Here is a 111,606-nt window from a genome sequence, read left to right as displayed (position 1 = left end):
GCGTATTGGCCAAGCATGACGATGTCGACGGGCTCTGGGTATTCGCCGATGCCGAGACTTGCGCCAAGGCCGAGGCCGAGTCCATCGGCAATCTCAAACGCGTCTGGACCGGCAACGGCCACAGCCTCGACTGGGCGTCAAACGAAGCAGCCGGCGATGCCCTGCTGCGCCGTGCGATCGAGGTCAAGAACGTCTGGGTGCCCTACGGCGACTGAATGTCCCAGAGGACGTCCGGGCTTGACGGGCCAAAAAATGTTCTTTACCGAGAAAAAACATTTGGCTGGCAGGCGAATATCGAAACAGGCGGGATGGTAGTGCTCCCCTGGCACATTGCGCGCCGGCCTTGTGCCGGTAAAAAGCCGAACGATCATAGACGGGCGAGGAGAAAAGCATGGCGGATCTGACAGGCAAAATCGTTGTCGTCACGGCGGCGGCGCAAGGCATCGGCCGGGCGAGCGCGCTGGCGTTCGCCAAGGCCGGCGCCGTCGTCCATGCCACCGACATCAACGAGGTGGTGCTCGCCGACCTCGGCAAGACGCCCGGCATCAAGACGCGCAAGCTCGACGTGCTGAACGACGAGGCGGTGAACGCCGCTTTTGCCGAGATCGGCGCCGTCGACGTGCTGTTCAACTGCGCCGGCTTCGTCCATTCCGGCTCGATCCTCGAGATGAAGGACGGCGATCTCGACTTTGCCTATGACCTCAATGTCCGCTCGATGATCCGCACCATCCGCGCCGTGCTGCCTGGCATGCTGGAGCGCGGCGACGGCTCGATCATCAACATGGCGTCGCTGGCCAGTTCGACCAAGGGCGTGCCGAACCGCTTCGTTTACGGGCTGACCAAGGCAGCCGTCATCGGCCTGACCAAGTCGGTCGCCGCCGACTATGTCGGCAAGGGCATACGCTGCAATGCGATCTGTCCGGGCACGGTCGAAAGCCCGTCGCTGCAGGACCGCATGCATGCGCAGGGTGACTACGAGGCAGCCCGCGCCGCCTTCATCGCCCGCCAGCCGATGGGCCGCCTCGGCACGCCCGAGGAAATCGCCGATCTCGCCGTCTATCTGGCCGGCGCCACCTATACGTCGGGGCAGGCTTATAATATCGACGGTGGCTGGTCGATCTAGGAGTCTGAAAATCCAATTCTGCCGGGCGCCTGGCGCGGCGTCCGCGCTTGCCTAGGCTCACGTACTTTAAGTACGCTCCGCTCCGGTTCTCGAAACCCACGCCATTCGCCGCAGCGGAGCGAGTTTGCAAACGGCCTCTGGTCGCAACTGGGAGAAAACTGCATGAAACTGCTGCGCTATGGCGAGGCGGGGAGCGAACGCCCCGGCCTGCTCGATGCCGATGGAACGATCCGCGACCTCTCCGCCCATGTCACCGACATTGCCGGCAAGGCGCTTGACCCGGCATCGCTCGAGACATTGTCGAAGCTCGATGTGAAATCGCTGCCGGCGGTTTCCGGCAAGCCGCGCATCGGCGCCTGCGTCGCCGGCACCGGCAAATTCATCTGCATCGGCCTCAACTATTCCGACCACGCCGCCGAAACCGGCGCCACCGTGCCGCCGGAGCCGATCATCTTCATGAAGGCAAGCTCGGCTATTGTCGGGCCTAACGACGACGTGCTGATCCCGCGCGGCTCGGTCAAGACCGACTGGGAAGTCGAGCTCGGCGTGGTCATCGGCAAGACCGCTAAATATGTCACCGAGGCCGAGGCGCTGGACTATGTCGCCGGTTACTGCGTCGCGCATGACGTCTCCGAGCGCGCCTTCCAGGCCGAGCGCCAGGGCCAGTGGACCAAGGGCAAGTCCTGCGACACGTTCGGGCCGATCGGTCCGTGGCTGGTGACAAAGGACGAGGTCAAGGACCCGCAGAACATCCCGATGTGGCTGACGGTCAACGGCAAGACGATGCAGAACGGCTCGACCAAGACCATGGTCTTCGGCGTCGCTTATCTCGTCTCCTATCTCAGCCAGTTCATGTCGCTGCACCCCGGCGACATCATCTCGACCGGCACGCCGCCCGGCGTCGGCCTCGGCATGAAGCCGCCGGTGTTCCTGAAGCCCGGCGATGTGGTCGAGCTCGGTATCGAAGGGCTGGGCATCCAGAAGCAGACGTTCAAGGCGGATTTGTAGGCGTTTGACTTTGGCAAGTTTGCGCCGCCCCTCATCTGCCTGCCGGCATCTTCTCCCCGTATAGAGACGGGGAGAAGGACGAAGCTCCAGCGCTGACGCCCCCCTCTCCCCGTCTCTATACGGGGAGAGGGTAAGGGTGAGGGGCAGCGCCGACCCTTGCCGCGAAGCTACTTCAGCACCTTGCCATCGGCTCCAAACCGGTATGTCTTTGCCGGATCCGGCGTCGCATAGAGCGTGGCGCCGGGTTCGGCATTGTAGACGCCGAAGATGCGCACGGTGATCAGACCCGCCTTCTCGCAGTCGAGATAGAGATTGGTGTCGGCGCCAAGGTGCTCGGCATGGACGACCGTGCCTTTCCAGGCGCCGGATTTGGCATCCACCGTCAAATGTTCGGGACGGACGCCGATGGTCTTTGCCGTTTCGCCAAGCCTGGCACCGTCGACGAAATTCATCTTTGGTGAGCCGATAAAGCCGGCCACGAATTCGTTAGCCGGCGAATTGTATAGCTCCATCGGGCCGCCGATCTGCTCGATCCTGCCCGCATTGAGGACGACGATCTTGTCGGCCAGCGTCATCGCCTCGACCTGGTCGTGCGTGACATAGATCATCGTGGCCTTCAGCCGGCGATGCAATTGCGCGATCTCCAGTCTGGTGTTGACGCGCAGCGCGGCATCGAGGTTCGACAACGGCTCGTCGAACAGAAAAAGCTTGGGCTCACGCACCACGGCCCGGCCGATGGCGACGCGCTGGCGCTGGCCGCCGGACAATTCGGCCGGCCGCCTTTCGAGATAGGGCTCCAGCGACAGCATCGAGGAGGCGATGCCGATGCGGCGGTCGATCTCCGCCGCCGGCGTGCCCGCCTGCTTGAGGCCGAGGCCCATATTGTTCTTCACCGTCAGATGCGGATAGAGCGCGTAGGTCTGGAACACCATGGCGATGCCGCGCTTGGCCGGCGGCGTTGCGGAGACGTCGTGGCCGTCGATGACCACGCGGCCTGAGGTCGAGTCCTCCAGCCCGGCAATAACCCTCAGCAGCGTCGATTTCCCGCAGCCGGATGGACCGACGAAGACGACGAACTCGCCATCCGTCACCTCGAGGTTGATGCCCTTCAGCACCTCGACCGGCCCGAAGGCCTTTTTCACGTTCTCGATGTTCAGCGAGCCCACGGCTTAGTCCCCGTTCTAGAGTTTCACGGCGAGGCCGCTGCGCACGCTCTCGTCTGCGGCCAGGCAGACGGCGAGCGACTTCACCGCGTCGTCCATGTGGCGGGTCAAGTCCAGATCCTCGCGGATCGCCTTCAGCACAAACGCCTGTTCCAGGTCGCAGAGGTCCTGATGGCCGGGCTCGCCTTGCATTGACAGCATCTCGTCCGGCTTGGCGAACTTGCCGTCCGCGCCGGTCGCAGCGCTGTGCAGGCGGATGGTCGAGGTCTTGGTGTGGGTGTCGATGTCGTCGGACCTGGCGCCCTCCTTCATGACGATCGACACGCAGCCATTGGGCGAGATCACGTCCTTCACGAAGAAGGCCGTTTCCGAGATCATCGGCCCCCAGCCGGCTTCGTACCAGCCGACCGAACCGTCGTCGAACAGCACCTGCAGGTGCCCGTAATTGTACATCGACGGCGCGATCTCGTCGCTCAGCCGCAGCCCCATGCCGCGCACCTCGACCGGCCTGGCGTCGGTGATCTGCAGCATCACGTCGAGATAATGCACCCCGCAATCGACGATCGGCGACGTCGTTTGCATCAGCTGCTTGTGCGTCTCCCAGGTATGTCCTGAGGATTGCTGGTTGAGGTTCATGCGGAACACGTAAGGGCCGCCGAGCTTCCGCGCCTCGGCGATCAGCCTGACCCAGGACGGGTGATGGCGCAGGATATAGCCGATCACCAGTTTCTTGCCGTTGGCCTTGGCGGCGGCGACGACGCGTTCCGCATCGGCGACCGTCGTTGCCAGCGGCTTTTCGACGAAGACATGGCAGCCGGCCTCGAATGCCTTGACCGCGTAATCGGCATGGCTGTCGGAATAGGTGGCGATGCAGGCGACGTCGGGCTTTTCGTCGCGCAGCGCCTCGTCGAAGGAACGCCGGATGGCATAGGTCGAAAGCCCTTCCGGCAGCGGCACATCCGAGCGGTTGACCAGCGCGGCGATCTGAAACCCCGGATTGGTGTGATAGGCCAGCGCATGGCTGCGCCCCATATTGCCGAGCCCGGCGACGACAACGCGAAGGGGTTGTTGCGAACTCACTTGACCGCTCCCGAAGTGATGCCGCGGATCAGCTGCCGCGAGAAGATGACGTAGAGGATCAGCACCGGCATGATCGCCAGCGAAAGTGCGGCCAGAATGGCGTTCCAGTTGGTGACGAACTGGCCGAGGAACAGTTGCGCGCCGAGCGTCACTGTCTTGGTCTCCTCCGACGGCGCCAGGATCAGCGGGAACCATAGATCGTTCCAGATCGGGATCATGGTGAAGACCGCGACTGTCGCCATCGATGGCCTGACCAGCGGCAGCACCAGCCGGAAAAAGATGGTGTATTCGGACAGACCGTCGATACGCCCGGCATTCTTCAGGTCGTCGGAGACCTGCTTCATAAATTCCGACAGGATGAAGACGGCGAGCGGCAGGCCTTGCGCCGTATAAACCAGGATCAGCGCCGTCAGCGTGTTGACCAGCCCGCTCGCCACCATCAGCTGCAGGATAGCGACGGTGCCGAGGCGGATCGGGATCATGATGCCGAGCGCCAGGTAAAGCCCCATCAGCGAATTGCCGCGAAAGCGGTATTCCGACAGCGCGAAGGCAGCCATGGCGCCGAACAAAAGCACGAAGAACAGCGAGGCGACGGTGACGACAAGGCTGTTCTGGAAATAATGGATGAAGTCGCCCTGGCCGATTACCGTGGTGTAGCCGATCAGGTCGAAGGTCCCTGGAGTCGGCGGCGTCAGCGGCGCGCCGAAGATACCGGCACGTGATTTGAACGAATTCATGATGACGAGGATCACCGGAAACAGCGCGATTGCCGTGTAGGTCAGAAGGATCGCATGCGCGCCGATGGTGCGAGGCAGCGAGCGGGTTGCGGTGCTCATGGTCGCGCTCCCCTAAAACTGGTAGCGACGCAAGCGCGTCTGCACGAGGAACAGATAGACGCAGACGCCGCCGAGGATGATCAGGAACATCATCGTGGCGATCGCCGCGCCCATGTTGGGATCGCCGACCTGCAGCTGGAAACCGAAGAAGGCGCGGTAGAGGAAGGTGCCGAGAATATCGGTCGAATAGTTCGGCCCGGCCAGCGCGCCTTGCGCGGTGTAGATCAGGTCGAAAGCGTTGAAATTGCCGACGAAGGTCAGGATCGAGATGATGCCGATCGACGGCAGGATCAGCGGCAGCTTGATCTTCCAGAACTGCGCCATCCCGGTGATCCCGTCGCATTCGGCAGCCTCGATCACCTCTTCGGGGATGGACAGCAGTGCCGCGTAGATCAGCATCATCGGGATGCCGACGAACTGCCAGACCGAAACCAGGCTGAGCGCGGTCAGCGCGTATTGCGCCTTGCCGAGCCAGGGCGTGAACAGGCTTTTCAGGCCGACCAGATCCATCATATGCGGCGCCACGCCCCATAGCGGCGACAGGATCAGCTTCCAGGCGAAGCCGACGATGACGAAGGACAGGATCGTCGGCACGAAGATCGCCGTGCGGTAGAAGGCGGAAAACCGCAGCCTGGGGCTGGACAGAAGTGCGGCCAAAAGGACGCCGATCGGGTTCTGCACCAGCATGTGGACGATGAAGAACCAGACATTGTTCCTGAGCGCGTTCCAGAAATTGACCGACCAGTTGGGATCGCCGAACAGCATGCGGAAATTTTCCAGTCCGACGAAGACCTGCGACTGGTTGATGTTGCGGAACAAGGAAAGCTGCAGCGTGCCGGCCAGCGGCAGGATCATGATCGCCGTATAGACCAGCAATGCCGGCGCCAGGAAAACGCCGATATGCCAGCGGAACGGTCTTTTCGGTGCTGCGGCCATGCGTTCGGTCCCCGCCGATCAGGTCTTGCTATTGCCGTCAAAGGGCACGGCGCCTCCCTCCCCCTCGAGGGGAGGGTGCCTCGCGAAGCGAGGCGGGTGGGGTCGGCCGAGGCAGCGCGCCATCGTCGTTCGACCGCGCCTTTCAGCAACGATCAAGCCGCGGCCTGCCTCGACCGACCCCCTCTGTCGCCTTCGGCGACATCTCCCCCTCGAGGGGGGAGACAACGCTTCGCCGCGCTCTTACTTCGCCGGCTTGTACCAGCTGTCGAGGCCGTCCTGCAGCTTCTTGGCGGCAGCCTCCGGCGTGTCGGTGCCGTTGATGACGTTGGCCGATTCAACCCAAGTCTCGTTTTCGAGGTTCGGCGTGCCGCGCGACAGGATCTGGTAGGTCGAGCGGATCGTCGACTTGCACTTGCCGCGCCAGGAGACGAATTCCTGGGCCAGCGGGTCTTCCATCTTCACCGGGGTGTTGTTCAGGCTGAAGAAGCCCGGCAGCGCGTTGGCGTAGATGGTGGCGAAATCCGGCGAGGCCACCCAGGACAGGAAGGTCTTGGCCGCATCCGCATTCTTCGAAGCCGCATTGAGACCCATGCCGATGTCGGTGTGGTCGGAGATGTAGCAGGTGTCGCCGGCCTTCTGCACCGGCGGCGGGAAGGCACCCATCTTGAACTGCGCCTGCGTGTTGAACAGGCCGATCTCCCACGAGCCGGCCGGGTAGATGGCGGCGCGGCCGAGCGTGAACAGGTTCTGGCTGTCCGGATAAGTCTGCGCCTCGAAGCCGTCGCCGAGATAGTCCTTCCACTTGGCCAGCTCCTTGAAGGGCTCGACCCACTGCGGATCGGTGAGCTTCTGCTCGCCCTTGATCAGCGCCAGGCGGCCTTCCTCGCCCTTCCAGTAGTTCGGGCCGATGTTCTGGTAGCCCATGGTCGCCGCTTCCCAGAGGTCCTTGGTGCCCATCGCCATCGGGATGTAAGTGCCGTCGGCCTTGATCTTGTCGAGCGCGGCAAAGAATTCGTCGCGCGTCTCCGGCACCTTGATGCCTAGCTTGTCGAAGGCGTCCTTGTTGTAGATGAAGCCATGGATGACCGAGGCCATCGGCACGCAGAAGCTCACCTTGCCGTCGTCGGTCTGCCAGGCGGCCTTGGCCACTGGCGAGAAGTTCTCCATGCCGGGCAGGGTCGAGATGTCGGCGAGGTTGCCCTTCTTGAACAGTTCCAGCGACTTGTCGAACGGGCGGCAGGTGATCAGGTCGCCGGCCGAGCCGGCGGCGAGCTTGGCGCCCAGCGCCGCGTCATATTCGGTTGGCGCCGACGGCGCGAACACCACCTTGATGCCCGGGTTCTTGGCTTCGAAGGCCGGGATCAGCTTGTCCTTCCAGATGGCAAGGTCGTCGCCGCGCCAGCTTTCGATGTTGAGCGTTACGTCGTCGGCATAGGCCACCCCGGCGGAGCCGAGAATGCTGGTGCCGAGAAGAAGTGCCGTCAGTAGCTTCGTTGTCATGCTCAGTCTCCCTGTTGACCTTTTTCAGGTTCGGTTTTGATGAGAACAGAGGCATTGCGCCCCTTGCTCCCCTCGATCGCGGAAAGGGCCGGCCGCAGCCTGTGGCCGGTCCCTTCCAATATCTTCTCGGCCGCATCGGCGCTGGCGGCGCCGGCGGCGAGGAGAATGGCGGTCTTGACGACGCCGCCGCTCTTTTCGAGCAGGCGCGCCGCCTCGTCCTTGTCGCGCCCGCTGACGGCGGCGACGATGCGTGCGGCGCGGTCGCGCAGCTTGATGTTGTCGGCCATGAGGTTGACCATGTAGCCGTCATGGACATGGCCGAGATGGATGGCGGCCAGCGTCGACAGCATGTTGAGCGCGATCTTCTGGGCGGTGCCGGCGCCCATGCGCGTCGAGCCGGCAATCAGCTCCGGCGGTGTTTCGAGCAGGATGGCGATGTCGGCCAGCCGCAGCAGCGGCGCATCCCTGTTGTTGGCGATGGCAATGGTCGCCGCACCGCGGCGCCTGGCATCCTCGATCGCCCGGACTGCATAAGGTGTCGAGCCGCTGGCCGAGACGGCGATCAGGCAGTCGCCCTTGCCGATGCGGGCAGCGGCGACCGATACCGAAGCTTCCTCGGTGTCGTCCTCCGGCCCGCCGGCCAGTGTCTTGAAGGCCTCGTCGCCGCCGGCGATCAGGATGGCGATACGGTCGCGCTGGATGCCGAAAGTGCCCGGCAGCTCAAGCGCATCGGCCAGTGCCATCAGGCCCGAGCTGCCGGCGGCCGCATAGGCGAGCTTGCCACCGCTTTTCAGTCTGCTTGCGATGATTTCGGCTGCCGCGGCAATGGCAGGAATGGCGCCGTGCACGGCCTTGGCGGCCTCGATCTGTGCGTTGGCCAAAGAGGAAAGGACGGCTTCCGGGGCCTGGATATCCAGTCCCTCGGCATTGTGGTGAAGCGCTTCGGTGCGCGTTTCGGCCATCCGCTTTCCTCCAATCGAGAAAACCATACCAAAAAAATACCACTTGTCCACACGCATTAAATGAAATCCTTGCGGCGGTGCGGGCTTGCGAACGAAATTGGCTGATTTTCCAACAAACTACGCCTTAACTTTTTTGAAACGGAAATTAATCCCTTGGCTATTGGTATTTTATTGGTATTATCCGCCCGGAGGAGAAATCGCGTGAAATTCGTGCTCGGCATCGATGGCGGCGGCACCAGCTGCAGGGCGGCCCTTGCAACGGTCGACGGCATCGTCCTCGGCCGCGCCAAAAGCGGTGCCGCCAACATCCGCACCGATCTCACCGGCGCCAGGACGAATATCGTCGACGCGGCGCAGCAAGCCTTTGTCGCCGCGGGCAGAGATCCGGGACTGATCGCGCAAACTCCGGCCATTCTCGGCCTAGCCGGAGCCAATGTCGGCACCTACCGGCAGCAGCTCGAAGCGATCCTGCCGTTCCGCATCAGCCGTGTCGAGACCGACGCCGAGATCGCGCTGGAAGGCGCGGTTGGCTCCGGCGACGGCGCCATGGCCATACTAGGCACCGGCACCGCCTATATGGCACGCAAACAAGGCAAGTCGCGCGCCATCGGCGGCTGGGGGTTCCAGGTCGGTGACCAGGGCAGCGGCGCCCGCATCGGCCGCGACCTGCTCGAACAGACGCTGCTCGCCTATGACGGCATCCGCCAGGGATCGCCGCTGACGCAGGCCATGCTCGCCATCTTCCGCAACAATCCCGAGGATGTGGTCGAATTCACCACCAATGCCAAGCCCGGAGACTTCGGCGGCTTCGCGCCCAAGGTGTTCGAACATGCCGAAAAAGGCGACGTCGTCGCTATCTCGATCCTCGACAAGGCGGTCGCCGATGTCGAGGCAGCGCTTGGCGTGCTCGACCTCGGTGGCGACGATCCGCTCTGCCTGCTCGGCGGGCTGGCGCCGCTTTACGCGCCGCGCCTGTCGGCCCGCTATCGGGCGCTGCTGAAACCGCCGCTCGACGACGCACTGGGCGGCGCGGTGCAGATGGCGGTTCGGATTTTTGCCAACATGGCGGAGGCAGCGCGATGAGCGAGGCCGCCGACCAGATATTCGCGGCGCTGAGACAATCGTCGCAGAGCGGCGCACCGCTCTATCTGCAGCTGAGGAAAAGCATCGAGGATGCGGTCAAACGCGGGCTGATCGGACCGGGCGATGCGCTGCCTTCCGAGCGCGACATCGCCAGCAAGGCCGATATTTCGCGCGTCACCGTGCGCAAGGCGGTGCAGGACCTGGTCAAGGGCGGCATCCTCGTCCAGCGCCATGGTTCCGGTACTTTCGTGGCGCCACGCATGGAGCGCGTCGAGCAGTCGCTGTCGATGCTGACCTCGTTTACCGAAGACATGGCGCGGCGCGGCATGGCTGTGCGTTCGGCCTGGCTCGACCGCGGCCTCTATCCGCCGTCGCCCGACGAGATGATGGTGCTCGGCCTGGCGTCGAACGAATTGGTGGCGCGCGTGGCGCGCCTTCGCATCGCCAACGACACGCCGCTGGCGATCGAGCGCGCCTCGCTATCGACAAGCGTGCTGCCCGATCCGGCGGCGATCGGTTCGTCGCTCTACGCGGCGCTGGAAAAGACCGGCAACAGGCCGGTGCGGGCGGTGCAGCGCATTTCCGCAACCAATCTTGGCGATAGCGACGCGCATCTGCTGGAAGTGCCGCCGGGCATTGCCGGCCTGCATATCGAGCGTATCTCCTATCTGGCGAGCGGCAAGGTGATCGAGTTCACCCGCTCCATCTACAGGGGCGACGCTTATGATTTCGTCGCCGAACTCCGGCTGAGCGGGCCGGGCGAAGAGGGCCGGCCATGAGCGCAACAACGACCCATATGCGGCGCGAGATCGAGGAGATCCCGGAGGCCACCGCCCGCCTGCTTGACGGCTCGGCCGCGGTGCTGACGGAGGCCGGACGCGGCATTCGCGAGCGCGACCCGAATTTCGTCGTCACCGTGGCGCGCGGCTCGTCCGACCATGCCGCGACCTTCATGAAATATGCCGTGGAGCTGACCGCGGGCCTGGCGGTTGCATCGGTCGGCCCGTCGATCGCCTCGATCTATGGCGCCAAGCTCAAGCTGGGCGGCTCGGCCTGCCTGGCCATCTCGCAGTCCGGCAAGAGCCCGGACATTGTTGCAATGGCGCAAGCGGCGCGGGCCGGCGGGTCGCTGACCGTCGCCATCACCAACACCGCCGATTCGCCGCTCGCGCGAGCCTCGGATTACGCCATCGATATCTTGGCCGGACCGGAGCTCAGCGTCGCGGCGACCAAGACCTTCGTCAATTCGGCGGTCGCCGGCCTCGCCTTGATGGCGCACAGCACCGGCGACGACAAGTTGCTCGCCGCACTCGCCCGCCTGCCGGAGCATTTTCGCAAGGCGATCGCTTGCGACTGGATGGCGCTGGCTGGGGCACTCGAGACGCAAAAATCGCTGTTCATCCTTGGCCGTGGCCCGTCGGCGGCGATCGCCAACGAGGCGGCGCTGAAATTCAAGGAAACCTGCGCCATGCATGCCGAGGCCTATAGCGCCGCCGAAGTCATGCACGGCCCGCTGGCGCTGGTCGGTACCGGCTTCCCGGTCCTGGCACTTGCCGCTCGCGATGCATCCGAACCGTCGGTGGCCGATGCCGCCGATAGCCTGGCCGGCAAGGGCGCCGCCGTCTTTGTGACGTCGGACAAGGCAAAGAGCGCGCGGCCGCTGCCGCATGTCGCCACCGGTCATCCGTTGACCGACCCGCTAACGCTGATCGTGTCGTTCTATGGTTTCGTCGAGGCCTTTGCCCGCCATCGCGGCCTCGACCCCGACACGCCGCCTAATCTGCGCAAGGTGACCGAAACCCTATGAGCGACCGTTTTGCCCTGACTGGCGCCCGGATTTTCGATGGCGACGACTGGCACGACGATGCGGCGCTTGTCGTGCGCGACGGCCTCGTCGAGGCCATTGTTGCCGCCGGCGCCATTCCATCCAATGTTGCGCGTATCGAGACCGGCGGCATGCTGGCGCCTGGCTTCGTCGATCTGCAGGTCAATGGCGGCGGCGGCGTCATGCTCAACGATCATCCCGACGTCGCCTCGATCGAGACCATCTGCCGGGCGCACGCGCCCTTCGGCACGGCGGCGCTGTTGCCGACGCTGATCACCGACACGTCCGACATTACCGCCGCGGCGGTTGCCGCCGGAGCCGCAGCGGCACAGAGGAAGGTGCCGGGCTTCCTGGGCCTGCATCTCGAAGGGCCGCATCTGTCGATCGCCCGCAAGGGCGCGCATGACCCGGCCCTGATCCGGCCGATGCTAGTTGCCGACCAGGCGATGCTGATCGCCGCACGGAAAAACCTGCCGGTGCTGCTGACGACGGTGGCGCCCGAATCCGTCGAGCCCCGTCAGGTGTCGGCGCTCAGCAAGGCCGGCATTGTCGTCAGCATCGGCCATTCCGATGCCGGCTATGCCACGGCTCGCACCTTTGCCGAGGCCGGCGCAACGGTGGTCACCCATCTGTTCAACGCGATGAGCCAGATCGGCAATCGCGAGCCGGGGCTGGCGGGCGCGGCAATCCATACCGGCACATTCTATGCCGGGATCATCGCCGACGGTATCCATGTCGATCCGGCCACCATGGCCATCGCCTTGCGCGCCAAGCAGGGGCCGGGCAAGATCCTGCTCGTCACCGACGCCATGGCGACGATCGGTACCGACATGACCTCGTTCACGCTGAACGGCCGCACTATCCACCGCAAGGATGGCAGGCTGACACTTGCCGACGGCACGCTGGCGGGCGCGGATCTCGACATGATTTCCGCGGTGCGCTTCGTGCACCGGGTCGTCGGCCTCGACCTCGACGAAGCCTTGCGCATGGCCTCGCTCTATCCGGCGCAAGCGATCGGTCAGTCGCACCGGCTCGGGCGCTTCGCCAAAGGCACCGCCGCCAACATCGTTTCGCTGTCGGACGATCTGGACGTGAAAAGCGTCTGGATCGACGGCGCCAAGGTTTTTGCAGCCAACACTATCCCTCCGGCTTAGCCGGCTTTGGACGTATAGAGGTCCTTGTATGCTTCGCGCAGCAGGTTCTTCTGCACCTTGCCCATCGTGTTGCGCGGCAGTTCGTCGACGAAGACCACCCGCTTCGGATGCTTGTACCTGGCGAGGCGCCCGGCGATGGCCTCGATGATCCCTGCGGCGCTGATGGCCGAGCCCGGCGCCCGTACCACGACAGCGGTGACGCCTTCGCCGAAATCCGGATGGGCAACGCCGATGACAGCGCTCTCGGCGACACCAGGCAGCGCGTCGATCTCGCTCTCGACTTCCTTTGGGTAGATATTATAGCCGCCGGAAATGATCAGGTCCTTGCCGCGGCCGACGATGTGGACATAGCCGTCGGCATCGATCAGCCCGAGATCGCCGGTGATGAAGAAACCATCGTCACGGAATTCGGCCCTGGTCTTTTCGGGCATGCGCCAGTAGCCGCAAAAGACGTTCGGGCCCTTGACCTCGATCATGCCGACCTCGCCCCGGGCAAGTGTTTCGCCGCCATCGGGATCGGCGATGCGCAGGGAGACGCCGGGCAGGGGAAACCCGACCGTGCCGGCACGCCGCTCGCCATCATAGGGGTTCGACGTGTTCATGTTGGTCTCGGTCATGCCGTAGCGCTCGAGGATGGCGTGGCCGGTGCGCTCGCGCCAGGCTCTGTGCGTCTCGGCCAAAAGCGGCGCCGAGCCGGAAATGAACAGGCGGATGTTTTTCGCCGCTTGCCGGTTCAAACCGTCCTGCTGCAGCAGGCGGACGTAGAATGTCGGCACACCCATCAGGACGGTCGCGCGCGGCAGCAGCGAGACGATGCGGGCCGGGTCGAATTTGGTTTCGAACAGCATCGAGGCGCCGGCCATCAGGACGACATTGGTGGCGACGAAAAGGCCATGCGTGTGGAAAACCGGCAGCGCGTGAATCAGCACGTCTGCGGCAGTGAAGCGCCAGAGGTCGACCAGCACCCGCGCATTCGAGGCGAGGTTTTCGTGGCTGAGCATGGCGCCTTTCGAACGGCCGGTGGTCCCGGACGTGTAGAGGATCGCAGCAAGGTCGTCCGGTCCGCGCGCCACATCGTGGAAGTCCACGGCCGCCTCAGAGGCGCGGTCGGTCAACGAACCCTCGCCCTTGCTGCCGAGTGTCGCGACCGCAGCGCCCGAGGCCTGCGCCAAAGCGCCGATCTCAGTCACTCGCGCCGGGTCGCAGACGATCAGTCGTGGCTCGGCATCCCTGAAGAAATAGTCGAGCTCGGCCAGCGTATAGGCGGTGTTGAGCGGCAGGAAGATCGCGCCGGCACGCAGGCAGGCGAGATAGAGGAAAATGGCCTCGGGGCTCTTCTCGACCTGAACGGCGACGCGGTCGCCGGCTTCGACGCCCAGCTGCGACAGCGCATGTGCCAGTTGAGCGGAGCGCGCCAGCATTTCGCCATAGCTGATCGAGCGCCCATCCTCTGCCTCCATCAAAAGGCGTTCGGGCGCGGGCACCCGGGCACGGAAAGCATCGAACAGATGGTTGCTCATGTTTCCCCCGAGCCGCGGTTTCCGGGCCAGGCGGCAGCGGTCAGCCGGCCGCCTTGTCCGCCGCTGCCCTGATTGCCTCGATATTTGCCCGATAGGCCTCGACGCTGCCGCCCTTGAAAATGGCCGCACCGGCGACCAGCACGCTGGCGCCGGCGGCCGTGACCAGGGGCGCCGTTTCAGGCGAAATGCCGCCGTCGATCTCGATCCGGATCTGCCTGGCACCGATCAGCGCCTTCACCCGCTTCACCTTGTCGACGATCGCCGGAATGAAAGCCTGGCCGCCGAAGCCAGGATTGACCGTCATGATCAGGACCAGATCAAGCCGGTCGAGCACGTATTCGATCATCGTTTCCGGTGTCGCCGGGTTGAGCGACACACCGGCCTTCTTGCCAAGGTTTTTGATCGTCTGCAGCGAGCGATCGAGATGCGGCCCGGCTTCGGCATGCACCGTGATGCCGTCGCAGCCGGCCTCGGCGAAGGCGGCCAGATAGGGGTCGGCGGGGGCGATCATCAGATGGCAGTCGAAGAAGGCCTTGGTGCGATTGCGGATCGCCTTGATCACCGGTGGCCCGAACGTGATGTTCGGGACGAAATGCCCGTCCATGACGTCGAGATGGATCCAGTCGGCGCCGGCCGCCGCCACCGCCTCGACCTCGTCGCCGAGCTTCGAGAAATCGGAAGCCAGCACCGATGGCGCGATCAGGGTTTTTTTGCTCATGATGCGGCCTTCCTGAACGCCTCAGTTTACAGACCCTCTGTATCGACTGCCTAGACCATGAGTGCGGAAAGTGGAAGCCGGTTTGTCCTTCCGCCGACGCCACGGCTTCAGGTTTGCGCTGCCCTTTCATCTGCCCGCCAAAGAAAAAACCCGCCGGACCGCTCCGGCGGGTTTGGGTGACGCGAACCATCACCGTTTGAAGTTCCGTGCGCGATCCTATTGCTCGAGCTGCGGCTTGCGCCTTGGCACGACCTGCTGAAGAACCTTTGGATTCAGCAGCAGGTTCGGGTTGCGGATCGGCTGGCACTGGCCATTGATCGGCCGCGCGCCAGGTGCGCATTCCAGCCGTGGTTTGCGGCAGGCGCCGTCGCGCAGCTCTGTCCCACGCGGGCAGACGCAGACGCCACGCTTGTTGTGGACCTGACCAGGTATCGGGCACTCCACCACAACAGGCTTCTTGCGCCTGCAGGCATTGCCTTGCACTTCCGTGCCCTTCGGGCAGACGCAATCGCCGTTGGCATCGTGGATCTGGCCACGGATCGTGCACTGCTCGGGCTTTGGCCGGATTGGCCGGCAGGCATTGCCTCTGACTTCGGTGCCCCGCGGGCAGACGCAATCGCCAGCGGCGTTGTGGATCTGGCCACGGATCGTGCACTGCTCGGGCCTTGGCTGGATTGGCCGGCAGGCATTGCCTCTGATTTCCGTACCCCTCGGGCAGACGCAATCGCCAACAGCGTTGCGGATCTGGCCAGGAATGGTGCACTGCTCAGGCTTCGGCTGGATTGGCCGGCAGGCACTACCCCTGACTTCGGTGCCCCGCGGGCAGACGCAATCGCCGGCAGCGTCGTGGATCTGGCCGCGGATCGTGCACTGCTCGGGCTTGGGCTCTTTCCCCACGCAAGCGCCGTTTTCCAGTTCGGTTCCGCGCGGGCAGACGCAGCGTCCGTCTTCGGTACGGATCTGGCCTTTGAGCAGAACGCAAGGTCTTGGCTTCGGCACGATGACCGTGCCGCCGCCGGACGAGCATTGGCCGTTGCGGAAGGTCGTGCCTGGCGGACAGACGCAGTTGCCGGCGTCGTTCATGACGAAGCCTTGCGAGCATTCCTTCTTCACCTCATTCCTGATGGTGAAGGGATGACAGGCATAGGCCTTGCCGCGATCGCCTTGCACGTTGGCCGCACCGCGGGACAACACGTCGCCCGCGCCTTGCACCGGCGTGTTCGGAGACAGCACGCCGACGCAGTTCTGGCCGTTGACCGTGCCCTGCAGATTGGCCAGACGGCCGTCGTCGGGTATGACCACGGTCACATTGTGCACGTGGCTTTCCCCGGCGCCGAGCGTCAGTTGAGCGATGCAGGACAGAGGCAAGGTTGCCGGCTCCGGCGAGCAGCCGAAGGGCGGATCGATCGAGGTGATCGCGACGCCTTCCAGCCGGCCGAGGCCTTCGACGCCGATGGCATCGCCGATGCGAACCGGGCCGGCGACGGCGCTCGCGCCATCGTTCGTGATGGTGATCTCGAACGAGCAGGGTTGGCCGGGCTGGCATTCGGCGTCACCGGTCTTCTCGACGCGGATGGTCGAGGCGCCGCCGCCCTTGGCGCAGGCCTGGCCGATCGGATAGACGATGTCGTCTCCTGGAGCCGGGCCGTAGGAGCCGCGTGCGCAGTTCTCGAATTCGCCGCCCGCGGCAACCGTCACGTCGAAATGGCGGCTGGTTCCAGGCGTCATAACGGCGCCGGGAATCTGGCAGGACAGCGTGTTGGCCGGTACCGGTCCGCAAGCCCATTCCGCGCCGTCTGGGGTGACGGTCTGGATCTGGACCGGCGCTCCGCCGGCTATCAGCGTCGCGGCATCGTTGACCCGCACCGGACCGGTCCGGGCAGTGGTGCCCAGGCTGATGACGGCAATGCGGCAGGAAACGACCGCAGCGCCGGCCAGCGAGCCATTGCACACCTTGGTTACGCGCAGGGCCGGCTGGCCGCCATTCGGATGACGGATGCGTTCCTTGGCGCAGGCCCTGTTGTTGGTGATGTCGTTCTCACCGGGAATAGCCTTCACCTCGGCGCAGTTCTCGACACTATCGGGCCGGTAGTTGGCCGGCGTCACCGCCCTGACGAAGATCGGCGTCGAGGCGCCAGGCAACAGCACGATGCCGGCATTGTCGCAGCGGAACTGGCCGGGGCCGTTCGGTCCGCATGTCCATGGCGGCGTCGGGCCGAAGGTCGAGGATGCCGGCACGCCGCCCGGATAGGTATCGACGACCGTCAGCGGCCCGTTATAGGCGACGCTGCCATTGTTGATAATGTCGATCACGAAGGTGCAGACGCCATCGGCCGAACAGAATCCGGTGCGGGCGCGCTTCTTCAGGATCAGGTCGACCTTCTTCTCCACCGGCGGCCGGCAGTCGCGGTCACGATCGCCACGCCGGCAGACCGGGATCGAAGCACAGCCGCGATCGTTTTGCTGGTTGCCGAAAAGCGGCTTGCCGCTGGCCCCGTAGTTATAGGTGGCGCAGTTGCGCAAGACGCTGCCTCGCCAGCTTGCGGCCGGCTTGAAGCCGAGCTCGAGGTCGACAGAGGCACCCGGATTGAGCGTGGTTACCGGATGAGTACAAATCATCGGGGTGGTTCCAGGCGCGCAGACCCAGGGCGGGTTCGGCCCTGAATCGAGGATGGAGCCGGCCGGCGGGGTGACTTCGTCGAGCACGATCTTGCCGTGGTAGGGTGCATCGCCGACATTGGTGACCCTGATGGTGAAGTCGCAGCCGCCGTCCATCGTGCAACGTTGCACGTTGGCGCGCTTTTCGACTTTCAGATCCGGTTCCTTGTCCTTCGGCGGGCAGCGCTGATCACGCGGGATGACGATGTCGATGGTCTGCGTGCAGCACAGGCCCCAGCCCTCCTTCAGGCCGGCATAGGTTTCGATGCCGGTGACGATGATGTGGATGACGTCGCCGGGTGAAGCGCCGACGATCTTCCAATTGAGCACACCGCCGCCGGCCGGCACCAATTGCGTGTCGGGAATGATGGTGATGCCGGGTGTCGTCGTCGAAAGCTGCACCCATTTGCCGGCCATCTCTGGGCCGACCGGCATGTGGTAGATGAAGGCGCCGCCGCCGGGCACGCAATCAACCGTGCCGCGCTCCACCTTGAAGCATTCCTTGCCGGGAGGTGGAGGCGGCGGGTTGCACCTGGTGACGTCGATCTTGATCGAGGTCTTTACACCCGTGAGGTAATTGCCGTCGTCCGGCTTGCCCGGGTCCTGCGACGGGATTTCGATGCCGGCGCCGCGTTCGCGGTTCACCTTGACCATGCCCTGGTTGTGAACGATCGTCGGCGACGGAAACGCCGCATGATCGATGTTGGCGGTGATCTGGAACGTGATGACGCGCTCGTTCGCAGCGCCGATGCCGTCGAGATCGCTGGCGGAAATCCGGAAATCGGACACCGTCGCGGTATCGTCCGGGCCAGCCGAACTGCTGATCGCAGCGCCGGGCAGCGGTCCGCCGGACGCATCGGTACCGTCGCCGGTCACATGTACGCCGACGATGCGCAGGCCGTGCGGGAGCTGGTCCCTGAAATCGAGCCTGACCTTTTTCAGCATGGCCGCGAGGCCCGGGCTGGCAAAACCCTGCGGATTGCCGCGCAAGCCAAAGCTCAGCGAATATACGACATAGTCGCAGCCTCGCTGGGTACCTTTCTTGGTGAAGAAGGGCACGATCCGGCCCGGCTCCGGATTGACGATCCGAGGATTGTCGAAATCGAGCTTGGTATCGGGAATGACAGTGCCCGCATCGGCAGGCGTGGTCTTGGCCGGAGCAAGGTCTTCAGCGAAGCCTTGCAGCGGGCTCAGCATGGCGACCGCGACACCGGCCGCCATCAGCCAGCGCGCGCCGCGCCTGGCGAGTGACAGCGGTTTCATGATGGTCTCCATGACGAATGATTGTTGGCCGGTTGATTGGCTGCTCGTCGCAAGCGGGGAAAGTGCAAGATTGCTCATCTTCCCCTCCTCACGGTTCGCAGCTGACGGCTGGGGTCCTGAGCGGCAAGGTCATCTTGCAGCAAGGGTAGTAGCCGCCCTTGTCGCGGTCGGACTGCCTGTAGAAGCAGAGCCCGACATCGACCCTGTCGCCAGGATAATGGCCGGTGATGCCGATCGTGAATGGCGCGCCGGGCGCATGCGACAGGGGTGAAGTCACCCCGACGCCAGGCGTCCTGGACAGAGCCTTGATCGAATCGCCGCCGAAGCCGGCATGGTCATGGAGATAGAGATCTGCCTCGAGGCCGGAGGGCGTGCAGAAATACCTGACATCCTCGACGTCGAGGCAAGGAGGCAGATTGCCGGGAGGCGGGAAGTCCGGCGGATAGAACGGTGGCAGATAGCCGCCCGGCACCTGCTCGTAATAGCCGGCACGGCCTTCGCAGGGGCGCCAGACCTCGACGTCGCCGACATGGCCCTCGACTTCCGGGTCTTCGAAATAAGTGTCGAAGTCGACGAACCACGAGCCGAAAGGCGGCACGTTCGCCGGCTTGACCAGCGCCGTCGGCGTGATCTGCACGCCGTGCACGGCGAGCGGTCCGCCGGCTGCGAGTTGTTCGGCAAGCTCCGGGTTGTCGCGCAACTTGTCGCCGGTGTCGACCAGCGTGTCGGTGCAGACGCCGGAATCGAGATTGCCTTCGGCATCGTAGCCATATTGCAGGTCGAGGCCGCCGGCCGACTGCCGGTTGTCTTGCGGGAAGCCGACCGCATATTCCTGCGGCATTTCAACCCAGGCCGATTCCGTCGCCGGATCGTCCGGGTTTTCGCGCCAGTAGCGGATGACCTCACCCTTGCCGGAATCGGCGAACTGGCTGTAGTCGTAGCGGTTCTCCACCGGGCCGCGCTGGGCCAGATACATGAAGCCCTTGTTGTCGAAGGCGATGTCGGTGACCGCGTAATCCTTGTCGGCCTTGACCGTCAGTTCCCAGCGCGGGTCGCCGGCGAAACTGCCGTCGCCGGCAATGCCCACCGACCAGATCTCCGCCTTATCACCGACCGAGTAATAGAGCCGGCCGCCACGATAGGCGACCGACCAGACGCGGCGCTCGTCCTGTGTGTAGCCCCAGCTGTCGGGGTCCTCGCTGTCGAAGGCAGCACCCTGGATGTCCATCACCGAGCCGTCGTCGGCAACGGCGGCAAGCCCGTGCGCCGGGCGGCCGGCTATGCCGTGGTCGAACGTGTCGAGCAGCGCGCCATTGGCGTCGATGCGGTGGATGAGACCGGTGTCAAGATCGCTGGCGAAGAACTGGCGGTGGATATTGTCGAAAGTGACGTCGCCGATGCCGGGGCCGCTATTGGCGTCGATATCGGCGAATCTCGAGACGGCGCCCGTGATGCCGTCGATCTTCCAGATCGTTCCGGGGCCGCCGCCGTTCTCGGTGCCGAACTGGCCCTCCATGAAGACCGCGTCAGCCGAGCCGCGGCGCTGCCGCTCCGATCGGCCGTCGGCGTCGCCGTCTGGTGTGACGATGCGGATGCCGTGCAGCGACGTGGCGCCGGCATAGAGGTTTGGAATGGCCGAGGGAACGCCGTCGCGCACGCCGTCGTCATAGGCGATGCCGAACACCTGGCCGATTTGTCCGGCCGTGACCTCGAACGGTGGCGGGGTGAATACCAATTGGCCAGACGCCGGCCCGCCCAGCCTTGAGACGTCGAAGACGCGCAAGGTCGCGCGCGCCGTGTCGATGAAGGTTTCGTCGACGGGATCGACGCCCGGTGGCAGGCCTTCCTCAAAATTGGGGATGATGGTGCCGGAGAATCCGGTCATTGCCATCGAGCCGGGATAGATGATCCGGGTTTCCTGAGCCTGGGCCGAGCCGCAGAGCCAGAGCCCAGCGGCGAGCGCCAAGACCGACAATCCGCTGGCAGCCTGGCCGCTGGCAGCCTGGATGGCGCGGCGCAAACGGCCGGCGCGAGAGCGCACCAACGCGCCGTGGTCGCAAGACATGGATCTCCCCCCACAGGTCATGGGAGAAACATCCGGTCCCGGCGCGCAAATCAGGGCAAGGCGCGGCGTTCCGGCACGTTCATCCCTGATCGAATTGTCTGCTTTCCTCAACGTCACGATACGCTTGCGTCCGCGCAGGGTCAACGGAACCAGCGAAAAGCCCAGCGCATCGACCCGGTCCCGAAGGCGATAGTCGCGCTGAGCTCCTGCTGTTCCCGTAGACCATGGAGCCTCTGGATCTGCGGTCATGGGGTTTTCCTTTCCGGGGCCGCACCACGCGGCACCTGAGCGTCAGTCGCGGGGCGAGGCGAAAAGGTTCATGGGCCGGGGGCCGGGCCGGCTGGATCACCGCCGGAAAATACCGGCCTGCCGGTCCCGAATCCGATCAACCGCGATGAATGGTGAACGCCTTGCGCAGAATGCTTGCGCGTCACGCAGCCTGTTCTTATATACGCGCCAAGCCGTCCAGCGCCGAATGCCGGTTGCCGGAGCGGAATTTCTTGTGAACAGGGGCTTTCGTCGGAACGCCTGTACGGGTCCTGAGAGCCTGCTTAGCGGAGAGATTAGAACAATGGCAAAAGTAATCGGTATCGATCTGGGAACAACCAACTCCTGTGTGGCCATCATGGATGGCAAGGAATCCAAGGTCATCGAGAATGCGGAAGGCGCCCGCACGACCCCTTCCATCGTCGCCATCAACAGCGACGGCGAGCGCCTCGTCGGCCAGCCGGCCAAGCGCCAGGCGGTTACCAATCCTGAAAACACCATTTTCGCGGTCAAGCGCCTGATCGGCCGCCGCTACGACGATCCGGTGACGGAGAAGGACAAGAAGCTTGTCCCCTACAAGATCGTCAAGGGCGACAATGGCGACGCCTGGGTCGAGGCCGGCGGCAAGAAGCAGTCGCCCAGCCAGATCTCGGCGATGATCCTGCAGAAGATGAAGGAAACGGCGGAGGCCTATCTCGGCGAGAAGGTCGAGAAGGCGGTCATCACCGTTCCGGCCTATTTCAACGACGCCCAGCGCCAGGCGACCAAGGATGCCGGCAAGATCGCCGGCCTCGAAGTGCTGCGCATCATCAACGAGCCAACGGCGGCCGCGCTTGCCTATGGACTGGACAAGAAGGAAGGCAAGACGATTGCCGTCTATGACCTTGGCGGCGGCACGTTCGATATTTCGGTGCTCGAAATCGGCGACGGCGTGTTCGAGGTGAAGTCGACCAATGGCGACACCTTCCTCGGCGGCGAGGATTTCGACATGCGTCTGGTCGAATATCTGGCGGCCGAGTTCAAGAAGGAACAGGGCATCGACCTGCGGAACGACAAGCTCGCCCTGCAGCGCCTCAAGGAAGCGGCTGAAAAGGCCAAGATCGAGCTGTCGTCCACCACGCAGACCGAAATCAACCTGCCCTTCATTACCGCCGATGCCACCGGCCCCAAGCATCTGACGCTGAAGCTGACGCGGGCGAAGTTCGAGAGCCTGGTCGAGGATCTCGTCCAGCGCACGATCGATCCCTGCAAGGCGGCGCTCAAGGATGCCGGCCTGAAGGCCGGCGAAATCGACGAAGTCGTCCTGGTCGGCGGCATGACCCGCATGCCCAAGATCCAGGAGATCGTGAAGCAGTTCTTCGGCAAGGAGCCGCACAAGGGCGTCAACCCGGATGAGGTCGTCGCATTGGGCGCCGCCATCCAGGCCGGCGTGCTGCAGGGCGACGTCAAGGACGTGCTGCTGCTCGACGTGACGCCGCTGTCGCTCGGCATCGAGACGCTGGGCGGCGTGTTCACGCGGCTGATCGAACGCAACACGACGATCCCGACGAAGAAGAGCCAGGTGTTCTCCACGGCCGAGGATTCGCAGTCGGCGGTGACCATTCGCGTCTTCCAGGGCGAGCGTGAAATGGCCGCCGACAATAAGGCGCTCGGCCAGTTCGATCTGGTCGGCATCCCGCCTGCGCCGCGCGGCGTGCCGCAGATCGAGGTCACCTTCGACATCGACGCCAACGGCATCGTCAACGTCTCGGCCAAGGACAAGGGCACCGGCAAGGAGCACCAGATCCGCATCCAGGCGTCTGGCGGCCTTTCGGATGCCGACATCGAGAAGATGGTCAAGGACGCCGAGGCAAATGCCGAGGCCGACAAGAAGCGGCGCGCGCTGGTCGAGGCCCGCAACCAGGCCGAGGCGCTGGTGCATTCCTCGGAGAAATCGCTGAAGGAATATGGCGAGAAGGTTTCCGAGGCCGACCGCACGGCGATTGCCGATGCGATCGCGGCGCTGAAGACCGCTGCCGAAGGCGACGATGTGACCGAGATCGAGGCCAAGACGCAGACGCTCGCCGAAGTCTCAATGAAGCTCGGCCAGGCCATGTACGAGGCTTCGCAGAAGGAAGCCGCCGAGGCCGACGCCAAGGCTGATGCCGCCAAGGAAAGCGACGTCGTCGATGCCGATTTCGAGGAAATCGACGAAGACGACGAGAAGAAGAAGTCGGCCTGAACCGCCTGACGGTGCAGGTAAGGGAAAAAGCCCGGCGCGCAGCCGGGCTTTTTTGCAACCCTTTGCCGGAAAAACGCGGAGCTCCGCGAAAAAATGCGGACAAAGCCTCGTAGACACTGGCATCCCGGCTCCATCACACCTAAATCGGAACAGCGTGCCGGCAAACGACGCAAGATGCTTCAAGACGTTGACTATCCGGACTGCGGGAAAACATGAAAGCTGATTTTTACGAAACGCTGGGCGTGCAAAAGGGCGCCGACGAGAAGGAGCTCAAGAGCGCTTTCCGCAAGTTGGCCATGCAGTTCCATCCCGACCGCAACCCAGGCGACCATGCCTGCGAGCACAAGTTCAAGGAAATCAACGAAGCCTACGAGACGCTGAAGGACCCGCAGAAGCGCGCCGCCTATGATCGCTTCGGCCACGCCGCCTTCGAGCACGGCGGTATGAATGGCGCGGCGCAAGGCTTTGGCGCTGGCGGCTTCGCCGACATTTTCGAGGACATTTTCGGCGACATGATGGGCGGGCGCCAGCGCCGCTCGTCCGGCGGCCGCGAGCGCGGCGCCGACCTGCGCTACAATATGGAAATTACGCTGGAAGAGGCATTTTCCGGCAAGACCGCGCAAATTCGCGTGCCGGCCTCGATCTCCTGTTCGGAATGCTCGGGCAGCGGCGCCAAGCCCGGCACCCAGCCCGTCACCTGCTCGATGTGCAACGGCCACGGCAAGGTGCGCGCCACGCAAGGCTTCTTCTCGATCGAGCGCACCTGCCCGCAATGCCAGGGGCGCGGCCAGACCATCAAGGATCCGTGCCCGAAATGCGCCGGCCAGGGCCGTGTCACCGAGGAGCGCTCGCTGTCGGTAAACATCCCTGCCGGCATCGAGGATGGCACCCGCATCCGGCTGGCCAATGAGGGCGAGGCCGGCCTGCGCGGCGGCCCGTCGGGCGATCTCTACATCTTCCTCGCGGTCAAGCCGCACGAATTCTTCCAGCGCGACGGCGCCGATCTTTATTGCAAGGTGCCGATCTCGATGACGACGGCAGCGCTTGGCGGCTCGTTCGAGGTGACGACGCTGGACGGTACCCAGACGAAGGTGAAGGTGCCGGAAGGCACTCAGAACGGTCGCCAGTTCCGCCTCAAGGGCAAGGGCATGCCGGTGCTGCGCCAGCCCAATATCGGCGACCTCTACATCCAGACCGTGGTTGAGACGCCGCAGAACCTTTCGCGCCGTCAGCGCGAATTGCTGGAGGAATTCGAGCAGCTTTCCTCAAAGGACAATTCGCCTCAGTCGAGCGGATTTTTCGCACGCATGAAGGACTTTTTCGAAACGTTCGGCGAGCACTGAAGCTGATCCCTGGAAACGCTTCCCGAGCGTCATCAACACCTTATCCGGGGATTCGCCTTGTCTTGCACCTCGTAACTGCTAAGTAGCATGCGAGGGAGCGTTGAGGAGGACTTTCGATGACGCGTAGTCCCGGACTGCGAAAGACGCTGGCAGAAAAGTTCGACGACGAGTTGAAGTTCTTCAAGGGCTGGATCGACAAGCCGAAGGCGGTCGGTTCGATCGTCCCGACCAGTTCCATCACCGCGGGCAAGATGGCCTCGATCGTCGATCCGACATCCGGCCTGCCGGTGCTTGAGGTCGGGCCCGGCACAGGCGTCATCACGCGCGCCATCCTCGCCCAGGGCATAAAGCCTGAAAATCTCTACGCGGTCGAATATTCCACTGATTTCGTGCGCCATCTGCGCCAGCTTTATCCAGGCGTCAACGTCATCGAGGGCGACGCCTTCAATCTCGACGCGACGCTCGGCGACAAGCGCGACCTGATCTTCGATTCGGTGATATCGGGCGTGCCGCTGCTCAATTTTCCGGTCGCCCAGCGCATCGCCTATGTCGAGAGCCTGCTCGACCGCATCCCGGCAGGCCGGCCGATCGTGCAGCTGACTTACGGGCCGCTGTCGCCGATCCCGCCCGGCCGCGGCGACTATACGGTCGAGCATTTCCATTTCGTCATCCGCAACATTCCGCCGACGCAGCTGTGGATCTACCGACGCGGGGCCGCTTGAATTGAAGCGTTGGGTTTGAATAGCACTTGTCATATACCCATCGGGTGACAAGGCAGACCCATGGCTGTGATCCCGAAAATTCTTGTCTTCGCCGGTTCGGTGCGCAACGGCGCCTATAGCGGCAGGACCGCCGACGTGGCGCAGAAGGAACTTGCCATGCAGGGCGCCGAGGTGACCCGCATCTCGCTTGCCGACTATCCACTGCCGATCCTCGACCAGGATTTGGAAAAGGACGAAGGCATTCCCGAAAACGCCGTCAAGCTCGGCCGGATGATCGCCGCCCATGACGGGCTGCTGATCGCGACGCCCGAATATAACGGCTCCATTCCGCCGCTGCTCAAGAACACCATCGACTGGGTGAGCCAGCTGCGCAAGGATGGCGGCCGGACGTTTAGGCCGCTTGCCGGCAAGGTTGCCGGCCTCTGCTCGTCTTCCAACGGACCCTTCGCCGGGATACGTTGCATCAACCATCTGCGCGCCGTGCTGGTGCGCTGCCGGATGGAGGTTGTGACACCGGAGTGTTCGGTGCCGGAGGGCGGCAACGCCTTCGACGACGAGGGCAACTTCAGGGACGAGAGACTACACCAATCGATGGAGCACCTATGCCGCACGCTGATCGAAACCTCGCGCATGCTGTCGACGCGGATCGAGGCATGATCCCGGACGCCGCGCATGCCGACACAATGCAGGAAAGGCTGATCGTCGGCCTCGACCTGCCGACGCTGAAGGAGGCCGAGAAGGCGGTGCGCGAGCTCGACGGGATCGTCTCCTTCTACAAGATCGGTTACCAGCTCGCCTTTGCCGGCGGGCTCGACTTCGCCCGCGAGCTGGCCAGCGGCGGCACCAGGATCTTTCTCGACATGAAGCTGCTCGACATCGATAACGCCGTTGCCAAGGGGGTCGAAAACATCGTCACGATGGGCATGAGCATGCTGACCATCCATGCCTATCCCAAGACAATGAAGGCGGCTGTCGAGGCTGCCAGGGGCAGCGACCTTTGCCTGCTGGGGGTTACTGTGCTGACCTCGATGGACGAGCAGGACGTGATCGACGCCGGCTATGAGTATGATCCGCGTACGCTGGTGCTGAGGCGCTCCGAGCAGGCGCTGCATGCCGGCATGGGCGGCATCGTCTGCTCGGCCGAGGAAGCGGAGGCGGTGCGCCGCATCGTCGGCCCCGACCTGGCCGTGGTGACGCCGGGAATCCGGCCGAAGGGCAGCGACCATGGCGACCAGAAACGCGTGGTGACGCCGGCGCAGGCGATCCGCAACGGCTCCAGCCACCTCGTGGTCGGCCGGCCGATCGTCGGCGCGGCCGACAGGCGGGCGGCAGCGGAAGCGATCCTCGATGAAATGCGCTCGGCCTAAGGACCAATCCCGAAACTCTACTCCGGCGGCCGTCTGGCGGCGTTTTCTCCGCTTCCGGTGCTCACGTACTTTGAGTACGCTCCGCTCCGGTTCTCGAAAACACCCCCAGCCAACTCGCCGGAGCGACTTTCAAAATCGGTCCGTGCTCTGCCAAAGACCCGGAGAAAAGCCATGCCCAAGGGATACTGGATCGCTCGCGTCGATGTACGCGATGCGGAAGGCTACAAGGATTATGTCGCAGCTGCCAAGCTGGCCTTCGACCGCTTCGGCGCCAAGTTCCTGGCGCGCGGTGGCGCGCATGAGAAGGCAGAGGGGCCGGGCCGCGACCGCAACGTGATCATCGAGTTTCCGTCGCTTGCGGCGGCGCATGACTGCTACCACTCGCCCGAATACCAGCGCGCCGTCGCGATCCGCCAGAAGGTGGCTGACGGCGAAATCGTGCTGGTCGAGGGGATTTAGGCGAGAAGCCGGTTCATCGCGGTTTCAGCCATCGCATCGGCGAGGCTCAGGCCCCATTGCCGGCGACAGTAATCGCGGAAATCGAAGCAGGGCAGGCCGGGACAGACCTCGAACTCGATGAGGTGCACGCTGTCGTCGGCTTCGACCCGGAAGTCGATGGAAAAGACGTCCCGCAGGCCAAGCCCGACCATCAGGTTTCCGGCGATTCGACGAATAATTGCATCCGCTCGAGGCTGGCTGTCGGCGACCGGCAGCAGCGCCGGCGATGTGTATGTTCCCGACGCTTTCGCCACTGCGCCGGTATCGCCGTAAAGCGCCAGGCTGTCCTGCATGGTCTGGAAATCGCCGCCTGAATCGACAAAGGCGATGCCCAGCGCCTCGACGCCGGTATCCGGCCTCAATCCGAGAAAACTGGCCCGCACGTTGCGTCCGGCGACATAGGGCTGGACCACGACATCGTCGCGATAGGCGGCGAAGACGCGCCGGCTAAGCTCCAGCGCATGGCCGAGATCGTCGCAGCGCGAATCCGGCCAGATGCCGATCTTGGCGCCGAGCCGGTTCGGCTTGACGAACCAGCCGCCGGACGAGGCCGGTGGCGCGACCAGCCAGGCACCGTCGCGGGCAAGGCCCGCCTGCGGCACCGGCAAGCCGAACGCGCCGAGCACGGCGCCGGACCGGAACTTGTCCTGACAGAGCGCGAACACCGCATCGTCGGCGCCGATCGCCTTCAGACCGTTCAGCCGTGCCAGAGCCGGTGCCGCGCCGCCGCGGAAATAGGCAATGCCGTCGGTCAGCGTCCAGACAAGCGTGGTCTTCGGAACTTCGCTGGCGAGAACGCTTGCGGCATTGTCGAGCGCCAGCGGCGCGAAGGTCAGGCCGCGCTTCTGGCAAGCGGCGGCAAGTGCGTCGAATTCAGCAGCGATGTCGGTCGATTGCGCCAGATAGGAGGCGATTTCGGCGGCGCGCTTCGGCACGTGATTATCGGCGACCAGCCGATCGAAGCAGGCCTTTTCCGGCTCATAAACCAGGATCAGTTTCGGCTTGCGGGTTGACATGGGTGGGACGGCTCCTGGCAGCACGATTGCCTACCATCGCACGGCGAACGCATTCGGCTTGCGCGGAACCGACGCCGATCGGACGCCTGCACGACAGCAAGTGCACCATGTTCTCGTTTGACCATGATCTTTCCCGAACCAAAGGTTCAGGATCATGGTCAGCCAATCAGCACGCGTGGCTCGAAGCGACCATTGACCGGAATGTCGAGCATAAACGTCATGCCGACTTGCGGGTCGAGCAGGCGCTGCTTCTCGCTCTTGCCCGACCAGGCGGAGGTGACCGCGATCCGGTCGGCATTCCCGCCGACAAAAGCCGGACAGGACGGTTGCGTGACCGGCATCGCCACCGAACGGACAAGCTTGCCGTCGGGCCCATAGGCTTCGACGACGCTGCCGCCCCAGCAGGCGTTCCACAATATGCCGTCGCGGTCGAGCACCGAACCATCGATATAGCCCTTGGCCGAGCGGTGGTCGACGAAGACCTTCGGTTCGCCAACCGGCAGGCCGGTCACCGGATCGCAGCCGACGCGCATCAACAGGCCGGTGCTGGTATCGGTGTAATAGGCAACGGTCCCATCCTCGGAAAAGCAGATAGAATTGGGCACCGTGATATCCGCATAGAGCCGACGCAGCTCGCCCTTGAAGAACCAGTAGATCGAACCGGCGGCCTTCTCCTCGCCCTTGCCCATGGTGCCGACCCAGAGCGCGCCGCAAGGGTGAACGCGTGAATCGTTCGAGCGGGTGACCGCATTGTCGGCCTCGATCGGCGTGTGCAACGTCAGCTTGCCCGTCGCGACGTCGCGGACATGCAGGCCGGTCTCGGTGGCGATCAACTGGCGCCGGTCGTCGACGATGGCGACGGCGCTGGCCGTCTGACCGAGCTCGTGGATCTTGACTGCACCGCCGGACAGACGTTTTTCCAGGAGCTGGCCGTTGACGATGTCGAACCAGTAGAGCGTGTCGGTCGCAGGGTCATAGCTTGGCCCCTCGCCCAATTGGCAGACATGGTCGGAAAAAACCGAAACGATGCTCTCGCTCATCATGCCACTCCAAACGCCGCGTCCCAGGCCTGAACTGCGGCTTTCGCCCGTGCTGCCACTTCGTCGACGCTCATGCCCGGCTTGAACAGACTGGAGCCCAGACCGAAGACGCTGACGCCGGCTGCCTTGTAGCCGGCAAAATCCTTGTCCGAAACGCCGCCGACGGCGCCGACCAGCACGTTGGCCGGCAGCACCGCGCGCATCGCCGAAATGCCTGCCGCGCCAAGCACGCTTGCCGGGAAGAATTTCAGCGCCGAGGCGCCGAGCCGGATGGCCTGGAATGCCTCGGTTGGCGTGAACACGCCGGGCATCGTCACCATGCCGTACTGCATGGCACGGCCCATGACCTCGGCATCGATATTGGGGCTGACCAGCAGCCGCCCGCCGGCCTTGTGCAGGCCATCGACATCGGCGGCGGTGAGCACCGTGCCGGCGCCGACCAGCGCTGTCGGAGGAAGCGCTTCGACAATGCCGGCGATCGAAACAAGGGGCTCGGGCGAGTTGAGCGGCACCTCGATCGCTTCGATGCCGGCGCCGAAGACCGCCTGGCCGATGGCCACCGCCTCGCTTGGCTTCAGGCCGCGCAGGATCGCGACCAGACCCCGCTCGAGCTTTGGAAAAGGTGCGGTCTCTGTCATGCGGCAACTCCATTTCCGGCGATCATGCCATTTTCGCGCGCGGCTTCGGCAAGGCCGGCGCGCACCGCCTCGTCGGCGTCGACCGCCCTGAAAGCGAGCCCGGCAAGGCCGAGCGCCTCGGCATAGAGCGTGCCAAGTGCGCCCGACGCGATCAGCACGACGGGCCCAGCGCTTACCCCATAACGGCGATTTGCCGAAGCGATCTCGCCGCCGATCAGCAGGCCCGACAGGCAGGCGGCGGCATCCTCCGGCTTCAGATCCTGCAGCAAGCTGGCGGCGCGGATCGAGAACAGTCTTGAAACGATGTCACCGCCCTCGGCCAACGCCTTCAGGCACCAGTCCCGGAAAAACGGACTTTCGGCGGCAACCGGCTTCGGCGGCTCACCCAGCGAATGGCGCAGGATCGAGTGCGCGGCGAGCACCGAAAACAGCTCGCCGGTCGGCCACGTGCCGAAGCCGGCAACAGAGCCGTCCTCGACCAGCACCCATTTCGAATGGGTGCCGGGCATGCAGACGAGGTGGCGTCCCTTTGCCGGCAAACCGGCGCCGGCAAGCTGGGTTTCCTCGCCGCGCATGACGTCAGGTGCATCGGCGAGGCGTTGGGCAAGGCCGGGCACGATGCGGATGTCGCGGCGCTGGCCGGGGATGCGGGCAGCGCCGGCGAGGACAGCATCGATCGGCGCCGGCACGCTGACATAGGGCGCCTCCAGCCAGCCCTGGCGCGAACCGGCCATGCCGCAAATAATGACCGGCAGCGCCTCGGCTGCGCCCATGGCGGCCAGATGCCCTTCGAGAATGGACGAAAATCCCTTGGCCTGGGCGGTGATCAGCCCGTCATCGCCGCGCCGCTCGGCGAGAACCTTGCCGGTGCCGTCGAGCAGCCAGACCCGCATACGGGTGGTGCCCCAGTCGACGACCGCGACGGACGCTGACTTGCTCGGTGAAATCACAGGAACCCCCCGTCGACGATCAGCATCTGCGCGGTCAGCATGCGTGAAGCATCCGACGCCAGGAACAGCACGGTGCCGACGATGTCTTCCGGCTGCATCACACGCTTGATGCACTGCTTGGCGACGTGGGCGGCGAGCGCCTCTTCGGTGACCCAGAGCTTTCTCTGCCGCTCGGTAATTACCCAGCCGGGCGCGATCGCGTTGACGCGGATGCCGTCGACGCCGAGCTTGCCGGCGAGACCCTTGGTGAGGCCGACGATGCCGGCCTTGGCGGCGGTGTAGGCCGGCATATCGGGATGGTTGATGAGAAACGAGGTCGAGGTGAAGTTGATGATCGAGCCGCCGCCGGCCCGCTTCATGCCTGGCGCCACCGCCTGTGCGCTGAAGAAATGCGGGCGCAGGTTTATGGCATGGTTGTTGTCCCAGAACTCGACCGTGACGTCTTCGACGGCATGACGGTCATCCTGCGCGGCATTGTTGACCAGCACGGTGACGTCGCCATGCGCCTCGGCGGCCCTGGCGACTGATAGCCGCAATGCCTCGATGTCGCGTATGTCGGTCTTGAGATAGAGCGGCCGAAAACCGAGCTCCTTGTCCAGCCGATCGGCCAGCGCCAGGCTCGGACGGTCGGCGATATCGATGAAGGCGACCTTTGCGCCCTGGCGAGCAAATCCCTCGGTCAACGCGGCACCAATGCCGGAGCCGCCACCGGTGATCAGCACCGAAGCGCCTTCGAGGTCGGCAAAGCGTGCCGATGGCATCATGAATTCTCTCCCGGTCCAATGATCTCGGTCGACCGGCGCGCATCCTATCCAGCCGTGTCGGGCGGGCAAGGGCGAAAGAGTGGATTGTCAGGACTTATGTCCGACAAAAGGCCGCACGGGCCGGCGGTAGATCAACTGCCCGGCCGGACGCGGTACAGTTCGACGGCGGCTCCGTTGTTCCCGGCAACCGGCTCAAGCCATTCCGGCACGCTGCCGCGCATCAGCCCGGCAAGAAAGCCTGCCGGCGCCTTGGTTGCGAGGAGCTTGCTTTCGGCGCTGCCGGGGCACAGCGCGACGAGGCCGACGTGATGATCGGCCAGGATCGTCCTGGCATCGGCATCGGACCCAAGGAAGGCATCGAGCACCAGCAGGTTGCCGGCGACGTTGCGATGATAAGGCCCGGCGAAGACGCGATGTCCGGAATAGGCCAGGATCGGCGATCCGAGATTGGAAATTGCCAGCACGGTAGTGCCGGGCAGGCGGCCAAGCGCCGCAAAGGAGGCCATGCGCTGGCAAGCGACATCAGTGCCATTATCGGCCGTGGCGTTGCTGTCGTCGAAGGCTACCGAGGTTGCCGCGGCAGCCCCAGTCCAGACCGCATTCACCGAAACCAGCCAGACGGCAGCCATGCGCAGCGCCACGCCACGCGATGCGCTGGCCTCGGCCCGTTGACGCCATTTGGCAATCCAGGCGGCAAGCGGGATGACAGCGAAGGCGATCGAGAATGTCGAACCGCGCACCTGCCAGGCGCTGACGATGAACGCCACGACAAGCAGCGCACCGACAAGGCTGTCCTGCCGTCGCCAGCCGCCACGGCCAAGGCGAAGCGCCATCAGCACGAGCGCAATGAGCGGCGTGGCATAGCGCGCCACCACCTCAGCCGGATCCTCGGCGAGCAGTTTGAACAGCGACTGCGCCTCGTCGATGTGATCAAGCCATAGCTCCTTGAGGCGCGGATCGAGGTTGGCGTAGGGCGCTGCCAGGCATTGCGGAAACAAAAGGACGACGACAGTGCCCAATGCCAGTGCAAGCAGGCCAAGCGAGGCGAACCGCCTCCCGCGCGTGCGGCCGGCGGGCTCGATCGACGCTATCGCCGCAAGGCCGGTTCCGGCAATCGCTGCGACGACGAACTGCACGGTCGAGAAGGCGTCGCATTGCGCCTGGCCCCAGGCGGATGGCGCAATGGTGGCGACAAAGACGAGAGCGGACACGCCGGCAAAGCCGAGGCCGAAATCCCTGGCGATCAGCCTCTCGCCATTGGCCTCGAGGGCAAACAGCGTGGCGACAGAGGCGCCGATGGTGGCGACATAAGGCGCGGTTTCCATGCCGACGGCCAGCATCAATCCGGCGCACAGGCCGGAGAGCAATGCCGCCGCCCTGCGCGACGGCGCTTCAAGCAGAAGGCTCAGGCTGGCCATGCTCAGCATCAGCTGGACATTGTGGTGGTCGAGCGCGCCGGGCGAAAAAATGCCGAGGAAATACAGTGCTGCGGCGCCGACGACGACAGCCGGCAGCACAGCGCCGTCACCGGCAAAGCTGCGAGCAGTGCGGGCGGTGAAAAACACGGTCAGGCAGAAGAGCAGCGCCGGCCACAGCACTTGAGCGACATTCTCGGCAAGGGCCGCGCTGCCGGTCAGGGCCGATACGGCGATGATGACGGCGGCGATCGGCGCATCGACCAGCCGCGACCAATGCATGACGAAACCGCCTTCCAGGCCCATCCGGTACTGGTGCAGATCGAACCAGCCCTGGCCGGCCAGCATGTCGCGAACTTCGACGAGGCGCAGCAGATTGTCGTTGTCACCGCCGGCATTGTTCAATTCCGGGAAGCCGGCAAAGGCATTGACGGCCAGCGCCAGCAATGTGGCAAGCAGCGCCAGCGCGATCTCGGACCTCCAACTGGAGGCGCCATCGTCGGCTGTGCTCATATCAGGACCTTTGGAAGGAATACTGGGCGGTTTAAACCTAGCCTTAACAGCTTCAATAAATAGTAAAGCCGCCCGAGCGAGGCCGGCGTTTGAGCGGCCAGGGGCCTCCTCACAGGGCATCCGGAGACGAAAATGCCACAAGACGTGCGCCATGAGCCGAGCATCGCCGTGCTGCTGCCTTGCTACAATGAGGAGCTGACGATCGGCGAAGTGGTGCGGCGCTTTCGCGAAACGCTGCCTTCCGCCGCGATCTATGTCTACGACAACAATTCCCGCGACCTGACGGCGCTCCGAGCCCGCGCCGCCGGCGCCATCGTGGTGCGCGAGCCGCGCCAGGGCAAAGGCAATGTCGTGCGCCGCATGTTTGCCGACATCGAGGCCGACATCTACCTGATGGCCGACGGCGACGGCACCTATGCGCCGGAGGACGCGCCGCAACTGATCAACACGCTGCTGACCGAGCGCTCCGACATGGTGGTGGGCACAAGGCGCGGCGTTGCCAACGATGCCGGCAGGACAGGCCACGCCTTCGGCAACCGCATCTTCAATAGCCTCTACAAGCGGCTGTTCGGCTCGGACTTTACCGATATCTTCTCCGGCTACCGCGCCTTCACCCGGCGCTTCGTCAAGAGTTTTCCCGCCGTTTCCGGCGGTTTCGAGATCGAGACCGAAATGTCGGTGCACGCCTCGCAGCTGAAATTGCCCGTCAGCGAGATCGGACTCGACTATGGCCGCCGGCCGGAAGGCTCCTCGTCGAAGCTGTCGACCTTTCGCGACGGCGCGAAGATCCTGTGGATGTTCGCCATGCTGATGAAGGAGACGCAGCCGCTGCGTTTCTTCGGCGCTTTTTCGGTGTTCTTCCTGGCATCGAGCCTGTTCCTGATGGCGCCGGTGCTGATCGAGTTCGCCGAAACCGGGCTTGTGCCGCGCATGCCGACCTGGGTGCTGTCGGTCGGGCTGCTGCTGCTGTCGATGCTGGCGGCGGTGACCGGGGTAATCCTCGATTCGGTGTCGCGCGGCCGGGCCGAGCAGAAGCGCATCTTCTATCTGTCGATGCCTTCCGGCCGCGTCGAACGCGAACGCGCAAGTGCGCTCGCGACTTTGAAGGCCGGACCGCGCAAGACCCCGCGGGCGGCTTAGAGCTCTAAATGGGACGCCTCGCCCGCTTCGTTATCGCCGGCGGCATCGGCTTCGTCGCCGATGCGGCGGCGCTTTGGCTGGTGCTGACGATAGCGCCGCTCGGACCCTTCGCGGCTCGCATCATCTCGATCGGTTTTGCCCTGTCCGTCACCTGGCTGATCAACCGCCATCTGACCTTCTCGCCTTCCAGCCGCGGCGTCGCGCAAGAGGGCGCACGCTATGGCGGCGTCGGCATTGCCACCAGCCTCGTCAATTATCTCGTCTATTGCGCCATGCTGTTCGCGCTGCCGATGGTGCCGCCGCTCATAGCTCTTGCGGTCGCCTCGCTGGTTGCCATGGCGCTGTCCTTCCTCGGCTATTCCAAGCTGGTCTTCGACCGCTGAAGGCACATCGCATTGGGGTCTGCGCCAAGCGAAGCGCAGCCTCATCATGATCTTGGCCGATTGGCAGAGGCCGCCGATTTCCTTATATCGCTGTCGTCGATGCATCGGCCCGAAAACCGGAATCGATTTTCGAAAAGCACGGTGCATGGATTCAAAAGTGTTGGAGCGTACTTTGTGCATCCAAGTGGATCGCCCCAAGTGCGCCGGAGAGCTGCCATGCCCCTTAAAGTCGCCGTCCAGATGGACCATATCTCCACCGTGTCGATTGCCGGCGACACGTCGTTTGCGCTGTCGCTGGAAGCGCAGCGGCGCGGCCACCAGCTGTTCCACTACACGCCCGACCGGCTGTCACTGCGCGACGGCAAGGTGTTTGCCCGTATCGAGGCGATGCAGGTCCGCGACGAGAAGGGCAACCATTATTCGCTGGGCGAAGAAGTCCGCACCGACCTATCGGAGATGGACGTCATCCTTTTGCGTCAGGATCCGCCCTTCGACATGAACTACATCACCACCACGCATGTCCTCGAGCGCATCCATCCGAAGACGCTGGTGGTCAACGATCCGGCCTGGGTGCGCAACAGCCCGGAAAAGATCTTCGTCACCGAATTTCCCGACCTGATGCCTGACACGCTGATCACCAAGGACCCGCTCGAGGTCGCCGCCTTTCGCAAGGAGTTCGGTGATATCATCGTCAAGCCGCTCTACGGCAATGGCGGCGCCGGCATCTTCCATCTGCATGAGGCCGACCGCAACCTCGCCTCGCTGCTCGAAATGTTCGGCCAGATGTTCCGCGAACCCTACATCGTGCAGCGCTACCTCAAGGAGGTGCGCGCCGGCGACAAGCGCATCATCCTGATCGACGGCGAGCCGGTCGGCGCCATCAACCGCGTGCCGGCCGAGCACGATTCGCGCTCCAACATGCATGTCGGCGGCCGCGCCGAAAAGACCGAGCTGACGGAACGCGAACGCGAGATCTGCGCCCGCATCGGCCCATCGCTGAAGGAGCGCGGCTTCATCCTCGTCGGCATCGACGTCATCGGCGACTACATGACCGAGATCAACGTGACCTCACCGACCGGCATACGCGAAGTGCGGCGTTTTGGGGGCGCCGACATCGCCAGTCTGTTCTGGGATGCCGTGGAGGAGAAGCGTAACTAGTCTCGCTTCGGGAGCGGCCGCGTTGCAAACCATTGCAGCCGTTGCGTTCACCCGTTCCCCAAATGTTCTTGCCTTCGCCGGAAATCTGTGGTTGTCTCCGGTGACGCCGTTCGCGGCATGATCGCAAAGGCTGGGGCAAAGCCTGCATCCGGGGTGACGACATGGTGGCGCGGGTTCGCACGGTTGCTTTCCAGGGCATCGAGGCCGTGCCGGTCGACGTGCAGGTGATGATCGCGCCGGGCAAGGTCAACATGCACATCGTCGGGCTGGCCGACAAGGCTGTAGCCGAAAGCCGCGAGCGGGTGCAGGCAGCACTGCATGCATCCGGCCTGTCGATGCCATCGAAGAAGGTCACCGTCAATCTGGCGCCCGCCGACCTGCCCAAGGAAGGCAGCCATTACGACCTACCGATCGCGCTCGGGCTGATGGCGGCGCTCGGCGCCATTCCGGGCGACATGCTGGCCGGCTATGTCGTGCTTGGCGAATTGTCGCTCGACGGCACCATTGCCGCGGTGGCCGGGGCGCTGCCGGCGGCGATCGGCGCCAATGCCGAAGGCAAGGGCCTGATCTGCCCGTTCGCCTGCGGGCCGGAAGCGGCCTGGGCCGGCAAGGATTTCGACATCTTGGCGCCGCGCAGCCTGATCGCCATCGCCAATCATTTTCGCGGCACGCAGGTCCTGTCGCGGCCGGAAGCCGGCATCCATGCTTCGGCGCGCGACCTGCCCGACCTTGCCGACATCAAGGGGCAAGAGACCGCCAAGCGGGCGCTGGAGGTGGCGGCGGCCGGCGGCCACAATCTTTTGATGGTCGGGCCGCCGGGGTCGGGAAAGTCGATGCTGGCGCAGCGGCTGCCGTCGATCCTGCCGCCGCTGGCGCCGAAGGAATTGCTCGAAGTCTCGATGATCGCCTCGGTGGCCGGCGAACTCGGCGAAGGAAAACTGACCGACCGGCGGCCGTTCCGGGCACCGCATCATTCGGCCTCGATGGCGGCGATGGTCGGCGGCGGCCTGCGCGTGCGGCCGGGCGAGGCCTCGCTCGCCCATCACGGCGTGCTGTTCCTCGACGAATTTCCGGAATTTTCGCCGCAGGCGCTCGATGCGCTGCGCCAGCCGCTCGAGACCGGCGACTGCATGATCGCGCGCGCCAATCATCGCGTCACCTATCCGGCGCGCATCCAGCTGGTCGCGGCGATGAACCCGTGCCGCTGCGGCATGGCCGGCGAGCCGGGCTATCGCTGCCTGCGCGGCGACCGCTGCCGCACCGACTACCAGGCGCGCATTTCCGGCCCGCTGCTCGACCGCATCGATCTCAGGATCGAGGTGCCGGCGGTTTCGGCCAGCGATCTGATCCGGCCGGACCGGGCGGAGAAGAGTGCAGCCGTGGCACTGCGCGTGGCGCGAGCGCGGACGATCCAGCGCGAGCGCTTCGAGCGGCTCGGCGCGACCTCCGCCACCACCAACGCACATTGCTCGCCGTCGGTCATCGAGGAGATTGCCATGCCCGATGCCGCCGGCCTGTCGCTGCTCAGGGATGCCAGCGAAAAGCTCGGCTTTTCCGCACGAGCCTATCACCGCGTCTTGAAGGTGGCGCGGACGCTGGCCGATCTCGAGGGCAGCGAGACGGTCGGTCGCATCCATCTGGCCGAAGCGATTTCCTACCGCATGAGTTCGGAGCGGATGGCGCAGGCGGCGTAGGAGCGTCCGTCCTGCGGTCGAACACGACGAAGAGCTCTGGTCAATTCCCGATACGAATTCCGATTTCTTTCGCTTCAAGATCAACAAGTAAACTATTCGTTTCAAAATACCGTATGCCAATGATGTTGTGGGCGATCGTTGGAGAGAATTCCAACTCGGATCTGTATGACGTGTCGAACTTCCACTCCCCCAGCATCGCGATTTTTACCGCGACTCTGGTCCCAACAGCCATTGATCCGCCCGAATCTTTTGGCGGGCTGTCCGCTATTACGATTGTCGAATTTCCAGTGTCGTAAAGCGTCGGCCGGCAAGTTGTTTTTTCTTTCAATAGGATACATGAACCTATGGTTGGGAAATTATAGCGATCGCTAGCGGTTTTCCACTTATCCATATTGAACCCGCTTTTCACGCTGTCCGATATCCCAATGTGAAGTGCCTTAACTGCCGGGCAATTCGCCTCCTCGTTCGTGCAAGCTCTCCAATCGGCTCCTACCGGAGAAAGATAATACCCCTTTCGCAAGCCATTTCTGGGACTCACGGCATCCATCGGGGATTTCAGTATTTGATTTGGTCCACCACCCCCAATAGGGGAAATGCCAAAAATTCCTTTTGGCCAGAGCCGGCCACCGACAATTTCACCTGTGCTGCGTCTGACCTCCTTATAGCGAATAAGGAAGGGGATGGATGCCTCGGTGGAGATGGAAGAGCCTCGGGAGCCGAAAGTCACTCGGGCCAACGCAACATTTCCGTACTCGTCGTAGGTTCCGTAATTCATGACGGCTTTTTGGGTGGTAACAGTTATCCCATCCAGTTCCAGATCTTTCGTGATTTTTATTCCTTCGACCGAACACAGCTTCTTGGGAAGCACAGATGCACAGTCGATCGTCATGCCACTGGACCCGGTATCCAACAAGAGCGGTTGATTTACTTTTCGGTTACCAAGGGACAGCACCTTAACATACAGCATCCGGATATTGGGTGGATTTCCCGGGTACTCCAATTTTATCAGAGGAACAGCTAATGGCACCTCTTCTGCAGCCAGGGTCGGCAGCGAATTGAATAGCAATGCTTCCCAAATGACCATTATCGACAAGAAGAATTTTCTGACGTTTAGTTCAGACCTGTTGTTGCCCATTTGGCCCCTGAGAAATTCGTCGCACGTTGTCGTGGCGGTATCCAGTCACGCTCACCCCACCCTACAGTACATTGTTCAAATATTTAATGCCTGAGGATCCGCGACCGTTCACAGCTGACTGTCATAGGTTTTATCCCGCCTGCTCTCGCGCCTTCAGCTCCAATCTCCGCGCGTGCAGCACCGGCTCGGTGTAGCCGTTGGGCTGGACGCGGCCTTTGAAGACGAGGTCGCAGGCGGCGAGGAAGGCGATGGACTTGTCGAAATCCGGTGCCATCGGCCGGTAGAGCGGATCGCCTTGGTTCTGGCGGTCGACGATATCAGCCATGCGCTTCATCGTCTCCATGACCTGCTCGGGCGTGCAGACGCCGTGATGCAGCCAGTTGGCGATGTGCTGCGAGGAGATGCGCAGCGTGGCGCGGTCCTCCATCAGGCCGATATCGCTAATGTCGGGCACCTTGGAGCAGCCGACGCCCTGGTCGATCCAGCGCACGACATAGCCCAGAATGCCTTGTGCGTTGTTGTCGAGTTCCTTCTGGATGTCTTCGGGCGACCAGTTCGGCCGCACCGCGACCGGCACCGACAGGATCTCGTCGAGCTTTGCCTTGGGCCGGCTTTTCAGCGCCTTCTGCACGGCATGGACGTCGATCTTGTGGTAGTGCGTGGCGTGCAGGGTTGCCGCCGTGGGCGATGGCACCCAGGCGGTATTGGCGCCGGCCTTGGGGTGCGCGATTTTCTCGGTCAGCATCGCCGCCATCAGGTCGGGCATCGCCCACATGCCCTTGCCGATCTGGGCGTGGCCGGCCAGTCCGCATTCCAGCCCGGTATCGACGTTCCAGGCCTCGTAGGCGGCAATCCAGGCGGCCTGCTTCATGTCGCCCTTGCGGATCATCGGGCCGGCTTCCATCGAGGTGTGGATCTCGTCGCCGGTGCGGTCGAGGAAGCCGGTGTTGATGAAGACGATGCGGTCTTTCGCGGCGCGGATCGCCTCCTTGAGGTTGACGGTGGTGCGCCGCTCCTCGTCCATGATGCCCATCTTGATGGTGTTTTTGGCCATGCCGAGCAGCGCTTCGACGCGGTCGAAAATCTCGACGGCGAAGGCGACTTCGTCGGGCCCGTGCATCTTGGGCTTTGCAATGTACATCGAGCCGGCGCGGGAGTTGGCGCGGCGCCCGTTCACGCCGATGTCGTGCAGCGCGATCAGCGCCGTCAGCGCCGCATCCATGATGCCTTCCGGCACCTCGTTGCCGTCGCGGTCTGATATCGCCGGATTGGTCATGAGGTGGCCGACGTTCCTGACCAGCATCAGCGAGCGGCCGGGCAAGGTCAGCGTGCCGCCATCCGGCGCAGTGTAAGTACGGTCGGGGTTGAGCCTCCGGACAAAGCTCTTGCCGGCCTTGGTGATCTCCTCCGCCAAGTCGCCCTTCATCAGGCCGAGCCAGTTGCGGTAGACCAGCACCTTATCCTCGGCATCGACGGCCGCCACCGAATCCTCGCAGTCCTGGATGGTGGTCAGCGCCGATTCCAGCACGACATCGGCAATGCCGGCCGGATCGGTGCGGCCGATCTGGTTGTTGTGGTCGACAATGATTTCGATGTGCAGGCCGTTCTTGACCAAAAGGACGGCTTCGGGGTCGGCGGCATCGCCGCGATAGCCGGCAAACTGCTTGAGGTCGGCAAGCGTGGTGGCGCCGGCACCCTCGCCCAGCCGCAACATGCCGTTGGCGACCGAAAGCCCGTTGACCCCCGCCCATTTGCCTGTCGTGAGCGGCACCGCCTCGTCGAAGAAGCTTTTCACCCAGGCGACGACCTTGGCGCCGCGCGCTGGATTGAATTTGTTGCCCTTCTCGGCGCCGTCCGTCTCCGGAATGGCATCGGTGCCGTAGAGCGCATCGTACAGCGAGCCCCAGCGCGCATTGGCGGCATTCAGCGCATAACGCGCGTTCATCACCGGCACCACCAGTTGCGGCCCGGCGACCGAAGCGATTTCCGGGTCGACATTTTCGGTCGTCACGCCGAAGGCCGGCCCCTCGGGCAGGAGATAGCCGATCTCGCGGAGGAAGCTCTTGTAGGCCTCCATGTCGACGGGCGCGCCATTGTCGCGATACCAGCGGTCGAGCTTGTCCTGCATGGCATCGCGCTTATCGAGCAGCGCCCGGTTTTTTGGCGAGAGATCATGGACGATCGCCGAAAAGCCGTTCCAGAATGCCCCAGCCTCGATGCCGGTGCCCGGCAGCGCCTCGTTCACGACGAAATCATGAAGCTCGCGGGCAATCCGCAATCCGGCGATCTCGACGCGATCGGTCATCAGGGCTTCTCCAAGGCTTGGCCGGGTTGCCGGCACCGGGGCGTTTGACATGCCATGGCTACAGGGTCAATTCGCTTAGGCCGAAGGTAGGGCATTTTCGCCGCTGGCCAAAGCTGCCAATCTCCCCCCTTGTGGGGGAGATGCCCGGTAGGGCAGAGGGGGGCGTGAAGGATCGCGGACCTTGTCATTTACGACCAGCCGCAAGTCTGAGGGCACAACAGCAAACGACTGAGAGGTCGGCGGGACAGCGCCCCCCTCTGGCCTGCCGGCCATCTCCCCCACGAGGGGGGAGATCGACTGAACCTACACCGCAATCCTTGGCCGTCCCGACGCCACCGCCACGACATGCGCCTCGATGAACATGCGCTGGCCCTCTACGGTGGAGACGCGGAATTCGCTGGCGATTTCGATCTCGGCGCTGTCGGTGCCGGCGTCCTTCGCCCGCCCGGCGGCGATGGCGCGCACGTCTTTCTCCGCCGCGGCGATCGCCGCCGCCTCGTCGTTGAAATCGCGCACGCTTTCGCCTGAGGCGACGCGGAACAGCCCTTCCTTGGGCTGGCTGACCCGCGCCTCGGCCGATACCCGGACCTGGCCGACGACGGCGCCGAGCGCGTTGGCGACGTCAGTATCCTCGGGCACCACGCATCGATTGCCGACCAGCTCGGCCAGGCCGGCATAATGCAGCGGCGCCGAGGCGCCGAGGCCGATCACCGGACGGTCGAGCGCGACGCTGAGGCGAGCGATGCCAGGATGCGCATCGACGGCGCGCTGGACCAGGGCATGAGCGACGGTCGCGGCGCCATCCAGCCCATCCTCGGCAAAGGCGGTTTCGAGGATGACTTCGGCCGACAGACGGGTCAGCGCGGTCAGCACCCGTTCCGAGATCGCCTCCGGCGAGGCGGCGATGAACTGGCCGCGGCCGTCACGCCTGCGCGCGAACAGCTCGGCACCCAGACGCGCCGCGGCCGGATCCCAATTGGCCTGCCTGCCCAGCACATGCGCGGCGTCCGACGGCGTGAAGCCTGCGATATGCACCAGCCCGCGGGACACCAGCCGGTTCAAGGTGGCGTTCTGGGCATTCGAGGTCAGCAACCTGTCGAGAGCCAGCGGCACGGCACCAATCAGCTCATAGAGTTTCGCCTCTGCGCCGGTCAGGCCGGCCGCCAGCCGCTCCGGCACGCCGGTGCGCACCGCGAGGCGGCCATCCATGCGGCCGGGGTTCGGCGCGCGCAGCTGGCGTTCGAGCTCCGATGTGACGGCGTCGCCATGCATCATGCCGGCCAGCGCCAGCGGCACCAGGCGGCGCGGCCCGAGCAGGATTTTCGGGCTGAGCACGCCGTCCTCCAGCGCCACTTCGGAATCGCCGCCGAGGCCAAAGGTGCGCATGGCGACGGCCTCGACCATGGTGCGGAAGCCGCCGACGGTGGCGCCTTCCGGATCGAGCCGCGGCCGACCCTTGTCGAGCACGGCAACGTCGGTGGTAGTGCCGCCGATGTCGGAGACCACGGCATCGTCGAGGCCGGTCATGTGGCGGGCGCCGACCAGGCTGGCTGCCGGGCCGGACAGGATGGTCTCGATCGGCCGCTGGCGGGCAAAGGCGGCCGAGACCAAGGCGCCGTCGCCGCGCACCACCATCAGCGGCGCGGCGATGTTGCGCGCGGCCAAAAAGCCTTCGGTCGCCGCGACCAGCCGGTCGATCATCGAGATCAGGCGGGCGTTGAGCAAGGTCGTCAGCGCCCGGCGCGGGCCGCCGAGCTTGGCCGAAAGTTCATGGCTGGCGGTGACCGGCAGGCCGGTCCTGTCGCGGATCAGATCGCGGGCGGCAAGCTCATGCGCCGGATTGCGGGTGGCAAAATAGGCGCAGACGGCAAAGCCGGACACCGATTTTTCCAGTTCCGGCAGCGCCGCCTCCAGCCCGGAAAGATCGAGCTTTGCCGCATTGCCGTGCACGTCGTGGCCGCCGGCGCAGAACACCACCGGGTCGGTGCCGAGCGCCGCCCTCAGCCCGTCGCGGGCCAGGTCGCCCTCGGCAAAGCCGATCATCACAAGTGCGACCCGCCCGCCCTGGCCCTCGACCAGCGCATTGGTGGCCAGCGTCGTCGACATCGACACCAGTTTTATCGCAGTCGGGTCGGTGCCGGCCTTTTGCAGGACCGCATCGACCGCGCCCGATATGCCGACCGCCAGGTCGTGGCGGGTGGTCAGCGCCTTGGCCTTGGCCAGCACTTTTCCGCCGGGGCCGCCGGCTTCCGACCACAGCACCGCGTCGGTATAGGTGCCGCCGGTGTCGATGCCGAGGAACAGGGGTGGCGATTTGGTCTTGGCGGTCATATTTGGGTCCGGAGAATTCGTCACCGCCCCTTAGCGGATACCGGCCGATCGATAAAGCCGTGATGGCTGGGCCAAGGGCGATGATCGTGGTGACGGCCAATCTCCCCCCTCGTGGGGGAGATGTCCGGCAGGACAGAGGGGGGCGCTGTCCCGCCGACCTTGCCACGATTTAAGGCATCTCGGCGATTCCAACCGCAATCACAATATGCTGGCAGACGTTGTCGATGTCGCGGAGAATGTCGTCGTTCCAGAAACGCAGGACGGTCCAGCCATCCTGTTCCAGGCGCACTGTCCTTGCTTCGTCTCTGGCAACAGCATCGGCTTCGGTATGCTGGGAGCCGTCGACTTCGACAATCAGCTTCTGCTCCGGGCAAGCGAAATCGACAATGTAACCGGCGATCGGAAGTTGACGCCGGAAGCCAAGTCCCATCAGCCGGTGCGCGCGAAGCTCGTTCCAGAGCTTCAACTCAGCTGATGTCATGACCTTACGCATCGATCGCGCATTTGCGCGGTGTTTTGGAGGCAATTGCGTATGAGGCATTGTACTGCCGAAATTAGCGCTCTACGGCGCCCCCCTCTGTCCTGCCGGACATCTCCCCCACGAGGGGGGAGATTGGCAGCTTTGCCGCCTACCCGACAAACCCCACGCGCTTGTGGCTGCCATCGCAGAACGGCTTGTTGGCGGAATGGCCGCAGCGGCAGAGGAAGGCGCGTTGGGTGCGATCGACCGTGTGGCCGGTGCCGGTGACGATTTCGACATTGCCTTCGAGCTTGAGCGGGCCGTTGGTGGTCGGCGTGACGGTGAGCGGCCCATCCCTCGCTTCCAGCGCCGGCGTATCCTTCAGCGGCGGCTCGCCGGTGGCGGTGAAGCCCGCCTTGGCGTGGCTGCCGTCGCAGAACGGCTTGTTTTCCGAGGCGCCGCAGCGGCACAGCGTGGCGCGGAAAACCGTTTCGCCGCCCAGCACGATCTCGGCATGGACGGCCAGCGGGCCGTTTTCCCTTATGCGCACGGTGTTGACCACCGGCGGCTGTTCCTGCGGCCCGCCATCCTTGCGGACATAGGTGATGGCGCCAGACGGACAGGCTTCGGCGAGCGCCACGATCTTCTCGACGCTGGCCGCCTCGGGGTGGATCCACTGGCCGGGCGCATTGGGCACGAAGACACGCGGATCGCCCAGCACGCAATTGCGCGAATGGATGCACCGGCGCCCGGAAAAGCCGATATCGATCTTCTCGCCTTCGACCACTGCCATGGGTGGGATCTCCTGTCGGACTACGCTATGGCCACGGTCAGGACGACGTCAAGGTAGCATTCTCCCCATCGTGAGGGCCGACCTCGGGTGCGGCGGGGGAGCGAATTCGCTTTTTTGCCGCCGCGCCACATTTTGTTCTTGCTTTGTGCCGGCAGCTATGCTACTAATCTGGGTATGGTGCTAATTGGCTCCAACGACCCGCCCACCGAGGCGGGTTTTTTGTTTTAGTTTTGAGTTCCGGCGTTGCCAGCCTGCACTCGCGGGACGGCCAATCTCCCCCCTCGAGGGGGAGATGGCCGCGCAGCGGCCAGAGGGGGTCGGCACGACCGGACTCGGCCTACTACTGCAGAACAGGTTGGCGCTCTATGCGCGGCCCTGTCGCCTTTGGCGACATCTCCCCCTCAAGGGGGAGATTTGCCACGTCACGGAACCAGATCGATCTCCTCGGTCTCGCCGCCGCTGCAGGTGTAGCAGCAATCGTCGCACTTTTCCGTGTTGCCTGGGCCGACGCCCCAATAGGTGTTCTCGTCACCATCGACCCAGGCGCCGTAGCAGATCGATTCGCCGTCGTTGCAGGACAGCGGGATCGACTTGGTCTCGCCGTCGTTGAGATAATAATCCTGATTGTTGCCCGGCCAGACATGGTCGCGGTCCTGGCTGTAGAGCTCGACGCGCATGGCGTTGGGGTGGCTGTTCCTGATCTCGAAAGTGACATCGCCGGCATGCGCGGCTGGCGCAAACAACGCGGCAAGGCAAAGCGCCGCGCCGGCGCGGCGCGCGAAAGCGTAAGACAACATGATGATTCCCCCCGGAATGAAACGGCCTGCCCGGCCGCACGGAGAACATCGCATGGCGGCGGGATGGGTGGAAGAGGCGATTGCGGCATTTGCGCTGGGAAAGGCGCAGCGTTGCCGAGGAAGACCCGTCTCCGGTTTGCTCCGCAAACCACCTCTCCCCACTCCGTGGGGCGAGGAATGCCAATCGCCGAAGCCTCACAAAGCTTGGGTTCCTCGCCCCCACAAAGTGGGGGAGCCGCGAAGCGGCCGGAGAGGGGGTGGTCCGACCGGACTCAACGGCCTGGCTTCAGCAGCGTCCAGATCCAGCCGATGAATGTGAGAACCAGGAAGGGATATCCGGCAGCGGGCAGCGGCGCCGAGGTCGGCAGCAAAGGCGCGCCCCACAGGATCAGGCCCGCCGAGACGACAAACAGCAAGGCGGCCACGACAGCCGTGAGCCGCATCCACAGCGCGAAAGTTTTCGGCGCGCTGACCATGACCAGCGCCGCCGCCCAAAGCGAGATACCCCGACATAGGAGGGCACGCTGGCCTCAAGCCCCGCCGCATTGCCGGCGAGCAGCAGGCTCTCGCCGGCAAGAAAGGTCAGAAATCCGGCCGCCACCCAGTCATTGCCCAGCCGCTGATACTTCATCGTCAACAGCGCGGTCGCCACCACGAGCGCCACGCCGTCGATCGTCCAGAGCGTTTCGCGAAGGGCGGCGCTCGCCACGAAGGTGCCGGCGAGGCCCAGAGCGCCGCCGATGGCGAGGCCGATCGCGGCGATAACGTCGGAGATAGCAGGGCTGGCGGGACGCATCGAGACCTCCCTTTCCAAGCTCAAGGATACTTCAAGACGGGACGTTCTCCAATGGCGGCCCGCTGCCTAGAGCGAAGGGCATTGGCCGGCGCGTATTTGATCGCATCGGGAGGCGGTTCGGTCAGCTCGAAATCGGGAACGGCCCAGCTCAATCGCCCATCTTCAGCGCCTGAATAAACGCCTCCTGCGGGATATCCACCTTGCCGAACTGGCGCATCCGCTTCTTGCCCTCTTTCTGCTTGTCGAGCAGCTTGCGCTTGCGTGAGACGTCGCCGCCGTAGCATTTGGCGGTGACATCCTTGCGCAGCGCCGAGATGGTTTCGCGGGCGATGACCTTGCCGCCGATCGCCGCCTGGATCGGGATCTTGAACAGATGGTGCGGGATCAGCTCCTTCAGCTTCTCGCACATCTGGCGGCCGCGCTTTTCCGCAGCCGTGCGGTGGACCAGCATTGACAATGCGTCGACCGGCTCCTCATTGACCAGGATCGACATTTTCACCAGGTCGCCCTCGCGATAGTCGGTGAGGTGATAGTCGAAGGAGGCGTAGCCCTTGGAGATCGACTTCAGCCGGTCGTAGAAGTCGAAGACCACCTCGTTGAGCGGCAGATCGTAGATCAGCATGGCGCGCTTGCCGACATAGGACAGGTCGGCCTGGATGCCGCGCCGGTCCTGGCAGAGCTTCAGGATGCCGCCGAGATAGTCGTCCGGGGTCAGGATGGTGGCGCGTATCCACGGCTCCTCGATGGCCTGGATCTTGACCACGTCCGGCATGTCGGCCGGGTTGTGCAGTTCCTTGACCGTGCCGTCGTTCAGCAGCAGGCGGTAGACGACGCTCGGCGCGGTGGCGATGAGGTCGAGGTTGAATTCGCGCTCCAGCCGCTCCTGGATGATTTCAAGATGCAGCAAGCCCAGGAAGCCGCAGCGATAGCCGAAGCCGAGCGCGGCACTGGTTTCCATTTCGAACGAGAAGGACGCGTCGTTGAGGCGCAGCTTGCCGACCGCGGCGCGCAGATCCTCGAAATCGGCGGCGTCGACCGGGAACAGGCCGCAGAACACCACCGGCTGCGCCGGCTTGAAGCCGGGCAGGGCCTGTGCTGTCGGCCGCTTGTCCTCGGTGATGGTGTCGCCGACGCGGGTATCGGCGACTTCCTTGATCGAGCCGGTGAAGAAGCCGAACTCGCCGGGGCCGAGCTCGTCGACATTGATGCGGGCGGGCGTGAAGACGCCGGTGCGTTCGACCAGGTATCTGGCGCCGGTGCCCATCATGCGAATGGTCTGGCCCTTCTTCAGCACGCCGTCGATGATGCGGACCAGCACGATGACACCGAGATAGGCGTCGTACCAGCTATCGACCAGCATCGCCTTCAATGGAGCCGTGATGTCGCCCTCGCGCGGCGGCGGAAGATCGTTGACGATGGCTTCGAGCACGTCGGGAATGCCTAGCCCGGTCTTGGCCGAGATCAGCACGGCGTTGGAGGCGTCGATGCCGATCACCTCCTCGACCTGCTCGCGGATGCGCTCGGGCTCGGCGGCGGGCAGGTCGACCTTGTTCAGCACCACGACGATCTCGTGGTTGTTGTCGATCGCCTGGTAGACATTGGCCAGCGTCTGCGCCTCGACCCCTTGCGAGGCATCGACGACCAGCAGCGAGCCCTCGCAGGCGGCGAGCGAGCGCGACACTTCATAGGCGAAGTCGACATGGCCGGGCGTGTCGATCAGGTTGAGGATATAGTCCTGCCCATTATTGGCGCGGTACTTCAGCCGCACCGTCTGCGCCTTGATGGTGATGCCGCGCTCGCGCTCGATGTCCATGCTATCGAGGACTTGTTCCTTCATATCCCGCGCTTCCAGCCCGCCGGTCGACTGGATCAGCCGGTCGGCAAGCGTGGATTTGCCATGGTCGATATGGGCAACGATGGAGAAGTTGCGGATGTTCTTGATCGGCGTGGTCATGCGGCGCGCTTTAGCAGGGGCACGGTATATCGGCAAGCGGCGGGGCGCGGGTGCGGCGGCGGCGAGGCAAAGTCGTTAAACTTTGATCCATGAGATTAGAGCATAGTTCGCGCCCGGCGTGATAGCCACTGGCCTATCACCGTTTCGGGGGGATCGGAATGCCGCTGTCAGCATGCAAATTTCTCACATCGGTGAGCGGTTCGTTCGCGCCATTGCTCGCCATTTTGCTTATCCCGATGGTTGCCGCATTGGGTTTTTCCATCGACTATACCTCGGCGGTTTCAACCAGGGCATCGATGCAGAACGCCCTCGATGCAGCGTCGCTGTCGATCACGACGCTGGAGACGACCACGTCGTTGGCGGACCGCCAGGTGAAGCTGCAGGAGTCCTACCTGGCCAATGGCGGGCAAGGCACGGCCAAGCTCGACAGCTTCGTCGTCGCCGCCGACGGCGCCGCCAGCATCAAGGCTTCGGCCGGCTTTGCCATGCCGACGAGTTTCATGCAGATCGTCAAGATCAACACGGTGCAGGTCGGTGTCGCGTCGGGAGTGACCAAGAGGCCGGCACTGGTGGAGGCTACGTTCAAGGTCGACAAGATCTCGGGCTGGTGGGACAAGACAGTGACGCTCTACGGCACGAAGTCCGGGGACACGGTGGCCAACAAGCTGATGAGGATCTCCTACGCCTACAACAGGTTTGGCGATCCGAAAGGCTACGGAACGTCCTCTGTGTACACGATCAGCGGAACGACGGAGACGCTGGTCCAGAAACAAGTATGCACGACCACGACGGTGCTCAGCTTCTACGGCTTGCCCACCGGCACAATCACCCAGATCAGCGGCACCAGGAAATACGCAACCACCTGCGTCAACACCATGTATCCCGCGACCGGCGCCGGTGCGGTGATCGACGTGAAGGACATGGACAACCTGTCTCTGGAGATGAAGATACCGAATCCCAATCCTGGTCTTGGCGGCAGCTACCTGGAGACGGGCACGAAAACAACCCTGCGATCGGACGATCCGGTAACCTCCGATCGCTTGTTCATCGACAACGTCAAAACGCTAGCCAACACGACCGTCGACATCTTTACGGCCGTGCCGTGCGGCATCACCAGCAGTCAAGCGTGGGAAGATGGCGGATCACTTACCAACAACACCATAACCGACGCCGATTTTTCTTATTTTGTGACCGGCAAGTGCGCCTTCAACAAGCGCCCTTCGGAGACCGTGCTTACACAATAGACGAGGCGACATCCGATCTCCCCCCGCGTGGGGGAGATGGCCGGCAGGCCAGAGGGGGGCGCTGTCCCGCGGCCCTCGCAATCTGCAAGTCTGGCGACTCGCTTGGCCCGCTGTTGCATTGAGTTGGCGTTACTCGGCGTCCACGTAGGATGACGCTCCGTGGCGCCCCCCTCTGTCCTGCCGGACATCTCCCCCACAAGGGGGGAGATCGGATGTCGCCTCGGCTCTCGCCAATGCGCCAGGACGAAAAACTCGGACTTCTCCTCAATCACGAAGCGGTGATGCTGTAACGAACCGTGTGTCGGCGGCGAAGTGTGGGCATGGAACCGCACAGGAGAACAGCGATGACCGGATCGAAACGCAGCACAGCCCTAATGGGGCTCGCCGCGGCACTGTTTTCGGCGACTGTGCTATCGGCAGCAAGCGCGGCTGCCGGCCAGACGCTGACCGTGGTCGAGCTGTTCACCAGCCAGGGCTGCTCGTCCTGCCCGCCGGCCAACGCCAATCTGATCAAGGTCAAGGACCGGCCCGGCGTGCTGGCGCTGTCCTTCAACGTCACCTACTGGGACTATCTCGGCTGGAAGGACACATTCGGCAAAGAAGAATTCACGCAGCGCCAGGTCCGCTATGAACCGTCGCTCGGCCGTTCCGGCCCGTTCACGCCGCAAGTGGTGGTCAACGGCAAGGCCGATGCGGTCGGCGCCAGGCCAGGCGAGATCGAGCAGCTGATTTCGAGCGGCGGCCACGCCGACGGACCTTCGCTGTCGCTCGCCGGCGGCAAGGTCAGCATCGGCGCCGGCCCGGTGCCCGGCGGCAAGGCCGATGTCTGGCTGGTGCGTTACGGCAAGGGCGTCATCGAGGTGCCGGTGGCGCGCGGCGAAAACACCGGCCGCACGCTGCCGCACGCCAATGTCGTGCATTCGCTGACCAGGCTGGGCAGTTGGACCGGCGACGCCACCGCGCTGCCGCTGCCGGTGACGACGGGCGGCCTCAGCACCGCGGTGCTGGTCCAGGTGCCGGGCGGCGGGCCGATCCTGGCTGCCGCCACGAACTAGAAACCCTCGCGAAATTCCCCCAACGCGCAGCGGCGCCGCCGCATGCCGTCAACCCCTGCCAAACCCAAGGAGATCATCATGACCAATCGTTTGACCAATCGCCCGACCCTGGCGGCCTTCGTACTTTGCTCGACGGCGCTGTTCGCCGGTGGCGCGGCGAGGGCCGAAGATGCGATGAAGCCGGCGATGGCGACAAACGCCATGAAACCGGCAACGGACGCCATGAAACCAGCTGGCGCCATGAAGCCTGATGCGACGGCCACGACTGCGATGAAGGCGACAGATCCGATGAAGGCCGACTGCATGGACAAGGCAGCCGCCGAGACGGACGCCATGAAGAAGGCCGAGGCGACCAAGGCCTGCGATGCCATGGCTCCGGCCAAATAGGCGATGCGCACAGCAATGTGAGAGCCCGGCGGATCTATCCGTCGTATAATCCACACCACATCATGGGAGATCAGACATGACCGCAACCGTGAAACGACCGTCGATTTTCGCAAAAGCAGCGCTTGCCGCGCTCGTCCTCACGGCCGCCGCCGCCGTGTTCTGGCAGACGCCGGCAGTCTCGGCCGAGGACGCGGTGGTGATCCCGCCGCCGGCAATGGACGAGAAGGCCACCGCCGGCACCGAAAAGGCGGTCTTCGCCGGCGGCTGCTTCTGGGGTGTGCAAGGCGTGTTCCAGCACGTCAAGGGCGTCACCAGCGCCGTCTCCGGCTATGCCGGCGGCGACAAGGACACGGCCGTCTATGAAATGGTCGGCACCAGCCGGACGGGCCATGCCGAATCCGTCGAGATCACCTACGAGCCGTCCAAGGTGACCTATGGCCAGCTGCTGCAGGTGTATTTCTCGGTGGCGCACAATCCGACGCAACTGAACTACCAGGGGCCGGACAGCGGCACCCAGTACCGTTCAACGATCTTTGCCGAAAACGACACCCAGAAAAAGATCGCCGAAAGCTACATCGCCCAGCTCGACAAAGCCAAGGTGTTTCCCAAGCCGATCGTGACGACGCTGGAGACCGGTAAGAGCTTCTATCCGGCCGAGGACTATCACCAGGACTTTCTGACGCTCAACCCGACCTATCCCTATATCGTCTACAATGATCTGCCCAAGGTTGAGAATCTGAAGCGGCTGTTCCCCAACCTCTACAGCGAAAAGCCGGTGCTGGTGCTGGCCGCCAACAAGAGCTGAGCTTTTGGGGAGATAATCTCCCCCCTCGAGGGGGAGATGTCGCCGAAGGCGACAGAGGGGGTCGGTTCGGTTGGCGCGACGCGGCCGGCATCCCGAGGAAAGACGAAGTTGGCGCTCCACGCGCGGCGACCCCCTCTGGCCTGCCGGCCATCTCCCCCTCAAGGGGGGAGATTACTACCCCCCTTTTTCCAGGGCAGGCTCCAGCGCACTTTCTCCAGCGTCGCCTTTGCCTCGGCCGAGTCCGGGTCGGGCTCTGTCCCGCGATAATGCGCCGAGCCTTCAGGCGGATAGGCAAGCGTGTTGTTGAGGGCGAATTTATCGATCTGGCTGAAGTCGGGGAAAGGCAGATTTTGCGCCTCGCGCCAATCGCTGACCCTTTTCTCCGCGGCGATGCGTTTTTCGTCGTCGACCGGAAGGTCGGTGGCTCTGTATTCCAGTGACGAAGGGAAGGCGAACTGCGCGCCGGCATCATCCATGATGTTGATCATGGACAGCAGGATGTCCTCGCGGATGGCTTGAAATTCGGCCACGTCGGCGGTTTTCACGTAGGTGAACACGTCGATGTCGAGCGAATAGGCGCCGAAGCCGGCAAAGCGCACGCGGCAGGGATCGTCGATGACGCGCGGATGGGCGATCAGCAGCCTGCGCAGCTCGGCCAGGACGTAACGCAGCTGATCGGGCGTCGTCTCGTAGCGCAGCTGCAGCGTCGTCGCGAACCGGGTGCGGTCGCGATGCGCGTAGTTCTCGATCTGCATGCCGGCGAAATCCGAGTTCGGCACCGAGATGATCGTGCGGTCGAGCGACCTGATGCGGGTGGAGCGCATGCCGATATGCTCGATCGTGCCGGACTGGTCGCCGAACTTGCAGAAGTCGCCAACGCTGACCGGCCGGTCGGCATAAAGCGTCAGGCCGGAGAGGAAGTTCTGCAGCGTCGGCTGCGCCGCCAGCGCTACCGCCAGACCGCCGATGCCGAGACCGGCGATGACGCCTTCGTAGGGGATGGCGAGCACTTCGGCCAGCAGCAGGAAGGCGACGACCAGCACGGCGACGCGCGCCACGCCGGTGGACAGCGAAATCAGCGTGTCGTGATAGCCGGGCACCTGCCACAGCCCGCCATAATGGTCGGCGACCTTGCCGATCAGGTGCCAGACCACCGGCACGGCGCCGATCACGATCAGGCTCCAGGCGATTGCCTTGACCGGAGCGGCGACCACTTGCGGCAGACCGAGCGGGCGCAGCGTCAACAGCAGGAAGAAGCCAAGCACGATCGAGCGCACCGCCCATTCGACAATGCGGAAGAAGGCCGGGCTGTCCGTCCTTCGCACAAACAAGGAAATCAGCGCATTGGCGATGAAGCCGAAGACGATGCCGGCCAGTACGGCAAGGCCGAGCATCCACCATTGCCAGTGCTCCATCGGGCCGGCGCGGGTGAGCAGGCCGGGGCTGATCTCGCGGGCGAGGCCACGGGCGATGAAGAACGGGTCGGTGCTGGCGAAGGCGGCGAATTCCGGCGCCACCGGCACGTCTTCGACATCGGCGTAGAGCGCGCGGATGTGGGCGAGCGTCTCGGGCGTAAACTGCCAGATCTTGCGCTTGCCGGTGCCGTCGGGGTCGGTCTCGACCGGACCGATGACGATGTTGCCGGCGGGATGCTCGAAATAGACGAAGGGGGTGTTGCTCTTCGGGTCGTCGGGGATCTCCTGCCAATAGACATAGCCGATGCGGTCGATGACCTTTTTGAGATAGCGCTCGAGCAGGAACGCCTCGTCGCCGCGCACCGCCTGACTATAGTTGCGCAGGTCGAGCGCCGCCTGTGCCGGGTCGCCGGCTTCGGTGAGGCCGCTCAACAGTACCTTGAACGTATCGCGCGGCGAGGCGAGCATGCTCGGATCGTCGACCATGTCGACGGCTTCGCCATGCGCTTCCTGGAATTCGGCGAGCTTGGCCTGAAGCTGGGCAAGTGGCGGCCCGACGATAAACCAGTCGCCATTCTTGCGGCGAAAAGTGACGTCGAAGGCGACCCTGGTGCCGTATTGCGGCAGCGTCGCCGTCACCTCGTCGCCGGCGATGTTGTCATGCGGCAGGCTCCAAAGACGGAACGTCGCGTTGTCGATGACGGTGAACAGGAGCTTGGTATAATCGGGCATGTTGAGGCCGCCGCGGTCGGCCTTGGTGACGTCGACGAGACCTGCTGCCAGACCGGCAAGACCCATGCCGCCGCCGGTGGCGCGCGGCACGTTGTCGGCGCCGCTCTCGTTCATCGTCTGCAGGAACGAGCGCATGGTGCTCATCGGGCTCGACTGGTCGACACGGACGTCCTCGACGGCGCTGACACGCACCCCTGTCCACCATTCGGCGGTGGCGGCATCGAAACGACCCATGAAGCTGCCGCCGTCGGGCGACTGAACGAAGGTGAAGGCGCCCTGGCGGTCGCCTTCGAACCAGTGGCCGACAAGCTTGTCGCCTTCGGCCTTGGCCTCGATACGGCCGTTATAAAGCGGGTACACGCCCTTTATGTCGGTGCCGGTCTGCTCGAACTTGATCTGGGCGCCGCCGCCGCGCCACTTCGTGTCCCACACGCCCGCCCAGTTGGCCGCGTCCTGGGCATGCGCCTGCGGCATGGCCGGCAGCAGGCCGGCAAGCGCGAGTGCGCCGATCAGCGCGACCGTACGGATCAGCAAAAGCAGCAGCCGGTCCTGTGCTGCCGCAGAAAAGGGGTTCATTCTGTTGCCCTTCTTCTTGCCGGCGATTCTGCTGGGCCGGCCAGAGAAGGTTATTCCGCTTGAAGATGAATATTCTGTTTCAGGCGGCGACGGCGATGCCGGTCAGTCATAGGTCAGATCCGTCGCCTTGCCGGCGAACACTCGGTAGGCAAAGAACGAATAGAAGATGATGATCGGCAGCACGACGACCGTGCCGACCAGGATGACGGCCAGGCTTTCGGGTGCCGAAGCAGCCTGCCAGATGGTCAGCCGGTCGGGTACCACGAAGGGGTAGAACGACCAGGCGAGCCCGGCAAAACCGAGCGTGAAGATCGCAGCCAATGTCAGGAACGGGAGCAGCGCGTGGCGGTCGCCGGGTTTCGGCAGATGGAAGGTCTGGCGCCATAGCCACAGGAACAGCACTGCCGACAGGATCGGCAACGGCGAGAGGTAGAGCATGGCTGGCCAGACGAACCATTTGTCGAAGATGCGCGCGCTGGCAAAGGGCGTGGCCAGCGATACCGCGACCATGCCGAGCGCGGTCAGCACCAGCGCCGTGCGCAGCCACAGCACCGCCTTCCTCTGCAGGTCGCCTTCCGTCTTGTAGATGACCCAGGCCGCGCCCATCGCCGCGTAGGCCGCGGCAAGGCAGAGCGCCACCAGCGCCCCGAAAGCGACGCCGCCAGGACCGACGTCGAGGCCGAGCACATAGACGCCGAGCATGTAACCCTGCGCCAGCGACGCGATGACCGAGCCGAGGAAAAAGATGCGGTTCCAGCGATGTTTCCTGCCGGCCGGCACCTTGGCGCGGAAATCGAAGGCGACGCCGCGCAGGATCAAGCCGACCAGCAGAACGAAGACCGGAATGTAGAGCGCCGTCAGGATGGTGCCGTGCGCCAATGGGAAGGCGACCAGCAGCAGGCCGACCGCCAGCACCAGCCAGGTCTCGTTGGCGTCCCAGAACGGGCCGATGGCGGCGATCATCGTATCCTGTTCGGTGTCTTCGGCTGCGGCGAACAGGATGCCGATGCCGAGATCGAAGCCGTCGAGGATGACGTAGATCAGGATGGCGAGGCCCATCAGCCCGGCAAAGATCAGAGGCAGCAAGGTCGGCCAGTCGAAGCTCATGATGTTTCTCCCGGTTGCGCAACCGGCTGCGACAGCGGCCTGTCCATGACGCCCGGCAGCGGCGAGGTGTCACCATCCTTCGCCGCCTTCAATGCCAGATGCACCAGCACGCCGAGATAGGCGATCAGCAGCAGCACATAGAGGATGAGATAGACCGCCAGCGACAGCGCGACATGGCTGCCGGCGACCGGGCCGACAGCATCGGCGGTACGCAGCACGCCGGTGACCAGCCAGGGCTGGCGGCCGATCTCGGTGGTGTACCAGCCCGCCAGCGTCGCCAGCCAGCCGGACAGCGCCATCGGCACCATGACAAGCGCCAGCGGCTTGGGGAGGCTATGGCGGCGCTTGAGGAAGAAGGCGGCCGACCATGAGACGGCGAGCATCAAGAGCCCGGTACCGACCATGATGCGAAAGCCCCAGAACACTGGAAACACCGGAGGATGGTTGCCGACATAATCGTTCAGCCCTGGCACGACGCCGCCGGCGCTGTGCCTGAGGATAAGGCTGGCGCCGTCGGGAATGGCGAGCTCGAACCTGTTCTCCCTGGCCGCTTCATCGGGAAGCGCAAACAGCACCAGCGGCACGTTGGGACCGGTGTTCCAGTTGGCCTCCATCGCGGCGATCTTCTGCGGCTGATGTTCCAGCGTGTTGAGGCCGTGCTGGTCGCCGGCGAATATCTGGATCGGGATCAGGATCGCGGCGGTGAAGACGCCGGTGCGCAAGGCTTTCCACATCGATTCCGAGCGATCGCCGTAGAGATAGCGCAGCGCCGACAGGCCGGCGATCAGGAACGAGACGGTCAGCCCCGAAGCAAGCAGCATATGGACGAGCCGGTAGGGCATGGACGGATTGAAGACAACGGCCCACCAGTCGGTGGCGTGCGCCACACCATCGCGCATTTCGAAACCGGCCGGCGTCTGCATCCACGAATTAAGCGCGATGATCCAGAAGGCGGACAAGGTGGTGCCGCCGGCCACCAGCACCGTCGCCAGTGTATGGACGCGGTTCGAGACGCGACGGAAGCCGAACAGCATGATGCCGAGGAACGCTGCCTCGAGGAAAAAGGCGGTCAGGATCTCGTAGGCCAGCAGCGGGCCGGCAATGTTGCCGACCGTCTCCATATAGCCCGGCCAGTTGGTGCCGAATTGAAAACTCATGGTGACGCCGGAAACCACGCCCATGGCGAAGGACAGCGCGAATACCTTAACCCAGGTGAAATAAGCGCGCATCCAGGCCGAATCGCCCGTCGCGTTGTAGCGGAGCTTGAAGAACAGCAGCACCCAGCCGAGCGCTATGGTGATCGCCGGGAACAGGATGTGGAACGAGATGTTCGCGCCGAACTGTATGCGCGACAGAATGAGCGGGTCCATGGCGGCTCCGGCTGCTGCTTGTTTGTACAAGGATAGGCTTCATGCACCGGACGGTCAAAGCGGCGTCGCGCCGCGAGGCGGAACGCCGCAGTGCCGGTTAATCTGCTTTTGCGTGGAATTTTGCTGGACGACCGGGCGGGTGTTGCCTATCCCGGCGAACCTCGATGTCCAGAACTGTCAGGAGCGCCATTGACTTCCGGATTTGCGAACCGACATTCAGCGGATTAAATCAACAACTCTGTTTCAAGCAGCCGTTTTCAGCCATGCAGCCGATCATCTCGATTTCCGGGGTCACCAAGACCTACGCCACCGGCTTCAAGGCGCTGAAGGAGATCAATCTCGACATCGTGCGCGGCGAGATCTTTGCGCTGCTCGGGCCGAATGGCGCCGGCAAGACAACGCTGATCTCGATCGTCTGCGGCATCGTCAACCGGTCGTCGGGCAGCGTCACCGTCGACGGCCATGACATCAACCGCGACTACCGCGCCGCGCGCAGCCTGATCGGGCTGGTGCCGCAGGAACTGACCATCGACGCCTTCGAGAGCGTATGGGCGACGGTCAATTACAGCCGCGGGCTGTTCGGCAAGCCGGCGGACAAGGCGTTCGTCGAAAAGGTGCTGCGCGACCTGTCGCTCTGGGACAAGAAGGACGCCAAGGCGATCACGCTGTCCGGCGGCATGAAGCGCCGGCTGATGATCGCCAAGGCGTTGTCGCACGAGCCGCGCATCCTGTTCCTCGACGAACCGACGGCAGGCGTCGATGTCGAGCTGCGCCAGGACATGTGGGCGATGGTGCGCCGGCTGCGCGAAGACGGTGTCACCATCATCCTGACCACGCATTACATCGAAGAAGCCGAGGCGATGGCCGATCGCGTAGGCGTCATCAACCGCGGCGAGATCGTGCTGGTGGAGGACAAGGCCGAGCTGATGCGCAAGCTTGGCCGCAAACGGCTTGTACTGGAACTGCGCAGTCCCCTGGCCACTGTTCCCGACGCTTTTTCGAGCTATGCGCTGGAGCTTTCGCCGGATGGCGGACAGCTGACCTATACTTATGACAACCAGAGCGAACGGCCGGGCGTCGCCTCGCTGATCCGCGAGCTCGAGGCGGCCGGCATCCAGTTCCGCGACATCGATACGGAAAACAGCTCGCTCGAGGAGATCTTCGTCAATCTGGTGAGGAAACCGGCATGAATCCGCGCGCGGCCATGAATCTTCATGCGGTATGGGCGATCTATCGGGTGGAGATGGCGCGCGCCCTTCGCACGGTGCTGCAAAGCATCGTTTCACCGGTCATTTCGACGTCACTCTATTTCGTCGTCTTCGGCTCGGCCATCGGCTCGCGCATCACCGAGATCGACGGCATCAGCTACGGTGCCTTCATCGTGCCGGGGCTGATCATGCTGTCGCTGCTGACGCAGTCGATCTCCAACGCCTCTTTCGCCATCTATTTTCCGAAATTCGTCGGCTCGATCTACGAATTGCTGTCGGCGCCGGTGTCCTATCTGGAGATCGTCATCGCCTATGTCGGGGGCGCGGCGACAAAGTCGATCGTGCTTGGCCTGATCATCCTGGCGACGGCCTCGCTGTTCGTGCCGCTGACGATCGAGCATCCGTTCTGGATGCTTGCCTTCCTGGTGCTGACGGCGGTGACCTTCAGCCTGTTCGGCTTCATCATCGGCATCTGGGCGAAGAGCTTCGAGCAACTGCAGCTGGTACCGCTGCTGATCATCACGCCGCTGACCTTCCTCGGCGGCAGCTTCTATTCGATCAACATGCTGCCCGGCATCTGGCGCACGGTGACGCTGTTCAACCCGGTGGTCTACCTGGTCAGCGGTTTCCGCTGGAGCTTCTACGGCAAGTCCGACGTTTCGGTCGGCGTCAGCCTCGGCATGACGGTGGTCTTCCTGCTCATCTGCATAGCGATCGTCGCCTGGATATTCAGGACCGGCTACCGGCTGCGCAACTGATCGACTGGCCTTGTCCCGGCGAAGCCGCCTTATCGATCGACCTTTCCTCGCCGAAGGCGATGTAGGCCCGTGGCCCCGAGCCGGAGCTTGAATGCTCGATCTTGCTTTTTATGCGTTGTTATATATCATGTTATAGATTTTGAGGTGAAGCGACCTGTGGAAGACGTCATACGTTCGCTTGGCTTCCTATGCCTGGGTAGCAGGTTGAGGCGTATAGGCGAGCAACTGCAAGCGGAGGCGCAGCGCCTGCTCGACCGGCTGGATGTTCCGGTTCAGGCGAGCCAGTACCCGCTGCTGGCTGCGCTCGACAGGCTGGGTCCGCTGTCTGTCGGGGAACTGGCGCAATGCCTTGGCATCGCGCAGCCAGGCGTAACGCGAAGCGTCTCGCTTCTGTCCGAATTGGGACTGCTCGAGGTCAGTCCGTCGACCGATGACCAGCGGCGCAGGATTGTCTCGCTCACTCGGGACGGCCGGCGACTGGTCGATGTCGCAAAGCGCGACGTCTGGCCTTGCATCGAGAACGCCGTCGCGGATTTGTGCGCGGATCTTTCGGGGCCGCTTCTTGAGCAGCTGGCTGCCATCGAGGACGGCCTCGCCGCGGCCCCTCTCGACCGTCGTGTAAAAAAGCCTGAGGGTGCCGCGCAATGAGACATCTGCTTGACCGCCCTGTCTGGAGCGCGCTTCAGACGCGACATTCGGCGTTCGCGCAAGGTAATGACCTCGCCAGGCGATACCGGCCATCGATTGTTCCTTTCGCCGCCACTGGGGCGGACGATCCGGAAAGCCTGCGGGCGCTCGAAAAGCTTGTCTCCCCGGGCGAGAGTGTGATCCTGCTTCAAGCGGACGCCATTGCTCTGCCAACGGGGCTTTCCGCGACTTCGGCCGCAGCCGGAGTTCAGATGATCGCCGAGCAGCCATTGCAGATCGTCTCCGACCCGCGCGTGCATCGTCTGACCCGAGACGATGCCGCTGAGATGCTCGCCCTGGCATTGCTCACCAAGCCTGGCCCATTCACGCTTGAAGCCTTGAGCCTGGGCGATTTTTGGGGTGTGAAAATCGAGGGCAGGCTTGCGGCAATGGCCGGCGAGCGCATGAAGCAGCCTGGCTATACCGAACTCAGCGGCGTGTGCTCACATCCGGAATTTCGCGGCGGTGGCCTGGGCAAGCTGCTGTCCCTGTTCGTGGCAAACCGGATAGTGGCGCGCGGCGAAATTCCCTATCTCCACGCCTATGCCAGCAACGCCGCGGCCATTAGACTATACGAGTCCATTGGCTTCAGGTTGCGAAGCACAATGAATGTGGCCGTGGTTCAGCGCACCGAATGATTAGCCGGCGCATGATGCGCAGCATGGATGCATCCGTATCAGGAAAGGAAGGATTTCGTATCGCCGAAATCCTTCCTTGAGACTGCAAGACCTTGCTGCGTGTCAGACCGCGATCTTGCCGCCGTCTTGCCTGGTAATGGCAACGATCGACGGACGCACCGGCATGTCCGGCTTGAAGTCGGGCCAGCGGGTCGACAAATCCTCATAATAGGACGGACGGCCGAAAGCCTCCCAGTCCTCGCCGCCGTCGCCCGGATGCTGGACGGCAACGAAGGCGGTCTGGTCGTCCGGCGCAAACAAGGGACCGCACATTTCGGCGCCGATCGGCACGCGGAAGAACAGCTTTGATGTCGCCCGCGCCGGCCCTTCCGTATCGACAGCCCACAGACCATCGGTGCGGCCGGTGGCTTTCGGGCCTTGGCCGTCGGTAGCGACCCAGAGGCGGCCGGCCGAATCGACCGCGCAATTGTCCGGCATGCCGAACCAGCCATTGGCGGTGGTTGCGGTCGAGAAGGTGGCGCCGACAGCGGCAACCGAGGGGTCACCGCATTTCAGCAGGATTTCCCACCTGCCCTTTGTCGCGGTGAAATCACCGCCGTCCTCGACGATCTCGATGATGTGGCCAAAGGCATTTTCGGCACGCGGGTTGACGGCGTCGACCTGATCGGCCTTGCGCTTCGAATTGTTGGTCAGCATGACATAGACCTTGCCGTTGGTGGCATTGGGCTGGATGTCTTCCGGGCGGTCCATCTTGGTGGCGCCGAGCAGGTCGGCGGCGCGGCGCGTTTCGATCAGCACGTCGGCCTGACTGGCAAAGCCGTTCTCCGCCGTCAGCGGCCCTTGGCCGAAGACGATCGGCAGCCATTCGACCGAACCGTCGTCGGCAAACTTGGCGACATGCAAGGTGCCGTCGTCGAGCAAATCCATGTTGGCGGCGCGATCGTCCGGGTTGAACTTGCCTGTGGTGACGAACTTATAGACATAGTCGAAGCGCTCGTCGTCGCCGAGATAGAAGACGACACGGCCGTCCTTGGCGACGATCGATTCGGCGCCCTCATGTTTGAAGCGCCCCATCGCGGTGCGCTTCCTCGGCGCCGAAGTCGGATCCTGGACGTCGACCTCGACGATCCAGCCGAAGCGGTTCGGCTCGTTCGGCTCCTTGCCGATGTCGAAACGGTCGTAATGCGCAGCCCATTCATAGGCACCTTCGGGAATGCCGAGGCGCTTGTAATTGGCGGCTTCCTTATGGCCCTGCGGCAGCTCGCCCGAGAAATAGCCGTGGATGTTCTCCTCGGCCATGACATAGGTGCCCCATGGCGTGACGCCGCCGGCACAATTGTTGACGGTGCCGATGACCTTCGTGCCGGTCGGATCGGCGCTGGTCTTGACGCGGTCGTGGCCGGCGACGGGGCCGGAGAGCGCAATCTCGGTATTGGAGGTGATGCGGCGGTTCAGCTTGCCGTTGCGAAAGACCTGCCATTTGCCTGATACCTTGCGGATCTCGACGATGGTGCCGCCATGCGCGGTCATCTCGACGTCGACTTGTTCCTTGCTGAGGGGCGCCTGCTTGGCCTTGCCATCGACGATGGTGACGAGGCCCGGAAACATCAGGTGCGGATTGGTGTATTCGTGGTTGACGACCAGCAGGCCGTGCTCGGCCGAGCCGTCGATCGGGATATAACCGACATAGTCGTTGTTGTAGCCGAATTGTCTGGCCTGGGCTTCTGCCGACTGTTTTGTCGGATCGAATTCGGGCGAATCGGCGAACAGCGGGTCGCCCCAGCGCAGCAGCACGTCGGCGTCATAGCCGGGTGCGACGTGATGCTTGTCGTCGATGCCGGCCTCGAGCTCGTCGAAAGCGAAGGCGGAGCCTTCGGCGGCGCGGGCGTTGTCGACGGTGATCAGCGCCAGCGGCCTGACGGTAGCGGCTATGGCCGAGACGGCAAGCGAGCCCTTGAGGAAGCCGCGGCGCGAGAACCGCGCGGCGATGATCTCACCCATCGTGCGGTTGTCGGTGGGATTGGCTCCTGGCCCATCGTTTTCCTCGAGCAGGCTGGTGCGGAAATGAGCGTCAGGGATGCGATGTTCGGTCGAGCGCTGTTCAGTCATGGGGGGCCTGCCTCTGGCTGGATAGATTGCTGGAGCGTGTTGCCTGGCCAGTCCGGTATCGCCGGCAGGTCACAGTTTGATGACATGCCGGCTAATTGCCACCTGCGATTTCGTATCCAGCATCAGCCCCGCTTGACCGCGACCGGCGCTTCGGAAACAAGAGCTGCGGCAGGCGCGTAGGGACCGCATCGGGAGGAACAAAGAGTGAGTTTCTGGGGACTTGGGCAGCTCTGCGTTTCGACGGTGATCTTCCTGCTGGCGGCGATGGCTGCAAAACAGTGGGGGCTGGCGCCGAGCCTCGGCAAGATCGTGCTGACGTTGGCGCTCTATTCGCTCGGCAATCTGATCATGCTGAGGCTGATCCGTGAATTCGGCATGTCGGTGTCGTTCAGCCTGTCGGCGGTGATCCAGCTGGTGTCGGTGAATGTGGTGGCGCTGGTCTTCTTCGGCGAGCGCGTCAATGCGTTACAGGCAACCGGCATCGTGCTTGCCATCGCAGCGGTGGCGCTGATCACGCTCGGGCCCTATCTGCAGAGGCTGTAACTGCGATCGGGCCGATGAAGAAGGTTGCAAGCAGACTGCGCAACTGGCTGGAGTTCCCGGTTCTGCTGGCCGGGCTGGTCATTGCCGGCGGGCTGTGGGGGTTCGAGGAGCTGATGGAGATGGCGCGGGCCACCACGCCGCATGCCTTCGATACCGAAATCCTGCTTGCCTTCCGCAAGGCCGGCCAGCCCGACAATCCGATCGGACCAGCGTGGCTGGAAGGAGCGATGCGCGACATCACCAGCCTCGGCAGCGCCAGCGTGCTGGTGCTGATTACGGCAGCAATGATCGTCTATCTGCTCCTTATCCGCAGGCCAGGCGCGGCGCTTCTCATGTTCGTCGCGGTAGCGGGCGGCCAGCTCCTGTCGAGCGTGCTGAAATTCGATATCGACCGGCCGCGCCCCGACCTGGTCTCGCATCTCGCCGATGTGGCATCGCTTTCGTTCCCGAGCGGCCACGCCATGCTGTCGGCGGTGACATATTTGACGCTGGGCAGCATGGCGGCGCGGTTTTTGCCCGGGCGGACAACGAAGATCTATGTGCTCGGGCTGGCGGTGCTGACGACGGTGGTGGTCGGCATCAGCCGCATCTATCTCGGCGTCCACTGGCCGTCCGACGTATTGGCCGGCTGGTGCGCCGGCTTTGCCTGGGCGATGCTATGCTGGCTTGCGGCACGGTTCCTGCAGCGATGGCTTGGGCGGGCCGACGGCACCTGACTCATGTCAGTGCTTTTGCGGTCAAATCAGCCTGTTGATCAGGCCATGGCCGCAGCCTGCCAACAGGCAAACCATCGACAGCAAGGCTGTCGAGGTCGCCATCGCTTTGAATATCTTCACCTGCTTATCCTTTTTGAAGTCGTGCCTGTGAAATCGGTGCCGCAATGGATGTTCCGCCAAACGATGCCGAGGTTTGTAGCATGACAGCGCATCGGCTGGCAAAGAGTGCTGCATGTTTCAAGTATGCAAGATGATTCTTGAACCATCATAATAATCAGGCGCTTCACCGCAGACACGCCGCATGCTGATCAACCACGGCGTCAAGCGGCCGCTGGTGACTTATGCCGCCTCGATCACGGATGCGCGGGCGCAGTTGAAGAAAGCCGCGCCCGCCGCCTGAGCCGATGGCTGGCTTAGTCGAGGCCCAACGCTGCGACTTCGCCCTCATTCATCAGCGGCACGAAGAGGGTCGACCTGCCGTCGGTGCCGATGTCGGCGCTGCCCGGCTTGAACGTCGCAACCACCTGCGGCGTGCCGCCGGCTTTGTAGCGGTAGAGCGTGCCGGTCATATACGCGGTGGCGTAGACGCTGCCGCCGATGACAACGACGCCATCGAGGTTGGCGAATTTTTCCGCGCCGGGCAGTGGCGCAATTGCCTTGGTGGCGAGATCAACCGAGAGCAGGCCGCCCGGCTCCGCGGTGCTGAAGTCGGGCTTGATGCCCTTGCCCCACGAAGCGACGATCAGCCGGCCGCCATCGGCGAAGATGCCATTCGGCGAAGCAAGCGCCGCATCCCTGACGAACAGTTCCGGCCGGTCGCCGTCGATACGATAGATCGTGTCGGCAAGCATGTCCGTGACGTAGACCTTGCCGGACGCGTCGGCGGTCATGTCGTTGAGGAAGACGGCGTTCGGCACGTCGATCGTCGATGTTAGCTTGCCGCTTGCGAGATCGACGACGCGCACATGGGTGATATCGGCGACGTAGAGTTTGCCGTCGGCAATCGCCATGCCCTTGGGCGCGTCCATGCCGTCGGTCCAATGTTTCGTAACCATCTTGCCGTCCATCGACAGGACCGACAGATATCCATTGCCGTCGGCGTCGCCGGGATTGCCAACGATATTCGAGATGATGATGCGTTGGCCGGCGGCATCGAACAGGGCCGATTCCGGTTGCTCGAGGCCGCCGGCGCGCCAGAGTTCAGCGGCCTGAACTGCCGGCGCAGCCGCGATGCCGACGATAGCGAGAAGTATCGGTGTGAAGAGGCTCTTCATGGCTAGTCTCCTGTAATGGACTGGCGGAGAGCTAGGCCTTTCGATACTTTTCGGGAAGATGTATCAGGACTAGTACCGAAGGCTGATACCAAATCGCGCAACAGAGGTGCATCCCATGAACGGCCTGATCTTCGAAGCGCTCAAGCGGACGCTTAAGGCCAAGGGCGTGACCTATCGCGTCCTTGCCGAGCGGATGGGCGTTTCCGAGCCTACGGTGAAACGCATCTTTCATGAGCGCAACTGCAAGCTCGACCGGCTGATGGAGATCTGCACTGCCGCCGGCGTGGAGTTGGAGAACCTGCTCGGCTCAATGAACAGAGGACCGGGACCTGCCAACCAGATCGCGCCGGAGATCGAGCGCAAGCTCGCCGGGCGGCCGGCACTGCTGTTCGTCTTCGTCATGCTTTCCGAGAAATTCACGCCCGAAGGTATCATGCGCTCACAAGGACTGAGCGAGGCTTCGATGTTCCTCTATCTGCGCGACCTCGAGGAACTCGGCCTGGTCGCGCTCGGTCGCGGCCTGTCGGCAAGGCTGCTGGTCGAGGCGCCGATCCAGTGGAATTTCGACGGGCCATTGCGGCCGCTGTTCGAGATGACCAACAAGAATTTTATCGGCTGGGCCATCACCCATCTTGAGCGCGAGTCGACGTTCGTCAGCTTCTCCAGGCGGATGCGGCCGGAAACGGCGGAGATGGTCAGGCGCGAGGCGGAGGAATTGGCGGAGCGCGCCAAATTGCTTGCTCATCACGACCAGCACACGACGCCCGAAGACGGGCTGGTCGGCTACAAATGGACGTTTGCGTTCGGCGCAACGCCGTTCCCGGTGATCATGCCAATCGGGCCGCATCCGCGCGACGCAGGCGCGCGGACGGACGATCGAGTTACGGCCGCCGCAAACGGACGGCGTCTGCCGGCCTAGGTCAAGATGCAGAACGACCGGGCTGTTGGCGGCAGCCAGTCTGACTGAGCTTCTTACTCCTGAGTATCGGCCGCAAACCGGTTGTCAGAGCGTCCCATGCCCAAACACAAGATCGAGCGGCTATTCGGCGGTCTTGTTCGCCGCCACCTTGTCATCCCAGACCATCTGCCGGTAGTCGAAGCCGTATTCCAGCGTCGGCTTGACGATGCGGAAATAGGGCGACAGGTCGAAGTCGCGCGGCGTGTAGAGCGAGTGGTGGCGGATGTGCAGGATTTCCTTGCGCGAATAGCTCGACTGGGCCGAAGCACGGCCGGGCGCCCGGGTAATCTCGGGTAAGATCGGGTAGCGGATCTGGCCATAAGCCTCCGCGATCAGCGACGAGCAGATGGCGCGCGTCGGATCGCCGGAACCGAAAGCCAGCATGCGGCGGCGCCAACGCACCGGCACCGGCGGCGTCGGCAAGAAGTAGCGCAGCATGTCGAATATGTTCTTGAGATCGTATCTGAGACCGAGCCTGCCGATCATGAAGGCGACGACCGCTTCGCGATCGTCCGGAGCCAGGCCGCTCGCACGGCAGATGCGGGTATTGTAGCTGCGGTAGCGCGACAGCGGCACAGCGATGCAGCCATCGCCGAGCGTGACCTCGATCAGGCGCCGCCGCTCCGATCCGTCTTCCGGCTCCGGCAATGCATCGCCGACATAGAAGGCGGCATGCGACCAGGTCGACTGGGTGAGGTATTTGATTGCCGCCGAGATCTTCTGGTTGCCCTCGATGAGCAGGATGTCGCCGGGTTCGAGCGTGCGGCGCAGCGTTTCGGCGTCCGACGGCGTGTAGGGCTCGTAGCCGGACGATTCCTCCTGCAGCCGGCCGGCAAGCCAGCGGCCAAGTCGGTCCAGAAGCGTGTCGCCGGGCTCGGTCATGCCAGACGGCGATTACCACAGGGCGGCAAATTAGACCATGATCAGCCCACGCCAGGCGCGCCGGCGTCTTCGTGCTGCGGTACCGCTGTGAGATCTTCGCGCGCTTTACGGGCGAGCTTCCTCGTCGAGCGCTTCGGGCTGTCGCCGAAAAGCTCGGCCGCCTCGGCGAGGCAGGTCTTTTTCAGGCTCTTTTCCGAGCGTTTCAGCAGCTTGGCAAGCAACCGCGTGTCCTCAGGGGGGCCAAGCGGCTGGTCCTCGGCATCGAGAAGCGCGCGCATAACGAACACATCGTGCAGTTCGCCAAGGCGCTCGCCTAATTCGTCGACGGCCTTGCGTCGCGTCTTGATCGACGTCGGCCACAGCCTGCCGAGCAGTGACAGGTGCATGGCATGCGTCTTGGCCGCCTTGCGCAGATCGTGAAAGTCATCGGCTTCGCCGCGCGAAGCCGCCTTGTCCAGCGCTTTCCTGGCGCGGCGCAAAGTGGTGCGCGCGCCTTCGGCGAGCACGTCGGCAGCCTGCTCCGGCTGGTCGGGCAGAGCGAGCTTGTCGATCCGGACGACACCTTCCTCGCAAGCGGCGATCGCCGCGCCTATCGCAGCCTCGAGGCCTGCTCCGCCATGCAGTTCATGCTGGCGCGCGACGAGCCTGTCACGCACGGCATCAAGGCCGCCGGCACTTTGCTCGGGAAAGCTTGCCGCTAGCCGGTCGATTGTTTCGACCAGTGCAGTCGCCTCACGCGGGCCGGCAAGCAGGGCCGCTACCTGGCGGTAGCACTGGTTCTCGGTCACGCAGAATGTTTCGTCTCCGGAACGGACAAGGCGCAGCAAGGCGCGGACGTTCTTCAGCCGTTTGCGGCATTTGTGCAGCCCCTGTTCGGGCCTGTCACGCGCGGCGTCCAGATGGACAAGCGCCTTGCCGATCTCCTCGGTAAGGATGCGCCTGACCTCGCCGGTCAGCGACATGCGCGGATCGATACGAAAGCTCATGCGACGATCTCCGGAATCCCCCCAAGGGCGAGCGACGCGTTGTAAAATCTCGGCTCGCCGGTGACCTCTCGGCCGAGCCAATCTGGCAGCATTTCGTCCGGTACATCCTCCGGCGTCTCGAGCTCGGCGACCACCAACCCCGCAAGCGTCCCGCCGAAGACATCGACTTCGTAGCGATAGCCGCGGTGTCTAACATGGTGGCGTGTCTTCTCGATGACATGTCCGATGGCAAAGGCCTGCATCTCCTGCGCCTCCGCCAAAGGCACCGGATATTCGAATTCATCGCGCTCGCGTGCCTGGCTGCCGAACTTGAGCGTCAGCTTGGCGGCGGCGTCATCGCTGATGCGCATACGCACCGTGCGGCTGGGTTCGGCGACAAGATAGAATTGACGGATATGAATGTCCGCCTCGACCATTGCCCGCCATTCCTCACCGGAGACCAGAAATTTACGCTCGATTTCCTTGCCCATGGCCAGGCACTAAAGCGCCCACGGCCAGAGTTGGCAAGTCGCTTGACCGCACTTGACTTTAATCATTCGATTGATTAAATTGCCGACCATGATCAAATCGCCCAGTGCCAGCGGCCTTCCTCATGAGGCGCCCAAAACCGCCGCAGATATGACGCGGACGGCACTCGTGCACGCGGCGCTAAAGCTGTTCGGACGCCAGGGTTTCGACGGCACGTCGACGCGCCAGATCGCGGCTGAGGCCAAGGCCAATATCGGCTCGATCGCCTATCATTTCGGCGGCAAGGAAGGGCTCCGCAACGCTGCGGCCGACTACATCGTCGACACCATCCAGACCGTTGCCGGCCAGGCGATCGGCAATCTGCAAGCGCCGGCCGCGGCATTGGCGGACACCGAGGCCGCGCGGGCACATTTAGCCGTTGCACTGGAGCGGATGGTCGCCTTCATCGCGGCAAGGCCGGAAGCCGGCGAGATTGTACAGTTCGTCCTGCGTGAGCTGTCGCATCCAACCGCCGCGCTCGACCGTATCTATGACGGCGTGTTCGAACCGGCGCATCACCGGCTCTGCCTGATCTGGGAACAGGCGACGGGCGAGCCGGCCGAGAGCGAGCGCACAAAACTCACCGTATTCACGCTGATCGGCCAGGTCGTCTATTTCCGCATCGGCCGCGAGGCGGTTATGCGCCGGATGGGCTGGCGCGAGATCGGCGATGACGAGGCCGGCAGGATCGCGGCGACAGTAACCGACAATCTCAGTGCGATTTTAGCTCGGCGCGATTTGGCTGTACGGAAGGATCGTGGATCATGAGCCTGCTCTGTTCTTTGCCGCTTGCCGCCCAGCTTTTCAGCGCCTGCGCGCCGGCAGCACCGCTCGCCGTCGGCTACGTCGAGGGCGATTATGTGCTGCTGGCGCCGATCGAGGTGGCGCAGGTCGAGACGATTGCGGTCAAGCGCGGCGACCGCGTCGCGCCCGGCACGCCGGTGGTGACGCTGGAAAACGCCGACGCCAAGATCGCCATCGCACAAGCCGAGGCGGCCCTCGCGCAGGCCCAGGCGCAACTCGCCGACCTGCAGGTCGGTAAGCGGCCGGAAGAGATCGCGGTGCTCAAGGCGCAGGTCGACATGGCCAAGGCGCAAGCCGCCGACGCCAAGCGCCGATACATCCGCGCCAGTGATCTGTTCAAACGCGGCACCGGCACACAGGCCGACTACGACACGGCTTCCGCGACGCTGGAGACGGCCAACGCGCAGGTCGGCCAGGCGGAGGCCAATCTCGCCGTCGGCGGCCTGCCGGCACGGCCCGAGACGATCAAGGCCGCCGACAATCAGGTCAGGCAGGCGCGATCGGCGCTGGAGCAAGCGCAATGGCGGCTATCGAAGCGCGTGCTGACGGCGCCCTCGCCCGGCCGGGTCAACGATGTCATCCGCTATCCGGGCGACACGGCCGGGCCGACCGCGCCGGTCATCTCCATACTGCCGGACGGCGCGGTGAAGCTCAGCGTCTATGTGCCGGAAAGCGCGTTCTCCTCGGTCGACGTCGGCACGCTGCTCAACGTCCATTGTGACGGTTGCGGATCGGGCGTGAAGGCACGCGTCAGCTATGTTTCGCCGGATCCGGAATTCACGCCGCCGGTGATCTACTCGCTCGAGACCCGGCAAAAGCTGGTCTATCTGGTCGAAGCGCGGCCGGAGGGCGACGCCAGCGCATTGCAGCCCGGGCAGATCGTCGACGTCGATCTGGCGGACATCGGAAAATGAACGTCATCGACGTGCACGGCCTGGTCAAACGCTTCGGCGACAAGACCGTCGTCGACCATGTGACGATGACGGTGGCCGAGGGCGAGATCGTCGGCTTCCTCGGGCCGAACGGCTCAGGCAAGACGACGACCATCCGCATCATGTGCGGCTTGCTGACGCCGGATGAGGGTGAAGGCACGGTCCTGGGCTTCGACATCCGCACCGACAGCCTGCGCATCAAGCGCGAAGTCGGCTACATGACGCAGAGATTCTCGTTCTACGAAGACCTGACGATTGGCGAGAATCTCGAATTTGTGGCGCGGCTCTACCGGCTGAAGCCGCTCGACGAGCATGTGGCTAAGACGCTTGAGGAGCTCGGCCTGACATCGCGCAGGAACCAGTTGGCCGGCACTCTGTCCGGCGGTTGGAAGCAGCGGCTGGCGCTGGCCGCCTGCATCATGCACAAGCCGAAACTGCTGCTGCTCGACGAACCGACGGCTGGCGTCGACCCGAAGGCGCGGCGCGAATTCTGGGACGAGATCCACCGGCTGGCGAGCGGCGGGGTGACCGTGCTGGTCTCCACCCATTACATGGACGAGGCCGAGCGCTGCCATCGCATCAGCTACATCTCCTATGGCAAGATGCTGGCTACCGGCACGGTCGAGGACGTGGTGAGGAACGCCGGGCTGACCACCTTCGTCCTGCAAGGGCCGCAGCTCGATCAGGTCGCTGCCGCACTTCATGGCCGCCGCGGCGTCGATCAAGTGGCGCCGTTCGGCGCGACGCTGCATGTCGTCGGCTCCGACAGGACGGCGCTTCAGGCAGCGCTCGCCGACGTCGAGAAAGACCACAAGGGCGTCAGGGTCTCGCCCGGCGAGACCAGCCTGGAGGATGTGTTCATCCAGTTCATGTCCGGTTCGAAGGACAACATGGGATGAAAAACGGGATAAACAGCATCTTTTCCTTCGCCAGGCTGGGCGCGCTGCTGATCAAGGAGTTCATCCAGATGCGGCGCGACCGCATCACCTTCGCCATGATGCTCGGCGTGCCGCTGATGCAGCTGGTGCTGTTCGGCTATGCCATCAACAACGACCCGAAGAGCCTGCCGGCAGCGCTGGTGGTGATGAGCAGCGATCCTTACACGCGAGCCATGGTTTCGGCGCTGCAGACCACCGGCTATTACCGCTTCGACCATGTCGCGCAAAGTGCCGCCGAAGCCGAATTCCTGATGGCGCGCGGCGACGTTGCCTTCGTCGTCACCATTCCCGCCGATTTCGCCCGACGGGTCGAGCGTGGCGACAGCCCGCAGATCCTGATCGAGGCGGATGCGACCGACCCGGCCGTCGCCAGCGGCGCCATCTCGACACTCGGCACCGTCGCCAACCAGGCGCTGCTCAGGGCACGCGGCATGCAGGAGACGGCGGCCGAAGCCGCCCGGGGCCAGCTCCAGGTGGTGGTGCACCGGCGCTACAATCCGGAAGCCGTCTCGCAATACAACATCGTGCCCGGCCTGCTCGGCGTCATCCTGCAGATGACGATGGTGATGATGACCTCGATCGCGCTGACGCGCGAGACCGAGCGCGGCACGATGGAGAACCTTCTGGCGATGCCGTCCAGCCCGCTCGAGATCATGCTGGGCAAGGTGCTGCCCTATCTGGCGGTCGGCGCCGTGCAGGTGCTGGTGGTGCTGGCGGCCTCAAAGCTCCTGTTCGCCATCCCCTTCACCGGATCGATGTCGCTGCTGTTGACCGCCGTCCTGATCTTCGTGCTGGCGCTGGTGCTGCTCGGCTACACGATCTCGACGATCGCCCGCACGCAGATGCAGGCCCTCCAGCTCACCTTCTTCTTCTTCCTGCCGTCGATCATGCTGTCCGGCTTCATGTTCCCCTATCGCGGCATGCCGGACTGGGCGCAGGTTTTCGGCGAGGTGCTGCCGCTGACGCATTTCCTTCGGATCATCCGCGCGGTGATGCTGAAGGGCGCCGAGCTGCCGGCGGTAGCAACGGAGATCGGCTGGCTGGTGGTGTTCGTGGCGCTGTTCGCCGGCATTGCGCTGGTGCGGTTCCGCCGGACGCTGGATTAGGGTCAACGCAATCAGCTTGCGCAAATGATCGAGAGTCACACGGTCTTGGCCTGGCCCGGGACCGGTGTCAGTTCGGGTGCACTGAGCCCTTCGAAGGGATCGCGCCAGGCGTCGATTTCTTCAAGCTGCCGATACCAGCGGCCGACAGAAGGATAATCATCAAGAGGCAATCGGGCGACGTCGTTGAAGGGCAGAAACGTCGCCATTCGAAAGTCGGCATAGGAAACCGAATTTCCGACCAGCCAGTCTCGCTCGGAAAGCTCGGCATCAAGTATGGCGGCGGCGGTGCTGAAGTCGCTCAGGCCCTCCTCAACCCGCGCCTGATCGATCGGGCCGATCCCATAGCGCTGTTTGGTTCCGCGTTCGAAATGCACGACGTCGCAGGCTCTTGCGAAGTTCTCTTTGCCCCAACTCAGCCACCGGATCATCTCGGGCTCATCGTCGCCGGTGCGCCAAAAATGCGAATGCGTGTCGCGTGAAAGCCGGCAGGCTATGGCGTCGGCCTCCCAGAGGCTTTTTCCCGAACCTACAAGGATGGGCAATGAAAGATTTGGATTGAGCGGCCGAAAGCGCTCGGCCTGCCCCGGAGCGAAGGGCGAGGCGAATTCGAACTCGACCTTGGCTTTGAGATACCGTGCCACCGCGACCGCGAGGCGAGGATTGGGATTGCGGCTGAAGAACAGTTTCATTGATCTCAGTCTTTGAAGGGTACCGGTTCGACTAACGCAACGGAGGCTGGAGCGCCTCGAACCGGCACATGACCTGGAATTGGTTGCTATCTTAGCCGGCAGCAATGATCTCGGCATAGGTGTTGAGATCGACATTGCCGCCGGAGAGCACCACGGCAATGGATTTCCCGGCAAGGTCGATCTCGCCCGACGACAGCGCGGCCAAGCCGACGCAACCGCCAGGTTCGACCACCAGCTTCAGGCAAGCCATCGCATCGCGCATCGCCTGTGCCACCGCCTTGTCGGAAACGGCGATGGCGCCGGCGAGGTTCTTGCGGTTGACCTCGAAAGTGATCGCGCCCGGCTCGGCGACGAGAAGGGCATCGCAGATCGAAGTGTGGCCGGGCGCGTTCGACACCCTGGCGCCTTTGATCAGCGAGCGGCGTGTGTCGTCGAAATGCTCGGGTTCCACCGCCCAGACGGCGGTGCCCGGCGAGGCGTCCTTGACCGCGATAGAAATGCCGCTGCTCAACCCGCCGCCGCCGCAGGGAACCACTACCGCATCGAGGCTGACGTCAAGCGCTCTTGCCTGGCGCATCAATTCGAGGCCGATCGTGCCCTGGCCGGCGATGATGGCCGGATCGTCGTAGGGCGGCACCAGGACCATGCCCTTTTCCACGTAAGAACGGACGACGGCAGTGCGATCGTCGCGGACCCGGTCGAAGGTGATCACTTCCGCGCCCATCTTCCTGACATTGCCGACTTTCATCGCCGGCGCATCGGTGGGCATGGCGATGACGGCCTTGACGCCGAACATCGCCGCCGCGGCGGCAACGCCTTGCGCGTGATTGCCCGACGAGAAGGCGACGACGCCGCGGGCGCGTTCTTCCGCCGAGAGCGAGGAGAGCTTGTTGTAAGCGCCGCGGAACTTGAACGAGCCGGTGCGCTGCAACGTCTCCGGCTTGAACAGGATCCTGGCGCCGAAGCGCCTGTTCAGCTCCGGCGATTCGATCAGCGGCGTTTCGACGATCAGTCCGGACAACCGCACTGCTGCGCTGTGAATATCGGCGATGCCGGGAGGGGTGGTCATGGCTAGGTCCTGCAAGAGATGAGACCGCCTATGTGCACGGAATGGGAGGCGGCGCACCAATGAAAAAATGTGACCGTTACAATTCGTCTTTGGAGGCAGGAGTGGGGCGTGACCGTCCCCACCGCCTCCTCGGCCCTCCGCCATGCATTCGGTCGCTTCAATCGACAAATCGTTGCCGATTGATCGGCATAGCCTGCCGCTCCTCACCCCAACAGCGTCTTTTGCCGTTTGGGACCGCCCATCTTGCGCCAGGTGTTGAAGCGGTGGGTGGCGGCGGCGAATGAGATCTTCATCTGTTGGGCGACCGAATAGCGCGACTTGCCCTCGTCGAACAGCCGGTAGCAGCACTCGACGCCCTCCTCGGTCAACTTGCCGTCGGGAGCCTTGTTGTGCGGATTGGCGGGATCGAATTTTTCGACCTGCTGCTCGACCAGGCCTTTCAGGCGCTGCAGATCCGTCTCAATATTAGCGATCAGGTCGAGAACCGGTTTGGGATCAAACGGCTGCTGTTTTTCCGGCATCTGCGGGTTCCTTTCTCTTGGTTGAGATTCGGTTATATAAGTGAACGTTTGCCGATAGCAACGGCGACGTGTTCGGGATTTTGAAACCTGTACCTTTTGAGCATCAGCGGAGCGCACACGATTGACCGGCGATGCGCGAGGTCATAGTTTAGAACTATTCTAAACTAGGGTGAATTTCTCATGCTTTCCCGCGTTTTCGGCATCGGCCGCCGTCCCTTTGAATCGCTCTCGGAACAGGAGATCCTGGCGCTCGCCATCTCCTCCGAGGAGGACGACGGGCGCATCTATCGCGCCTATGCCGACGGGCTGGCGGAGAGCTTTCCGCAATCGGCCAAGGTGTTCGAGGAGATGGCGGAGGAGGAGGACGGCCATCGCGATTCGCTGATCGAGCTTTACCGCAAGCGTTTCGGCGAGCGCATACCGCTGATCCGGCGCGAACATGTGAAGGGCTATTACGAGCGCAAGCCGGACTGGCTGGTGAGGCCGCTCGGCATCGATCATGTGCGCAGCCAAGCCGAGGCCATGGAGCGGCAGGCCTACCTGTTCTATGTCGAGGCGGCCAAACGCACAGGCGATGCGTCGACGCGAAAACTGCTCGACGACCTGGCGATCGCAGAACAGGGCCACGAGACACTGGCGCAGCGGCTGGAGCAAAAGCATGTGCCGGGCGCGGTCAAGGACGAAGAAGCGGCAGCCGAGCAGCGCCAGTTCATCCTGACCTACGTGCAACCGGGACTGGCTGGGCTGATGGATGGATCGGTGTCGACGCTGGCGCCGATCTTTGCCGCCGCCTTTGCCACGCATGATACGTTCCAGACGTTTCTGGTCGGACTTGCCGCCTCGATCGGCGCCGGCATCTCGATGGGTTTCACCGAGGTGGCTTCCGACGACGGCAAATTATCGGGCCGCGGCTCGCCGGCAAAACGCGGGCTGACCGTCGGCGTCATGACGACGCTGGGCGGGCTCGGCCATGCACTGCCCTATCTCATCCCGCTTTTCTGGACGGCGACCATTGTCGCCGCCGTGGTGGTTTTCTTCGAGCTGTGGGCGATCGCCTTCGTGCAGAACCGCTATATGCAGACGCCATTCTGGCGCGCCGCCTTCCAGGTGGTGCTGGGTGGCGCGTTGGTGTTTGCGGCAGGGGTGCTGATCGGGAATGCATAGCGGTCCCTATCCGTTCACAACCCGGCTATCTGTTGGCGCCTCGGCGCGTTCGGTCAGGCCGTAGTCGCGCACGACATGAGCGATACGCAAACGATAGTCCGCAAAGATACCGCCGCGCCCGGCCTTTTGCGCCTGCCGATGTTCCTGCGTGTTGCGCCAGGCCTTCACCGCGTCCTCGTCGCGCCAGAAGGACAGCGACAGGATGCGGTTCGGATCGGCAAGGCTCTGGAAGCGTTCGATCGACAGGAAACCGTCGATGCCGTCGAGCAGTGGGCGCAGGTCGGCGGCGATGCCGAGATAGGCATCGCGCTTGCCCGCCGCCGGCTCGACCTCGAAGATGACGGCGATCATGGCTTCACCAAAGGAGCATGCGGCCCGGAGGCCAGCTTGAGGAAGATGCGGTCCTCCTTCAGGATGAATTTTTCCCGCCGGGCGAACTCGTAATTCGCCTTGCCGGCGGGATCGGCGGCGAGCCGGGCGCGGTAGGCTTCGTAGGCCGCAAGACTGTCGATGTTGTAGGCGGCATAAGCCGTGGTGGCCGAGCCTTCGTGCGGCGCGAAATAGCCGATCAGATCGGCGCCGCAGCGCGGGATCGCCTGCCCCCAATTGCGTGCATATTCCTCGAACGCCGCCTTGCCGAACGGATCGATCTCGTAGCGGATGAAGCAGGTGATGGTCATTTTCGCCTCCTGGCGGTGGATGTTTGCTTGCGGTCACAGTTCGAGCGGGATCGAAACGTTCCGACGATCGATATGCTAGGCAATTCCCTTACTGGTCATACTTGCCAGAACGATTTCGCGCATTCGCGGCGGACGTCTTCGGGTGTCAGGCCAAGGTCACGCAGCAGATGATCATCGATCTCGGCGAGGTCGAGACGCTGCAAATGACGGTCGTACCACCGCTTCAGGAGCCGCAGCCGCAGGCGGCGCAAGACAACGAACGGGAACGGCCGGCGAGCAGGCGCGGCGCTGAGAATGGTCCTTGCAGGCATTGTCGTCTCCTTGATCTGCATCGAGATTAATGCTTGTCTGACGAGGATGCTTCGATGAGGAACGAACTATGCGCGAAGGACCTGACATAGCCCGCATTGCCAGCTTGGTGGGCGATCCGGCGCGGGCAAACATGCTGTCCGCACTGATGGGTGGCACGGCACTGACGGCGAGCGAACTGGCACTCGAAGCCGGCGTGTCGCTTCCGACAGCGAGCTCCCATCTGTCGAAGCTGATGGAAGGCGGGCTGCTGACGCTGGCGAGCCAGGGACGGCACCGCTATTACGGCCTCGCCGGCCCGCAGGTGGCAGGAATGATCGAAGCCATTACCGGCGTTGCCGCCGCGGTCGGGCCGCAGAGGGTGCGACCCGGCCCTCGCGACGCGGCCATGCGAGTGGCGCGGGTCTGCTACGACCACCTCGCCGGCGAGCAGGCGGTGGCGATGCTGGACCGTCTTGTCGCTCGACAAGTGCTCCTGCGCGACGACGAGGAGATCCAGCTTGGGCCGTCGGCCGCCTCGCATTTCGCCGCGATCGGCATTGACATCCGTACCAAAGCGCGGCGGCCGGTGTGCCGCGCCTGCCTCGACTGGAGCGTGCGGCGTTCGCACCTTGCCGGCACGCTGGGCGCCGCCATTCTCGACAAGATCCTCGCCGAGAAATGGGCGCGGCGCGAGAAGGACAGCCGTGCTGTGATCTTTTCACCGGTAGGCAAGCAGGCCTTCGAGAAGACGTTTCTCGCCTGACGGCGCGCTCAACGCGCTAGCCGCGCTTGAGGGGCTTGGCCTGCTTGAAAAAATCCTCCCAGGGATCGGCTTGCCCGAGCCGCTTTAGCGTCGTCTTGTCGCCGATCGGAAAGGCGTTCGGCGGCAATCCGGCCTCGATTTCCGCCCAGGTCACCGGCATCGATACCGTGGCGCCTTTTTTGGCGCGCGACGAATAGGGGGCGACGGTGGTGGCGCCGCGGCCATTGCGCAGATAATCGACGAAAATCTTGCCCGTGCGCGCCTTCTTCGACAGCGTCGCCGTGTAGCGGTCGGGTGCCGCCTGTTCGAGCGCTCGGGCGAACTCATGGGCGAAGCCTTTGACCTCGTCCCAGTCCGCCGACGGCTTCAGCGGGACGAGGACATGATAGCCCTTGCCGCCCGAGGTCTTGACGAAATTCGGCAGGGACAGTTCGTCGAGCCGGCTGCGGATATCGAGCGCCGCGGCACGCACCGCCTTCACGTCGACACCCTCGTCGGGATCGAGATCGAAGATGATCTGGTCGGGTTTTTCCAGCTCGTCCGTGGTCGAGCCCCAGATGTGGATCTCGACGACGCCGAGCTGCACCAGGGCCACGACACCGTCGAAATCGCGGATGAACAATATCTCCTCGCCGTCGGTGGGATCCTTCATCACGGCGATCTTGTCGTGCATGCCGGCCGAGGCATGTTTTTGGAAGAACCGTTGGCCGCCAACGCCGTCCGGCGCCCGCACGAGGCTGAGCGGCCGGTTGATGACGAATTGCTTCATGCGCAGCCAGACCAGCGCGTAGTGATCGACCAGATCCTGCTTCGATACGTTCTCCTCGGGCCACAGAAGCTTGTCGGGGCGGGACAGCGTAACCGAGGTTTTCGCCGCGCCTGCGGCTTTGGCGGGCTTTGGCGTCGGCTCTGCCGTGGCTGAGCGTGCTTTCGGTTTCTCCTGCACGACTTCCTCCGCCGGCTTGTCCTCGCGCAATCCCTGGAACGAGGCGTGGCGTATTATACGGTCCGACGTCCAACTGCGAAACTCCACTTCGCCGACAAGTTCGGGCTTGACCCAGACCAGCCCCTTGCCCCTTGGCACCGCCCTGTCGAAAGGCGAGGTTGTCGTCTTCAGCGCATCAAGCCTCTTCTTCAGCTCGTTGGTGCTTTTGGTCGTGAAGCCGGTGCCGACGCGGCCGGCATAGCGCAGCTTGCCGCCCTCGTGGTAGCCGACCAGCAGCGAGCGCAGGCCGCGCCCGGTCTTGTCCGACGGCATGTATCCACCGATGACGAATTCCTGGCGCGCCGTGCATTTCGACTTAACCCACGAGGGAACACGGCCGCTGCGGTAGGGCGCATCGGCGCGCTTGGAGACAACGCCTTCGAGGCCCAGGCGGCAAGCGTGCTCCAGCATGATCTTGCCAGGCTCGGCAAAGTGGTCGCTGAAGCGCACGGCCTGATCCTCGGCCTGTCCGGCGAGCAAAGTGCGCAGCCTTTCCTTGCGCTCCACCAGCGGCTCGGAACGGATATCCTCACCGTTGAGACGCAACAGGTCGAAGACATAGTAGATGAAACGGTCCGTACGGCCCGCCGACAGATCTTGCTGAAGCAGCGAGAAGGACGACACGCCATTATCCGCCAGCACGACGATTTCGCCGTCGATGATCGCATCGGTGCATTTCAGGCCGCCAAGTGCCGCGACAATTGCGCCCCCGAATTTGTCGGTCCAGTCGAGGCCAGCGCGTGTCAAAAGCCGCACCTCGGTGCCGACAAGCTGGGCCTGCATGCGATAGCCGTCGAACTTCACCTCATGCAGCCAGTCCTTGCCGGGCGGAGCGTCTCGCTCCAGCGTTGCGAGCGCCGGTTCGATGAATTCGAGCCGCCTGGCCGCGACAGCCTTCGCTTTGCTGGCGGCCGGCCTGTCGGACTGCCAGACGCTTGGCTTCTTGCCGTCGGCGGTCTTGCCTTCGCCGACCTCCTCGATGGTCAGCCCGGATTTCACCGATTGCGGCGCCTCCTGCAAAATGTCCTCGCCCGGACGCGCGGCGGCATCGTCGGATTTGATCAGCAACCAGTTGTCACGCTTTTCGCCCGGACGCGGCTTCAGCCGCACCAGATGCCAGGCGCCATGCAATTTGTGGCCATGCAGTTCGAAACTGATATGGCCTTTCTTCATCGCCTTTGCCGGGTCGCCATCGGGGACCCAAGTTCCCTCGTCCCAGACAATGACCGAGCCGCCGCCATATTGGTCCTTCGGGATAGTGCCTTCAAACGGCGCATAGTCGATCGGGTGGTCCTCGACATGCACGGCGAGCCGCTTTTCGTGCGGGTCGAGGCTCGGGCCTCGCGTCACCGCCCAGCTCCACAGCACACCGCCATGCTCGAGACGCAGGTCGTAGTGAAGCCTGGTGGCGGCATGCTTGTGGATGACGAAAATGCCACCCGGCTCGGCTTTCTTGCCGCGCGAAACCTTGCCGGCCGGTTCGGCGGTCTTCTTGAAATTGCGCTTGGCGTGATACTGCTCGAGGCTGGCCATGGTCTGATCCTAAGCAGATTTGCGCCGGGCGGCTTTGGGCTTGGCGCCTTTTGCCGGGCGTCCGGTCTTTGCCGGCGCACCGGCTTCCGACGAAAGGCTCTTCTTCAGTGCATCGAAGAGGTTGACGACGTTGGAGGGCCGTGGTTCCGCCTTGGTCTTCGGTGCCTTCTTGCCGGCCTTCTTGGCGCGGACCAGCTCGATCAGGGCGTTTTCGTATTTGTCCTCGAATTCGGAAGGGTCGAACTTCGCCTGTTTCTCATCGACGATGTGTTCGGCCAGCCTGATCATCTCGGCATCGGTCTTCACCGGCTTGATGTCGCCGAACACCATCTCAGGCCTGCGAACCGTATCGCCATAGCACAGGGTCGTCAGCAGCAGACCCTTGCCCAACGGCTCGATGACCACCGGACGTTCGCGGCGATAGAGCACAATGCGGGCGAGCCCCGCCGTCTTCTTGGCGGCCATGGCGTCGCGGATGACGGCGAAGGCCTCTTCCGAGACCTCGTCAGCCGGCGTCACATAATAGGGCGTATCGAGATAGATCTGCTGGATCGAGGATTTTTCGATGAACCCATCGAGGCTCATCGTGTGCGAGGATTCGATCTGCACGGCTTCGATCTCCTCCTCCTCGATTTGGACGAAGTCGCCGTCGCCGACCTCATAGCCCTTGATCTCGTCGCCTTCATCGAGCGGCTTGCCGCTTGCCGAATCGACATAGACGCGCCTGACGGTATTGCCGGTCTTGCGGTTGAGCACGCGGAACGAGACTTTCTCGGCCTGGGTGACGACATTGGTCAGTTCGACGGCGCAAGTGACCAGCGAAAGCTTGAGATACCCTCTCCAGGCGGGGCGCGGCGCCATGACAAACTCCCTGCGCGACAACGTTCAACCGAGAACGGGCAAAGTCCGTTCCGGTTCCGGCGGCGCAAAAGGCAAGTCCGGGGTTTCGGCCCAGCCTTGCCTTGAACTCAATTCTCTATCGCTGCCCTACTCGGCGGCTTGCAGGTTGATCTTGCTTTCCGCCATCTCGGTAAGCTTGCGGTCGGTCGCCTGTTCCTCCTTGAGATTGTTGGCCAGCACATTGGCACAGTCGCTGCGGCCCAGTTGCTTGGCCCAGGCAATCAAGGTGCCGTAACGGGTCATTTCATAGTGCTCGACCGCCTGGGCCGAGGCGATCAGCGCAGCGTCGAGGACCTCCTTGTCGGCGATGTCGCCGCTGACGTCGTCGGCCTCTTCGAGAATGCCGTCGATGGCCGGGCAGTCGACCTGCTTGGCCTTCACACCGTGCAGTTCGAACACCTGCTCGACACGCTGGATGTGACCCTTGGTCTGGGCGAGATGTTTCTCAAAGCCGGCTTTCAGCTGCGGATCACTCGCCTTGTCGATCATCTTCGGCAGCGATTTCTCGATCTGTTTTTCAGCGTAATAGATGTCGCGCAGCGTGTGCACGAACAGGTCATCGAGTGTTTTGATATCCTTCGAAAAGAAGCCCATGGCCTTTGCCTTTCCATTGCTCTTGCAGTTTCGGATTTTTGGCTGCGGCCCAACCGAGCACCACAGCCTGCGGAACCGGTTCGTCCCGGCACTGGGAAATCAACGTGCGGCTGACGGGCGAGTTCCTGGTTTTCCGGCCGCGTGCACGGAAATTTCGCGGTCCAGTAAGAACCTGAAACAAAACCGCGCTTCTGCGACATTCAGGCGAAACATATGTGATGCAAAAGTCACACTGGACGAAATGCCGACGGACTGCATGGAAACACCGCGAATCAGCCGCATTCCAGCCATGAACAAAGGCATTTTCGACCAGAGATTAACATCGCGTTCACCGACTATTCACGCCTGGACGCTATGATCCCCGCAATTCGGAAGGGACATCCGAAACGGGACAGGGACCGAGTAAAATGAGCTTCTGGAATCAAATCGCCGGCTATGCCGCCGCCATCCGCGAATTCGTCGCGCCGACCTATCGACCCGAGCGCTATTACATGCGCGGCCCAGGCCCCGCCTGCGCGCGCCGTGGCAACACGCTTGGGATCAGCGTGCACTGATGATGACCATGGAGAGCCGTCACGACAGCCGTATCTGCCGGCCCGACGCCGACAATCGGTCGACGACCTATCGCGCCGAGCGCCCTGCGCTGACCGACAGACGGCGTGCGACACCGCCAAGCCTCTAGCATTCCGGGCTTTGATCCAGCCGCCGGCAGGCCTAGTGTCGCCTGACACCAGCTGCCGGGCGCCCCGTGATCGTCAAGCCGAACCATTCTCCTGAGCCGCCAGAATTCGAATCGAGTCGCCCGTTGATCGTGTTCGACGGTATTTGCGTGTTGTGCTCGGGCTTTGTGCGCATGGTGGTGAAGCTCGACCGCAAGGGCCGCTTCCATTTCGTAACGGCGCAGTCGCGCTTCGGCGAGATGCTGTTCAAGAAATACGGGCTGTGGACGGATCGCTACGAGACCAATCTCGTCATCGTCGATGGCGCCGCTTTCACCCGCCTGGACAGTTTCGTTGCCATCATGGCCGAACTCGGCTGGCCGTGGCGAGCGGCGCGGATCCTGCTGCTGTTGCCGCGCCCGCTTCGCGACTGGCTCTACGACCGCATCGCAAAGAACCGCTACGCGCTGTTCGGCAAGAAGGACGATTGTGAAATCCCTTCCGCCGAGGTGAGGGCAAGATTGATCGGCTAGGTTCGTTGCCCTGGCCGGGAGCGGGCGGGGCATTTTGGGGGAACTGCGGATGAAGGTTCTTGTCGTCGGCGGCTATGGCACCTTTGGCGGTCGCACCGTCGAGCTTCTGGAGGGCGAGCCGCGTCTGATCCTCGTCGTCGCCGGGCGCTCGTTCGCCAAGGCTGACGCGTATTGCAAGAAGCGTGCCCCGACAGCAGCCCAGCTGGTGCCGGCACTGTTCGACCGTGACGGCGATCTTGCCGCGCAACTCGCTGCATTTGAGCCCGATATTGTAGTCGACGCGAGCGGTCCGTTCCAGGCCTATGGCGAGGGACGCTATCGCCTGATCGAGGCCTGCATCGCCCGGCGCATCAACTATCTCGATCTAGCCGACGGCTCAGATTTCGTCGCCGGTGTCTCTGCGTTCGACGAGGCTGCGCGAAACGCCGGCGTCTTCCTGCTGTCCGGCGTCTCGAGCTTTCCGGTGCTGACGGCGGCGGTGGTGCGCCGCCTGTCTTCGGACCTGACGCGGGTCGACGGCATTCGCGGCGGCATCGCGCCTTCGGCCTTTGCCGGTGTCGACGGGAACGTCATTCGCGCTATCGCCGGTTATGCCGGTCAGCCGGTGCGGCTTGTTCGCAACGGCCGTCCCGAACAAGGCCGTCCGTTCACCGAACAACTGCGCTACACTATCGCGCCGCCTGGCCGGCTGCCGCTTCGAAACACGCTGTTTTCGCTTGTCGACGTTCCCGACCTGCGCGCCTTGGCCGAACTTTGGCCGGAGGCGAGGACCATCTGGATGGGAGCCGGGCCGGTACCCGAAGTGCTTCACCGCGCCCTGATCGGCCTCGCCTGGCTGGTGCGCGCCGGATTGATCGGTTCGCTTTTGCCGCTGGCGCCGCTGATGCATCAGGCAACGAACCGGCTGCGCTGGGGCGAGCATCGCGGCGGCATGTTCGTCGAGGTGGAGGGATCGGACCAGGCGGGCGCCATCGTCAAGCGCTCGTGGCATCTCTTGGCCGAGGGCAATGACGGGCCGCTGATCCCGTCGATGGCGGTCGAAGCACTGGTCCGCAAAGCGCTGGCCGGACAACAACCGGCGCCGGGCGCACGGGCGGCGGTGCGCGATTTGGAGCTCCGGGATTACGAGGCCCTGTTCGCCGGGCGGACGATCTACACCGGCTTCAGGAACGGGGCCGCGGACGAGGACAAGCCGCTTTATGCCGAGCTGCTCGGCAATGCCTGGCAAGGCCTTCCCGAGGCAATTCGGTCAATGCATGACCGTACGATCACGGCCGCAGGCCGCGCGCGTGTCGAACGCGGGCGCAATGTTCTTGGCCGGCTAATGGCCTGGATGGTCGGCTTCCCCGGGGCAAGCGAGGACATTCCGGTTCATGTCCGCTTTGATACCGACAAGAACGGCGAAACCTGGACGCGGACGTTCGGCAAGCACAGTTTTTCGAGCCTACAGTTCGCAGGCCGGGGTCGATCGCAGCGCCTGCTGTGCGAGCGCTTCGGCCCGCTGACCTTCGCGATGGCACTGGTTGCCGAGGACGGCCGGCTGGCGCTGGTCTTGCGCCGCTGGAGCTTTTTTGGCCTGCCGCTTCCGATGTGGCTCGGTCCACGCTCGACTTCCCACGAAACGGTGGAGGATGGCCGCTTCCGCTTCCATGTCGAGATCTCGCATCCGCTTGCCGGCATGATCGCCCGCTACCGCGGCTGGCTGGAGCCCTCCTGCCGGCACGGCTCCAGCGAGATCGTGTCGCCTGCCACCTTGCCAAGTTCGCGGCAGTCCTGCGCCGTGCACAGCGTCCAGCCCTGACCCGTGGCGCCCGAGGCGGCGAGCACCAGGCGCCGCTGTGGCCCGACCTTGGGCGAATAGACCCACCAGCCGTCGCGCAGTGCCGAGCCTTGCGGCGGCTCCATCCCGGCGCCCGATCCCTTGATGCGGGCCTCGACGAGCTCCAGGCCGGACGGCAGCACCTTCCAGTCTTCCTGCCACTGGGTCTTCTCCACCGAATGCACCCAGGACAGCGTGAAGGCAGCGACCGCGAGCGTCACCGTCTTGCCGGCCGCGACGATGCAGAGGCTCATGCCGAGCTGGCCAGCGAAGCCTGCCGTGCGCGCCAGCAGTGCCAGCCGATCCAGGCAACAGACAGCGCCCAGCCCGCCTCGTCGGTGAGCGGCAGTGCCGCAACCAGCAGCACGCCGGCGGCGAAGGCGACGAGGCGTTCCCACCAGGCCATGCGCCGGGCGAGAAAGCCGACGGCGGCGGCGCCCCACAGGACGATACCCATGCAGGCTTTGGTGACGATATAAGCCACCTCGACGGGATAGCCGAACTGGGCGGCGATCGGGCCGGGGTCCTGCAGCATCAGCGCCGGGGTATAGACCGCCATGAACGGCACCACGAAGCCGGCAATGGCAAGCTTGGTGGCCTGGATGCCGATCTTGAGGCCGCTTTCCTTGGCCATGGGTGCGGCGGCGAAGGCGGCCAGCGCCACAGGCGGGGTGAGATCGGCCATGATGCCGAAATAGAAGACGAACATATGGCTGACCACCAACGGCACGCCGAGCGACAGCAGCGCCGGCCCGGCCAGCGACGAAGTGATGATGTAGTTGGGAATGGTCGGTATGCCCATGCCGAGCACCAGGCAGGTGAGCATGGTCAAAAGCAGCGACAGGAACAGATTGTTCTCGCCGATCGAGATGATCCAGCCGATGAAGGTCGAGGCGATGCCGGTGAGCGTCAATGTGCCGATGACGATGCCGACAATGGCGCAGGCAATGCCGACCGGCAGCGCGTTCTTTGCTCCCTCGGCAAGGGAATCCACGCATATGCGCAGCGTCTCGCGCCCGCCTTTGAAAGTGAGGCAGGCGACAACCAGCACGGCGATGACCAGGCTGAGGATGTTGACGCCGAATTTCATGAAGGAAGCCGCGGCAAGCCCGAGCGCCAGCCAGAAGACGATGCGGAAGGCGAGCGGCCCGATCGATGCCGCAAGCGGCGTGCCGAGGATGAGCACAATGGTCAGCGCCAGGCCCATGGTGCCGGCGAATACCGGTGTGTAGCCGGCAAACAGCAGGTAGATCAGTGCTGCGAGAGGCAGTACCAGCGGCCAATGTTGTCTCACCGCATCCCACGGATTGGGCAGGTCGGCCTTGGCCATGCCGTGCAGGCCGGCCTTGCCGGCTTCCAGGTGCACCTGCCAGAAACAGGCGCCGAAATAGAGCAGCGCCGGAATGATCGCCGCCTTGACCACCGCGGCATAGGGGATGTTCAGGGTCTCGGCCATGATAAAGGCAACCGCGCCCATCACCGGCGGCATGATCTGGCCGCCCATCGAAGAGGTCGCCTCGACGGCGCCGGCGAACGCCGAGCGGAAGCCGAAGCGCTTCATCAGCGGGATGGTGAACTGGCCGCTGGCCACGACATTGGCGACGCCGGAGCCGGAAATCGTGCCCATCAGCGCCGAGGACAGCACGCAGACCTGCGCCGGGCCGCCGCGCCATGAGCCGACCAGGCCAAGCGCAAAATCGTTGAACAGCGCGATCATGCCGGCGCGTTCAAGAAACGCGGCGAAGACGACGAAGATGAAGATGTAGGCGGCCGAGACATAGATCGGCGTGCCGTAAATGCCTTCGGTGCCAAAAGCGAAGGTGTCGACGAGCTGGGAGAAATCATAGCCGCGATGGATGAAGGGCGGCGGCAAATGATTGCCGACAAAGCAATAGGCAAGGAAGATGAAGGCAATGACCGCGAGCGGCAGCCCCATCAACCGCCGCGCCGCCTCGAAAACCAGCACGACCAGCACCGCGCCGACGATCAGGTCAGGCGTGGTGAGGAAGCCGGAGCGGCGGATGAGGTCGGCATAGAACACCCAATTGTACAGACCGGTGGCGAAGCCAAGCACGCCGAGCGTCCAGAACACTGCTTTCGCCGGGACGCTTTTGGCGCGCAGATTGGCGATTAGGGCAAAGCCGAGCAGCAGCAGGAAGCCGACATGCATGGCGCGTACGACCTGGCTCGGCAGGCTGCCATAGGCGGCGATGTAGATCTGGAAGATGGAGAAGGCGATGGCGATAAAAAAAGCCGCCTTGCCGGCGATGCCTTCGCCGAAGCCCGGCGGCAATCCTTCGACAGGAGCTTCCGCTGTGGGGGAAAGAACGGTCGGGGTTGCGGTCATTAGCGGGTTCCTGGCGGGGCGCGCTCCAGCGAAGCGAGGCGGGTGGGGTCGATGCGGCAGTGCGCGGCCTCAACCGACTGTACCCATCCATCCGCCTGCGGCAGCTGTCCACCTTCTCCTCAAAGGGGGAGGGATGGCTCCTTACTTCACCAATCCCTTTTCCTTGTAATACCTCTCGGCGCCTGGATGCAGCGGCACCGGCATGCCGTCGAGCGCCTTGGCCGGGTCGATCGCCTTGGCGGCGGCGTGGGCAGCGGTGAGCTGGTCGAGATGCTCGAACAGCAATTTGGTCATCTGGTAGGCGGTCTCGTCGGAGACATCGGCGCTGGTGATCAGGAAATTGCCGACGGCGGCGGTCGCGACATCCTCGGTCTGGCCCTCATAGGTGCCCTTGGGGATGACCACGGACAGATAGGGCGAGCCGATCTTGGCGACGTCCTCCGCCGGCACGGCAACGATGTTCACCGGCACCGAGGTGGCGAGATCACGGATCGACGCGACCCCAAGGCCAGCCGATTGCAGCGTGGCGTCGAGCTGGCGGTTCTTGATCAGCTCCACCGATTCGGCGAAGGGCAGATATTCGATCCGCCCGAGGTCTTCGTATTTCAGCCCGGCAGCGGCAAATATCGTGCGGGCGTTGAGCTCGGTGCCTGAGGCCGGCGCGCCGACCGACAAGCTCTTGCCCTTGAGATCGGCGAGCGTCTTGATGCCGGATTCCTTGCTGGCGACGATCTGGATGTAGTTGGGATAGATGGCGGCGATGCCGCGCAGCTTGTCGAGCTTGCCTGGGAAGCCGGCTTCGGTATTGCCTTCGGCGGCCAGCTTGACGGAATCGCCGAGCGCAAAGGCGATCTCGCCCTTGCCTTGCTGCAGCAGGTTGAGGTTTTCGACCGACGCTTTCGTCGCCTGCACCTGGGTGCGCGCGCCTTCGATGCCCTTGCCATAGATTTCCGATAGCGTGACGCCGAGCGGATAGTAGACGCCGGACGTGCCGCCGGTCAGCACGTTGATGAATTCCTGTGCCTTGGCCGATACCGCGCCAAGGCCAAGCGACAGCGACAGCACGCCGGCTGCAACAAATTTCGTCCTGAAATTGAGCATGCGATTTCCTCCCTGAAAATTCGCCGCCGTGCCCTCCTCTGCGGCACGAAGCGAGGCGAGTTTAGACAGCGGGCGGGAAATGCCAACCCGCAATAAGCAGCGATTAGACGAACGGCTAAGCAGTGCCCCAGCACATCGGCGCTTGCGCGAGGTCGCATCGCGGCCGAAAGATTTTTCCAGCGCCTGTCGAAATCGGGCAGAGCCGCGCGACATACGTCCGGCTCGCAACGATGCGGCCTTAGAAACGGGAGAAGACGATGCGATATATGCTTTTGATTTACAACGACGAAGCCTCGATGGCCACCACGCCGAGCGACAAGACCTACGAGATCAGCGCCGCGTATGGCGCGTATACCGAAGCGTTGAAGAAATCCGGCGCGTGGCTCGCCGGCGACCGGCTGAAGCCGACCCAAGCCGCCACCTCGGTGCGGATGGCCAACGGCAAGACCAATGTGCTCGACGGCCCCTATGCCGACACCAAGGAACAGCTCGCCGGTTTTTACATGATCGACGCTGAGGACGCCGACGCGGCAATCGCCTGGGCGGCGCGCTGCCCAGGCGCCAGCACCGGCACGATCGAGGTGCGGCCGATCTGGGAATTGACTGAGTACCTATCTGAGAAATGACCATGTGATGGCTGAACAGCCCGATAGTGCAGAGGCGGCGGCGGAAGCGGCCGCCCGGCAAAGCTACGGCAAGCTGGTCGCCTATCTCGCCGCGCGCACACGCGACGTGGCCGCTGCCGAGGACGCCTTGGCCGATGCCTTTGCAGCGGCGCTCGAGCGTTGGCCACAGGCGGGCGTGCCCGACAAGCCGGAAGCCTGGCTGCTGGCAGTGGCACGCAAGCGCCGCGTCGACGCTGTCAGACGGCGACTGACAAGCGAGGCGGCCCGCGACCACCTCAGGCTGATCGCCGAGGAGATGGAGGCACGCGTGGCCGACGAAGACCTGCCGGACGAGCGGCTCAGGCTGATGTTTGCCTGCGCCCATCCGGCAATCGAGGCCGGCGTGCGAGCACCGCTGATCCTGCAGACGGTCCTGGGCTTCGACGCAGCGACGATCGCCTCGGCTTTTCTGATCTCGCCAGCCACGATGAGCCAGCGCCTGGTGCGCGCCAAGACGCGAATTCGCGAGACAGGCATTCCGTTCCGCGTGCCGGAGCGGGCCGAGCTCCGTGAGCGGCTGGGCACCGTTCTGGAAGCAATCTACGCGGCGTTCGCCGAAGGTTGGTCCGACCCGGCCGGCACCGAAACGCGGCGCCGCAATCTCGCAACCGAAGGCATCTGGCTCGGCCGGCTGGTCGCCTCGCTGATGCCGGATGAGCCGGAAGCACTCGGCCTGCTGGCGCTGATGCTGTTCGCCGAGGCGCGGCGTGCAGCCCGGCGCGATGCGGCGGGTGACTATGTGCCGCTGGCCGAGCAGGATCTTGCATTGTGGGACGACACCCTGATCGATGAAGCGGAGGCGCTGCTCGGGCGCGCGGCGGCCAAGGGCGTTGTCGGCCGCTATCAGCTCGAGGCCGCCGTGCAGTCCGCCCATACGACGCGGCGGCTGACCGGTTGTACCGACTGGGTCGCGATCAAGGAGCTCTACGACGCGCTGTCGGTGATTGCCGGTTCGCCGGTGGTGTCGATCAACCGTGCAGTGGCGATTGCCGAGGCCGAAGGCGCTTCGGCAGGATTGGGCGCGCTTGACCAACTCAGCGGCGACAAGCGGCTGTATGACTATCAACCTTACTGGGCCGCCCGCGCGGGCCTGCTGGCCAGACTCGGCAAAGTTCCGCAAGCGAGCGAGGCCTATGACCGGGCTATCGGCCTCGAACGCGATCCGGCCGTGCGCCGGTTCCTGCAGGAGCGACGGGCAGGGCTCGGCCATGCGGAAAGACACTGAGACAAGGCGGAGTGCTTAGGCCGGCCACATGTCATGGGAAGCATTCAGCCTCTTTATCACCCGATGTTCCCGCAAATTGGCCCACAGGCGTTCGATGTTCGGCCAAGCGGTTGGAACCGTCGCGACCTCCGTATGCCAGGCCACCAACATGACGAGATAGATGTCGGCCAGCGAGAGCCGGTCGCCGGCCAGCCAGTCCCGGCCTTCGAGGGCGGCATCGAGAACGGCGAAGCTGCGATCCATTTCCGAGACCGCCGCCTGTTTGACGGCGTCCACGCAGCTGGCGTCAGCGGTGTAGCGAGCAGCGTAGAAGAACCGCAGGTTGGCTGGATAAATGACGGAGGACATGAAAAACATCCAGCGCAGGAAATCCGCACGGTCAGGTGTGTTCGCTGCCGGCGCTAGAGTTGCTTCCGGGTGGCGTTCGGCGAGCAGGACGCAGATTGCCGCCGATTCGGTCATCGAGCGTCCATCCGGCAAGATCAGGACCGGCACCTGGTTCAAGGGGCTGATATCGAGAAAGGCCTGGTCGGGTCGGCCCTTCGGAACGTCGATCCGGTCGAAAGGCACACCCGCCAAAGCGAGCGCCGCCTCGACGACAAAGCCGCCGGTATTGGCACGCGTATAGAGCTTGTACATGAAGTCCTCCGCCAGGCAGCGACGATTTGATACGGAAGTGACCCGCCGCTCAAAGCGAACGACGCCCGCCACAGGTGGTTTTTCAGCGGTCCACGCCGAAGCGTTGATACAGAACGTTTGATGCCGGAGGGAATCGCGAAGGATCGCTACGAACCGGTCAAAAACGCTCGTGTCTAAGCGCCCAATCCCTCGAACAGGATCGTCGAGAGATAGCGCTCGGCGAAGGAGGGGATGACGACGACGAGGTTCTTGCCCTTGTTCTCGGGCCGCGAGCCGACGACGATCGCCGCTTGCAGGGCGGCACCCGACGAGATGCCGACCGGCACACCTTCGAGCCGAGCGACGAGCCGTGCATTGGCAACCGAATCCTCGTTCGAGACCTTGACGATCTCGTCATAGATCGTCGTGTCGAGGATTTTTGGCGCGAAGCCGGCGCCGATGCCCTGGATCTTGTGCGGGCCTGGCTGGCCGCCCGACAGCACCGGCGAAGCTTCCGGTTCGACGGCGACGACATGCACCGAGGGCTTGCGCTTCTTGAGCACCTGGCCGACGCCGGTGATGGTGCCGCCGGTCCCGATGCCGGCAACGAAGATATCGACTTCGCCATGGGTGTCGTTCCAGATTTCCTCGGCCGTGGTGCGGCGATGGATTTCCGGATTGGCCGGGTTTTCGAATTGCTGCGGAATGACAGCGTCGGGCAGCGTTGCCGCCAGCTCGTCCGCCTTGGCGATGGCGCCCTTCATGCCTTTCGGCCCCTCGGTCAGCACCAGTTCGGCACCGAGCAGCGCCAGCATCTTGCGGCGTTCGACGGACATGGTTTCCGGCATGGTCAGGATCAGCTTGTAGCCCTTGGCGGCGGCGGCAAAGGCGAGCGCGATGCCGGTATTGCCCGAGGTCGGCTCGATCAGGGTGGTCTTGCCGGGCGTGATCCTGCCCGAAGCCTCCAATGCCTCGATCATCGAAACGCCGATGCGGTCCTTGACCGAGGCGATCGGGTTGAAGAATTCGAGCTTGGCCAGCAGATTGGCGACGACACCCTTCTCCCTGGCGAATTTATCAAGCCGCACCAGCGGCGTGTCACCGATCGTCTCGGTGATCGAATTGTAGATGCGGCCGCGGCCGGGCACGTGTGTGGGGGTGGCGGGCTTGTTCATTGATTTTCCTCCCAAAGGTCAAGCGGCAAGAGTCGGGGCGGGCATAGGATAGAGCCATCCACCGCGCAAGATAGGCTGTCGATCGAAAATATCCGAGTGAAGTTCGTGCTGAATACCCCCGCCCTTGCAAGGCGTGGCAATCCTTGGGCGGATTGGCGAAAGAGATCTATTGGCGGGCGGCAATTGCCGCCGCCGCACCGACCATGAAGCCGGCGGCGGTGCGGTTGAGTGCCCTCAGCGCCCGCGGCGACTTCAGGAACCATCGCGCCTTGGCCGCCAGCGCCAGATAGGGCACCAGCACCACGAGCAGGACGACGATCGTGATCGCGACGAGGATGCCGTAATCGGCCAGCGTGATCGTCTTCAGATCGACGATGGTCGGGGTGATGGCGAGATAGAAGATCATCGTCTTCGGATTGCCGAGCGTGACCGCGAGGCCGGCTACGAAGCTGGATGCCAAGCCGCCCTTGCCTTTTTTCGCCTCTACCGTCTCCGGCGTGATGCCGCTCGTCCAGAAACGCCAGCCAAGAAAAGCGAGGTAGGCGACGCCCAGCCATTTGATGGCCAGGAAGACCATGCCGAAGGTTTGTGCGACGAAAGCCAGGCCGAGCACCACGGCAGTGAGATAGGTCAGGTCGCCGAGCATCAGCCCGAACGACATGGCCAGCGACGAGCGGAAGCCGGAACCCAGCGCACGCGCAACAAGCGCGGTGACGCCTGGGCCGGGGATGGCTGCGGCGATGCCGAGGGCGGCGCTGTAGGCGAGGAACCCGGTGAGCGTCATGATTCGCGCTTGTCGCACAATGTTGAAGTTGGGTGAATTCCCTCGGGCCGGATTCGATTGCGCCAGCGCAGCAGGCGACACCGCCGTTCAGGAGCGGCCGTCTTCGTAGGTAACGCGCCAGATGGTGCCGTTACCGTCCTCTGTGACGATCAGCGAGCCGTCCTTGGCCATCGCGACACCGACCGGGCGGCCCCAGACGGCGTCGTTCGAGATGACGAAGCCGGTCATGAAGTCCTCATATTCGCCGGTCGGCTTGCCATCCCTGAATTTGAGCCTCACCACCTTGTAGCCGGTCCTGGCGCCACGGTTCCACGAACCATGCATGGTGAGGAAAGCGTCACCCTGATAATCCGCCGGAAAGTTCTTGCCGTCGTAGAAGGCCATGTTCATCGGCGCCGAATGCGCCTGCATCAGTACATCGGGGACAGTGGCCTTGCTGGCGAGGTCTGGCCGCTCGCCCTGATGGCGCGGATCCTCGTTATTGCCGATGTAGTACCAAGGCCAACCATAGAATCCGCCGTCCTTGACCGCAGTTGCAAATTCGAACGGCACGTTGTCGCCGAGTTCGTCGCGCTCATTGACGACGCACCACAATGCGCCGGTGGCGGGCTGCACGGTCATGCCCGTACAGTTGCGCAGGCCGGTGGCGACCGTTCGGGGATTTTTCCCATCCGGATCGAAGGCGAGCACGTCGGCACGGCCGTCCTCGGAGCCCCAGGCCGCCCCGAGCGGCTTTGATTTCGCCCAGGCGTCGAGGCCGCTATCCGGCTCCTTGCCTATGTCCTCGGCGACGTTCGAGGCGGAGCCAACCGACAAATAAAGCGTTTTGCCGTCCTGCGAGAAGGCGATGTCGCGGGTCGTATGACCGCCCGACGGGATTTTGGCGACAATGGTTTCTGGTTTGCCGGATGTCTTCAGGTCGCCATCGCGATAGGGGAAGCGGACGATGCTGTCGCTGTTGGCGACATAAACCCATTGCGGTTTGTCTCCTGGCGGATAGAAGGCGATGCCGTAGGGATAATTGAGCCCCTTGGCGAAGATCGCTTTCTCGATGGGCTTGGCGCTGCCCTCGGCGAGACGATAGACGCGTATTTGGTCGGCATGGCTGTTGGCAACAAACAGGTCGCCATTCGGAGCGACGCGCACGACACGTGGATTGACGATGCCGGATGCGATCATTTCGGCCGAAAAGCCCGGCGGCAATTCTGGCTTGGCGCTTTCGGGCCGTTCCGCCACGCCGGCGCCGTTCGAAGCGGATTGGGCGGGGTCGGCTGCCGGCATGTCTTGCGGCCCGATCAGGCGGCGGACGCCAGGCCTGTCGGCGTGCCAATCGCCGAACGCGGCTTCGCCTTTGAGCACATTCTGGTCCGCCTGCTGGGCGGCTGCCGGTGTCGCAACAAGGAGGGCAGCGGCAACGGCCGCAAAGCCGCCAGATCGGATCATCAACGTCCTCCGGGATTCGCCTCGAACAGGGCAAACGGCATCAGGTATTGATCGTTCCAAGCGGTCGTCCAGCACACGAGGATTTGAAGCCGAACCCGTTCAGTTGCCAGAGGCGTAAAAGTCGTCGTCGAGGCGCTTTTCCAGCGCGACCAGATCGGCCGGCAGCGGCAAGCCCATCGCCCGCATCTCTTGCAGCTTCTCGCGCAACTGCTCTTGCACCTCGTGCTGATCCTCTGGCTGGTTGATCATTTCTTCGAGCAGCAGACTGATCTGGGCCTTGAACGATTCCAGCGCCATTCTTTTCTCCTCCTTGCGGCAGGCCCGCGGCGGCTCCTAGCTCAGCATGCGCGAAATCAGCTGCGCGGTATAGTCGACCATCGGTACTATGCGCGCATAATTCAGCCGCGTCGGCCCGATGACGCCGAGCGCACCGACGACGCGCGCGTCCTTGTCGCGATAGGGTGCCACCACCAGCGAGGAGCCCGACAGCGAAAACAGCTTGTTTTCCGAACCGATGAATATGCGCACGCCCGGGCCTTCCTCGGCGAGGTCGAGAAGCTGGATCAGCCCATCCTGCGTCTCCAGATCCTCGAACAGATGCCGCAGCAACTCTATGTCGGCCTGGGCAGTGACGTTTTCCAGGAGATTGGCGCGGCCGCGCACGATAAGCCGCCCAGGCACGCCGCTTTCAGCGCCTGCCCAGACCGCCAGGCCCTTCTCGACCAGATCCTGCGACAGCGTGTCGAGGGCTGCCCTGGTCTCTTCCTTGATGCGGGCGATCTCGACCCGCGCCTCGGCCAGGGTGCGACCGCGGATATGGGCGTTGAGGAAGTTGGAGGCTTCGTGCAATTGCGAGATGGTGATGCCGGCGGGCAGATCGATGACGCGATTTTCGACGTCGCCGTTCTGCGAGACCAGCACGGCCAGCGCCTTGGTCGGCTCGAGCTGGATGAATTCGATGTGCTTAAGCGCCACCTCATTCTTGGCGGCGAGCACGAGGCCAGCGCCGCGCGACATGCCGGACAGCATCTGGCTGGCCTCGGTCAGCATATGCTCCAGCGTCGCGCCCGAGCCGGAGGCGCGCACCTGCGCCTCGATGGTGCGGCGCTCCTCGTCGGAGAGGTCACCAAGTTCCATGAAAGCATCGACGAAGAAGCGCAGGCCTGCCTGGGTCGGCAGCCGGCCAGCCGAAATGTGCGGCGCATAGATCAGGCCGAGATGCTCAAGGTCGCTCATCACGTTGCGGATGGTGGCCGGCGACAGCGATGACGGCAGGATGCGCGACAAGCTGCGCGAACCGACCGGCTCGCCATCCCTCAAATAGGAATCGACGATGCGCCGGAAGATGTCGCGCGAACGCATGTCGAGCGATTGAAGCGCGGGCGATTGCAGCGCGTGCGACGGGAGCACGTGCGACTGCAAACCGGGATCGACTGCCTTTGTCATTTCGAGCCAAAAACCTCCGCTCTGAAGATATAGACTTCCACGGCGGCGGCGCAACCGGTCCATTTTCCTTTGCGCCTCACGCCCCGTGCGGCTACAAGCCGGCCAAGATTCCCCGGCCAAGATTCCGAAGAAAGAAAGAAGCCTGAATGCGCCCTTCCAAACGCCAATTCGACGAAATGCGCCCCATCTCCTTCGAGCGCGGCGTCTCCAAGCATGCGGAAGGCTCGTGCCTGGTGAAGTTCGGCGACACCCATGTGCTGTGTACGGCCAGCCTGGAGGAAAAGGTGCCGGGCTGGATGCGCAACTCCGGCAAGGGCTGGGTGACGGCGGAATACGGCATGCTGCCGCGTTCGACCGGCGAGCGCATGCGCCGCGAGGCTTCGGCCGGCAAACAAGGCGGCCGCACGCTGGAGATCCAGCGGCTGATCGGCCGCTCCCTGCGCGCCGTGGTCGATCTGCAGGCGCTCGGTGAGCAGCAGATCACAGTCGATTGCGACGTGATCCAGGCCGACGGCGGCACGCGTACCGCTTCGATCACCGGCGGCTGGGTGGCGCTCTACGACTGCCTGCGCTGGATGGAAGCCCGCCAGATGGCGAGCTTGGGCAAGGTGCTGAAGGATCACGTCGCGGCGATCTCCTGCGGCATCCATGATGGCCAGCCGGTCATCGATCTCGACTACATCGAGGATTCCTCGGCCGGCACCGACGCCAATTTCGTCATGACCGGCAAGGGCGGCATCGTCGAGATCCAAGGCACGGCCGAGGGCGAGCCGTTCTCGGAAGAGCAGTTCGCGGCGTTGATGGAGCTCGCCAAGAAAGGTATTCAGCGCCTGGTCAGCTTGCAGCAAATGGCGGTGGCTTAGCTGGGGTCAATATTGATGAGATTGGCGATCCTGTGACTCCTTCCGCAATCCTGGAATCAGCACTCTACGTGACGGACCTTGCTGCCGCGGAACGGTTCTATTCGGGCGTGCTCGGGCTCGATCTGCTCGGCAAGGTCGATGGCAGGCATCTCTTCTTCCGCTGCGGCGACGGCGTGCTGCTTATCTTCAATGCCGAGGCGACCAAAGTGCCGCCGCCGGCCGACGCCAAGCTCAAAGTACCGCCGCATGGCGCGGTCGGCGAGGGCCATCTTTGCTTCGCCGCAAGCGCGGATGAAATCCGACGCTGGAAAGCGCATCTTGAGACGAAGAAAATCGCCATCGAAAGCGAGTTCGAATGGCCGCAGGGCGGCCGCTCGATCTATATTCGCGACCCGTCGGGCAATTCGATCGAATTCGCCGAGCCAAGAATCTGGGGCATCTGATGCATTCGCCGACTGTTCATTCGCCAGCTGTTCATTCGCCAACTGTTCACTCGCTTGACGGGCATAAGATCGTCGTCGCCAGCCATAACGCCGGCAAATTGCGGGAATTCGCCGATCTGATGGCGCCATTCGGCATAGAAGCGAAGTCCGCAAAGGAATACGGCTTGCCGGAGCCGGACGAGACCGGCACCACTTTCGAGCAGAACGCCCTCATAAAAGCCTTGGCTGCCGCCAAGGCCACTGGATTGCCGGCGCTGTCGGACGATTCCGGCCTGTGTGTCGATGCGCTCGACGGCGCACCCGGCGTCTACACCGCCAATTGGGCTGAGACGCCGGACGGCTCCCGCGACTTCGGCATGGCCATGCAGCGCACGGAAGTGGCCTTGCAAGAAGTTGGCGCGATCACGCCTGCCCAGCGCAAGGGCCGCTTTGTCGCGGTCATCTGCCTGGCCTTTCCCGATGGCCAGGCAGAATATTTTCGCGGTGAGGTCGAGGGCACGCTGGTATGGCCGCCACGCGGCGAGCTCGGCTTCGGCTACGATCCGGTGTTCTTGCCCAACGGGTTCGAAAAGACCTTCGGCGAGATGAGCGCGGAGGAAAAGCATGGCTGGAAGCCCGGCCAGCCAACCGCATTGTCGCACCGTGCCCGCGCCTTCCAGAAATTCGCTCAAGCCCGATTGGCCGCCGCATGACCATGCTGCTCGACCGCAGGCCTGGTTTCGGCGTCTACGTCCACTGGCCGTTCTGCGCGGCCAAATGCCCGTATTGCGACTTCAACAGCCATGTCCGCCACCAGCCGGTCGACCAGGAGCGTTTTGCCCGCGCCTTCGAGACCGAGCTGGCGACGATGCGCGGCCGCACCGGGCCGCGCGAGGTGACCAGCATCTTTCTTGGCGGCGGCACGCCGTCGCTGATGAAGCCGCAGACCGTGGCGGCGGTGCTGGATGCCGTGGCGAAGAACTGGACGGTGCCCGACGGCATCGAGGTGACGCTGGAGGCCAATCCTTCGTCGGTCGAGGCCGAGCGCTTTCGCGGCTATCGCGCGGCGGGCATCAACCGGGTGTCGCTTGGCGTGCAGGCGCTGAACGATAAGGATCTGCGCTTTCTCGGCCGTTTGCACAATGTCGATGAGGCCCTTCATGCGATCGGCCTGGCGCGCGAGATATTCCCACGGCTGTCGTTCGACCTGATCTACGCGCGGCCGGACCAGACGCTTAAAGCGTGGCAGACGGAACTCGAGCAGGCGATCGGCCACGCCGCAGACCATCTGTCGCTCTATCAGCTGACCATCGAGGAAGGCACGCCGTTCCATGCACTGCATGCGGCAAGGAAATTCATCATTCCAGACAATGATGTTGCCGCCGATCTCTACGCGTTAACTCAGGAGATCACCGCCGCGCACGGACTGCCGGCCTACGAGATTTCCAACCACGCCAGGCCCGGCGCCGAAAGCCGGCACAATCTCACCTATTGGCGCTATGGCGAATATGTCGGCGTCGGTCCCGGTGCGCATGGCCGCTTCGTCGAGAGCGGGCGGCGCGTGGTGACGATCGCCGAGAAAATGCCGGAGACCTGGGCCAATCTGGTCGAGGCCAAGGGCCATGGCGTTACCGGCGGCGAGATCCTGACACGGTCGGAAGAGGCCGACGAGTTCCTGCTGATGGGACTGAGGCTGGCCGAAGGCATCGACCTTTCCCGCTATGAGGCATTTTCAGGGCGCGGCCTGTCGACGGCACGGCTGTCGGTGCTGCAGGACGAAGGCCTGGTGGCGCCGATCGGCAATGCCCGCCTGCGCGCCACGCCGGCCGGCATGATCGTGCTCGATGCGGTCGTGGCGGATTTGGCCAGATAGCACGTTGAAGAACGTTCTCTTCATCTGCAGCCAGAATCGCTTGCGCAGCCCGACGGCGGAGCAGGTGTTTTCCAAGCGGCGGAACATCGAGGTCGCTTCGGCCGGCACTAATCACGATGTCGACACTCCGTTGACGCATGAACTCGTCGCCTGGGCCGACATCATCTTCGTGATGGAAAAACCGCACCGCGCCAAACTGCAGCAGAAATTCAAGACAAGCCTGAAAAAGGCTCGAGTAATCTGCCTCGATATTCCCGACGACTATGAATTCATGGACCCGGCTCTGGTGGGCCTGCTGGAGGCGCGTGTCTCGAAGTATCTGGGTTGAATGGTACATCGCGGAGCATTCGCAACCGCGCTTCGAGAACTGTCTCGACCGATCGCCAAGGTCTGCGGGGATCAAGCCTCGTGCTTGTGGCGGTGTTTGGCGCGATCTTTTTCGCTGGTCTCTCCGGAACGGGCCGGCTTGATCTCGCTTTTGTCACGCGAGGCATGGTGCTGGTCGTCTGTGGGATGTGATGCTGCACCATCGCGGGCGCTTTTTGTTTCGAGGCGGGTGATGAAAATGTCGAAGCGATTGGGCATCGTCCGGTCAGTGCTCCGTCGTGCTGTCGGTTTCGGTTGCGGGCTTTGCTCTCGGCCGATCTCTGGCGTGCAAGCGGCTTCTTGGTTCTGCCATCTGCGGCTTCGGCAGGCCGGTCCTTGTCGCATGGCGCGGCGAAGCGCTTGCGGCCGGCATAGTAGGGTTCGAAAACGTCCTGTATCGTCAGGCTGTCCATCCTGCTCCTCCCGAGATCAGGGGTAAAATTCGCCGGCAACGGTTTCGTTCCCTACTATGGCGAAGGCATGGCGGCCGGTTCACATCGGCATCCCTTTTGGAACCCCGGCCGTTGCAACCCAGACTTTTGCAACCAAGCGTGAGCTGTGCCAAACAGGGTCGAACGGAGTTGTGCAGGTGACCGGCGAATTGGCCAAACGCAGTTATGTGGTCGGGCAGACCGAGATTGCCGCCCGGCCGCTCGAGCCGGCGCTCTATCTGGTGGCCACGCCGATCGGCAATCTTGCCGACATCACACTTCGCGCACTGGAAACGCTCGCCGCCGCCGATATCGTCGCCTGCGAGGACACACGTGTTTCGCGCGTGCTGCTCGACCGCTACGGCATCCGCCGCCGCACCACCGCCTACCACGAGCACAATGCCGGCGAGGCCGGGCCGAAGCTGATCGCAGCACTCCTGGCCGGGCAGAGCGTGGCGCTGATCTCGGATGCCGGCACGCCGCTCATCTCCGACCCCGGCTACCGGCTGGTCGGCGAGGCGCTGGAACGCGGCATTCGTGTCGTGCCGATCCCCGGCCCATCAGCAGCACTTGCCGCTTTGACGGCATCCGGCCTGCCTTCGGATGCCTTTCTGTTTGCCGGCTTCCTGCCGGTGAAGACCGGGCAGCGGCTGACGCGGCTGGAAGCGTTGAAGGCGGTGCCTGCAACGTTGATCTTCTTCGAATCCCCGCGCCGGCTGGCAGAGACGCTCAATGCCATGGTCGAGGCACTGGGCGGTGTCCGCAAGGCGGCGATCGGCCGCGAGCTGACCAAGACTTTCGAGGAGATGCGGACCGGCACCCTGCGGTCGCTTGCCAGCCACTACGCCGCAGCAGACACGCCGAAAGGCGAAATCGTTATCTGCGTCGGCCCGGCCGATGCGGTCGCTGATGAGCCTGAAGACATCGACCGGCTTCTGCTTTCGCTCGCCGCCGAGATGCCGGCCTCCAAGGCGGCGGCGGAAGCCGCCAAGATGACGGGTGGCCAGAAGCAGGCGCTCTATCGGCGGCTGCTCGACCTCAAGAATGCCGGAAGAGACGTGGCCGGCGGAGACAGCGATGGCTGAACGGCCGAGCGCCAGCCGGCAAAAGGCCTACCGGCGCGGCCATCACGGCGAATGGCTGGCGGCGGCGGCGCTGATGCTGAAAGGCTATCGGATTTTGGCCCGCCGCCACCGCACCAGGTTCGGCGAGATCGACCTGATCGCGCGGCGTGGCGATCTGGTGCTGATCGTCGAGGTCAAGGCGCGCCGCACGCTGATGGAGGCAATGGAAGCAGTCGGCCGTGAATCGGAGCGCCGCATCGAAGGTGCCGCCGATTTGTGGCTGTCGCGCCAATCCGACTACGGAAAATTATCGGTGCGCTTCGACATGGTGGCGGTACTGCCGTGGCACTGGCCGGTGCATGTCGAGAACGTTTTCTACGGGCGGAGCTAGGCTATTCCCGAAGTGGGGGCGGTTCTGCTGCGATCTCCGGTTCAGATTATGTTGCCTGTCGTCTCGTCGATGGGAACAAGGAAGCCGCGCCATTTGCTGACCTTCGATGCGCCGCGCAAAAGCGGACGTCCGGTGGGAGGCATTCGGGGTTTTTCGTCGGCAGCCTCGATCATGTGCCGGCGCTCACCTGCGTTCGCTCAATTGTTCAGTTTGTCTACCTGACTGGAACAAAAGCGTTCCGGCGTTGTTCTCCAATCGTCCTGATGTTCGACAGGCTGGTTCAAATGCCGGCCAGGGCAGTCCTCGTGGCAGCTATGCGAGGACAAGGGATGGCGAGGCAAATGGATCCTGACGATCTCAACCCGGAACGGATCGTCACCGTGTTCGGCGGAACCGGCTTTCTCGGGCGAAGGATCGTGAAGCGGCTCCTGGAAAGGGGTTTCACGGTCCGTGCCGTATCTCGCCATCCGGCTCGCGTGGCGCTGGTCTTTTCCCCGATTACAAGGATGCCCGAAGCAGTCGAGGCGGATATATTGGATGCGTCCTCGATCGGGTCGGCGATTACCGGATCACAGGTGATCGTGAATGCCGTCAGTCTTTACGTCGAGCAGGGCGTCCAGACCTTTGAACGCGTCCATGTGAAAGCCGCGGCCGATCTCGCTACCGCGTCGCGCAACGGCGAGGTCGACCAGTTCGTCCAGATTTCAGGGATCGGCTCCGATCCTCAATCGGATTCGAATTACATAAGGGCACGTGGGCGCGGAGAAGTTGCCGTGGAAAGCGCATTTCCCGGCGCTTTCATTGTGCGTCCCGCCGTCATGACAGGACCTGACGACGCTTTCCTCACGACCATTGTGAGGATGATACGCCTCCTGCCGGTCTATCCGCTGTTCGGCGACGGTGGCACACGGCTTCAGCCGGTCTATGTGGCAGACGTCGCAGAAGCAGTGAGCCGGCTGATAGACGGGCGAAGCCACAAGGGTTCATCCATATTCGAATTCGGTGGCCCGCGTATCTATACCTATAAGGAACTGCTTCGGGAGATCGCCCGACAGCTCGATACGCATGTCAAGCTGATGCCGGTGCCGTTTGCGGTATGGAACGCCTTGGCTGGCGTGGCGGAACTCCTCCCGGCCGCCCCCATAACGCGCAACCAGATCGATCTTATGCGTCAGGACAATGTGGCAGCAATCGACGCGCCGGGCCTGAAGGAACTCGACATCGAGCCGCGGGATATCGACGAGGTGATCCGCGCGATCGAACAGCGCCGTGGCGTAGGCTCGCGCTCGTCTCCATAGGACGGCCCCCTGATCCTGGCGGGAACCTATCGCCGCGCGACAGGTTGGTCGAGCTTGAGCCAATGAAAGAAGGAAAAGAACTATGGCCAGATGCGATCAATGCGGGAATGACTACGATAAGGCTTTCAAGGTGACGATGGCCGAGGAGACCTACACATTCGACAGCTTCGAATGCGCGGTCCAGAAACTTGCTCCGACGTGTCCGCACTGCGGATGCCGGATCATCGGACATGGCGTCGAACAAGATGACATCATCTACTGCTGCGCACATTGCGCCGCTGAGGAAGGTGCTAGCGCGCTGACCGATCGCGCGCCTTGACGCACCTCCTTTGGCGTCTGCAGGGCGACCATTCCGAACGACTGCGCCGGCTCATCCCATATGGCCAGTGCCGTCAGCACGACGACGACCAGCCGAGGTCAAGACACGCCGCATGCTGATGGAGGCAATGGATGCAGTCGGCCGCGAATCGGAGCGCCGCATCGCCTTCGCACCAAGATCGGTCATGTTCTTGTGCACGTTCAAGAACCAGCGCCCCACGGATCGGTTAGGCGTCGTTCCGTGGAAGTCGGCTCCCGCCTTGGACAAGCCGCTCCACGACGCCGGCCGCCTCCTCTGGAATGGCCGGTATGGTGCCAGACTTCCGCGTCGATCCGAAATCGAGGCCAGCGAAAAAGAGACCTGGAACAGCGCCGACGCCATCCTCATGGACGGGCTGGCCGGCTGCATCGAGCGCGCCTGGAAGCCGGGCCCACGAGAAATCGCCGGTGAAGCCCGTGCACCAGATCACCGACCTGACGCCGCTCGCCGTCCAGTCGAGGGAGCGGATCGGCTGATCGGGCAAGCGCGGTTCAATCATCTCACCCGGATCGTCCTCTGCCGGTGGCGCATCGAGGCCGGTGCGCTCGATGTACTCGTCAACCAGGCGCTTGGCATTCGCCGAAACCTCGTCGGCAAATCGCATATGGTCGTCGAGTTCGTCGCCGAAGACGAGGTTGCCGTTCTCCACGCCCCTGAAGCGGCCGAGCAGCACCATGCCCTGTGCACTCAGCGATTGCAGGCTGATCGTATGGGTCGCGCCGACCAGCGCGCGGGCCTGCAGCTTGCCGGAGGGGAGGACGAGTTCCTTGCGCGGAACGTCGAGAAAACCGGACAGCGTCAACCATCTAAGTATGTTGCCCCCGCGGTAGCGCCGCACCCAACGGCCGTTGCGGCTGGTCGCCAAAAAGACCACACGTCCGGCCAGCGCCAGATCCTCGGCGATCTGGCCGCCCGACTGGCCGCTGCCGACCACCAGCACCGCGCCATTCTCGAACTCGGCCGGGTTGCGATAAGCCGAGGAATCGACTTGGCGAACTGCGGTTGGCAGGTCAATCGACCCTGGTGGCCGGACCTGCCGGTTCTGGTCGCCAGTAGCGACCACCACATTGCGCGCCAGAAATGCCCCGTCCGTCGTGGTGATGCGAAAGATTCCATCGTCTCTCGTCAGCTCTTGCACCGGAGTCTGGGTGCTTACCGGCAGGCGGTGCCGCTCGGCATAGCCTTCGAGGTATGCGACGAACTCGTGGTGGGTTATCGCGCCCCACGGCTCGGGTCCCTCGTAGGAATCACCGGGTAAGATGGAGCGAATGGTCGGCGAATTCAGACGAAACGAGTTCCACCGCTGCGTTCGCCACGTCTCGCCGATTCGGCCTCGATCGAGCACGCGGTGGTCGCGGCCCTGCCGTTTCAAGAAGTAGCTGACGCCGAGCCCCGCCGGACCGGCGCCAATAACGAGGGCGTCAAGAACTTCGCTCATGCATTTCCCCCTCCAACCATACGTCGACAAGATCGTATGGCTCGGCGTGGGGCAAGAATAGAGTTCCGGCTGGGATTGCGCTATCCGCGCCGGCTCACCCCCAGATGGCCAGCCCCGCCAAGCCCACGATGCCGACGACCAGCCGCCACCAGCCGAACAGCGCGTAGCCATGGCGCGAGACGTAGTCGAGCAGGAAGCGCACGACGATCAATGCCGTGACGAAGGCGGCGACGAAGCCGACGACGATGATGGGCAGGTCGGCGCTGCTCAGTACATTGCGGTTCTTGAACAGGTCGAAGGCGAAGGCGCCGACCATCGTCGGGATGGCAAGGAAGAAGGAGAATTCCGCCGCCGCCCGCTTGTCGACGCCGAGCAGCAGCGCGCCGACGATCGTCGAGCCCGAGCGCGACGTGCCGGGGATCAGCGACAAGCACTGAAACAGCCCGATCTGCAGATAAAGCCTGGTCGGAAACCGCTCGACATCGTGATAATACGGCTTCGGCTTCATGCGATCGACCAGCAGCAGGATGACACCGCCGATGATCAGCATGATACAGATCAGCCGCGGCGATTCGAACAGCACCGTCTTGATGAAATCATGCGCCAGCGCGCCTATGATTGCCGCCGGCAGGAATGCGATGAGGATGCCAAGGACGAAATGCCGCGTCAGCCGGTCGTAGGGCAGCTCGAGCAGCATCTTCCAGAGACGGCGGAAGTAGACGCTGAGGATCGCCAATATGGCGCCGAGCTGGATCAGGATTTCGAAGGCCTTTCCGGTCGAATGAAAGCCGAGGAAATGGCCGGCGAGCAGGATATGACCGGTCGAAGACACCGGAATAAACTCGGTCAGGCCCTCGAGCATGCCGAGCAGCAGCGCTTCGACGACGGTTTGGCTTTCCATGGCAACCTCGGCGTTGGGGGGAAGGCTTGAGAAAACGGCTTGCTTGTCACGGCGCGGAACTCCCCCTATAGGTCGCAGCACCCTGACAGCCCCTGAATCGGGCGGCCAAGACTTACCGGCGCAGCCGGCGATTTGCCAGTGCGCTCTATTATCGCGGGACCATGCTGACGCTTTTCCACCATCCGATGTTCGCCAGCTGCCGCTTCGTCCGCCTCGCCTTTGGCGAGTATGGCGAGGAACTGGCGCTGATCGAAGAGAAGCCGTGGACGCGGCGCAAGGAGTTCCTGGCGCTGAACCCGGCCGGCACGTTGCCGATCCTGCTTGCCGAAGGCGACGTGCCGATCGTCGGCGCAGTAGTCATTGCCGAATATCTCGACGAGACGCGCGGCGTACTCAAGCGCGACAAGCGGCTGTTCGCCGAGGATCCGATGGAGCGCGCCGAAATCCGCCGGCTGACCGACTGGTACCTCAACAAGGCGGAAAGCGAGGTTACCCGGCATCTGGTGCGCGAGCGCGTCCTGAAGCCGGTCATGCCGGAAACGGCAGGCGGCGGCTCGCCCGATTCGGCGGCGATCCGCGCCGCCCGCGCCAATATCCGCCAGCACATGAAATACACCAACTGGCTGGCCGGCACTCGTCACTGGCTGGCCGGCAACAAGGTCACCTATGCCGATCTCGCGGCGGCGGCGGCGCTGTCGGTGCTCGACTATCTCGGCGAGATTGACTGGCGCGAACACAGCGCCGCGCGCGAATGGTATACAAGGGTGAAATCACGGCCTTCGTTCCGGCCGCTTCTGTCCGACCGGGTGCGTGGCCTGTCGCCGGTGTCACATTATGCGGACCTCGATTTCTGATACGGCAAAGCTGCGCGCGCTGATCGACCGCGAGGCGCGGAATGCCGGCTTCGACGCCGTTGCCGTGACAACGCCCGATGCGATTCCGCAGGCGCCGGAACGGCTGGCCGAATTCGTTGCCGACGGCTTTCACGGCTCGATGGGCTGGATTGCCGATACGCTCGAGCGGCGAGGCAAACCGACGGCGCTTTGGCCAGAGGTCCGCTCGATCATCGTGCTGGCGATGAATTACGGCCCCGACCACGACCCACGCGAGGTGCTGGCGAAGCGCGACCGCGGCGCGATCTCGGCCTATGCGCAGAACCGCGATTACCATGACGTGATGAAAGGCCGGCTGAAGGAGATCGCCGGCAAGATCGTGGCGCGCGCCGGCGGGGACGTGAAAGTGTTTGTCGACACCGCGCCGGTGATGGAAAAGCCGCTGGCCGAGGCGGCCGGCCTCGGCTGGCAAGGCAAGCACACCAACCTGGTCAGCCGCGCGCATGGCTCCTGGCTGTTCCTCGGCACCATCTTCACGACGGCCGAACTGGTGCCGGACGCGCCCGAGGACGATCATTGCGGCTCCTGCCGCGCCTGTCTCGATGCCTGCCCGACGGACGCCTTTCCGGCGCCTTACCGGCTCGATGCGCGGCGCTGCATTTCATACCTCACCATCGAGAACAAAGGACCGATCCCACATGAGTTCCGGGAAAAGATCGGCAACCGTATCTATGGCTGCGACGACTGCCTGGCCGCCTGCCCGTGGAACAAGTTCGCCCAAGCCGCTTCGGAGGCAAAGCTTGCCGCCCGCGCGGACTTGCGCGAACCGCCGCTCGCCGAGCTGCTGCGCCTCGACGACGCTGCCTTCCGCGCGCTTTTTTCGGGCTCGCCGGTCAAGCGCATCGGCCGCGACCGTTTTATCCGCAACGTGCTGATCGCCGCCGGCAATTCCCAGGACTTGTCGCTGGCCGGCGCCGTTCGCGCGCTGCTCGACGACGCCTCGCCCCTGGTTCGCGGAGCTGCGGTATGGGCGCTGTCGCGGCTGGTGCCGGGTCGGGAGTTTGCCGAACGTGCCGCAGCCGCTTTGCAAGCAGAACATGACGAGGCGGTGAGAGGCGAATGGCTTCTGGCCCTGCCAAAGCCGATCGAGGCGCATACATGACCAAACAGCAGATTTTCATCTTCGGCGCCGGTTATTCGGGCAAGGCTTTCGCCCGAGCCAACAAGGACGCCGACACAACGATTTTCGGTACAACACGGTCGCTGGACAAATTCGCGGCGCTGCGGCAAACCGGTATCGTGCCGCTGCGTTTCGATGGCACGCTGACCTCCGAAATCGGCGATGCGCTTGGGAAGATAACCCATCTCATCGTCTCGGTCGCGCCGGACGAGGCCGGCGACCCGGTCCTGGGCGCGGCTCGCGAGGTGATCGCGGCCAACATGCCGGAGCTCGAATGGATCGCCTATCTCTCCACCGTCGGCGTCTATGGCGACCATGGCGGCAATTGGGTGGACGAGGCCGCCGAATGCCGGCCAGTATCGAAGCGATCAGTGATGAGGGTTGCCGCCGAGCAGGATTGGCTGAAACTGGGCCACGACATCGACCGGCCGGTGGCGATCCTGCGGCTTTCCGGCATTTACGGGCCGGGCCGCAACGCCCTGGTCAATCTCGAAAACGGCACCGCCCGGCGACTGGTCAAGCCGGGCCAGGTGTTCAACCGCATCCATTGCGACGATATTGCCGGCGCTCTCTGGCATCTCGCCGAAGGCAATCGCGGCGGCGTCTTCAACGTCACCGACGACCTGCCGGCGCCGCCGCAGGACGTCGTCGCCTATGCCGCCCGATTGATGGGCATCGAGCCGCCGCCCGAAATTCCGTTCGAGACCGCCCAACTTTCGCCCATGGCGCGGTCCTTCTATGGCGAGAACAAGCGTGTCGCCAACGCGGCGATCAAGGCGGCCGGCTATGGCTTTCGCTTCCCCGACTACCGCTCGGCTCTCGACGCCATGTGGGCGAGTGGCGGCTGGCGCGACGGCGAGGCGCGCAGGCCGATGAAACGGTGGTGATCGATACGTAGCGCGGGCCGTGGTATGGTGCGGTTCAAATCGCGGAGGGGTCCAGCTTGGGGAAGACGTTAACGCGAGCCTTGCGGGGAAAAACACTGCTGCTGACGGCAGCACTGGCCGTCGCCGGCTTGACGCCTGCCGCGCAGACGGCGAGCGCCGAGCAACGGGCAAAAGACCTGTTCGGCGCCAAAAAGCTGCCGGCACTCGCAGCAGCGCAATCGATCGGCTTTTATTCCAAAGGCTGTTTTTCCGGCGGCGTCGCCCTGCCCATGGACGGCCGGCACTGGGAGGTGATGCGACCGTCGCGCAACCGCCGCTGGGGCCATCCGGCAATGATCGCGCTGATCGAGAAACTATCACGCGATGCTGCGGCCGACGGCTGGCCGGGCCTGCTGATCGGCGACATCTCGCAACCGCGCGGCGGGCCGATGCTGACCGGCCATGCCTCGCACCAGATCGGCCTCGACGCCGACATCTGGTTGACGCCGATGCCCGACCGCAAGCTTTCGACCGAAGAGCGCGAAAACATCAGCGCTACCTTGATGGTCGATGAAAAGACCCATCTGGTGAAGGACGGGCTGTGGACGCCGATGCACACGCGGCTGTTGAAGCGCGCCGCGAGCTATCCCGAAGTCGAGCGCATCCTGGTCAATCCAGGGATCAAGAAGAAGCTCTGCGACACGGTCAAAGGCGACCGCAGCTGGTTGCGCAAGGTCAGGCCGTTCTGGGGCCACGATTACCACTTCCACATTCGCATCGGCTGCCAGGCAGGATCACCCGACTGCAAGGCGCAGGAAGCGACGGCGCCGGGCGATGGCTGCGACCAGGCGCTGGCCTGGTGGTTCACCGAGGAGCCGTGGCGCCCCAACAAGAACCCGGACAAGCCGAAGGCACGCGACGTGATGACGATGGCGAACCTGCCCAGGCAATGCCAGTTCGTGCTCGACGCACCGGCGCCGGCCTCGGCGGAAGCAGTCACCTACTATGGCGACGGCGTGCCGATCGCGGCCGCACCTGCTCCCGCGGCAGAGCCTTCGCCGCCGCCGACGGTCGCAGCCGGCGCGGCTGCGCTTCCGGCCTCGGCGAACGCCTTTATGGCGACCCCCGAGATCGGCATTCCGCTGCCGCGGCCACGACCGGGGCACTGATGCTAGGGCAATCGCCTCGGCTCAACTGATGTTTGAGACAACCAAGTGTTGGGGTCGGCGCCGCCCCTCAATACCCTGCCGGGCATTTCTCCCCGTATAGTGACGGGGAGAAAGGGGCTGGCCGCAGCCTCGGCGCTCTTCTTCCAACGCCGGCGATTAGCGAATTCGCCTATGAGAGCGCCCTCTCCCCGTCACTATACGGGAGAGGGTGCCGGCAGGCAGGTGAGGGGCAGCGCGAACGTTGGACAATTCAGGGCGAGGCGGCTTCAGACCTGAAGCGATTGTCCTGGAACGCCGAAGCTGCTTTCCCTTTGCAAGGTCATGCGCTAGTCAACGACGAGGTGGTGAGAGGCCGCCGTAACGGAACGGACGAGAGCATGCCAGGCGTAAGCGACGACGACACTCTGTTGCGGTTTCCGATCCTGATCGGCGACATAGGCGGCACCAATGCGCGCTTCTCGATCGTGCTTGACGCGAATTCCGAAGCCGGCGAGCCGACGATCGTCCAGACCGCCAACTTCAATACGATCGACGAGGCGATCCAGTCGGCCGTGCTCGACCGCTCGTCGGTCCGGCCGAATTCAGCTGTGCTGGCGGTAGCCGGTCCTGTCGAAAGCGACGAGATCCCGCTTACCAATTGCCCATGGATCGTCAAGCCGAGACAGATGTTCGCCAGTCTCGGTCTCAGCGACGTCGTGGTGCTCAACGACTTCGAGGCGCAGGCGCTGGCCGTCGTCGCGCTCGGCGACGAGCATATGGAGAAGATCGGCGGTGACGCGCCGGAACCGAATTCGGGGCGGGTGGTGCTCGGCCCGGGAACCGGGCTCGGCGTCGCCGGGCTAGTCTATGCGCTGCATCACTGGATACCGGTACCCGGCGAGGGCGGCCATATGGATATCGGCCCGCGCTCGCCGCGCGATTTCCAGGTGTTTCCGCATATCGAGAAGCTCGAGGGCCGCATCTCCGGCGAACAGATCCTGTCCGGGCGCGGCCTGGTCAATGCCTACCGGGCGGTGGCCAAGGCGGACGGCAAGCCGTCGCCCTTCACCACGCCTGCCGATGTTACCGCCGCGGCGCTGGCAAAGAACGATCCGGTGGCCGAAGAGGCGCTGTCGATCTTCGTCACCTGCCTGGGGCGCACCGCCGGCGATCTCGCTCTGGTATTCATGAGCCGCGGCGGCGTGTTTCTCACCGGCGGCATCGCGCAAAAAATCCTGCCGGCACTGCGCACCGGCGGTTTCCGCGCCGCCTTCGAGGACAAGGCGCCGCATAGCGCCCTGATGCGCAGCATGCCGGTCTATGTCATCACCCATCCGCTGGCGGCGCTTTTAGGGCTGGCCGCCTATGCCAGAAATCCGTCGCTGTTCGGCGTGCAGACGGCGGGGCGGCGCTGGCGGGTCTAGGACACAAGCTGCGCCGCGACGAAGTTTCGCCGTCCTCGGCCATAGGCAAGCCGCCATTGGGGCGTTAAGAGGTTGCCGAATTGCAGCCCGGCCGAACCGAAACCACAAAGCGCTCCAACTTGACACTTCCAGCACCAACCAAAGGGAAAGTCCGTCCCAGCGAGATCGTGGCGGTGATCCGCCGCATCATCGCCGAGAACAGCCGCGACTATCGCTGGTACTATGCTCTTGCCGTGGTGTGCCTGGTGACGATCGCGGCGACGACCGCCTTCACAGCCTGGATCATGAAGGATGTCATCGATCAGATCTTCTACCAACGGCGCGGCGATCTTATCGCGCTGATCAGCGTGTCGATCCTGGCCGCCTTCATGCTGCGCGGGCTGGCCAGCTACGGCCAGGCAGTGACGCTGGCCAAAATCGGCAACAATCTGGTGGCGCGCTATCAACGCCGCATCTTCGACCATCTGATGAAGCTCGGCGTCAGCTTCTTCAACGACACCCGCTCGGGCCGGCTCGCCGCGCAGATCAACGAGAACGTCAACGGCATCCGCGATCTCCTGTCGATGACGCTGACATCGCTGGCGCGCGATGCCGTATCGCTTGTCGCGCTGGTCGGCGTCATGATCTGGCAGGACCCGATGCTCTCGGCGATGTCGCTGCTGATCGGCCCGCCTTTGATCTACAGTGTCACCTATCTGATGCGCCGGGTGCGTCGCATCACCCGTGAATCGGTGCAGATCAACTCGCGGCTGATTGGTGCGATGCAGGAAGCAACCCAGGGCATCGCCATCGTCAAGGCCTTCACCCTGGAAGACGAGCTGTCGCGCCGCATCGGCGGCCTCGTCGCGGGCGCCGAGCAGCGGGCAAACAAGATCGCCCGCGTCTCGGAACGGCTGACGCCGATCTCCGAAATGCTGGCCGGCTTCGCCGTCGCCGGCGTCATCGCCTATTCCGGCTACCGGGCCACCGTCGGCGGCCAGCCGCCGGGCGCGGTGTTTGCCTTCATCACCGCCCTGCTGCTTGCCTATGACCCCGCCAGGCGGCTGGCGCGAATGCAGGTCGGCATGGAGAAGTCGCTGGTCAATGCGCGCATGATCTACGAGCTTCTCGACCTCGAGCCGCAGCAGGGTGACGTGCCGGCAGCCGCCGAGGCGAAATTCACCTCTGGCGAAGTGCGCTTCAACAACGTGTCCTTCCGCTATATCGAAGAAGCGCCGGTCCTCCAGGATCTGAGCTTTGTCGCCGCCGCCGGCAAGGTGACCGCCATCGTCGGCGCCTCGGGCGCCGGCAAGACGACGCTGGTTGCGCTGCTGCAGCGCTTCTACGACGTCGAGTCGGGCAGCATCGAAATCGACGGCCAGGACATTTCAAAGATCACGAAGCATTCGCTGCGCGGCTCGATCGCCTATGTTTCG

The 111,606-nt window shown here is 63.8% G+C and carries 108 protein-coding genes (2 of these 108 only partly in view); 55 read left to right on the top strand and 53 right to left on the bottom strand.

Annotated elements, in window-relative coordinates:
- From AC0L2Y_RS04455 to AC0L2Y_RS04445, 3 genes are all read left to right on the top strand, one after another.
- Positions 1-215 carry the 3' portion of an aldehyde dehydrogenase family protein gene (locus AC0L2Y_RS04455; RefSeq protein WP_473554078.1) on the top strand. Its footprint begins 2,158 nt before the window's first position, so the window shows 215 of its 2,373 coding nt (coding positions 2,159-2,373); its start codon lies beyond the left edge, outside the window; its stop codon occupies positions 213-215.
- A gap of 176 nt (positions 216-391) precedes the next feature.
- On the top strand, positions 392-1,123 hold the full coding sequence (locus AC0L2Y_RS04450; RefSeq protein ID WP_254815741.1) for an SDR family oxidoreductase: 732 nt from the start codon (positions 392-394) through the stop codon (positions 1,121-1,123).
- A gap of 162 nt (positions 1,124-1,285) precedes the next feature.
- Positions 1,286-2,131, top strand: a complete 846-nt coding sequence (locus tag AC0L2Y_RS04445) for a fumarylacetoacetate hydrolase family protein (protein WP_352663861.1) — start codon at positions 1,286-1,288, stop codon at positions 2,129-2,131.
- Positions 2,132-2,298: 167 nt separating this feature from the next.
- On the opposite strand, the gene AC0L2Y_RS04440 is transcribed toward AC0L2Y_RS04445, so the two are convergent.
- The 6 genes from AC0L2Y_RS04440 to AC0L2Y_RS04415 form a co-directional block, all read right to left on the bottom strand.
- The gene (locus AC0L2Y_RS04440) at positions 2,299-3,297 is read right to left on the bottom strand and encodes an ABC transporter ATP-binding protein (protein ID WP_473554075.1); all 999 of its coding nucleotides are present in this window, start codon (positions 3,295-3,297) and stop codon (positions 2,299-2,301) included.
- A gap of 15 nt (positions 3,298-3,312) precedes the next feature.
- Positions 3,313-4,374 carry a Gfo/Idh/MocA family protein gene (locus AC0L2Y_RS04435; RefSeq protein ID WP_473554074.1) on the bottom strand — a complete coding sequence of 354 codons (1,062 nt, stop codon included), beginning with the start codon at positions 4,372-4,374 and terminating at the stop codon, positions 3,313-3,315.
- Entirely contained in the window at positions 4,371-5,210 is an 840-nt protein-coding gene (locus AC0L2Y_RS04430) for a carbohydrate ABC transporter permease (protein ID WP_023718923.1), read from the bottom strand. The genes AC0L2Y_RS04435 and AC0L2Y_RS04430 overlap by 4 nt, the downstream gene beginning before the upstream one ends.
- A gap of 12 nt (positions 5,211-5,222) precedes the next feature.
- Complete coding sequence (locus AC0L2Y_RS04425) at positions 5,223-6,146, bottom strand: carbohydrate ABC transporter permease (RefSeq protein WP_473554072.1); 924 nt, start codon at positions 6,144-6,146, stop codon at positions 5,223-5,225.
- A 240-nt stretch (positions 6,147-6,386) separates the two neighbouring features.
- Positions 6,387-7,646: an ABC transporter substrate-binding protein gene (locus AC0L2Y_RS04420; RefSeq protein WP_473554070.1), complete on the bottom strand. Its 1,260-nt coding sequence runs from the start codon at positions 7,644-7,646 to the stop codon at positions 6,387-6,389.
- A gap of 2 nt (positions 7,647-7,648) precedes the next feature.
- Positions 7,649-8,608, bottom strand: a complete 960-nt coding sequence (locus AC0L2Y_RS04415; protein WP_473554068.1) for an N-acetylmuramic acid 6-phosphate etherase — start codon at positions 8,606-8,608, stop codon at positions 7,649-7,651.
- Between the two features lie 201 nt (positions 8,609-8,809).
- Here AC0L2Y_RS04415 and AC0L2Y_RS04410 point away from each other — a divergent pair, with 201 nt between their 5' ends.
- The 4 genes from AC0L2Y_RS04410 to nagA are packed head-to-tail and all read left to right on the top strand — an operon-like array spanning position 8,810 to position 12,670.
- The gene (locus tag AC0L2Y_RS04410) at positions 8,810-9,691 is read left to right on the top strand and encodes a glucosamine kinase nucleotide-binding domain-containing protein (RefSeq protein ID WP_473554067.1); all 882 of its coding nucleotides are present in this window, start codon (positions 8,810-8,812) and stop codon (positions 9,689-9,691) included.
- Positions 9,688-10,470: a GntR family transcriptional regulator gene (locus AC0L2Y_RS04405; RefSeq protein WP_352663873.1), complete on the top strand. Its 783-nt coding sequence runs from the start codon at positions 9,688-9,690 to the stop codon at positions 10,468-10,470. The genes AC0L2Y_RS04410 and AC0L2Y_RS04405 overlap by 4 nt, the downstream gene beginning before the upstream one ends.
- Positions 10,467-11,498 (top strand): SIS domain-containing protein, encoded by a 1,032-nt coding sequence (locus AC0L2Y_RS04400; protein ID WP_352491134.1) that lies wholly within the window; start codon positions 10,467-10,469, stop codon positions 11,496-11,498. The genes AC0L2Y_RS04405 and AC0L2Y_RS04400 overlap by 4 nt, the downstream gene beginning before the upstream one ends.
- Positions 11,495-12,670: an N-acetylglucosamine-6-phosphate deacetylase gene (gene nagA, locus AC0L2Y_RS04395; protein ID WP_352491135.1), complete on the top strand. Its 1,176-nt coding sequence runs from the start codon at positions 11,495-11,497 to the stop codon at positions 12,668-12,670. The genes AC0L2Y_RS04400 and nagA overlap by 4 nt, the downstream gene beginning before the upstream one ends.
- Here the strand turns inward: nagA and AC0L2Y_RS04390 are convergent.
- From AC0L2Y_RS04390 to AC0L2Y_RS04375, 4 genes are all read right to left on the bottom strand, one after another.
- Positions 12,667-14,190 (bottom strand): malonate--CoA ligase, encoded by a 1,524-nt coding sequence (locus AC0L2Y_RS04390; protein WP_352491136.1) that lies wholly within the window; start codon positions 14,188-14,190, stop codon positions 12,667-12,669. The genes nagA and AC0L2Y_RS04390 overlap by 4 nt on opposite strands.
- A gap of 40 nt (positions 14,191-14,230) precedes the next feature.
- Positions 14,231-14,908 (bottom strand): ribulose-phosphate 3-epimerase, encoded by a 678-nt coding sequence (gene rpe, locus AC0L2Y_RS04385; RefSeq protein ID WP_352491137.1) that lies wholly within the window; start codon positions 14,906-14,908, stop codon positions 14,231-14,233.
- Between the two features lie 216 nt (positions 14,909-15,124).
- The gene (locus tag AC0L2Y_RS04380) at positions 15,125-18,907 is read right to left on the bottom strand and encodes a DUF7929 domain-containing protein (RefSeq protein WP_473554065.1); all 3,783 of its coding nucleotides are present in this window, start codon (positions 18,905-18,907) and stop codon (positions 15,125-15,127) included.
- 10 nt (positions 18,908-18,917) lie between these two features.
- The gene (locus tag AC0L2Y_RS04375) at positions 18,918-21,143 is read right to left on the bottom strand and encodes a hypothetical protein (RefSeq protein ID WP_473554063.1); all 2,226 of its coding nucleotides are present in this window, start codon (positions 21,141-21,143) and stop codon (positions 18,918-18,920) included.
- A 322-nt stretch (positions 21,144-21,465) separates the two neighbouring features.
- Between AC0L2Y_RS04375 and dnaK the strand changes: the two genes are divergently transcribed.
- From dnaK to AC0L2Y_RS04345, 6 genes are all read left to right on the top strand, one after another.
- Positions 21,466-23,382, top strand: a complete 1,917-nt coding sequence (gene dnaK, locus AC0L2Y_RS04370) for a molecular chaperone DnaK (protein ID WP_473554062.1) — start codon at positions 21,466-21,468, stop codon at positions 23,380-23,382.
- A gap of 212 nt (positions 23,383-23,594) precedes the next feature.
- Complete coding sequence (gene dnaJ, locus AC0L2Y_RS04365) at positions 23,595-24,725, top strand: molecular chaperone DnaJ (protein ID WP_352663889.1); 1,131 nt, start codon at positions 23,595-23,597, stop codon at positions 24,723-24,725.
- 116 nt (positions 24,726-24,841) lie between these two features.
- The gene (gene pmtA, locus AC0L2Y_RS04360; protein WP_023679853.1) at positions 24,842-25,447 is read left to right on the top strand and encodes a phospholipid N-methyltransferase PmtA; all 606 of its coding nucleotides are present in this window, start codon (positions 24,842-24,844) and stop codon (positions 25,445-25,447) included.
- 60 nt (positions 25,448-25,507) lie between these two features.
- Positions 25,508-26,104, top strand: coding sequence for an NADPH-dependent FMN reductase (locus AC0L2Y_RS04355; protein WP_473554061.1), 597 nt, complete (start codon positions 25,508-25,510; stop codon positions 26,102-26,104).
- Positions 26,101-26,814 carry an orotidine-5'-phosphate decarboxylase gene (pyrF, locus tag AC0L2Y_RS04350; protein ID WP_473554059.1) on the top strand — a complete coding sequence of 238 codons (714 nt, stop codon included), beginning with the start codon at positions 26,101-26,103 and terminating at the stop codon, positions 26,812-26,814. The genes AC0L2Y_RS04355 and pyrF overlap by 4 nt, the downstream gene beginning before the upstream one ends.
- A gap of 171 nt (positions 26,815-26,985) precedes the next feature.
- On the top strand, positions 26,986-27,273 hold the full coding sequence (locus tag AC0L2Y_RS04345; RefSeq protein ID WP_023718908.1) for a DUF1330 domain-containing protein: 288 nt from the start codon (positions 26,986-26,988) through the stop codon (positions 27,271-27,273).
- Here AC0L2Y_RS04345 and AC0L2Y_RS04340 read toward each other — a convergent pair.
- From AC0L2Y_RS04340 to AC0L2Y_RS04315, 6 genes are all read right to left on the bottom strand, one after another.
- Positions 27,270-28,328 (bottom strand): D-alanine--D-alanine ligase family protein, encoded by a 1,059-nt coding sequence (locus tag AC0L2Y_RS04340; RefSeq protein WP_473554057.1) that lies wholly within the window; start codon positions 28,326-28,328, stop codon positions 27,270-27,272. The genes AC0L2Y_RS04345 and AC0L2Y_RS04340 overlap by 4 nt on opposite strands.
- Before the next feature lie 158 nt (positions 28,329-28,486).
- Positions 28,487-29,368, bottom strand: a complete 882-nt coding sequence (locus tag AC0L2Y_RS04335; RefSeq protein WP_473554056.1) for an SMP-30/gluconolactonase/LRE family protein — start codon at positions 29,366-29,368, stop codon at positions 28,487-28,489.
- Positions 29,368-30,006, bottom strand: a complete 639-nt coding sequence (locus AC0L2Y_RS04330) for a 2-dehydro-3-deoxy-6-phosphogalactonate aldolase (protein WP_473554054.1) — start codon at positions 30,004-30,006, stop codon at positions 29,368-29,370. Before AC0L2Y_RS04330 ends, AC0L2Y_RS04335 begins: the two co-directional genes overlap by 1 nt.
- Entirely contained in the window at positions 30,003-30,953 is a 951-nt protein-coding gene (locus tag AC0L2Y_RS04325) for a 2-dehydro-3-deoxygalactonokinase (protein ID WP_473554201.1), read from the bottom strand. The genes AC0L2Y_RS04330 and AC0L2Y_RS04325 overlap by 4 nt, the downstream gene beginning before the upstream one ends.
- The gene (locus AC0L2Y_RS04320) at positions 30,953-31,720 is read right to left on the bottom strand and encodes an SDR family NAD(P)-dependent oxidoreductase (protein WP_473554053.1); all 768 of its coding nucleotides are present in this window, start codon (positions 31,718-31,720) and stop codon (positions 30,953-30,955) included. Before AC0L2Y_RS04320 ends, AC0L2Y_RS04325 begins: the two co-directional genes overlap by 1 nt.
- 131 nt (positions 31,721-31,851) lie before the next feature.
- Positions 31,852-33,648: a GtrA family protein gene (locus AC0L2Y_RS04315; RefSeq protein ID WP_473554052.1), complete on the bottom strand. Its 1,797-nt coding sequence runs from the start codon at positions 33,646-33,648 to the stop codon at positions 31,852-31,854.
- A 132-nt stretch (positions 33,649-33,780) separates the two neighbouring features.
- Between AC0L2Y_RS04315 and AC0L2Y_RS04310 the strand changes: the two genes are divergently transcribed.
- The 4 genes from AC0L2Y_RS04310 to AC0L2Y_RS04295 all read left to right on the top strand — a co-directional run bounded on the left by AC0L2Y_RS04310 (position 33,781) and on the right by AC0L2Y_RS04295 (position 38,023).
- A complete protein-coding gene (locus AC0L2Y_RS04310; protein WP_473554050.1) occupies positions 33,781-34,788 on the top strand; it encodes a glycosyltransferase in 1,008 nt (335 codons plus the stop codon).
- A gap of 8 nt (positions 34,789-34,796) precedes the next feature.
- Entirely contained in the window at positions 34,797-35,171 is a 375-nt protein-coding gene (locus tag AC0L2Y_RS04305; RefSeq protein ID WP_473554049.1) for a GtrA family protein, read from the top strand.
- A gap of 216 nt (positions 35,172-35,387) precedes the next feature.
- Positions 35,388-36,329: a glutathione synthase gene (gshB, locus tag AC0L2Y_RS04300; RefSeq protein ID WP_473554048.1), complete on the top strand. Its 942-nt coding sequence runs from the start codon at positions 35,388-35,390 to the stop codon at positions 36,327-36,329.
- 161 nt (positions 36,330-36,490) lie between these two features.
- Complete coding sequence (locus AC0L2Y_RS04295) at positions 36,491-38,023, top strand: YifB family Mg chelatase-like AAA ATPase (protein WP_473554046.1); 1,533 nt, start codon at positions 36,491-36,493, stop codon at positions 38,021-38,023.
- A gap of 40 nt (positions 38,024-38,063) precedes the next feature.
- Here the strand turns inward: AC0L2Y_RS04295 and AC0L2Y_RS04290 are convergent, their stop codons facing one another.
- The 8 genes from AC0L2Y_RS04290 to lepA form a co-directional block, all read right to left on the bottom strand.
- On the bottom strand, positions 38,064-39,158 hold the full coding sequence (locus AC0L2Y_RS04290) for a hypothetical protein (RefSeq protein WP_473554044.1): 1,095 nt from the start codon (positions 39,156-39,158) through the stop codon (positions 38,064-38,066).
- Between the two features lie 130 nt (positions 39,159-39,288).
- Positions 39,289-41,463: a malate synthase G gene (locus tag AC0L2Y_RS04285; RefSeq protein WP_473554043.1), complete on the bottom strand. Its 2,175-nt coding sequence runs from the start codon at positions 41,461-41,463 to the stop codon at positions 39,289-39,291.
- Positions 41,464-41,766: 303 nt separating this feature from the next.
- On the bottom strand, positions 41,767-43,794 hold the full coding sequence (locus AC0L2Y_RS04280) for a hydantoinase/oxoprolinase N-terminal domain-containing protein (protein ID WP_473554041.1): 2,028 nt from the start codon (positions 43,792-43,794) through the stop codon (positions 41,767-41,769).
- 169 nt (positions 43,795-43,963) lie between these two features.
- Positions 43,964-44,335, bottom strand: a complete 372-nt coding sequence (locus tag AC0L2Y_RS04275; RefSeq protein ID WP_473554039.1) for an endonuclease domain-containing protein — start codon at positions 44,333-44,335, stop codon at positions 43,964-43,966.
- Positions 44,336-44,423: 88 nt separating this feature from the next.
- The gene (locus AC0L2Y_RS04270; protein WP_473554038.1) at positions 44,424-45,047 is read right to left on the bottom strand and encodes a CDGSH iron-sulfur domain-containing protein; all 624 of its coding nucleotides are present in this window, start codon (positions 45,045-45,047) and stop codon (positions 44,424-44,426) included.
- 422 nt (positions 45,048-45,469) lie between these two features.
- The gene (locus tag AC0L2Y_RS04265) at positions 45,470-45,841 is read right to left on the bottom strand and encodes a hypothetical protein (RefSeq protein WP_473554200.1); all 372 of its coding nucleotides are present in this window, start codon (positions 45,839-45,841) and stop codon (positions 45,470-45,472) included.
- Positions 45,842-46,232: 391 nt separating this feature from the next.
- On the bottom strand, positions 46,233-46,640 hold the full coding sequence (locus AC0L2Y_RS04260; RefSeq protein WP_473554036.1) for a hypothetical protein: 408 nt from the start codon (positions 46,638-46,640) through the stop codon (positions 46,233-46,235).
- 148 nt (positions 46,641-46,788) lie between these two features.
- Entirely contained in the window at positions 46,789-48,594 is a 1,806-nt protein-coding gene (lepA, locus tag AC0L2Y_RS04255; protein ID WP_473554035.1) for a translation elongation factor 4, read from the bottom strand.
- A gap of 158 nt (positions 48,595-48,752) precedes the next feature.
- Between lepA and AC0L2Y_RS04250 the strand changes: the two genes are divergently transcribed.
- From AC0L2Y_RS04250 to msrA, 4 genes are all read left to right on the top strand, one after another.
- Entirely contained in the window at positions 48,753-49,838 is a 1,086-nt protein-coding gene (locus AC0L2Y_RS04250) for a TadE/TadG family type IV pilus assembly protein (RefSeq protein WP_473554033.1), read from the top strand.
- 344 nt (positions 49,839-50,182) lie between these two features.
- Entirely contained in the window at positions 50,183-50,893 is a 711-nt protein-coding gene (locus AC0L2Y_RS04245) for a DUF1223 domain-containing protein (RefSeq protein WP_473554032.1), read from the top strand.
- Positions 50,894-50,971: 78 nt separating this feature from the next.
- Positions 50,972-51,280: a hypothetical protein gene (locus tag AC0L2Y_RS04240; RefSeq protein ID WP_473554030.1), complete on the top strand. Its 309-nt coding sequence runs from the start codon at positions 50,972-50,974 to the stop codon at positions 51,278-51,280.
- Between the two features lie 76 nt (positions 51,281-51,356).
- Entirely contained in the window at positions 51,357-52,085 is a 729-nt protein-coding gene (gene msrA, locus AC0L2Y_RS04235; RefSeq protein WP_473554029.1) for a peptide-methionine (S)-S-oxide reductase MsrA, read from the top strand.
- A gap of 158 nt (positions 52,086-52,243) precedes the next feature.
- Here the strand turns inward: msrA and AC0L2Y_RS04230 are convergent, their stop codons facing one another.
- The 3 genes from AC0L2Y_RS04230 to AC0L2Y_RS04220 all read right to left on the bottom strand — a co-directional run bounded on the left by AC0L2Y_RS04230 (position 52,244) and on the right by AC0L2Y_RS04220 (position 57,285).
- Positions 52,244-54,808 carry a mechanosensitive ion channel family protein gene (locus tag AC0L2Y_RS04230; protein ID WP_473554027.1) on the bottom strand — a complete coding sequence of 855 codons (2,565 nt, stop codon included), beginning with the start codon at positions 54,806-54,808 and terminating at the stop codon, positions 52,244-52,246.
- Positions 54,809-54,910: 102 nt separating this feature from the next.
- Positions 54,911-55,915: a cytochrome d ubiquinol oxidase subunit II gene (locus AC0L2Y_RS04225; RefSeq protein WP_473554026.1), complete on the bottom strand. Its 1,005-nt coding sequence runs from the start codon at positions 55,913-55,915 to the stop codon at positions 54,911-54,913.
- Positions 55,912-57,285: a cytochrome ubiquinol oxidase subunit I gene (locus AC0L2Y_RS04220; RefSeq protein ID WP_473554024.1), complete on the bottom strand. Its 1,374-nt coding sequence runs from the start codon at positions 57,283-57,285 to the stop codon at positions 55,912-55,914. Before AC0L2Y_RS04220 ends, AC0L2Y_RS04225 begins: the two co-directional genes overlap by 4 nt.
- Before the next feature lie 263 nt (positions 57,286-57,548).
- Between AC0L2Y_RS04220 and AC0L2Y_RS04215 the strand changes: the two genes are divergently transcribed.
- The 4 genes from AC0L2Y_RS04215 (at position 57,549) to AC0L2Y_RS04200 (ending at position 60,576) form a co-directional block, all read left to right on the top strand.
- Positions 57,549-58,475 (top strand): ABC transporter ATP-binding protein, encoded by a 927-nt coding sequence (locus AC0L2Y_RS04215; RefSeq protein ID WP_352491167.1) that lies wholly within the window; start codon positions 57,549-57,551, stop codon positions 58,473-58,475.
- Between the two features lie 14 nt (positions 58,476-58,489).
- Positions 58,490-59,251, top strand: coding sequence for an ABC transporter permease (locus AC0L2Y_RS04210; RefSeq protein ID WP_352451914.1), 762 nt, complete (start codon positions 58,490-58,492; stop codon positions 59,249-59,251).
- A 156-nt stretch (positions 59,252-59,407) separates the two neighbouring features.
- On the top strand, positions 59,408-59,899 hold the full coding sequence (locus AC0L2Y_RS04205) for a MarR family winged helix-turn-helix transcriptional regulator (RefSeq protein WP_473554023.1): 492 nt from the start codon (positions 59,408-59,410) through the stop codon (positions 59,897-59,899).
- Positions 59,896-60,576 (top strand): GNAT family N-acetyltransferase, encoded by a 681-nt coding sequence (locus AC0L2Y_RS04200; protein ID WP_473554021.1) that lies wholly within the window; start codon positions 59,896-59,898, stop codon positions 60,574-60,576. The genes AC0L2Y_RS04205 and AC0L2Y_RS04200 overlap by 4 nt, the downstream gene beginning before the upstream one ends.
- 102 nt (positions 60,577-60,678) lie before the next feature.
- On the opposite strand, the gene AC0L2Y_RS04195 is transcribed toward AC0L2Y_RS04200, so the two are convergent.
- On the bottom strand, positions 60,679-62,685 hold the full coding sequence (locus AC0L2Y_RS04195; RefSeq protein WP_473554020.1) for a PhoX family protein: 2,007 nt from the start codon (positions 62,683-62,685) through the stop codon (positions 60,679-60,681).
- A gap of 204 nt (positions 62,686-62,889) precedes the next feature.
- Here AC0L2Y_RS04195 and AC0L2Y_RS04190 point away from each other — a divergent pair, with 204 nt between their 5' ends.
- A complete protein-coding gene (locus AC0L2Y_RS04190; protein WP_023679017.1) occupies positions 62,890-63,228 on the top strand; it encodes a hypothetical protein in 339 nt (112 codons plus the stop codon).
- 14 nt (positions 63,229-63,242) lie between these two features.
- Positions 63,243-63,944 (top strand): phosphatase PAP2 family protein, encoded by a 702-nt coding sequence (locus AC0L2Y_RS04185; RefSeq protein WP_352868458.1) that lies wholly within the window; start codon positions 63,243-63,245, stop codon positions 63,942-63,944.
- Positions 63,945-64,357: 413 nt separating this feature from the next.
- On the opposite strand, the gene AC0L2Y_RS04180 is transcribed toward AC0L2Y_RS04185, so the two are convergent.
- Positions 64,358-65,218 carry an SMP-30/gluconolactonase/LRE family protein gene (locus AC0L2Y_RS04180; RefSeq protein WP_473554018.1) on the bottom strand — a complete coding sequence of 287 codons (861 nt, stop codon included), beginning with the start codon at positions 65,216-65,218 and terminating at the stop codon, positions 64,358-64,360.
- Positions 65,219-65,333: 115 nt separating this feature from the next.
- Between AC0L2Y_RS04180 and AC0L2Y_RS04175 the strand changes: the two genes are divergently transcribed.
- Positions 65,334-66,137 carry a helix-turn-helix domain-containing protein gene (locus tag AC0L2Y_RS04175; RefSeq protein ID WP_473554016.1) on the top strand — a complete coding sequence of 268 codons (804 nt, stop codon included), beginning with the start codon at positions 65,334-65,336 and terminating at the stop codon, positions 66,135-66,137.
- Positions 66,138-66,257: 120 nt separating this feature from the next.
- On the opposite strand, the gene AC0L2Y_RS04170 is transcribed toward AC0L2Y_RS04175, so the two are convergent.
- From AC0L2Y_RS04170 to AC0L2Y_RS04160, 3 genes are read right to left on the bottom strand one after another with little or no spacing between them, the layout of a single operon-like run.
- On the bottom strand, positions 66,258-67,058 hold the full coding sequence (locus tag AC0L2Y_RS04170) for a C40 family peptidase (protein ID WP_352868451.1): 801 nt from the start codon (positions 67,056-67,058) through the stop codon (positions 66,258-66,260).
- A gap of 41 nt (positions 67,059-67,099) precedes the next feature.
- Entirely contained in the window at positions 67,100-68,044 is a 945-nt protein-coding gene (locus tag AC0L2Y_RS04165; RefSeq protein WP_473554014.1) for a CHAD domain-containing protein, read from the bottom strand.
- Positions 68,041-68,514 (bottom strand): CYTH domain-containing protein, encoded by a 474-nt coding sequence (locus AC0L2Y_RS04160; RefSeq protein WP_473554012.1) that lies wholly within the window; start codon positions 68,512-68,514, stop codon positions 68,041-68,043. Before AC0L2Y_RS04160 ends, AC0L2Y_RS04165 begins: the two co-directional genes overlap by 4 nt.
- A gap of 88 nt (positions 68,515-68,602) precedes the next feature.
- Between AC0L2Y_RS04160 and AC0L2Y_RS04155 the strand changes: the two genes are divergently transcribed.
- The 4 genes from AC0L2Y_RS04155 to AC0L2Y_RS04140 are packed head-to-tail and all read left to right on the top strand — an operon-like array spanning position 68,603 to position 72,331.
- Positions 68,603-69,319 (top strand): CerR family C-terminal domain-containing protein, encoded by a 717-nt coding sequence (locus AC0L2Y_RS04155; RefSeq protein WP_473554198.1) that lies wholly within the window; start codon positions 68,603-68,605, stop codon positions 69,317-69,319.
- The gene (locus AC0L2Y_RS04150) at positions 69,316-70,269 is read left to right on the top strand and encodes an HlyD family secretion protein (RefSeq protein WP_473554011.1); all 954 of its coding nucleotides are present in this window, start codon (positions 69,316-69,318) and stop codon (positions 70,267-70,269) included. Before AC0L2Y_RS04155 ends, AC0L2Y_RS04150 begins: the two co-directional genes overlap by 4 nt.
- The gene (locus AC0L2Y_RS04145) at positions 70,266-71,186 is read left to right on the top strand and encodes an ABC transporter ATP-binding protein (RefSeq protein WP_473554009.1); all 921 of its coding nucleotides are present in this window, start codon (positions 70,266-70,268) and stop codon (positions 71,184-71,186) included. The genes AC0L2Y_RS04150 and AC0L2Y_RS04145 overlap by 4 nt, the downstream gene beginning before the upstream one ends.
- An 8-nt stretch (positions 71,187-71,194) precedes the next feature.
- Entirely contained in the window at positions 71,195-72,331 is a 1,137-nt protein-coding gene (locus AC0L2Y_RS04140; protein WP_352665315.1) for an ABC transporter permease, read from the top strand.
- Between the two features lie 35 nt (positions 72,332-72,366).
- On the opposite strand, the gene AC0L2Y_RS04135 is transcribed toward AC0L2Y_RS04140, so the two are convergent.
- The 3 genes from AC0L2Y_RS04135 to AC0L2Y_RS04125 all read right to left on the bottom strand — a co-directional run bounded on the left by AC0L2Y_RS04135 (position 72,367) and on the right by AC0L2Y_RS04125 (position 74,610).
- Complete coding sequence (locus AC0L2Y_RS04135) at positions 72,367-73,020, bottom strand: glutathione S-transferase family protein (RefSeq protein WP_473554008.1); 654 nt, start codon at positions 73,018-73,020, stop codon at positions 72,367-72,369.
- Between the two features lie 91 nt (positions 73,021-73,111).
- Positions 73,112-74,089 carry a threonine/serine dehydratase gene (locus AC0L2Y_RS04130; RefSeq protein WP_473554006.1) on the bottom strand — a complete coding sequence of 326 codons (978 nt, stop codon included), beginning with the start codon at positions 74,087-74,089 and terminating at the stop codon, positions 73,112-73,114.
- A gap of 203 nt (positions 74,090-74,292) precedes the next feature.
- A complete protein-coding gene (locus AC0L2Y_RS04125; protein WP_352491267.1) occupies positions 74,293-74,610 on the bottom strand; it encodes a hypothetical protein in 318 nt (105 codons plus the stop codon).
- Between the two features lie 180 nt (positions 74,611-74,790).
- Between AC0L2Y_RS04125 and mbfA the strand changes: the two genes are divergently transcribed.
- The gene (gene mbfA, locus AC0L2Y_RS04120; protein ID WP_473554005.1) at positions 74,791-75,774 is read left to right on the top strand and encodes an iron exporter MbfA; all 984 of its coding nucleotides are present in this window, start codon (positions 74,791-74,793) and stop codon (positions 75,772-75,774) included.
- Positions 75,775-75,780: 6 nt separating this feature from the next.
- On the opposite strand, the gene AC0L2Y_RS04115 is transcribed toward mbfA, so the two are convergent.
- From AC0L2Y_RS04115 to AC0L2Y_RS04105, 3 genes are all read right to left on the bottom strand, one after another.
- Positions 75,781-76,125: an antibiotic biosynthesis monooxygenase family protein gene (locus AC0L2Y_RS04115; protein ID WP_473554003.1), complete on the bottom strand. Its 345-nt coding sequence runs from the start codon at positions 76,123-76,125 to the stop codon at positions 75,781-75,783.
- Positions 76,122-76,454 carry an NIPSNAP family protein gene (locus AC0L2Y_RS04110; protein WP_023679000.1) on the bottom strand — a complete coding sequence of 111 codons (333 nt, stop codon included), beginning with the start codon at positions 76,452-76,454 and terminating at the stop codon, positions 76,122-76,124. The genes AC0L2Y_RS04115 and AC0L2Y_RS04110 overlap by 4 nt, the downstream gene beginning before the upstream one ends.
- A gap of 95 nt (positions 76,455-76,549) precedes the next feature.
- Positions 76,550-76,765, bottom strand: coding sequence for a DUF1127 domain-containing protein (locus AC0L2Y_RS04105; protein ID WP_473554001.1), 216 nt, complete (start codon positions 76,763-76,765; stop codon positions 76,550-76,552).
- A gap of 68 nt (positions 76,766-76,833) precedes the next feature.
- On the opposite strand from AC0L2Y_RS04105, the gene AC0L2Y_RS04100 reads away from it, so the two are divergent.
- Positions 76,834-77,508 carry an ArsR/SmtB family transcription factor gene (locus AC0L2Y_RS04100; protein WP_473553999.1) on the top strand — a complete coding sequence of 225 codons (675 nt, stop codon included), beginning with the start codon at positions 76,834-76,836 and terminating at the stop codon, positions 77,506-77,508.
- 16 nt (positions 77,509-77,524) lie between these two features.
- On the opposite strand, the gene ligD is transcribed toward AC0L2Y_RS04100, so the two are convergent.
- The 3 genes from ligD to AC0L2Y_RS04085 all read right to left on the bottom strand — a co-directional run bounded on the left by ligD (position 77,525) and on the right by AC0L2Y_RS04085 (position 81,520).
- On the bottom strand, positions 77,525-80,026 hold the full coding sequence (gene ligD / locus AC0L2Y_RS04095) for a DNA ligase D (protein ID WP_473553998.1): 2,502 nt from the start codon (positions 80,024-80,026) through the stop codon (positions 77,525-77,527).
- Positions 80,027-80,035: 9 nt separating this feature from the next.
- Positions 80,036-80,887: a non-homologous end joining protein Ku gene (ku, locus tag AC0L2Y_RS04090; protein ID WP_473553996.1), complete on the bottom strand. Its 852-nt coding sequence runs from the start codon at positions 80,885-80,887 to the stop codon at positions 80,036-80,038.
- Between the two features lie 126 nt (positions 80,888-81,013).
- Positions 81,014-81,520: a YciE/YciF ferroxidase family protein gene (locus AC0L2Y_RS04085; protein ID WP_352469066.1), complete on the bottom strand. Its 507-nt coding sequence runs from the start codon at positions 81,518-81,520 to the stop codon at positions 81,014-81,016.
- A 407-nt stretch (positions 81,521-81,927) separates the two neighbouring features.
- Between AC0L2Y_RS04085 and AC0L2Y_RS04080 the strand changes: the two genes are divergently transcribed.
- The 4 genes from AC0L2Y_RS04080 (at position 81,928) to AC0L2Y_RS04065 (ending at position 84,513) form a co-directional block, all read left to right on the top strand.
- Positions 81,928-82,074, top strand: coding sequence for a hypothetical protein (locus tag AC0L2Y_RS04080; protein ID WP_023718851.1), 147 nt, complete (start codon positions 81,928-81,930; stop codon positions 82,072-82,074).
- Positions 82,074-82,202, top strand: coding sequence for a hypothetical protein (locus tag AC0L2Y_RS04075; protein WP_473553995.1), 129 nt, complete (start codon positions 82,074-82,076; stop codon positions 82,200-82,202). The genes AC0L2Y_RS04080 and AC0L2Y_RS04075 overlap by 1 nt, the downstream gene beginning before the upstream one ends.
- Before the next feature lie 129 nt (positions 82,203-82,331).
- On the top strand, positions 82,332-82,712 hold the full coding sequence (locus AC0L2Y_RS04070) for a thiol-disulfide oxidoreductase DCC family protein (RefSeq protein WP_473554195.1): 381 nt from the start codon (positions 82,332-82,334) through the stop codon (positions 82,710-82,712).
- A gap of 49 nt (positions 82,713-82,761) precedes the next feature.
- Positions 82,762-84,513: a DUF4166 domain-containing protein gene (locus tag AC0L2Y_RS04065; RefSeq protein WP_473553993.1), complete on the top strand. Its 1,752-nt coding sequence runs from the start codon at positions 82,762-82,764 to the stop codon at positions 84,511-84,513.
- Here AC0L2Y_RS04065 and AC0L2Y_RS04060 read toward each other — a convergent pair.
- From AC0L2Y_RS04060 to AC0L2Y_RS04050, 3 genes are all read right to left on the bottom strand, one after another.
- On the bottom strand, positions 84,402-84,785 hold the full coding sequence (locus AC0L2Y_RS04060; protein WP_473553991.1) for a DUF1850 domain-containing protein: 384 nt from the start codon (positions 84,783-84,785) through the stop codon (positions 84,402-84,404). The two genes, AC0L2Y_RS04065 and AC0L2Y_RS04060, sit on opposite strands and share 112 nt — an antisense overlap.
- Entirely contained in the window at positions 84,782-86,878 is a 2,097-nt protein-coding gene (locus AC0L2Y_RS04055) for a TRAP transporter permease (RefSeq protein WP_473553990.1), read from the bottom strand. Before AC0L2Y_RS04055 ends, AC0L2Y_RS04060 begins: the two co-directional genes overlap by 4 nt.
- A 141-nt stretch (positions 86,879-87,019) precedes the next feature.
- Positions 87,020-87,979, bottom strand: coding sequence for a TAXI family TRAP transporter solute-binding subunit (locus tag AC0L2Y_RS04050; protein ID WP_352491194.1), 960 nt, complete (start codon positions 87,977-87,979; stop codon positions 87,020-87,022).
- Between the two features lie 257 nt (positions 87,980-88,236).
- Here AC0L2Y_RS04050 and AC0L2Y_RS04045 point away from each other — a divergent pair, with 257 nt between their 5' ends.
- Positions 88,237-88,605: a YciI family protein gene (locus AC0L2Y_RS04045; protein ID WP_473553988.1), complete on the top strand. Its 369-nt coding sequence runs from the start codon at positions 88,237-88,239 to the stop codon at positions 88,603-88,605.
- A 7-nt stretch (positions 88,606-88,612) separates the two neighbouring features.
- Positions 88,613-89,869 (top strand): RNA polymerase sigma factor, encoded by a 1,257-nt coding sequence (locus AC0L2Y_RS04040; RefSeq protein WP_473553986.1) that lies wholly within the window; start codon positions 88,613-88,615, stop codon positions 89,867-89,869.
- A 15-nt stretch (positions 89,870-89,884) separates the two neighbouring features.
- On the opposite strand, the gene AC0L2Y_RS04035 is transcribed toward AC0L2Y_RS04040, so the two are convergent.
- From AC0L2Y_RS04035 to hrcA, 6 genes are all read right to left on the bottom strand, one after another.
- Entirely contained in the window at positions 89,885-90,508 is a 624-nt protein-coding gene (locus tag AC0L2Y_RS04035) for a glutathione S-transferase family protein (RefSeq protein WP_473553984.1), read from the bottom strand.
- Between the two features lie 173 nt (positions 90,509-90,681).
- The gene (gene cysK, locus AC0L2Y_RS04030; RefSeq protein ID WP_023718844.1) at positions 90,682-91,662 is read right to left on the bottom strand and encodes a cysteine synthase A; all 981 of its coding nucleotides are present in this window, start codon (positions 91,660-91,662) and stop codon (positions 90,682-90,684) included.
- 166 nt (positions 91,663-91,828) lie between these two features.
- Positions 91,829-92,446, bottom strand: a complete 618-nt coding sequence (locus tag AC0L2Y_RS04025) for a LysE family translocator (protein WP_473553983.1) — start codon at positions 92,444-92,446, stop codon at positions 91,829-91,831.
- An 87-nt stretch (positions 92,447-92,533) separates the two neighbouring features.
- Positions 92,534-93,889, bottom strand: coding sequence for a PQQ-dependent sugar dehydrogenase (locus AC0L2Y_RS04020; RefSeq protein WP_473553982.1), 1,356 nt, complete (start codon positions 93,887-93,889; stop codon positions 92,534-92,536).
- A gap of 99 nt (positions 93,890-93,988) precedes the next feature.
- Positions 93,989-94,186 (bottom strand): hypothetical protein, encoded by a 198-nt coding sequence (locus AC0L2Y_RS04015; protein ID WP_023678983.1) that lies wholly within the window; start codon positions 94,184-94,186, stop codon positions 93,989-93,991.
- A gap of 36 nt (positions 94,187-94,222) precedes the next feature.
- Complete coding sequence (gene hrcA / locus AC0L2Y_RS04010) at positions 94,223-95,335, bottom strand: heat-inducible transcriptional repressor HrcA (RefSeq protein WP_473553980.1); 1,113 nt, start codon at positions 95,333-95,335, stop codon at positions 94,223-94,225.
- A gap of 146 nt (positions 95,336-95,481) precedes the next feature.
- Here hrcA and rph point away from each other — a divergent pair, with 146 nt between their 5' ends.
- Genes rph through AC0L2Y_RS03985 form a run of 5 tightly spaced genes read left to right on the top strand, consistent with a single transcriptional unit; the run spans position 95,482 to position 98,821 of the window.
- Positions 95,482-96,198: a ribonuclease PH gene (gene rph / locus AC0L2Y_RS04005; RefSeq protein WP_352491199.1), complete on the top strand. Its 717-nt coding sequence runs from the start codon at positions 95,482-95,484 to the stop codon at positions 96,196-96,198.
- A 32-nt stretch (positions 96,199-96,230) separates the two neighbouring features.
- Complete coding sequence (locus tag AC0L2Y_RS04000; RefSeq protein WP_352491200.1) at positions 96,231-96,641, top strand: VOC family protein; 411 nt, start codon at positions 96,231-96,233, stop codon at positions 96,639-96,641.
- Positions 96,641-97,333, top strand: coding sequence for an RdgB/HAM1 family non-canonical purine NTP pyrophosphatase (gene rdgB / locus AC0L2Y_RS03995; RefSeq protein ID WP_473553978.1), 693 nt, complete (start codon positions 96,641-96,643; stop codon positions 97,331-97,333). Before AC0L2Y_RS04000 ends, rdgB begins: the two co-directional genes overlap by 1 nt.
- Positions 97,330-98,493, top strand: coding sequence for a radical SAM family heme chaperone HemW (gene hemW, locus AC0L2Y_RS03990; protein ID WP_473553977.1), 1,164 nt, complete (start codon positions 97,330-97,332; stop codon positions 98,491-98,493). The genes rdgB and hemW overlap by 4 nt, the downstream gene beginning before the upstream one ends.
- Before the next feature lie 4 nt (positions 98,494-98,497).
- Entirely contained in the window at positions 98,498-98,821 is a 324-nt protein-coding gene (locus AC0L2Y_RS03985) for a low molecular weight protein tyrosine phosphatase family protein (RefSeq protein ID WP_473553975.1), read from the top strand.
- A 71-nt stretch (positions 98,822-98,892) separates the two neighbouring features.
- Here AC0L2Y_RS03985 and AC0L2Y_RS03980 read toward each other — a convergent pair whose 3' ends face one another.
- Positions 98,893-99,078, bottom strand: coding sequence for a hypothetical protein (locus tag AC0L2Y_RS03980; RefSeq protein ID WP_352491204.1), 186 nt, complete (start codon positions 99,076-99,078; stop codon positions 98,893-98,895).
- A gap of 370 nt (positions 99,079-99,448) precedes the next feature.
- On the opposite strand from AC0L2Y_RS03980, the gene rsmI reads away from it, so the two are divergent.
- The 4 genes from rsmI to AC0L2Y_RS03960 all read left to right on the top strand — a co-directional run bounded on the left by rsmI (position 99,449) and on the right by AC0L2Y_RS03960 (position 102,362).
- Positions 99,449-100,375: a 16S rRNA (cytidine(1402)-2'-O)-methyltransferase gene (gene rsmI / locus AC0L2Y_RS03975; RefSeq protein WP_473553974.1), complete on the top strand. Its 927-nt coding sequence runs from the start codon at positions 99,449-99,451 to the stop codon at positions 100,373-100,375.
- On the top strand, positions 100,368-100,745 hold the full coding sequence (locus AC0L2Y_RS03970) for a YraN family protein (protein WP_352491207.1): 378 nt from the start codon (positions 100,368-100,370) through the stop codon (positions 100,743-100,745). Before rsmI ends, AC0L2Y_RS03970 begins: the two co-directional genes overlap by 8 nt.
- Positions 100,697-102,043, top strand: a complete 1,347-nt coding sequence (locus AC0L2Y_RS03965; protein ID WP_473553972.1) for a complex I NDUFA9 subunit family protein — start codon at positions 100,697-100,699, stop codon at positions 102,041-102,043. Before AC0L2Y_RS03970 ends, AC0L2Y_RS03965 begins: the two co-directional genes overlap by 49 nt.
- Before the next feature lie 82 nt (positions 102,044-102,125).
- Positions 102,126-102,362, top strand: a complete 237-nt coding sequence (locus tag AC0L2Y_RS03960) for a hypothetical protein (protein ID WP_023718829.1) — start codon at positions 102,126-102,128, stop codon at positions 102,360-102,362.
- A 226-nt stretch (positions 102,363-102,588) separates the two neighbouring features.
- Here the strand turns inward: AC0L2Y_RS03960 and AC0L2Y_RS03955 are convergent, their stop codons facing one another.
- The gene (locus AC0L2Y_RS03955) at positions 102,589-103,839 is read right to left on the bottom strand and encodes a flavin-containing monooxygenase (RefSeq protein WP_473553971.1); all 1,251 of its coding nucleotides are present in this window, start codon (positions 103,837-103,839) and stop codon (positions 102,589-102,591) included.
- Between the two features lie 94 nt (positions 103,840-103,933).
- Positions 103,934-104,740: an undecaprenyl-diphosphate phosphatase gene (locus AC0L2Y_RS03950; RefSeq protein WP_473553970.1), complete on the bottom strand. Its 807-nt coding sequence runs from the start codon at positions 104,738-104,740 to the stop codon at positions 103,934-103,936.
- A 161-nt stretch (positions 104,741-104,901) separates the two neighbouring features.
- On the opposite strand from AC0L2Y_RS03950, the gene AC0L2Y_RS03945 reads away from it, so the two are divergent.
- The 6 genes from AC0L2Y_RS03945 to AC0L2Y_RS03920 form a co-directional block, all read left to right on the top strand.
- Positions 104,902-105,594 (top strand): glutathione S-transferase family protein, encoded by a 693-nt coding sequence (locus AC0L2Y_RS03945; protein WP_023678968.1) that lies wholly within the window; start codon positions 104,902-104,904, stop codon positions 105,592-105,594.
- Complete coding sequence (queG, locus tag AC0L2Y_RS03940; protein WP_473553968.1) at positions 105,575-106,735, top strand: tRNA epoxyqueuosine(34) reductase QueG; 1,161 nt, start codon at positions 105,575-105,577, stop codon at positions 106,733-106,735. Before AC0L2Y_RS03945 ends, queG begins: the two co-directional genes overlap by 20 nt.
- Positions 106,732-107,640 (top strand): SDR family oxidoreductase, encoded by a 909-nt coding sequence (locus tag AC0L2Y_RS03935; RefSeq protein ID WP_473553966.1) that lies wholly within the window; start codon positions 106,732-106,734, stop codon positions 107,638-107,640. The genes queG and AC0L2Y_RS03935 overlap by 4 nt, the downstream gene beginning before the upstream one ends.
- Positions 107,641-107,696: 56 nt before the next feature.
- Positions 107,697-108,788 carry a penicillin-insensitive murein endopeptidase gene (gene mepA, locus AC0L2Y_RS03930; protein WP_352491214.1) on the top strand — a complete coding sequence of 364 codons (1,092 nt, stop codon included), beginning with the start codon at positions 107,697-107,699 and terminating at the stop codon, positions 108,786-108,788.
- A 377-nt stretch (positions 108,789-109,165) separates the two neighbouring features.
- Positions 109,166-110,191 (top strand): glucokinase, encoded by a 1,026-nt coding sequence (locus tag AC0L2Y_RS03925; protein ID WP_473553965.1) that lies wholly within the window; start codon positions 109,166-109,168, stop codon positions 110,189-110,191.
- Positions 110,192-110,310: 119 nt separating this feature from the next.
- Positions 110,311-111,606: the 5' portion of an ABC transporter ATP-binding protein gene (locus AC0L2Y_RS03920; RefSeq protein WP_473553963.1), read on the top strand. Its footprint extends 564 nt past the window's final position; only the first 1,296 of its 1,860 coding nucleotides appear in the window; its start codon is at positions 110,311-110,313; its stop codon lies beyond the right edge, outside the window.

The organism is Mesorhizobium sp. WSM4830 (assembly GCF_055811495.1).
The sequence above is the reverse complement of the archived record's forward strand: the minus strand, read 5'-3'. Positions and strand labels throughout refer to the sequence as shown.

Excerpts from the sequence above, each read along its gene's own strand:
- AC0L2Y_RS04320 (WP_473554053.1), bottom strand. The coding sequence starts at position 31,720 with ATGATGCCATCGGCACGCTTTGCCGACCTCGAAGGCGCTTCGGTGCTG.
- AC0L2Y_RS04310 (WP_473554050.1), top strand. The coding sequence starts at position 33,781 with ATGCCACAAGACGTGCGCCATGAGCCGAGCATCGCCGTGCTGCTGCCT.
- AC0L2Y_RS04415 (WP_473554068.1), bottom strand. The coding sequence starts at position 8,608 with ATGGCCGAAACGCGCACCGAAGCGCTTCACCACAATGCCGAGGGACTG.
- AC0L2Y_RS04210 (WP_352451914.1), top strand. The coding sequence starts at position 58,490 with ATGAATCTTCATGCGGTATGGGCGATCTATCGGGTGGAGATGGCGCGC.
- dnaK (WP_473554062.1), top strand. The coding sequence starts at position 21,466 with ATGGCAAAAGTAATCGGTATCGATCTGGGAACAACCAACTCCTGTGTG.
- AC0L2Y_RS04185 (WP_352868458.1), top strand. The coding sequence starts at position 63,243 with ATGAAGAAGGTTGCAAGCAGACTGCGCAACTGGCTGGAGTTCCCGGTT.
- pyrF (WP_473554059.1), top strand. The coding sequence starts at position 26,101 with ATGATCCCGGACGCCGCGCATGCCGACACAATGCAGGAAAGGCTGATC.
- queG (WP_473553968.1), top strand. The coding sequence starts at position 105,575 with ATGCGGACCTCGATTTCTGATACGGCAAAGCTGCGCGCGCTGATCGAC.
- AC0L2Y_RS04015 (WP_023678983.1), bottom strand. The coding sequence starts at position 94,186 with ATGGCGCTGGAATCGTTCAAGGCCCAGATCAGTCTGCTGCTCGAAGAA.
- AC0L2Y_RS04020 (WP_473553982.1), bottom strand. The coding sequence starts at position 93,889 with ATGATCCGATCTGGCGGCTTTGCGGCCGTTGCCGCTGCCCTCCTTGTT.
- AC0L2Y_RS04270 (WP_473554038.1), bottom strand. The coding sequence starts at position 45,047 with ATGGCAGTGGTCGAAGGCGAGAAGATCGATATCGGCTTTTCCGGGCGC.
- AC0L2Y_RS04445 (WP_352663861.1), top strand. The coding sequence starts at position 1,286 with ATGAAACTGCTGCGCTATGGCGAGGCGGGGAGCGAACGCCCCGGCCTG.
- AC0L2Y_RS04200 (WP_473554021.1), top strand. The coding sequence starts at position 59,896 with ATGAGACATCTGCTTGACCGCCCTGTCTGGAGCGCGCTTCAGACGCGA.
- AC0L2Y_RS04295 (WP_473554046.1), top strand. The coding sequence starts at position 36,491 with ATGGTGGCGCGGGTTCGCACGGTTGCTTTCCAGGGCATCGAGGCCGTG.
- AC0L2Y_RS04130 (WP_473554006.1), bottom strand. The coding sequence starts at position 74,089 with ATGACCACCCCTCCCGGCATCGCCGATATTCACAGCGCAGCAGTGCGG.
- AC0L2Y_RS04335 (WP_473554056.1), bottom strand. The coding sequence starts at position 29,368 with ATGAGCGAGAGCATCGTTTCGGTTTTTTCCGACCATGTCTGCCAATTG.
- lepA (WP_473554035.1), bottom strand. The coding sequence starts at position 48,594 with ATGACCACGCCGATCAAGAACATCCGCAACTTCTCCATCGTTGCCCAT.
- AC0L2Y_RS04355 (WP_473554061.1), top strand. The coding sequence starts at position 25,508 with ATGGCTGTGATCCCGAAAATTCTTGTCTTCGCCGGTTCGGTGCGCAAC.
- AC0L2Y_RS03945 (WP_023678968.1), top strand. The coding sequence starts at position 104,902 with ATGCTGACGCTTTTCCACCATCCGATGTTCGCCAGCTGCCGCTTCGTC.
- AC0L2Y_RS04180 (WP_473554018.1), bottom strand. The coding sequence starts at position 65,218 with ATGAAGAGCCTCTTCACACCGATACTTCTCGCTATCGTCGGCATCGCG.
- AC0L2Y_RS04430 (WP_023718923.1), bottom strand. The coding sequence starts at position 5,210 with ATGAGCACCGCAACCCGCTCGCTGCCTCGCACCATCGGCGCGCATGCG.
- AC0L2Y_RS04050 (WP_352491194.1), bottom strand. The coding sequence starts at position 87,979 with ATGCTCAATTTCAGGACGAAATTTGTTGCAGCCGGCGTGCTGTCGCTG.
- mbfA (WP_473554005.1), top strand. The coding sequence starts at position 74,791 with ATGCTTTCCCGCGTTTTCGGCATCGGCCGCCGTCCCTTTGAATCGCTC.
- AC0L2Y_RS04165 (WP_473554014.1), bottom strand. The coding sequence starts at position 68,044 with ATGAGCTTTCGTATCGATCCGCGCATGTCGCTGACCGGCGAGGTCAGG.
- AC0L2Y_RS04450 (WP_254815741.1), top strand. The coding sequence starts at position 392 with ATGGCGGATCTGACAGGCAAAATCGTTGTCGTCACGGCGGCGGCGCAA.
- AC0L2Y_RS04125 (WP_352491267.1), bottom strand. The coding sequence starts at position 74,610 with ATGCCGGAAAAACAGCAGCCGTTTGATCCCAAACCGGTTCTCGACCTG.
- AC0L2Y_RS04035 (WP_473553984.1), bottom strand. The coding sequence starts at position 90,508 with ATGTACAAGCTCTATACGCGTGCCAATACCGGCGGCTTTGTCGTCGAG.
- AC0L2Y_RS04345 (WP_023718908.1), top strand. The coding sequence starts at position 26,986 with ATGCCCAAGGGATACTGGATCGCTCGCGTCGATGTACGCGATGCGGAA.
- AC0L2Y_RS04040 (WP_473553986.1), top strand. The coding sequence starts at position 88,613 with ATGGCTGAACAGCCCGATAGTGCAGAGGCGGCGGCGGAAGCGGCCGCC.
- AC0L2Y_RS04305 (WP_473554049.1), top strand. The coding sequence starts at position 34,797 with ATGGGACGCCTCGCCCGCTTCGTTATCGCCGGCGGCATCGGCTTCGTC.
- dnaJ (WP_352663889.1), top strand. The coding sequence starts at position 23,595 with ATGAAAGCTGATTTTTACGAAACGCTGGGCGTGCAAAAGGGCGCCGAC.
- AC0L2Y_RS04280 (WP_473554041.1), bottom strand. The coding sequence starts at position 43,794 with ATGACCGCCAAGACCAAATCGCCACCCCTGTTCCTCGGCATCGACACC.
- AC0L2Y_RS04285 (WP_473554043.1), bottom strand. The coding sequence starts at position 41,463 with ATGACCGATCGCGTCGAGATCGCCGGATTGCGGATTGCCCGCGAGCTT.
- AC0L2Y_RS03960 (WP_023718829.1), top strand. The coding sequence starts at position 102,126 with ATGGCCAGATGCGATCAATGCGGGAATGACTACGATAAGGCTTTCAAG.
- AC0L2Y_RS04250 (WP_473554033.1), top strand. The coding sequence starts at position 48,753 with ATGCCGCTGTCAGCATGCAAATTTCTCACATCGGTGAGCGGTTCGTTC.
- AC0L2Y_RS04315 (WP_473554052.1), bottom strand. The coding sequence starts at position 33,648 with ATGAGCACAGCCGACGATGGCGCCTCCAGTTGGAGGTCCGAGATCGCG.
- AC0L2Y_RS04115 (WP_473554003.1), bottom strand. The coding sequence starts at position 76,125 with ATGATCGCCGTCATCTTCGAGGTCGAGCCGGCGGCGGGCAAGCGCGAT.
- AC0L2Y_RS04240 (WP_473554030.1), top strand. The coding sequence starts at position 50,972 with ATGACCAATCGTTTGACCAATCGCCCGACCCTGGCGGCCTTCGTACTT.
- AC0L2Y_RS03955 (WP_473553971.1), bottom strand. The coding sequence starts at position 103,839 with ATGAGCGAAGTTCTTGACGCCCTCGTTATTGGCGCCGGTCCGGCGGGG.
- AC0L2Y_RS04060 (WP_473553991.1), bottom strand. The coding sequence starts at position 84,785 with ATGAGCCTCTGCATCGTCGCGGCCGGCAAGACGGTGACGCTCGCGGTC.
- AC0L2Y_RS03980 (WP_352491204.1), bottom strand. The coding sequence starts at position 99,078 with ATGCCCAATCGCTTCGACATTTTCATCACCCGCCTCGAAACAAAAAGC.
- AC0L2Y_RS04425 (WP_473554072.1), bottom strand. The coding sequence starts at position 6,146 with ATGGCCGCAGCACCGAAAAGACCGTTCCGCTGGCATATCGGCGTTTTC.
- AC0L2Y_RS04080 (WP_023718851.1), top strand. The coding sequence starts at position 81,928 with ATGAGCTTCTGGAATCAAATCGCCGGCTATGCCGCCGCCATCCGCGAA.
- AC0L2Y_RS04230 (WP_473554027.1), bottom strand. The coding sequence starts at position 54,808 with ATGAACCCCTTTTCTGCGGCAGCACAGGACCGGCTGCTGCTTTTGCTG.
- hemW (WP_473553977.1), top strand. The coding sequence starts at position 97,330 with ATGACCATGCTGCTCGACCGCAGGCCTGGTTTCGGCGTCTACGTCCAC.
- AC0L2Y_RS04105 (WP_473554001.1), bottom strand. The coding sequence starts at position 76,765 with ATGCCTGCAAGGACCATTCTCAGCGCCGCGCCTGCTCGCCGGCCGTTC.
- rdgB (WP_473553978.1), top strand. The coding sequence starts at position 96,641 with ATGCATTCGCCGACTGTTCATTCGCCAGCTGTTCATTCGCCAACTGTT.
- AC0L2Y_RS04135 (WP_473554008.1), bottom strand. The coding sequence starts at position 73,020 with ATGAAACTGTTCTTCAGCCGCAATCCCAATCCTCGCCTCGCGGTCGCG.
- AC0L2Y_RS03950 (WP_473553970.1), bottom strand. The coding sequence starts at position 104,740 with ATGGAAAGCCAAACCGTCGTCGAAGCGCTGCTGCTCGGCATGCTCGAG.
- AC0L2Y_RS04340 (WP_473554057.1), bottom strand. The coding sequence starts at position 28,328 with ATGTCAACCCGCAAGCCGAAACTGATCCTGGTTTATGAGCCGGAAAAG.
- AC0L2Y_RS04175 (WP_473554016.1), top strand. The coding sequence starts at position 65,334 with ATGAACGGCCTGATCTTCGAAGCGCTCAAGCGGACGCTTAAGGCCAAG.
- AC0L2Y_RS04420 (WP_473554070.1), bottom strand. The coding sequence starts at position 7,646 with ATGACAACGAAGCTACTGACGGCACTTCTTCTCGGCACCAGCATTCTC.
- AC0L2Y_RS04075 (WP_473553995.1), top strand. The coding sequence starts at position 82,074 with ATGATGACCATGGAGAGCCGTCACGACAGCCGTATCTGCCGGCCCGAC.
- AC0L2Y_RS03935 (WP_473553966.1), top strand. The coding sequence starts at position 106,732 with ATGACCAAACAGCAGATTTTCATCTTCGGCGCCGGTTATTCGGGCAAG.
- pmtA (WP_023679853.1), top strand. The coding sequence starts at position 24,842 with ATGACGCGTAGTCCCGGACTGCGAAAGACGCTGGCAGAAAAGTTCGAC.
- AC0L2Y_RS04245 (WP_473554032.1), top strand. The coding sequence starts at position 50,183 with ATGACCGGATCGAAACGCAGCACAGCCCTAATGGGGCTCGCCGCGGCA.
- AC0L2Y_RS04400 (WP_352491134.1), top strand. The coding sequence starts at position 10,467 with ATGAGCGCAACAACGACCCATATGCGGCGCGAGATCGAGGAGATCCCG.
- AC0L2Y_RS04170 (WP_352868451.1), bottom strand. The coding sequence starts at position 67,058 with ATGACCGAGCCCGGCGACACGCTTCTGGACCGACTTGGCCGCTGGCTT.
- AC0L2Y_RS04380 (WP_473554065.1), bottom strand. The coding sequence starts at position 18,907 with ATGAGCAATCTTGCACTTTCCCCGCTTGCGACGAGCAGCCAATCAACC.
- ku (WP_473553996.1), bottom strand. The coding sequence starts at position 80,887 with ATGGCGCCGCGCCCCGCCTGGAGAGGGTATCTCAAGCTTTCGCTGGTC.
- AC0L2Y_RS04375 (WP_473554063.1), bottom strand. The coding sequence starts at position 21,143 with ATGACCGCAGATCCAGAGGCTCCATGGTCTACGGGAACAGCAGGAGCT.
- rpe (WP_352491137.1), bottom strand. The coding sequence starts at position 14,908 with ATGAGCAAAAAAACCCTGATCGCGCCATCGGTGCTGGCTTCCGATTTC.
- hrcA (WP_473553980.1), bottom strand. The coding sequence starts at position 95,335 with ATGACAAAGGCAGTCGATCCCGGTTTGCAGTCGCACGTGCTCCCGTCG.
- AC0L2Y_RS04110 (WP_023679000.1), bottom strand. The coding sequence starts at position 76,454 with ATGACCATCACCTGCTTCATCCGCTACGAGATCGATCCGTTCGGCAAG.
- AC0L2Y_RS03970 (WP_352491207.1), top strand. The coding sequence starts at position 100,368 with ATGGCTGAACGGCCGAGCGCCAGCCGGCAAAAGGCCTACCGGCGCGGC.
- AC0L2Y_RS04405 (WP_352663873.1), top strand. The coding sequence starts at position 9,688 with ATGAGCGAGGCCGCCGACCAGATATTCGCGGCGCTGAGACAATCGTCG.
- AC0L2Y_RS03925 (WP_473553965.1), top strand. The coding sequence starts at position 109,166 with ATGCCAGGCGTAAGCGACGACGACACTCTGTTGCGGTTTCCGATCCTG.
- AC0L2Y_RS04290 (WP_473554044.1), bottom strand. The coding sequence starts at position 39,158 with ATGGGCAACAACAGGTCTGAACTAAACGTCAGAAAATTCTTCTTGTCG.
- rph (WP_352491199.1), top strand. The coding sequence starts at position 95,482 with ATGCGCCCTTCCAAACGCCAATTCGACGAAATGCGCCCCATCTCCTTC.
- AC0L2Y_RS04025 (WP_473553983.1), bottom strand. The coding sequence starts at position 92,446 with ATGACGCTCACCGGGTTCCTCGCCTACAGCGCCGCCCTCGGCATCGCC.
- AC0L2Y_RS04275 (WP_473554039.1), bottom strand. The coding sequence starts at position 44,335 with ATGCCTCATACGCAATTGCCTCCAAAACACCGCGCAAATGCGCGATCG.
- ligD (WP_473553998.1), bottom strand. The coding sequence starts at position 80,026 with ATGGCCAGCCTCGAGCAGTATCACGCCAAGCGCAATTTCAAGAAGACC.
- AC0L2Y_RS04155 (WP_473554198.1), top strand. The coding sequence starts at position 68,603 with ATGATCAAATCGCCCAGTGCCAGCGGCCTTCCTCATGAGGCGCCCAAA.
- AC0L2Y_RS04390 (WP_352491136.1), bottom strand. The coding sequence starts at position 14,190 with ATGAGCAACCATCTGTTCGATGCTTTCCGTGCCCGGGTGCCCGCGCCC.
- nagA (WP_352491135.1), top strand. The coding sequence starts at position 11,495 with ATGAGCGACCGTTTTGCCCTGACTGGCGCCCGGATTTTCGATGGCGAC.
- AC0L2Y_RS04260 (WP_473554036.1), bottom strand. The coding sequence starts at position 46,640 with ATGCGTCCCGCCAGCCCTGCTATCTCCGACGTTATCGCCGCGATCGGC.
- gshB (WP_473554048.1), top strand. The coding sequence starts at position 35,388 with ATGCCCCTTAAAGTCGCCGTCCAGATGGACCATATCTCCACCGTGTCG.
- AC0L2Y_RS04145 (WP_473554009.1), top strand. The coding sequence starts at position 70,266 with ATGAACGTCATCGACGTGCACGGCCTGGTCAAACGCTTCGGCGACAAG.
- AC0L2Y_RS04045 (WP_473553988.1), top strand. The coding sequence starts at position 88,237 with ATGCGATATATGCTTTTGATTTACAACGACGAAGCCTCGATGGCCACC.
- AC0L2Y_RS04330 (WP_473554054.1), bottom strand. The coding sequence starts at position 30,006 with ATGACAGAGACCGCACCTTTTCCAAAGCTCGAGCGGGGTCTGGTCGCG.
- AC0L2Y_RS04150 (WP_473554011.1), top strand. The coding sequence starts at position 69,316 with ATGAGCCTGCTCTGTTCTTTGCCGCTTGCCGCCCAGCTTTTCAGCGCC.
- AC0L2Y_RS04225 (WP_473554026.1), bottom strand. The coding sequence starts at position 55,915 with ATGAGCTTCGACTGGCCGACCTTGCTGCCTCTGATCTTTGCCGGGCTG.
- AC0L2Y_RS04100 (WP_473553999.1), top strand. The coding sequence starts at position 76,834 with ATGCGCGAAGGACCTGACATAGCCCGCATTGCCAGCTTGGTGGGCGAT.
- AC0L2Y_RS04085 (WP_352469066.1), bottom strand. The coding sequence starts at position 81,520 with ATGGGCTTCTTTTCGAAGGATATCAAAACACTCGATGACCTGTTCGTG.
- cysK (WP_023718844.1), bottom strand. The coding sequence starts at position 91,662 with ATGAACAAGCCCGCCACCCCCACACACGTGCCCGGCCGCGGCCGCATC.
- AC0L2Y_RS04055 (WP_473553990.1), bottom strand. The coding sequence starts at position 86,878 with ATGACCGCAACCCCGACCGTTCTTTCCCCCACAGCGGAAGCTCCTGTC.
- AC0L2Y_RS04220 (WP_473554024.1), bottom strand. The coding sequence starts at position 57,285 with ATGGACCCGCTCATTCTGTCGCGCATACAGTTCGGCGCGAACATCTCG.
- AC0L2Y_RS04215 (WP_352491167.1), top strand. The coding sequence starts at position 57,549 with ATGCAGCCGATCATCTCGATTTCCGGGGTCACCAAGACCTACGCCACC.
- AC0L2Y_RS04160 (WP_473554012.1), bottom strand. The coding sequence starts at position 68,514 with ATGGGCAAGGAAATCGAGCGTAAATTTCTGGTCTCCGGTGAGGAATGG.
- AC0L2Y_RS04065 (WP_473553993.1), top strand. The coding sequence starts at position 82,762 with ATGAAGGTTCTTGTCGTCGGCGGCTATGGCACCTTTGGCGGTCGCACC.
- msrA (WP_473554029.1), top strand. The coding sequence starts at position 51,357 with ATGACCGCAACCGTGAAACGACCGTCGATTTTCGCAAAAGCAGCGCTT.
- AC0L2Y_RS04195 (WP_473554020.1), bottom strand. The coding sequence starts at position 62,685 with ATGACTGAACAGCGCTCGACCGAACATCGCATCCCTGACGCTCATTTC.